The following is a 115,343-nucleotide window of genomic DNA, read 5'->3' on the forward strand; positions in this document are numbered from 1 at the left end:
ATAACGGTTAATCTGAAAATAGTTCATATCACAATCCACGATATGATGCACAATCTCCCGGATCGACCACTTGCCCGGTTCCCTGGTCCGGTCCAGGTCCCGGCCGCTCAGCCCTTCGATGGCCTGCGCCAGCTCGCCGCCCGCCCGCTGATAGATCCCAATCAGCTCCCGGTCATCTTCGTTTAGCTGCATATACGCATTTCCCCTCATCTGTTAGTCCAGCCAAAAGCAAACAGCCGCCGGCTCCCGAGCCCGGCGGCTGTCCCTCTGTTTCGCTTACTTGACTTCGTTCAGGCGCTCTTCCAGACGGTCCCACGTTTCGGTGATGCCCTGCAGCATGCCCATGTCCATGACGGTCTTGAGCGCTTCCGCGGACACGTATTCCCCACGGTTGACCAGCTTCGTCTGCCCGCCCAGGTCGATGAATTCCAGCGTTACTTCAGTTGACGGCATGGAGTCGTTCGTTTGGCCCTCGGCATCCGAGAAGTAATCCGTATAGGCGATTTTCTCCGTCTCGACAATCTCCTTATAGACGCCTTTTCCCCAGGATTCCATCCCGTAAAAATCACCCTGGTTCGGATCCACGCACTTCATGCAGTAGTGCCATACACCGCCCGGACGGAAATCGATGCGGCACACCGGTACCTCCCACCCTCTCGGCCCCCACCAGCGCTGGAGATGCTCCGGTTCTTTGAACATCCGGAACACCAGCTCGCGCGGTGCATTGAATACCCGCTCCAGTACCAGCACCCGTTCATTTTCTACTCTCGAAACCATCGCGTTCGTTGTCATTGTTATTCCTCCTCAGATATATATTGATTTTTGGATTAAAAGGATGATGGGTCCTTGTTCTGCAGCTCCCGCAGGTACGCTTCCAGATGGTCGAATCGCTCTTCCATGCTTCGCCGGAAGGACTTCACCCAAGAATCCAGCGCCTCGAAGGGCTCGGGCCGGAGCTTGTAGATCCGGCGGTTGGCATCGGCCTTTCCTTCCAGAATCCCGCTGTCGCTCAGCACCTTCAGATGCTTCGAGACTTGAGGCTGGCGAAGTCCCAGCCGGCCGGCGATCTCCCCCACGGTTAAGGGGCCGTCACGCAAGAGTTCGACGATGTCCATTCGATTCGGTTCGGCCAGTGCGCTGAGCGTCGTCCTATCCATGCCTGGTTTCTTCCCCGACATGCGGCTCACCTCGTTACTTGGTCTGTCTGTATCCTCTCATCTCCTTCATCGCTCTGGTTATCTTCTTGTTGACCTAAATATACCTCATAAGGAATATTCCTGTCAAGGAATATTATAAAAAAAGAAAAACTCCTGATCGGGGTCCTTTCGAGGAGTACATCCGTGGTTCTGTTGAAATTTCTCTTGCATCAGATGACGGGAAGGAGTTAAAGCGAGCTGATCTATCTGCTTATTTCAACAAAACCGGGCAGACCCGCGGGTCCGCCCGGTTGATGCAGAAGCTTAGCGGTGAGAATGCGTTCCGCCCGCTTCCGTTCCCTGCAGGCCGATCTTCGCGATCGACGATCCGATCCCCGGCTCGTTCGGCATGTTCGTCCCGCGCGGCAGGTCGAAGTTGCTGATATACAGCGCTCCGCCCATCACGTGCACGCTCGCCGGGAACTCCAGCGGCCCTTCATTGGTATTGGCCGCCAGCTCCGATACCTCGCCGTTCGGCGTCACCTTCACAATGGCGTTGCGCTCGTTCGCGCACACATACAGCACACCGTCGGGTCCAAAGGCAATGCCGTCCGCACCGTACAGCAGCGGGCTCTTCGCGAAGAGCTCCGGCGTTCCGATCGATCCGTCCGCCGAATTCACCGGCGCCTTCCAGATCTCGCCGGAGCTGGTGTTGGCGATCGTCAGCCGGCCTTCCTTATCGAAGGCAAGCCCGTTCACCGTGATCTTCTGCTCCTCCCGCTCGGCCTTAAGCCCGCTCGACCATACGGTGCTCTTGCCCTCCGGCGTGATGCCGTATACGTTCCCGGTGACCCCGCCGCTGACGAAAAGCCGGTCGCTGCCGTCGAAGACAAGCCCGTTGGCCCCGTTCGTGCCGCTGGCGAACGTCTCGACCTTGGAGGCGTCGAACGCGCCGCCCTGGAGCACGTCAGCCGGCACGCGCAGGATGACGCCTTCCACGCCCTGGCCCCCGCCGCTGGCCATATACAGCGCGCCGTCCGGCCCGAAGGTCATGCCGGTGGCAGGCCGCGGCAGCACCGTCAGCACCTCGGCTTTGCCGGTTTCGGGCAGAATCCGGAACAGCCGCTTGGAGTCCATATCGACGGTGTAGAGACGCCCCTGCGCGTCCCCGGTAATCCCCTCAATGCGCATGCCGGTCGCTTTGTCCGGGTCGAGGTCGGTCAGGATCGCCGCCTCGTGGCGGTCAGCGTCAGCCATCCCCTCCGAGGTGATGAGCACGGTGCGGGTCGTCTGGTCATACCCCACCTTGTAGCCGAAACGCTCGTATACGAAGCGCACCGGCACGTAGGCATTCTCCCCGATGACAAGCAGCGGCGCCCCATCCGGCTCGGCTCCTTCCACCGCAGAAGGCTCGGCCGTCAATTCGACCTCGACCGTCCCCTTGTGCAGCCGGAGGGTCTTGGATGCCGCATCCCACTTCGCTTCGGCCCCCATCGCGGAAGCCGCCGGCTGATAAGGCGAGTAGAGGATATGGTCCAGCAGAAACGCATTGTTGGCCAGCGCTGCCGGCTCCCCATCCCACTTTACCGACAGGTTGGAGGGAACAGGCTCGGCCGCCGACGCGGCGGGAACCAGCGGTCCCAGGCATGCGAGAGCTGCCGTCAAGGAAATCACCATCGATTTACGCATCAACCTCATCCTTTCTCCGCTTGAAATAGTCAACATCCGGGCTTTCTCCCAAAACTTCGACACGCCTCCAGAAGATTCCTGCTTCCCCGCTGTTCCGCCTTCTCCTGTCCGCTAGAATATGGTAAAGTGATAGATTGAGATTGTGAGATGGACAGATGGGATGCTGATCTGACCAATATACCAGCCGAAGGATGATGAACCATGAGCGCCACCGAACTGTTAAAAAGCCGCAGAGCCGTCCGGGCATACGAGCCCCGTGAAGTGGAAGAAGAGAACATTCACAAGCTGCTGGAGGCGGCCACCTGGGCGCCGAACGACCGGCTGCGTGAGCCTTGGCATTTTTATGTCGTGCGGGGCGAGGCCAAAGCCCGCTTCGAAGCGATCGCACGCACCTTCCTGGAGGAACGCTTCCCGACGAAGCCCCACCTTGTAAAAGAATCGCTGCACGTGCTCGAGAGCACCCCGCTCGTGATCGTCGTGACGGCCGACATCGTCCCTGGGGACGAAGCCTCCTCCGAAGACAACGAGTATGCCGCCGCCTGCGCGATCCACTCGATGTGGCTTACGGCGCAGGAGCTTGGTCTCGGCGCGGTCTGGCGGACGCGCGGGATCGGCCTGGCCCGCGACGAGCGTCTGCATGCGTTCCTCGGGTCTCCCGAGAACCGCAAGGTAATCGGCTCCGTCTTCATCGGATATCCGGCGGGCGACACGCCCCCTACATCCCGAAAGCCGTATCAGGAGAAGAGCACCTGGCTCTAAGGGCATCGTGAGGGATGCGTCCGGGAGGATCGGTGGACGATTCTCGGGTAGCTGAACTCAGGTTTCTTATGTACCGACATTTCCTTAGATCACCCGCATCATCGGCGCCATAACGCATCTCCGTTCCTTTATTTCCCGCAGTGAACTATAAAATCGGGTAATAGCGAATCACAGTTCCTCTATCTCCACCAGTGAACGGGATGTCCTTTTCATGGGGTATCGGAATGCTTTTGGACCGCCTTCTTCCCCGCCCATCTTAACCCAAACAAGCCAAGAGCCCGCTGCAGCGCAGCGGGCTCTTGTGCTTCATGCATGGGCCTTCATCTCAAATTAGATGAAAGCTTTGGAAACGATAACCAGAAGGATGAAGAGAACCAGAATCACGCCTGTGCTGGTCCATACGCCGCCTGTTCCGCCTACGCAACCCATCGCTGCCGCCTCCTTCCGCTCTAGGTAATGACATTGTATGAAGGTAAGCCCTTTCGCGGTTGGGCCAAGTGAAGAATGTGCGTTTGCAAGAGGGTGGCCGCACATGCATGTCTGCTAGATTTACATAAGATAGAGTATGGTACCGTCACCGCCGGCGGTCCCATACAGCGCCCATCGTGCTCCTTCGGAACAAACGACAGACGGCTGCATCGCCGATGCAGCCGTCTGTCGTTATGTCTATTGGATGGTGGGTCCTGTGATGCAATGTCTATTGGTTGATGTCTCTTGTGATGTCTATCGGATGTTGTCTCTTGTGATGCCGATCGGATCATGTCCATTGTGAAGTCTAGCGGATGATGTCTTCGGATGATGTCTTCGAATGATGCGTCAGGAGGCAAGCCCCAGCAGCCTGGCCAAGATCACGGCAGCCTGGGCCCGGTTCGCCATACCCTTCGGTTCGAACGTATCTTCCGTCATGCCGTTAACGATACCTTCCTGCACGAGCAGGGCCACGGCTTCTGCGGCATAAGGCGCGATGGATTCACGGTCCTTGAATACCCGGAGGATTTCCTCCGCTTGGACGGCCTTCTTGCCGCCAATCCCAGTAAGCAGCCGGGCGGTCATCAGGCTCATCTCTTCGCGGGTAATCGAGCGGTCCGGCTCGAACCGGTTGTCACCGACGCCTTCGACCAGGCCCTGTGCCACGGCGGAGGCCACCACGCTGTAGTGCCAGTCCCGAGGCGACACGTCGCTGAAGCTCGCTTGGGCTTCCAAGTCGACCTTGCCGTAAGCGCGCAGGAGCATCGCCAGGTACTCCGCCCGGGTCACTTCCTTCAGCGGAGCAAAGCTTCCTTCGCTCACGCCGTTCACGATCCCTTTGGCGCCAAGCGACCGGATCGCCGGTCCCGCCCAGGAAGCCACCGGCTCCAGGTCGCCGAAGGCCGGTGCTGCAGCAGCAGGCTCCCCCGGCTTGGCCGGTGCCTGAGGCTCGGCCGGCTTCTGTGGGGCCGCAGGTGCGGCCGGTGCCGACGGCGCAGCCGTTACTCCGCCGCTGTCGCTGTTACTGTCACCGTCACCGTCACCGTCACTGTCATTGTCACTGTCACCGCTGCCGCCATCGCCGCCCCCGTCGTTCCCCCCGTCACCTCCGGAGCCGCCGGCCTGAACTTGAAATACAGGGGAGAGAAAGATTTCCTCCCCCGTGGAGACGACCGCCTGATAGTCCCCTCCATCCAGGACGGTGCGGAAGGCATAAGAGCCGTTCCCGTCTGCAGCCGTCTGGTCAATATGGACCCGCGTTCCGTCGCTCTCGCGCAGGATGACCAGCGTGACTTGGCCGGTGCCGCCAGCCCCGCTGCCGCTCAGCTCCACGGTGCTGCCGTTCACGGATGCGCTGACACCGTAATCCGCCCCTTGGACTGCAGGGATCACATAGAGCAGCAGCATCAGAAGTATGAGAAATGAGGACATGGTTTTTTTCATGGTCGTTACACCTTCTCTTTATCGAAGTGAAGAAGCAAGCTTTCATCAAAGCTTCTATCAAGCTTCTATCAAAGCTTCTATTAAAGCCTTATCAAAGCTCCTGTCGAGGCGCCTATGGAAGCACCTGAACCTTCAGCGGCTCGGCCAGAGCCCTCGCCTGATTCCAGTTGTCCCAGACGAAGACGCGCACTTCATACCGATCGGAGTCCGGAATGTGCAGGCCCGTCGAAACCACGGTCTTCGCGCCCGGCTCGATGCTCTTGGTCACATACGCGTAATCCGCCATCTTGTTCGTGGCCTTCTCGTACAAAGCTACGACCAGCGTCGCCTGCGCGTCAACCCCGTTCTTGTTCTCCACTTCGATCCGGACGGAAGCTTCGCTGTTCTTCTTGAACGACTGCGGCTTCTCCGCATACGCCACTTCGTACCGGTCCGCTTTGCGGTTAGGCTCGAGCCCAATCGCCGCCGTATAGATGGCATTGGCCAGCAGGCGGAACTGATGCTGCGGGTGGGCTTTGTTCGTCAGCGTATTCGCGAACAGCGTGATGCTTCGTCCGTTCTCCCGGCTCGACAGCCCGATGACCTGACCCTTGGCCTCCTCATGACCCGGCCACCAGCCGGCTTTGAAGAAATTCGCGTCGCTGCTGGCCTTCACGAGCACCTGCGCCCCCTGAGGAACCGAAGTAATCCAGGTCCCGGCAGCCGTATACAAGTACTCCTCCCGGTCATACTGCGCCGTAATCAGCGACGTCTGCACCAGCTTCGAGCGGAACAGCCCCTCATGGTAAGGATCCGTCATGTCAAAATCAAACCCGGGCAGCAGGCCCTCCTCTTTGACCAGCGTCAGCGCATCCGCACCGTACCCGACGTACGGCTTGCCCGCCGCGATCAACGCCTTGTCGGCGGCACCCGCATCATCGACGATCACGTCGCTTCCCGCTTCCGTCTCGGACAGGCTGAAGCCGAGCCCCTTCAGCACGAAGGCCGTCTCTCCGCTGCCGACCGCAGCAACCTTCGGGCTCTTGAGGAGCTTCCCGGCCGCCGCCCCGTCGTAAGGCACGAAGTCGAGCAGATAACGGCCGCTTACCCCCGCCAGATCCTCCCGGGCGACGAGGAAATCGCCCATCTCATAGCCTTCGCCGCCCCCGACGAGCAGCTGCACGCTTTTTGCCCTGACCCAGCAGTTCATTCACCGCCTGAATCGCCGCGTTATTCGTATTGCGCACAACATAAGAAGCATGATTCCCCACCTGGGCCGATGCCGGTATGGTCACCGAAGTCACCGCCGCCGTTTTTCCGGTGAACGCCCCCGGCTTGCGTACCGTGTACCGGTCGAACCCGCGCAGCTCGGCAAAATTCTGGACGATCTCGGCGTACATGGCCTCCCAATCCGATACGTCCGAGCCGTCGTACAGCACGACATTGGCGTATCCGCGTTTGGCCTGGCGCATGTCAACGACATAGGAACCGGCCGGATAATCGGTGCCTTCGATCTTCACCGCTTCGGTCGAACGTTCGACCTTCACTCCGTTGTGCAGGAGATATTCAGCCATCCGGTGGGCTTCGAGCGGGTTGTCCTGCAGTTTTCCGGATACGGGCAGCACGTAATAGTCAGGGAAAAAGCTCTCATTCGGGTTCTGGCGCGGACGCCCGATCACTTCGCCCTTCGCATTCACAAACCAGGTGTCGACGGCCCGGTTGTCCTCTCCCTCCACACCGCGCTTGTAGTATTCCAGCTGGTTGGAGAACAGCTTCGTCTTGTTGTCGATCACGTATTGGAATGCGGCAAGACCCGCATAGTAGAGCGCCTTCTGCGACTCCTGGTTGAGCTCCGGAATCTCGATCGTATGACCGAGCGCCCCGTGCTCCATCGCATACATGGCCGTGTACGCCGGAGTAAAATCGTCCCAGGCGTTCTCATAATCCTCCAGCGGAATCTCGTAGGAGTCATAGCTCGTATTGGCAATGCCCGCACGGCCCATCACCCTCGCCTGCTCCAGCATCCCGTCCATGAGCAGGTCGTATTCGAAATTCGGATCATGGGGCGGCGTGCACGGCTCAATCAGGAAGCCGCCGACAAAGCCGTGGAGATCCAGGAACGAGAGCGGCGACCACTTCGCAATCTCCCGTGTGACTGCCTGCGTCTCCGGCTGGGTCTGGTAGGAGTTGTCGCGGTTGAGGTCGAAGCCGTTGGCGTTCCCGCGCGTATTGTGTACCCGCCCATCCGGGTTCTGCGTATAGTTCAGCAGGAAAATGACGTTGTCGAGCGCCTTGTTGACATCCAGGGTGACCTCGGTTTCGGCCGCGTTCTCATCGTCACCGTTCTTCGTCTTGAACGTCACCTGATCCTCCACCGCGAGGGTCTTCAGGAAGTCCAGTATGACGTCCACACCCGGCGCTTCGTCCGGATGAATGTTGTTGATCCAGACCGGCACCTTGACGTCGCTCAGCTGCCCGGAAGCGAGCTTCTCCTGCATCTCTTTCGGATGCTCCAGCATCGCAGGCACCGTCTCGTTCAGGTACGTATCCACGGACGCCTGGTCCTTGGCGACGACCGTGAACAGAATGTCGCGGCCTTCCGCCGACTTCCCGATGACCCGGGTATCGATATACCTCCCGTTCTTCGCCTGGGAGGTGAGCTTCCCGATCGCCGGCTTCAGCTCATCGTACGTGTGGTAGCTGTCGTACACGTTCAGCTTGATATCCGACGAGCCGATCAGCCCCTGAGGGCCGCTGACCGCAAGGGGATAGGTTCCGATCAGCTCCGGATACAGCACCCGGATCGAGCGGTTCTGCAGATTGGAGGTCGGCACGTCGTTACCGAGCGTATAGACGAGATCAAAGGCAATCTTCGCCTTCACCCGTCCGCCCTCCACAACCGGTTCGCCGGCCAGGGAGATGAACGGTTGGCCCGAGTAGCTCTTGTTCTTGGCGCTCCACTGCTTCCACTCCTCGAGCGGTTTGCCTCCATAGGTCCAGGTGAGCTCGCCTAGCTCCGTGCCGGGAGGCAGGTCAAACCCTACCTCGATCTCCCGCTTCTCCGTCATCGAAGCTTTGTCGCTGCTCAGCCGCAGTTCGCCGGCCGCCCCCACCTCGGTGAGGAGCCCGCTCAGCACCTGCGAGAAGGTCTTCAGATGCTCTTCGATCCGCCCCGGATAGTTCTCGCGGAGATACGCGAGGGTGTCCTTCGGGGTGTGCCAGATCTCCCCGTCCTTCACCGTCTGGGTATATCCGTCCTGGTCTCCGAGCGCCCAGTTCGTCCCTTCCAGGTAAGCGTACGGAATGCCCTTCGCTTTGAACGGCGCATGGTCGCTCCAATCCCCGGTGGTGCCCTTCGGGTAATCCGGATTCAGCCCCGGACTCGTCTCGAGCGCCAGTCCCAGCTTCTCGGCCAGGGCGAGCCCCCTGGTCCGGACCCATCCGTCCGATCCCGCTGAGCCATATATGTACATCTTGTCGCCGGCAGCCAGGGAATCCAGGTTAATCATGACAGCCGTATTCCGGATCTCCTCTTCCGTCATCCCGGCAGCATAATGCTTCGAACCCCTGAGCCCCTCTTCTTCCGCCCCGAACGCGATGAACTTTATCGTATAAGGGGAATCCAGCTTCGCCACCGTTTCGGCGGCTTCCAGCATGACCGCGACGCCGGACGCGTTATCGTCGGCCCCTTTGCCTGCCGTTACCGAGTCGTAGTGGGCTCCGACGATGATCTGTTTCGGCGAGAGTCCCGGCTTCGTCGCGATGATATTTTTCGAGTAGACATCGACGGTTACCGCTGCCGAGTCCTCCCCGTATACCGCTAATGTGACGCCCGCTTCCTCTCCGCCTTCGTTATGTAATTCCGCTTCCAGGCCCTGCTGCTTCACCGTGTAATGAAAAGGCTGCTCCTCCACCGCCAAGCCCAGCTTGGCGAATTCACCGCTGATGTAGGCGGCGGCCTGTGCCTCCTGTTCGCTCCCTGCCGGGCGCGTGCCGATGGTTTCGGCAAGATAGGCCAGATGCTTCCCGGCCAGCGTGCCCGGCGGCTCCGCGGGTACGGCTGCCGCCCTGCGGAGACCTTCCAGCGGGAGTCCTGCAAGTCCGGTGCCAGAGGAGGAAGTCCCTTCTCCCGTCTCCCTCGCATAGGCTGCAGGGGCGGTCCCCGTAACAGCCAGCAGAAGGGCCAGCGACAAGGAGATCAGCTTCCTTGGTCTGCTGCGATCTTTTGTACCCTGCATGTGTGTTCCCATTCGCATCCTCCGATCACCTGAGTGTGGGCATACCAAAACAGAGCTCCGATCTCCCGGGCCCGCTAAAGTATGTCAGTGATTATAACACCGGTCAGTTACCTCTACAAGAAATATTTAGTAGATTTGTGTAGAATTCATAGATTTCGCGATTTATTTGAAGCCCATTACAAATGAGAAAGGAGATCATTTCCAGAAATAAACAAAAGGAGATCCTCTGCTGGATCTCCCTTACCATCGGCGTAACTTTACCTTGCTATCAACGCTATCACTTTCTTCGCGGCTGCTGCCCCATCACGCTTCCAGGCCGCTTCACTTCAGCCGCAGCCAGCTAAGCTGTACGGCTCCGCCGAAGACGAGGTACACATCCCGCACCCCCGCGGCATCCGCGAGCGCCGTGCTAACCGTCGTCCAGGCCTGCCATCCCCCGGTCGGCGGCACCGTGAGGCTGCCTGCAGCCGGTCCGTCCGGGGCATCCAGCCGCACTTCCACCCGGCCGCCCGGCTGCGGGGCGGTTACCCGCGCCTCCAGAACAGCAGCGCCAGCGCCAAGCGCCGCTTCCCGGAACGCGATCCAGCTGCCCTCACGCGAAGCCCGCACACTAGTGCCGCCCTCGCGGCATTCCTCGATCGTCACGCCTTCATAATCGTCATAGTTCGCCGCAGCGACGCTCTCATCCAGCCGGCGCGGCGGCACCCGCTCCCCCTGCACCGGAAGCTCCGCTGCCAGCGGAAGGTTCCCGGAAGAGCCTCCGGCCATGAACCGGTATGTCCCTTCTTCCACGCAATACTTCTCCCGTGTGACGTCCCAGAATGCCAGCTGCGGCGCCTCCACGGTAAACTCCACTTGCTCCGTTTGGCCCGGCAGCAGGTGGATTCTTCGGAAGCCGGCCAGCGTCTTGAGCGGCCGCGGCACCCGGGACTCTCCCGCTTTGACGTACAGCTGGACAACCTCATCTCCCGCCCGGCTGCCGGCATTCTGTACCGTCACCGTGACGTTAAACGCACCATTTTCCGAGGGAGCAGCCTGCACTTCGAGGTACCGGAATTCCGTGTAAGACAGCCCATGGCCGAACGGATAGAGCACCTCACCGTCAAAATACTGGTACGTGCGCTTCCCCTTGATGATGTCGTAATCGAGCAGGTCCGGCAGATCGGCGGCCGACTTGTACCAGGTCATGTTGAGCCGGCCGGCCGGGCTGCAGTCCCCGAAGAGCACGTCCGCCGCCGCGCGGCCGAGCTCCTGGCCCGCATGGGACGTGTACAGGATCGCCGGCACATGCGCCTGCGCCCAGTTCACCGCGAACGGGTAGCTGCCGACGAGCACGGCCACCGTCCGGGGGTTGGCCGCAAGCACCGCCTGCAGCAGCGCTTCCTTGGCGGGCGCCAGCGTCAGGTCCGGCCGGTCGACGCACTCCTTGCCGTTGATGAACGGCGAATTGCCGAGAAACACGATAGCCGTCTCCGCCTGACGCGCCGCCTCCACCGCGGCCTTCAGCCCGTCCTCGAGCAGCTCGAGCACGAAGCGCTCCTCCCCGCCGGCTGCCGCGCCGCCGTTCACGGCTTCAGCGGCCGTCAAGCCCTGTTCTCCTGCGGTGATCGTCCGGCCTTCCCACGACTTCCAGACCGAGGAACCGTCCGGTCCCTCTTCGAAGCCGAACGCCTCCTTAACGAACCAGCCCTTGGCCTCGGCAGCCGAAGCCGCCAGCCCTGTCTCGCTTTCGGTGACGAAGAGTCCATTGCCGGCGCTCTTCAGCGTGACGCTGCCCCAGCCCCAGTCCGTGCGCTCGAACACTTCCGCCTCTTCCGCTGTGCCGTCGGCCGTCAGCGAGAGCCCGTCCGCTCCGCCGAGCCGGACATACCGCCCGGTGCGCAGCGACTTGATCCGGATCCGGTCGCCGCCGGTCCGGTGGATGACGGTCCCCGGCGCCATCCGCTCCGCCACCCCCTCCAGCGGGGTGATGCGGTACGGCGGCGTTCCGCTGTACCAGTCCGTGTGGACCACGTCCGCCAGCGGCCCGATCACAGCAATGGATGCCGGCTTCGCCAGCGGGAGCAGCCCCTCGTTCTTGAGCAGCACAAAGCCTTCGCGGGCCGCCTGCAGTGACAGTGCGGCATGCTCCGGAGCGCACAGCTTCGCCTCCGGCACATGGGCATACGGATTCTCCTCCGGGCTGTCGAATTCGCCGAGCCGGATCCGTACCCGGAAGGCATTGCCTACCGCCCGGTCGAGATCCTCCTCGGCGAGGAGCCCCCCTTCCAGCGCGTCCCGTATGGCGCGCAGCGTAATGCCCACATCGTCGGTGATGCTGTCGATGCCGCTGCGGACCGACGCGGCCACCGCCTCCGCATACGAGGCGAAATAGCGGTGCTCGTTCACTGTTCCGAGCACATCGCCCGCATCGCTGACGACGAAGCCGTCCATGCCCCATTCGCCCTTCACGATGGCGTTCACATCCGGGTTCAGGTTGCACGGCGTGCCGTTCACGGAATTATAGGCGGTCATCATCGACTGGGCGCCCCCTTCGCGGAAGGCCGGCTCGAACGCCTTGAGATAATACTCGCGCATGTTCCGCGGGTCGATCGAGGCCGAGCATTCCCCTCGGTCCATCTCGTTGTTGTTGCCGAGGAAGTGCTTGAGCGTCGCCGCCGTCTTCAGATAGAACGGATGGTCGCCCTGCATGCCCTTCACGAGCTCCGTGGAGAGCCTGCCCGTAAGATACGGATCTTCGCCGTAGGCTTCTTCGGTCCGGCCCCAGCGGGGATCGCGCTCCATATCCACGGTAGGCGCCCAGATCGTCAGGCCGTTGATCTCCGGATTGCGCTGGTAGTACACCCGTGCTTCGTCGCCGATGACCGAGCCGATCTCTCTCATCAGCTCGGGGTTCCACGTGCAGGCGAGCCCGACATTTTGCGGGAACACCGTGGCCTCTCCCAGCCAAGCGACGCCGTGGGCTCCTTCGGTGCCGTGCTTGTATTTTGCGATCCCGAGCCGCGGGATCTCCTCCTGGTATTGGCACATCAGGTTGATCTTCTCTTCGAGTGTCAGGCGGGACACAAGGTCCTGCACACGCTCCTCCAGCGGCAAACGGGTATCCTGGAACGGCATTTTGGTTTCGGTGGTCATGGGTTTCCCTCTCCCTGCAGATCATCTGTAATCGCTTACGATTCGAAGTAATATCTGCATTGTAACGGTTCGGCCGCCGCGCTCCTACCCTATGAATTCTCTTCTTTTTCATATCAAAACCGCGCATGGCAGGCGCACAGGAACGTCTTCGTTGAGAGCGGCCGGAGCAAAAAGAAAGCAGCTCAACGCTTGGGCCGTCGCATGAAGGGCGACAGTCAGACAAGCCCGCCGGGCATGCTGCCCAGCAGGCTTGTCTGCGGTGATCGGCCGGCGGAGCCCCGTGTAAGAACGACGCAGCGCCTATGTGACTCCTGAAATGCTGCCATGAGAACTCCCAAGTGCCCGCTGTTCATGCCGGCTTTCATCCGAGCTCCCACCGGCAGATCATGGCACAGCAGCCTGTTCCCGCCCGCGGGCCGCCTCCTTTTCCGATCCAGCTTATTTACTCGCTGGGCGGTCCGGGAAGCTTGTCCTTATGCCGGAGCGACCGGACGGCCAGCTCCACCTGGATGACCGACAAGCCCGTCACCCGCGAGATCAAGTACAGGTCCTGCTCGCCCGACAGGTACGGATGCCGGGTGAATACGTCGAGAACCAGCCTTTCATGCCCGGTCAAGCTGCCCGGAAGCGCCTGTGTCTGCTCGTTCATCTCTCCCTCCTTCACCTTGCGGAAGTAGGCACGGAGCGGTACTGGAAAGCGGATGAGGCTCTGTGTGCCCCTGCCAAAAGATTCGCCTCCATCCTCCTCGTTTTCGTCCGGCAGGCAGGGATTTTTTTCCTGCGTTTGGAAGAGAAGCCGATGTCCTCTTTTTCCAGAAGATGGTTGATTTGCAGCTGCATCCCGATTATAATAACAGTCAAGCGGTTAAGTTACAGTATAGTGTAATACACTCATTTAACTGTAAAGGAGGACACCCCGATGCAGACCTACACGGCCAAAGAAATCACCGCCGAGCTGCTCCAGGCCTATCCGCAGATCAACCTGAGAACGGTCCGGTATTACACGCAGATCGGCATTGTGCCGCCCCTCGAGCTCTCGGGTAACAAGCGCGTTTACACCTCGAAGCACCTTCATTATTTTCGTGCGGTGCTGACGCTCGCCAAGACCGGGGAAACCCTCGCTGCGATCCAGGAAAAGCTGAGGCCCCTCCCCCTGGAGGAGATTATCCGGGTCGGGAACCAGATCTCCGTTGTGGACAGCGGACAGGTGCTGCAGAACGAGACGCATCGAGTAAGCGAAGATGTGTACATTACGCTGGGTCCCCGCGTTTCGGCGGAGCTCAGGCAGAGAGTGATCGAGTCCGTATCCAAGCTCGTGAATGGGGGAGATCGGACATGATGGAGTTGAAGTGGGCCAAAAGGGTCATGGAGCATGAAGAAGGGATGAATCATCTGTGGATCAGCCTCGGGGACCTCCCGGAAGGCTCCCAGGTGGAGGTGGAAGTGGAGTGCCCCGCAGGCTTTTACCGTGCCAAGAACCTGAATGGTTATCCGGAGTCAGCGGACGGAACGGCCCGGATCGCCTGCACCGGCGTGTCCGCCAGGGACGTAGTGTATGAGGTAGGGGTGCGCAGCGGGGTCCCTTACAAGTCAGCGGACTTCCGCATCCGGGTCCGCTGCACCGCTCCGGACGGTCACCGCAGCGAACGCGAATGCTTGACCCGGGTCGGGCTGAGCCGGGAGGAAGCCTTTGATCCTATGCTGGATGAAGAGGTCGTCGCCCGGGTCGCCTCGCTGCTGGCTCCCCCCGCCGCCATCCCGGGGGAAGAAACGGCCGAGCGGGATCCTTGGCCCTGCGTCACGGTTCCGCCCGTGATCCGCACCGCCGAGCTGTCCGAATGGGAGCAAAAATACCGCATCGACTGCCGGCCACACCCTATCGGCCTATATCTCCCTTTTCTGAATAGAGAAACGGGAAAAACAAGCTTTATAAAGAATTTTTTATCACTTCCGGGGTGTGATATCTGTTATAGTGAACATAACAAAAAGTTTTGGGAGCTATGACTTCGACATCCGCAACGTGGGCACTTGGATGCGAACGAGCTGGTAGTGCAACCGACCATCTTCTATTTGGAGAGGGTCTTTTTTATTCCCCTCTTCCCATTCATTAGGGGGTGTCCATGATGGAGAAAGTCAATGAGAGCAAGCAGGAGACATGGGTAAAAGCGGAGGACATTGTGAGGGTGCTGGAGATTGATCCGGAGGTCTTCCAGCGGTGGTGCCGGCTCCATATCGGGAAGCCGTCCGAGCCTCAAGCCTTCGCCCCAAGCGTATCCCTGGTTTCCTGAATCCAGCCGTCCGTCCGCTCGTGCTTTGGATTCACAAGAATGCACTGCCGGCATGCACAATTACAAGAGTTGAGCCCATGAAGGGTCACAGGGAACCAAGGTTCCTGTGACCCTTGTTTGCGTCGTCATCCTCGGACTGCCCCTCCATCCATGTCGGCAGATCCAGCCACCCGACGATCGCATTCAGCACCTTGTCGAGATTGCTCATCCCCGCTTCATCCCGATAAGCACTGCTGGAGCGGAAATAATCCGGATGCCCCCCGGCCAGAGCCAGCGACATGCGCACGGACGGCGCATATTTCTCCGCCTGCCAGTACGGCAGCCCGCCCCGGCCCCTGCTCCAGCCGCCCCAGGACCCGAGCCGGGTCACCGGGTCCGGTGCCCTGCCGCCCTGGTTCACCGCCCGGATATACAGGGTGTAGTCCTGAAGCTCCGGCGGAACCGGGCACTTCGGCGACCCGATCATGACCACACGCAGCGACGCAGGCGGCCGGCCTGTCCGGCGCATCAGGATCGACGCCGCCTGGACCGCCGCGATGCCGCCTGCACTGTGGCCTGCGAGCAGGAGCAGCGTGCCGGGGGCATCGCCCGCCCCCAGCAGCTCCTCCGCCGCCCGGCTGCCGCCAAGCGAGCGCTCCGGTCGGCCCGCCGGCAGCAGCAGGTCGCCGCGCGTCTCGTGCAGCTGCCGCAGGCCTCCCCGGCTGCGGTCGCCGTAAGGGTACAGCTGCTGCGCCGCCGCCCGCATGCCCGGTACACGCAGACGCTGTGCCAGCGATTCGCCCAGCTCCTGCATGAAGTTCGGGTAGGTCAGGATCCCCGACAAGCAGTACACCGCGATCTCCCGCGGCAGCCCACCGACCTGCTCCTTATTCTCCTTTTGCTGCTCAGACCGCTGCTCTTCGTGTTGTCCGTTCATCTGCCGTGTTCCTCTCCGTTCAGCCTGTTTCACTGCCGCCATTATACCATACCGGGAACCTCCTCCCTATTTCGGCTCCCAAGTTTCTCCTTCCTCGATCGAACCTTTTTTCCGTCGGAAAGCGTATAGGGTACGAATGAAAAAACGGAGGATCGTTCAGTGGAGACATTAGGCATTTCTGAAGAGACGGCGCGGGAGCTGTTCCAAGATCATGCTTCCTATGTGTACGGCATTGCGCTCATGCTGACCCGTTCCGCATCGGCAGCAGATGATATTACGCAGGAGACGTTCCTGCGTGCATACCAGAAATATGCTATTTATGACCCCACCCGTCCGGTCCGCCCCTGGTTGTACCGGATGACGGTGAACATGTCCCGAAGCATGCTTCGAAGACAGCGTTGGCTAACGTTCTTCGGCCAGACACCGGAGCAGGGAAGCGTGCCCTCGATCGAAGAAGCCGTGCTGCAGCTGGAGACGAACCGGGAATTATGGGAATTGGTGGAGTCGCTGACCCCCAAAAGAAAGGAAGTCATCGTTCTGTTCTATTATGCCGGGCTGCCTTTGCCGGAAGTGGCGGAAATCCTGGGTATCCGGCTCGGAACCTGCAAATCCCGTCTTCACGCCGCGCTGGAGCAGCTGAGAAGCGGGCACCACCCGGCTGCTTTCCAGCGTCCGTCTCTTGCAGCGAAGGAGGTCATTGAATGAACCTGCGCAGGAAGAATAGGAATCAGACACTGCCGCATCCCGTTCCCCCGCCATTCGTGTCCCAGCGAATGCATGAGCTATCCCCCTCCTTTCCTTTTGAGACGGTGTGGGAAATCCATCAATCGCAGGCGGCCTCTGAGAGCAGCCCTAGACGTGTCTCTAACAGCAAGAGGAAAATGGTAAAAGCGGCTGTGCTCCTGTTCGGTGCAATCGCTGCGGCCGGAGCAGCCGTCATGAGTCCCGGCGTGAGCGCCTCCCTCAAGCAAATTCCATTTGTGGAGATGCTGTACGAAAAAGCCGGTCAGCACACCCTTCTCTCCGAGCTCGGTATGGAGGATATCTGGAAGAAGGAACTCAGCACCACGACAAGCCTGTCCGTCACCGATCAAGATATCCGTTTTACGGTAGCGGATGTGTACTATGACGGCATTCAAATTGTGCTTTCTTATCAAGTAGAATATCTGGGGAGGACAGATCCTATTACCGAAAACGATGCAGGTGTTTACTATCAGTACCGGATCTTGGGAGCCCGTCCAACCCTGAGCGGCACCCATGAATTTACCATTACCGGCGACCGTACCTTTGTAGGCACTACGATTATCAATGTGGAACCTCTGCCTGAGAACCCCAGGCTCCGATTCGAGGTTCCTCGAATCGGTGATATCTACGGGGATTGGAGCGTTACCGTCCCTCTCTCCCTGGACAAAACCTCCTCACAGATTCATGTGATGAACCCTAACTTGACATCGTCCTATGAAGGCATGGAGTTCACGGTAGAGGAAATAAGATTCACACCGGTATCCACACAGATAGTCGTTAAAACAAAGTACACTTACCCGAGTGAGCAGACTTTATGGTTCAAACTGCTGGATGATCTTGATACCCCCTTGCCCCCCGCAGGAGGAGATATGGGTGGTAAGGGTATGATGAGGGTCAACTACGGTTCACTTCCTGACATCAGTCCACGCCCTGAGTTTGTCACACTTGTTGTCGGACGTTCTCCCAGTGAATATGTGGAGAGAAAGAGCCGTGAAGTCTACAACGACTTAAATGGCAAGTTTCCACTCGTCCTGGAAGGTACCCCGGGAGGAACCGTTACAGTTACCGGCATAGAACTGCTGGAGGACAAGACCATCCTACGTTATACAGCCAGCGACGCCGATAACCAATTTCCGAACTTGCTGCTGGTTGATTCATCGAACGAGCAGTATAGTGAAAACGCACTACCCATCCGTACCTCAAGGGAAACGTTCTCTTTCGAAGCGGAATATCCGCCCTTAGGTTCCACGACAGGTCTTCGGCTTTTGAACATCATCACTGAGACTCCTGAAGACCGCGAAAAACCGCTGCGGCTCCGAATCCCCATCGATTGGGAAGCATCTTCGCTCCGGCAAAAATAGTTATAACCAGACTCCCCCTCCAAAGCCGGCCGGCGGATATGATAATCTGGCTGTAGGGCGGAAGCGCCCTACCACACGTATAGGAGTGCATTGCCATGATCATTCATTTCATTCGTCTGCGATAACGGAACAGCCGTCCATCCCATCAGCAATCCACGAATGAAGCGAGGGAACGATAACGATGACGGAAAAAATGATTGCCCATAGCGGCGTTGAGATTTGCACGGAGAGCTTTGGAGACCCGGAACATCCGGCCGTCTTATTGATTATGGGAGCAATGTGCTCCATGGTGTACTGGGATGAGGAGTTCTGCCGGCGCCTGGCGGATACCGGGCGATTCGTTATCCGCTACGACAACCGGGATACCGGACGCTCCACGGTGTACGAGCCGGGACAATCCCGCTATGGCGTTCCCGATCTGGCGGATGATGCGGCCGCGGTGCTGGACGCATATGAGATTGGGCAGGCCCACATCGTCGGCCTGTCGCTCGGCGGGATGATCGCCCAGGTCCTTGCCCTGAGGCATCCCGGCCGGGTGCGGAGCCTGACCCTCATCGGATCGAGCATCTTCGGCTCGGATGAGCCTGCCCGGGATCTGCCGCCGATGGACCCGAAGATCCTTGACTACCATGCGGGCGGCTCGGCCGTCGACTGGTCCGATCCGGAGGCGGCCGCGCAATACCTGACGGAAGGCTCGCGGCTGCTGTGCGGCCCGAAACGCACCTTCGATGAGCAGCGGGTCGGCCGGCAGGTCCGGCAGGAAGTCAGCCGGGCCCGGAACCTCCTCAGCATGTATAATCATGCCCTGCTCCGGGGTGACGATGCCTACGAAGGCAGGCTCGGGGAGATCCGGGTTCCGGCCCTGATCATTCATGGCACGGACGACACGGCGCTGCCCTACCCTCATGCGGAGGCCTTGGCCGGCGGGCTGCCGAACGCCTCGCTGCTCCCCCTCGAGGGCGCCGGACACGAGGTGCATCCCGACGATTGGGAGACGATCATCCGCGCGATAGAGGACCATACGGCAGGAGTCTGAGACGACTCGATGCCCAAAATGAAGAGCTGCAGCCCAAAGCTGCAGCTCTTCATTTTGGGATGGGTCCCCCGCCGGCTAGTCCTGGAGCGTGAAGCTTCCTGAGGATGTGCGCACCTTCAAAGGGATCTCGCCGGCCCCAAACGCCCCGGAGATCCGCTCCCCATCCTCACTTTGATCCACGTATACGAAGCCATCCCAAAGGATGCTGCCGCTCCCGGAGCTGCTTCGGTAGTCCAGATGCAGGGATGGGGGCCGGCGGTCCGATTGGACCGTCACGTCTCCACTGCCTGCACTAAGATCCGCCGGATGGAGAATCTCCTCGGTCTCGACCGTAATACTCCCCGAACCGGTCGATCCCTTCAGCGCCGAATGCCCGCGAACGAGAATCACATCCCCTGACTCCGCTTGGAAGGTCAGCTCTTGGCCTTTGAATTCCTCGGAACGGATATTTCCTGATGTCGTTCGAAGCTTGAACCCGGCGGCCTCAATCCGTCTGGCTTCAATATCTCCCGAGCTTGCTTCCGCCGCCACCTCACTGCCCTTCAGATCGTCCAGTTTCAGATCTCCGCTTTGGGTCCGGATGCTCAGCGACTCCCAGTCTTTTGGCGGCAGCTCCACGATGAGCTCGAGCTCCGTCAGGTTAATGCCGATGTGGATGCTGTCCGGTTCGACAACGCCAATCTGAAGCGTTCCGTTCTGCGGTTTCACTTCGAGCTTCAGCTGGTCGGCATAGTCCGGGCTGGCTTTGCCCATCAGCCGGGCGTGAATCTTGTCCGAGGCGGCCGGAATCACCCGAACGTCCGTGCTGCCTGAATGGATGGCGATCCGCCCCGTGGAAGCGGCATCTGCAGATTCCTCCATCCGGATCTCCTTGGTGCCCATCGAGAAAGATACGGGAAGGGTACTCCAGCCTTCCTGGGTCAGGGCAAGGATCAGCAGCAGCACTCCGCCTGCCATAAGCAGAATCCCACCTTTTGCATTTCGCTTTTTCATCGTCCATGGTCTCCTCATCTATGCGGATATTTACAGAATGCGTTCATCGTTATTGTCAATTCTGTAATATTGTGCATATCCATTGTTGCATGAGTGCCCCTCTCTTATCGCTGGACCATGGCACGAAAACATACCAGACTTAGGTCTGGTTTTGACGAAGCAGCCGGATGAATGAGCCTTGCCTCAGGGAAGTTACTACCCAACTGTTCCCTCGTCAGGTTTTGTACATAGGGGCGCTGTGAGTAACGACAGCGCTGAGTCGATGCAATTATCGATCCATTCCCGATTAGGGTTTGATTTCTTTAATACGGTTATTCCAATGAAAGCCACCACAAGGGACTGAGCTATTGCCCGGCAGTTGACCGATCCATCGATCTCTCCGGAGGTTACCCCCCGTTCAAGCGTATCTTCAAATATCGCTGCCAAATATTGTTGATGCTCTCGTGACAAAATTTCAAACTTCGCGTCGTGCGGAGCCAGCTCCACCATTGTATTAATGCAGAAGCAGCCATTCCGCTCTTGCGTTCCGTTAGGGAATGCCCCTTCCAGAAACAGGAGCCTGAAAGCAGTCTTGACACTCGTAATTTTGTTTAGCTTCAAGCGAACGGATTTAGCATGTAACTGGTTATAATTTCGAAGAGCTGATTCAAATAAAGACAACTTGTCTCCGTATGCAGCATATAAACTAGGTTTCTGAATCCCCATGCGAGATGTTAAGTCACTTAATGAAGCAGCCTCGTACCCTTTCTCCCAAAAAACATGCATAGCTTCTGTTAATGCCTTTTGTTCATCGAACTCGCGAGCTTTAGCCATAACGCCTCCCAATAAAATACCGTTTGGTACATTAAATTTGTTATATATACATGATATATGATACCGAAACGTTTCATGGTAGTCAATATTCCGTTGACACACTTGACCTTTTGTGAGTTAATTAGATTCGAAATTAAAATACCGATCGGTACAGTTAAGGGAGGGTTTTTCAATGTCAAGTTCCCCGAAGCTCCGTCCGAATTACATGGAGTCACAACAAGCTCAACTTTCGAGCGCAGCGCTTTTACTGTATGCGGTCATCTGCGGTTCGGCTGTGGCCACGGTTTATTATTCCCAACCTTTGCTTGATGCGATTGCTTTAGAATTTGGCATCAACAGCACTAGCATCGGCACTGTGGTAACAGTGACACAGATTTGTTATGCGTTTGGATTGTTTTTCCTGGTTCCGCTAGGGGATTTGCTTGACCCACGCCGGCTTGTAACCGGGATGTTGGTGTTTATAGCGATTGCTTTAAGCATCGTTGCGTTGGCTTCAAATACTTTGTTTCTGTTCATCGGCATGGGAATGGTTGGGTTCCAAGCTGTAGTTGCACAAATCCTTGTTGCACTTGCCGCTAATCGAGCATCGTTGCACAGTCGCGGCCGGGCTATTGGAGTCGTTACAAGCGGAATCGTAATAGGGATTCTACTCGGTCGCACCTTCTCGGGCACCTTAGCGGACCTGGCCGGATGGCGATCCGTTTATATAGTCACAGCAGTAATCATGATCTGCATGGCTTATCTATTCCTAACCATTACACCCGCTGCACGGCGTCCGCCAAGTCTAAACACATATGGGGGCATGCTCAGCTCCATGAAGGATTTATTCGTTCAAGTACCGCTCTTGAGAATTCGCGGACTACTTGCCTTCTTCATTTTTTCGGACTTTAGTATTTTATGGTCCTCAATGGTATTGCCAATGAGCTCCCCTCCACTTTCGTTCAGCCACAGCGTCATTGGATTGTTTGGACTTGCCGGTGCAGCGGGGGCGTTGGCCGCCAGCAGTGCGGGACGACTGGCAGACCGGGGATTAGGACAACGGACGACTGGCATCGCTTTGTTACTGTTACTGTTTTCTTGGCTGCCAATAGGGTTACTGCAGCATTCCATGTGGCTGTATATCATAGGGGTCGTTATGTTGGATTTCGCAGTGCAGGCGGTTCACGTTACGAATCAGAGTATGATACTAAGTGTTCGTCCAGAAGCGAGGAGCAGGCTAACCGCAGGGTATATGATCTTTTATCCTTTGGAAGCGCAACGGGTGCAGCAGTGTCGACCTGGATTTATTCTTGGGCGGGGTGGTTCGGTGTGTGCATACTGGGGACCCTGGTAAGCATGATAGCAGTGTTTTTTTGGGCATGTACTTTGAAAAGGTCCTATCGTTCCACTAATGCACAGCAATGAAGTAGAAGCCGGCTAAATATTCTGAACTACATCACCATTTGTCTACAGAGAACCCATCATGAGCTGCTCCCATCTTAGCATAATTGAACGGGCCAACTTGAGACGTGGCACCGGCTTGGTTGGTCGACAAGAGCCATGGGTCGTCATGAATCATTCATGGGCGATGTCGCATTTAGCTTGACAACCGTCAAATAAAAAAGACTCTTGCAGCGGCATCCGTCCGATGCGCCCAAAGAGCCCGCGATAATGTACCATTGCATTCATTCCTGTCCCGATACTTCCGAAGACGTTACACCCGGGTCTGCGCAAACTGACCCACATAAGAGTCGAACAGCTTGTATACCTTCTGCGCGAGCTTGACTCGGTCCGGCAGATCGGACAGCAGCGCCCGAAAGTAGACCATCCCGGAGTCGGTAATCTCGTAGTACCGGTTGTAGCGGTTATCGTCGCCCCATTCCCGCTTCACATGGCCGTTCTCCGCCAGTTTCTTGAGCCGGGCACTGAGATAGCCGTCGTTCACTCCGACCCCATCCAGTGATTTGATGATCCACTGCTCCATCTCGCTGGCATACCGGCGGCCCTTTTGAAGCTCCGACAGTACCATGAAATCGATGACCTGCTGCACTTTCACGACATGACCAAGCGATTCTTCCTTGACGACCGGATCCTGGTTGCGTGCCATCCGCTTCTCACCTCATCTTCTGGATAAAGTCTTTAACGCTTACCCCCATTATATCCCACCGGATATACCGAAACAACACACTTGTTCCCCTTTTTTTCCTGCTTTGTGCGATACTTACGCCTCTTTATCCTTGCTGATCAGGGGTTCGATCCCAGACACGGAGCTCTGGTGGACATCGCCGGCAGAGACAAGGAAGCGCCGGTGCAGAGGGGGGTATATTCATGGAAACAAGTATATTTATAAAAAGTATACTCTGTTCGCATTGTGCTCTTGTATCTGCACTTGGATCTGCCCTGGCGCCTGCCAGCAGTATACTCCGTCCTGCACCTTGGGCTGGAACCATGGATACCCATGCAAACAAGTTTATTGAAAAAAAGCTTACCTCATGCGTAACCTGACCACCGAGTTAACCGGCCGGCAGCCGCCGGGTCCCCTGCTCCCTACCCACTCAGACCAAAAAACCGGTGCACCAAATGCACCGGTCTGCTAATTCTAATGCTCCCTGCTAAATGTCGTCCCGCTGCTCTATTCCCTGCTCCGGACTTCATAGGATTGATCGCGCACCACAACGGTATCCGGGGTGAACCGGATCAGCACGCTGCCGTCACCGAAGCCGCGGAACCGCGGGTCCCACAGCTCCTGATCGGGCCCCAGGTAACGTGCGAGAAGCCTTCTGCCTCTCTCCCGGTCATAGGGGAGAACCTCCGCTCTTCCCCTGAAGCCGGCATGGAGAACCAATCCGCTTCCCGGATCATAGTCCACGATGCCGAGGGCGCAGGATGGCTGGGAGCGGATTCGGTCCGGGAACGTATCCGCAGAAGTGCCGATGATCCACAGGCTTCCGTCTTCCCACAGAAACCACACCGGGGAGTGGCGCGGCCCCTCCATGCTCTGTGTGGATAGATGGGCGAACAGGGGCTTTTGCAAAAAAGGGTCCAGCTCAAAGCTTCGTCTCGTATCCCGGATCATCTTCAGGGTTCTCCGCCTCCCTCAGGAGCGCTCCTGCTCCTCTTCCTTGCCGGACACCTCTTACTCCTGCTCCGGCTTCCACTCCAGCTTTTTCAGCAGCTCACCCACGTTGTTCTCCGAAAACACTTCAATCCCGTGACGCCGCAGCAGAGCCGTCGTTACGCCGAAGCCCGGCTCCTTCGTCCGCGTGTACGTGCCGTCGTAGATCATCGTACTGCCGCAGGACGGGCTCGACTCCTTGAGCACCGCGTACCGGGCGCCGGCCGTCTGCGCGGTCTTCAGCGTCTGCTCGGCGCCGCGGACGAATTCGGCGGTAACATCCTCGCCTCCATTCGTCACCACCCGGGCGCGGCCCTCCAGCACGTCATCCCCGCCCCCGCCGACAATCTCGGCCGGCGGCCTCGGCGTAGGCAGACCGCCGAGCTGCTCGGGGCAGACCAGCACGGCCTTCCCCTCCCGCAGCAGGCGGGCAATCTCCTCGCGGTAATTGTCCCCGCCGTCATAGCGCGTCGCCAGACCGGCCAGACAGGAGCTGATCAAGATCATGGCTTCCGCCTCCTTTTCTTCTCGGTTTGCTGTTCCCATTCTCTGCCGAAGCTGAGCATCAGATCGGCTTCACCGCTTCCCGCAGCGCCCTGCGCCGCTTCACGAGCTCCTGGAACTCCGCGTCGAGCTTCTCCACATCCGGGGTGCCCGGCAGGCTTAGGCGTCCGAGCACCTCCGCCAGGCGGAGCTCGACCTGCATCAGCTCGCCTGCCGCGTCATTCTCCGCAGGCTGCGGAGCGGCCCCGCGGTCCCGCTGCTCCCGGTACGCCCCATAACCGCCGTCATACGAATGCAGCCGGCCGTCCCGGATCTCCAGGATGCGGCCCGCGGTCCGCTCGACAAACCGGCGGTCGTGGGAGACGTAGAGCACCGTTCCCGGATAACCGGCCAGAAGTCCCTCCAGCGCTTCGAGGGAAGGCGTATCGAGGTAATTCGTCGGCTCGTCAAGCACGAGCAGATGGGCCTCGCTCAGCACCAGCTTCGCCAGCGCCGTTTTCACCCGCTCGCCGCCGCTCAGGTCCCCGGTCCGCTTGAAAACATCGTCCCCCCGGAGCAGCAGCCGGGCCAGCACGAGGCGGGCGAGCCCGTCCCCGTGGACCGACGTCTCCCTTACATTGTCCAGCACGCTGCACTCCAGGTCAAGCAGCTCCAGCGTCTGGCTGAAGTACCCCGGCTTCACGCCCGGTGCGAGCCGTACCCCCGCTCCCCCGTCCAGAATGCGCCGGAGCAGGGTCGTTTTGCCGCAGCCGTTCGGGCCGAGCAGCGCCGCCTTCTCCCCGAAGCGCAGCCGGAAGGAAACCCGGCTCCACAGCCCCCGCTCCCCGGCGGAAGCCTCCAGGTCCTGCACTTCGAGCAGAACCCGGTTCTTGGCTAGCGGCGGCATAGGCACCGACAGCTTCACCTCGGGCGGCTCGACCGGCTTATCGACCTTCTCCAGCTTCGAGAGGCGGGTCTCAAGCGCCTTCTTCGCTTGATGAATGCCGGCCTGCGTCGAGCCCCTGTAGTCTTTGCCCATCCGGGCCTCGGAGCTTCCGAGCCGGGACGGAGGCTTCATTGCGCCGGCCGCCTTCTGATCCTTCAGCCGGATCGCCCGCTCCAGGGCGCTGCGCTTCTCTACGTACGCCTCATATTTCTCCCGGTGCTGCCGGCGTTCAAGCTGCTTCTGCCGCTCGTATGCGCTGTAGTCTCCGGGGTAGACCCGCACCTCGCCTCCGTCCACCTCCCAGATCTGCGTGCATACCCGGTCCAGGAACACCCGGTCGTGCGAGATCACGACCAGGGCTCCCCGAACCCCGCGCAGCCGTTCTTCGAGACGCTCGGTATGCGCCTCGTCCAGGTGGGTGGTCGGCTCGTCGGCGAAGAGCAGATCCGGATCTTCGGCCATCACCGCTTCGACTACGCGGATCGTGATCTCTCCTCCGCTGCCCTGCCCATCTTCTTTGAACTGGGGGATCACTCCAAGCGTCCCTCTGCGGGTCACATGCCCCTCGTCCGGCTCGATCTCACCGGCCAGAATGCGAAGGAGCGTCGTTTTGCCCGCCCCGTTGCGTCCGACGATACCGATCCGCTCCCGCTCCTCTATTCTCAACCGGTCCGCCCGCAGCAAGGGACGGTGCCCGACACCATGCTGCAGTCCATTCACTTCGATTCGGCTCATCAATCAAAAAACCTCCTATCCGTTGTACCGGACAGGAGGCGGCGCTGGCTCCCCGCAAGCGGGCGGACTCCCCCCCGGGCGCAGGCATCCGCGCGCAGTAAAGAAACCGCTGCTTGGGCTTACAGGGAGTCACTGAAAAAGGCCGCACTGATCCTATCCGGTCAAGATTCGTTTATAAACGAAAGAAAAATCGTATATAGACGATCGTCTTCTTGAGGAAATAGGATTAGTGCTTCATCGGCCTTGGTTTCACCCTCTCTTGGAACTCTCGCCATAGGATATCCCAATCGAAGGCTGTCTAACAAGGGACAGATTCATTATACCGATTCTTTCCGCACAAGCTGCAGGAACGTCGCCGACGAAGTCGACACGAGCTCGCCCTGGTCGCCCCGGATCTCGCAGGCCACCTGCAGCAGCTCCCGTGCCTGGTGCACGAGCCGGGCCTCGGCCTTCAGCCGCTTGCCCTTGCCGGGATTGTGGTAATTCACCTGCATGTCGATCGTAACGAACTTGCTGCCGGGCTCGAAGCGGTGCTCGAGCATCCAGCCCATCGCCATATCATGCAGTGTCGCCGTAACGCCGCCGTACACGATCCGGTACGGATTCAGCACTTCCGGCACGATCGGCATCGAACAGACGAACACGTCCGGATCCGCGCTCTCTTCCTTCTCTACGTTCAAAAAATTGCCCAGAAACGGGTAGCGGTTTTCCTTCATCTGCTCGAGCGCCCGCACCGTATTCTCTACGGCGCGAAAGCTGCGGTCGGACAGCGCCGCAATCCGCTCCATCACTTCCTGTCGGTCCATGGAACTCCTCACCTGTCTATCTATCGCTTGGAATGAATGTGCCTGCCTATCATACCTTATCGACCTGCCGGGTACAACCGGGCAGCCGGCAGCATGCCTCAGGTAGGCTCCTCACAGGTCAAATCACGGATGATCTCCGCCAGACTCATGCTGGCCAGCTCACGCTCCATCGCCGCCTGGGCTCTCGAGAAGGAGGCATCGAGCGTGGACTGGATGCTGCGGCCCACCGTGCAGTCCGGATTCGGCTTCTCGTGAAGGGTGAAGAGGCCCTCCGCCTCTTCGGCCTGCACGGCACGGTATATATCGAGCAGCGTAATCTGCTCCGGAGGTCGGGCCAATGCCGCACCGGCTACCCCCGGCGTCGTGATGACAAGACCGGCCCGCCCCAGCATGGACATCAGGCGCCGGATGACAACCGGATTCGTATTGACGCTTCCGGCTATATAATCGGAGGTGATGCGGGTCCCCTTGCTCATCTCCAGGAGCGAGAGGATATGAACGGCAACGGAAAAGCGGCTGGAGATGGCCATCGGAACTCCCCCTCTGTCTTCTGCGGCGTACGAACACCTTTGTACCGATTGTAGTGACAGGCGCTCCCCTTGTCAACTTTCCGGGAAACCGCCGCCCCACCCGGATCCGGGCACAAAAAAAGCTGCCGAAGCAGCGAATTTTCTCTAGTTATGCTAATCTCTAGTGCGGCGCCGGGTGCGATCTTTGCTGTGTCTTCCATCTGGGGAACGGGCTAGTTTGGATTGACCATCAAACTGTCGAATACGGAGGTCTGATTGTAGGTGCGCAGGCCGACATGGCCTTCGCCGGACAAGCTGGAATCGGTTACATTTACTTTCTCGACACCATTGACGTAGCCTTTCAGCGAGCTTCCCTTCAGTTCGAGCCGCAGCACATACCATGTGCCCGGATTGGCGAACAGATCGGCCTCGCCCAGACGCGTCCAAGTTCCGTTCACTTTCTTGTACAGCTGAATCTTGTTCAGTTCATAATTGATGCGAAGCGTGTAGTAGCTGCCAAAATCAGGCGTCGCTCTCGCGATCAGGCCGGTGGAAGCCTGGGCTCCGGTATCATGCGCTTTGACCGCGACCGTCACGTTCACGTCGGCCGGTGACATGGCACCGCGAGCTTCTCCGATGCCCGCGCCTGTCTGCTTCATGACCTTGGTCAGTTCATCGGAATCAATCGACCAGGTTCCGCTGAGGTGCGTCCACGAATTGGCATTGCCGTCCTGGAAGCCGTCCCCGTAATGGACCGGTTCGAACATCACGGCATCGGCCCGGTGATTGGCCGTCGTGTTCACTTTGAATTTGACATAGTTGCCTGTTCCCTGGCGCAGGTAGACCGTCTCAAGCAGGCGCCACTGGCCGCTCGCAATGGTCATCTGGTCGACGTACGAGTTATTGTTGATCCCGTTATAAATCGTATAGAGGACCTTCTTCTCCGAATCCTTGTGGAGCGGGTAACGCACATACACGTTGTAGTAGCCGGCCTGCGCAATATTGGGCGTCCACTGGACCGTGCTGCCGTTCGTGGAACTGAACCGCGACTTGCCCCCGTAAGAGCCCGGCAGTTCGCTGTCCCCCCAGGTTCCCGCCTCGGTGTAGCCCGGGTCTCCCTGGTCAATGACGATGACTTTCTTCGGGGTGACCGGACCGATCACATTGGAATAAGTCGACAGGGTGCCTCCGAGATTCTTCGCCCGGATCCGGTAATAATACGAGCTGCCCGGAGCGGCCGAACCGTCGTCGAACAGCGGAACGGTGAACGTATGGTGGCGCGGCGTCGTCACATCGTCGGTTACTTCGCTGGCAATAAGCTGCCAAGGTCCCTGCGGGTCAGCCGCACGTTCAATATCGTAAGCGCTTACGCCCGATGCACCAAGCCAGGACAGCGTATGGGACGAGTCCGTCGGGAACAGGACCGGTGTCTGTGGTGCAGGCCACGGCGGAACCGACTGCCCTCTCATCGAATAGGCATAGGAACGCATGGAGTTGATCGTCGTCGTCTCATTCGCCCAATCCCCCGTAGCAAAGCCCGGGTAGCGCAAATAAGACCAGGTGTTCGCAGGCTGCCAGTGCCATCCGCCTTGACGGTGGTGGTGCATCGTCCCCCAGAAGAGGGCGCCTGTCGTTCCGTTCGACTGCACGGTGCTCAGCAGCTGTTCGATCTGGGCCGGGCTGTAGTCTCCGAATTCGCCGATGATCAGCGCCTTTTTGCCCTGTGTCGTCTTGCGCCACTCGGCCAGCTTCGCCGCTAAGTCCACCTGGTGGTAGCCGTAGATGTGCGGATCGATGATATCGATATTGGGGTCCGCCACGGCATTCGCCTTGATCCCCTGGGCACGCACATAGCCGCCGTCGGCCAGCAGGTGATTGGGGTCGATGCTCTTCACATGGGCCGCCATCTCGCTGGTCCAGCTGTCGGTGGAGCCGAGTTCATTGCCGAGCTGCCAGGCCAGGATCGTTTTATCATCCTTATACAGGACGCCTGTATATTTATTTTTGCGGTTCAGAACATACGTAATAAACGCCTTGAAATCCTGCTTGATCTGCGGGTCGCTGTAGAATTCCGTCTTGGTCTTGCCCCGGAATGCGGCCCAGTCCTCCACCCCGCCGATATAATTGTGGGTGTCGACGAAGGGCACGATCAGCCTGACATTATACTGGCCCGCCAGGTGAAGGACCCGGTCCATAAGCTGAAAGGCCTTCTCGTTATACTGCCCCGGACCGAGCACATGCCTCGGCGTGCCCGGAGGATCGGTTTTCATCCGCACCTCGAACGGATAGACCCGGATCACATCGATGCCCGAGATGCTGGCAGCGCGAATCGAATCCTCCACTTCCTCCACGTCCATCCAGGAGCGCTCGAGAAACGGGTGGTTGGAGCCGATGAACCGGAACGGCGTGTCCCCGTCCATCAGCCGGTCCCCGCTGCGGGTAATGAAGTTGGTGAACCCTGCCTGTACGCGGCCAGGAAGGGCCAAGCCCATGAAAACGGTTACAAACATCATGACGGATAAGGGGGTGGAGACAAATTTCAGCCATTTGTTCAAATGGATGACCTCCTCTTTTGGGTGACGGTCACCAGGCGAAATGACACACGGGCAGACGGATCTGGTACAGCCCCGTAATAGGTCCCACCTCGGTGTCCTGTGCGCTGCAGCATGCCCTGTCATCGAAGCAGGCAGACTGCAATGCGATAATCCGCCGGTTTCCGGTCGAATCGTCGCTTTCGGAAAATCCGCGCGTTACACCGCCGACTCAAAGAGAACGGGCGACGTTCATGGAAGCGTAAATCACTCGGTGCCAGCCATCGCCTTCAGGCGAACCCTCTATCTCTAACCGCAGCCCCCAGCCGATTCCTGCATCGTCCCGCCAGCATTGGGGCGGATGCGAATCCATGTATTCCTTACACTTCTCCTCTGCTCAGCGCTGACTCCACCACCTCCGAGGGCTGCTGCCCAGAATTCATCATCTTATGCATATGAGCTTACAGCACGCCTCTGCCGCCGGAATACCTGCCTTCCCGCGGAACACAGAAAGCGCCGTAAGCCCTCAAGTTCCCGGGAAGGGAAATCCCGGGAACGGAGTGCCTGGCTTATGCTTTTGTCTTCCCTGCCCGCGGAGTCCGGGCGTTCCTGCCGCCGGCGGCAGTTACTTCACGTATCCGAGACCTTTGAGCGTTTTGTCCGCTTCTTCCAGATACACCTTGAAGTTGAACGTCTTCTCCAGGGAGGCAAGGAACGCGTCGTAGTCCTCAACCTTGGCTTTGCCCGTATAGAACTTCAGCATTTCTTCGCCGATGAACCGGTTGGCGTCGGTGATGTTGAAGCCCTTCGGCGGGATCACGAAGCCGTTGTATACCTTGAGCTCGGGCAGTGCGCTCGATTCCTTGATGAGTGCAGCCTGCGGCGGGAATTTCGTCATGAGATAATCCATTTCCGGACGGCCCGTGAGCTGGTAGAGCCAGGTGTAGGAAGCCTCGCCTTTCTTCTCGGTGAGGACGATCTTATCGCCTTCCTTCTTCCAGTGCACATCCTTCTGGCCGTAGTACACGAGGTTCGCCCCGTCGCCTTCGGACACGTAGTTCAGGAGCTCGAGCACCTTGTTCAGCTTCTCGGGATCCTTCTCAAGCTTCTTCGGAATCGCGATAATGGCGGTAATCTGGCCGACATCGTTGAAGCGGACGTTCTTCGCGCCCTGCAGGGCCGGCAGCAGCACCAGCTCGGCTTTCGGGTTGATCTCCTTCATCTTCTTGACGTGCTCGTCACGCACCAGGCCCGCCCACTGCTCGTAGAAGATGCCCGCGAAGCCCTTGGCCGCTTTGTCCGTCACGTCGGTCACCTTGTTCGTGAAGAGCTCCGGATCGACGACGCCCGCCTTCAGGAAGCGCTGGAACTCCTCGATGCCCTTCTTCATGTTCGGATCGTAGAGCGAGTTCACCAGCTTGCCGTCCTGGATATAGAATTTGTTCGGCTCCGTGGTGCCGTGGGCGCCGAGGAATCCGCGCTCGGTCTCCCGGGTGCCGGAGATGCCGTAGGTGTCCTTCTTGCCGTTGCCGTCCGGATCCTTCTCGGTAAACGCTTTCGCTACTTCCAGCAGCTCATCCATCGTCGTCGGCGTCTTCAGTCCCAGCTTGTCGAGCCAATCCTTGCGGATCCAGAAGCCCTGGGGCACGATCCGCGGAGCCTGCGAGAAGCCGAACACCTTGCCGTCCACTTTGCCCTTCGTGAAGCCTTCTTCCCCGACCTGCTTCTTCACCGATCCGAGCTTGTCGAGATACGGCGTCAGGTCGAGCAGCAGCCCGTTGCGGGCCATCTGGTAGTATACCGAGAGATCCTTTTCCTTGATCTCGATGAGATCGGGCAGGTTCTGCGAAGCGGCCAGTACGCTGAGTTTGTTCGCATGCTCTTTGTCATCGGTAAGGTCCAGCTTGAAGTTGATCCCGAGTTTGGCGTCAAGCTCCTTCTTCACGAAGTCTTCTTTCGGAATCGCCGACGGCGAGCCCGCTCTCGCCATGGTGATTGATACCGGACCGGCCGATTTGGCCGGCTCCGCGCCTTTGGCTGCCGGTTCCGGAGTCGCAGCCGGATCCGCCGCCTTCGGTGCGCAAGCGCTTACGAGAAGTCCCGAAGTCAGCATCGTCCCCATCAGTACCCGTACCCACCGTTTGTTGTTCATTGATTGATCCCCTGCCTTTATATATAGATAAGGTTGTATGCTGAATTTGGTTCCTCTTGTCGAGGACCAAAAATTCATCCGCTGTCCGGCTCTCCCCGCTCAGCCCTTGATGCCGCCGAGGAGCATGCCTTTGGAGAAGTGCTTCTGGATAAAAGGATACACAATGATAATCGGGATACTTGCCAGCACGACCGCCGCCATCTGAAGCGTGGTGGTCGGAAGCACTTCGTCGACGTTGTTCATCGAAATTTCGTTCATGGAGAGAATCCCCCGGATGACGACCTGCAGAGGCAGCAGCCCTTTATCCTGCACGTACATCACCGCCTGAAAAAATTCGTTCCAATGGCCGACGGTGTAGAACATGCCTACCGTGAGCATGGCCGGCACCGACAGCGGAATCACGATCTGCAGCAGCACCCGCGCCTCTCCCGCGCCGTCCATCCGGGCGGATTCGAAGAGCTCCTTCGGCAGTCCTTCGAAGAAGGTCTTGAGCACGAGCAGGTTGAACGCCCAGACGATGTTGGGCAGAATCATCGCCCAGACGGTGTTGAGCAGCCCTGTGCCCTGTACGACCATGTAGGTCGGGATCAGCCCGCCGTTGAAGATCATCGTGAACACGACGAGGAACGAGAAGAACTTGCGTCCCGGCAGCGTGGGACGGCTCAGCGGGTAAGCCATCAGGACGGTGAGCAGCATGTTGAGGAACGTGCCGACCACGGTGATCCAGACATTGACATACAGCGCGTTCGGGATGAGCGGCGTCTCCCAGAGCAGCTTGTAGGCCTCGAGCGTGATCTGCTTCGGAATGAGGATGAACCCGCCGTTCTTCAGCACCTCGGAATACGGTGTAAGCGATACCGAGATCACGTACAGCATCGGAGCCAGCGAGACGACGGCAACGGCCAGCAGCAGCGTATAGACGACAAGGTTGAAAGCCCGGTCGGACATACGGTTTACCATAAGCCTTCATCCCCCCATCTCTTCGCGAGCGCATTGGAGCCTACGACGAGCACCAGGCCGATCAGGGATTTGAACAAGCCGACCGCACTGGCCAGACCGAAGTTCATCTGCTCGAGCCCTACCCGGAACACCCAGGTATCGATGATATCGCTTACAGGCATAACGTGCACGTTGTACATGACATAGATTTGTTCGAAGCCCGCATCGAGCAGGTGGCCGAGCTTCAGGATCAGCATCAGCACGATGATGTTGCGGATGCCCGGAAGGGTGATACTCCAGATCATCCGCAGGCGTCCGGCGCCGTCCACCCGGGCCGCTTCGTAGAGCGTCGGGTCGATCGAGCTCATTGCCGCCAGGTAGATGATCGCCCCCCAGCCCATGTCCTTCCACATATCGGTGCCGACCAGCACGCTCCGGAACCACTCGCTCGAAGTCAGGAACGGAACCGGATCGAGTCCGCTCTCCGTGAACCAGCGGTTGAACAGGCCCGTCGTCTCCGACAGGAAGGCGATCGAGATCCCGTAGACGATGACCCACGACAGGAAGTGGGGCATGAAGCTCAGCGTCTGGACGACATTGCGGAACCACAGGGTGCGGCATTCGTTGAACAGGACCGCCACGATGATCGGCGGGATCGTGCCGAACACCAATTTATACAGTGAGATGAGCAGCGTGTTCGTCAGCAGCTGAGAGAAATACGGCGACTCGAAAAAGAACGTAAAGTGCTTGTGCCAGGGGTCCGCCCATGGGCTCGCGAGAATACCGAGCGAGAAGTCGAACTCCTTGAAGGCGAGAACAGCGCCGAACATCGGAACATAGCGGTATACGATAAAATAGGCCAAACCCGGCAGTAGCATCCAATACAGCATCTGGTGCTGCAGTACGGCCTTCCATAGGGAACGCGCCGCCTTCTTCTGCGGATGGGCCGTAGAGCGGATATCTATGGCTCTTTCCATCTTCCACACCCTCCTTGATGAGCTTCGTCTTGTTGTACTTATCGTACCAAAGAGAGCTCCCGGGATGAATGCACAAGTTTGTCTTCCGGACTGCACGATTTGGGTACAGTTTGTAAGCGGAACCAAAATGTGCAGTCCGGCGAAAAAACGCAAGCGCGGGTGCAGGAAGCGGAAGCTTGGGAGAGCGGGCGGCTGCCTTAAGTAAGGCGCAGGCTTCCGCCGGGTGATCGCCCGGAGCCAAGCCGGCCGCGTGGGAAACCCGTGCAGGCCCCGCGGGACAGCAGCAAATTTGGTGCAGTGCCTGGACCGCACAAATCTGTTACTGCCGGCTGGGGGAACGCCCCGGGCAGGGGACCACAGCCCGCCGCAGTCCCCTTTTGTTCAGTGCCTTTTTGTTCAGTACGATTTTGTGCAGTACCTGTGAGTGCCTAAAGAGGTACATTGCCCTGTGAGCCGGACGACTTTGGCTTCGGGGCGCCCCATTTTGTGCAGTGAAGGCCAATGCTATGCTCCTGCCCAATGTGTGCAGCCGCACGCTGCCTGGCTACGCGCTCTCCTGCCCTTATGCCTGTGTCCGCCCCCCATGCGTCTTGCGAAAGGCGCCTGGGGTCTCGTTCGTCCACCGCTTGAAGGTGCGGAAGAAGTAGTTCTCGTTCTCGAAGCCGAGCCGCTCGCCGATCTCCTTCACCGGCATGTTCGTCTCAAGCAGCAGCTTCTTCGCCTGCTCCACCCGCTGCCGCTGCACGTAAGAGATCAGGTTCTCCCCGGTCTTCTTCTTGAACAGCTTCGAGAAATAGTGGGGATCCATGTTGACGAAGCGGGCGAGCCCCGTCAGATTGAGATCCTCATGCAGGTGCCCGTGAATGTGCCGGATGACCTTGTTGAGCTCGGCGTGGTCGGTCTGCAGGTTCGCGCTCTCGGCCGACGCTTCCTCGTATGCGGCGAGCCGCCGGTACAGCGCCTCCTGGAGCCCCGCGTGCCGCCGCTGCGTCACCAGCTCCTCCGCCGGACCGCCTGCTGCGCCCAGCATCTTCGCGAACGTACGGTCGCACTGGAGCGCGAAGGCCTTCACGGCCGGCGAAGGCCACCGCCCTTCCTCCATCGCCTTCCAGAGGCGCCCGAGGAGCTCGCCCGCCGTGCTGCGCTGACGCAGCTCCACGCTCTTCCAAAGGTCGCGCTCCCACTCCCACGCCACCTGCCCTCCGGTACCGCCGGACGGACGGCCGGGAAGCGGCGGAAGCAGCCCGCGCGCGCCCGAATACCAGGCTTCGTCCAGACCGTTCAGCGTCTGCAGCCAAGCCTCCTCCCAGCCCCCGGAGGCTGCTTCCGGCAGCCACACCGCGGGCTCCGCCTCCTCCGGCGCCCGCAGGCGGGAAGGGGGCCGCACCCGGCTCCAGTAGAAGCGGGTCGTGATCCCGTCGCGCTCGTACTCGAACACGTACGGCCTCTCGCCGCCGAAGTACTCCTCCAGCGCAGCCGCTTCCTTCCCGGCAGGCATCAGCGTGCCGGTCCACGCCGTCAGCACGCTGACGTACGGGAACGGCGACAGTGCCGGAGGCTCACCATCCGCGGGTGCGGCCGCATCCATTGCCGGCAGCGCGGCCGCACCCGCGTGCAGCCTGCGGGCCCACAGGGCGTCGCAGTGCTGCTGCAGGTAGACGGCCGCCGCCGCCTCCCGCTGCAGCCGCTCGCGCTCCAGCTCTTTGGCCGCCTTGGAGAGCGCGCCGAGCAGCGCCTCCGGGCTCAGGGAGAGCTTGAGCAGATACCCGCTGGCCCCGTGCTCCAGTGCGGATCGGGCGTATTCGAATTCGTTCATGCAGGTCAGCATGATGAACCGGCTTTCGGGATAGGCGGCCTTCGCCTTCTCGAGCACCTCGATCCCGTCCATTACCGGCATCACAATGTCGCAGATGACCAGGTCGGGACGCAGGCGCCCGATCAGCTCCAGCGCCTCTGCGCCGTCCTCCGCCTCCCCCACCAGCCGGAAGCCGGCGGAGGCCCAGTCGACCGTCGATTTGATCGTCTCTCTAACATAGGGCTCGTCTTCCACAAGCAGCAGTGTCCACACCGCGTCCCCCTCCTTTGATCCTATGAATCCTATGATTCTATCATTCTATGATCCCGATCCCTCGATGGCCTGCCGCTGCTCCGCCCCGCCCCCGAAGGGCTTCGAGAGGAGGAACGGCTGGCAGAGGACCGCCTTGCACCCGATCGGCATGGGCACAAGCTCAAGATATGCCTCGTGGCGGACCAAGAACAGGGTATCGCCGAGGGCCTTATGCCACTGGTCTCCCAGCGCCTTTCAGCGTTCCCCGGTCCGAGGACACCTCGCGCGGCGCTTCCGCCTCAGGCCCCCACCGCCACAGACGGCCGTTCCCGCGAAGGTACAGCGTCCCGTCTGTGCCCAGGCCGGCAATCTCCGCCTGTGCGAAGGGGAGCTCCGCCGTCACGGGCGCTCCCTCCGGCGGGAGAAGCACCGCCCGCAGGCTGCCCGCTGCCTCTTCCAGATAGGCGGTCCAGCCGCCCCGGGTCTCGTACGCCCCGGTGGGCGGCCGCTCCGCCCGGCAGGCCGGCCGTCAGCTCGCTGACGGTTCCGCCGGCAGCCTGCAGAAGCCGTCTGTCTGAGGCGAAGAGCACCTTCTCCCCGTCCGCCGCCAGCCCGGACGCCTCGCCGACGCCATCTGCGACCGGCTGCACGGTGCCGTCCGGCCGCAGGCGCGCGATTGAACCCGACGAGACGTACAGCAGTCCGCCGTCTTCCTCGAGCGCAGCTTCCCGGTAGATTGAGCCGTCGAAGGTGCGGGCCAGACCGGTCGAGGTATCGAATACCGTGCGGTGCACCCCGTCCCCCTGTCATAGAACACATAACCGCCGCGGGCTTCGCCCCGTTCACCGGTCCCCTCCCGGACCAGGCTCAGCTTCCCTTCGCTCCAGGTGTAGAAGCTGCCCGATTCGAAGCCGGATGCCAGCACTGCCGCACCTTGCGGTGTCAGCGCAGCGAAGCCGGGCGAGCCGAGACGGGCCGGAAACACCACCGCATCCGGGCCGACGCCCTCCTGCCTCAGGAGCAGGTCCCCCGCTTCCGTACGGTAGAGGATTCTTGACTCATCGTAATCCACAATCTCGCCGGGGACGCGTCCCTTCTCTTCTAGCGCTCCGGCCGGCTCGCGGTAGAGCCGGTGAAGCTGCTCGCTGAGCACGTTCCGCGCCGGGTCATAGACGTTCACCCGGTAGTGGAGCTCAGCTCCCGCGGATGGGGGCAGCCCTATGCTCTTGTCGATGCCCCCCTGTCCGCTGAAGGCAGCCAGGCTCTCGCCTTCCGGAGTGAGCAGCTCCCCTTCGATCGCCAGATCGGAAGGCTCCAGATTGTAGCTGTACGGTGTGACCTGAGCCTGTACCGTCTCCCCGGTGATCGAAGTTCCGGGGGTCGGGCTGACAAGCACATAGGGCTGAGGCACAAGAAAGAACGGCTGCGCAGCTTCCGACGTGCCGCCGGACGCATCTTCCGCTTTGACCAGCAGCGTCTGGGGTCCCTTGGCAATTCCTCTGAGGTCCAGACGTCCGACCCAGGAGCATGCCTGCCCGCACACGCGCACCAGTCCGACCCCGCGGTCTCCTACGCTGGCGGTCATCCGGGTGACGCCGGCCCCCCCATCCCGAACCTCGATGTCCAGAAGGGTATCCTGTCTTGTATCCGCGTATGGAGCTGCAACATCGGGAATAGGAGGCGCATCGGCATACACGCCTGACGGCGGCAGCAGGAGCATGAGCAGACCGCAGGCCATCATCCATCGATTGGTAGCCATTGTGTATATAACACCTGTCCTCTCGTTTATGATACATCCTGTATCCAATTGTCCGCGGCCCGCCGGCGGCGTGTGCCCGGTGAACTTTCCAGCGACTTGCAGGCTCCCCCCTCTCCCTGCGGTCTTATACCCAACACAAGGTACAGAAATGACAGGGCAATAAGATATACTACTATATTTCGACACCTGCCAGCTTTTTCCTTCCGTCGTCCGCTCCAAACCTCAACAAAAAAACCGTCCGGTTGTCCCGGACGGCGTTCTGCCTTATGCTCAATAATTGATGTAGCGCTCGAAAACAAACCCGAAATCCTTGACGCTGTACTGCTTCCGCGTTTCGACAAGCCAGTTGAACGCCTGCTGGTTGAGCTCCTTGAACCCTGTGACCAGGTCCCCTTCCGTTTTGGCCATCCGGCTGAGCGTGGAGGAAGCCAGCTCGAGGCTCTGCTGGGCGAAACCGAGCGTCACTTCGTTTTCCCGGGAGATCTCCGATATTTTGAGCAGCGCTTTGTACAGGTCCTTGAGTTCCTCCAGGAACTTCTTATTGACATCGATGGAGTAGGAGGTGCTGCCCATCGTGAACTTGATCTCGACGTCGAGATCGACCGTGCCCGCTGTCTCCAGCGACACGTTCGAGATCGGAAACGCCGCGTAGGCGTACCGGCGCAGCGTGCGCTTCTTGCTGGCCGCGGACGTGCCGTCGAGATGAATCAGCGCCTGATTCGTGAAGCAGTATTCGTCCGACTTCGATTTGATCAGAAAATAAATTTTCTCCTGGTCCTCATGCATGACATAATCGTCCGCGTCCACCTTGTCGTAATTCTCCGGACGTATGACGCTCCCCACGTCGCTGAGTCCCAGAATGTCTGCCGCTACCTTGCCGAACATATGCCTCATCTCCCGTTTTGGCAAATTTCTCTTACCCATTTCCTTTTCTGATTTCCTTTTCTGATTTCCTTTTCTGATTTCCTTTTCTGATTTCCTTTTCTAATTTCCTTTTCTTTGCCATTATACCAGAAGCAAGACGGACAAGCGCGCCGGAACTTCCGGCCGGACTGACTTTCCCGCTCAAGTAGGCTGGTACACGAACTTGCGCCGGTCCGACGCCTGGGGCGGCTGCTCCATCCAGCCCCGGCGGATCATGAGGTCCGCGCCGTCCTTGGCGAACAGCGAAATCTCGGCGGCCAGCCGCAGGTAATCCGCAGCGATGTCCGCCCTCATGGTGGCCGATGCGGAGGCGCCGTAATTCCCCAGCCCCGCCGCCGCCAAGAGCGTCATATGGAACATGATCAGCTTGTCGGAGAAGCCCGGTTCGGTCATGTTCGAGACATGCGTATCCCACGACATGGGAGCCTGAACGTCGCTGTCGATCAGGTGGTCCCCAAAGATCTTGAGATGCTTCTGGGCGATATCCTTGCCCCGCATAAGGTAATCCTTGACTTCCTTGGACTGGGCGGACTGGGCGAACGCGATCCCAAGCATGCTGCCGAGCAGATTCGTCTCGATGTTCGTGAACAGGTGAGAAATTTCGATCGCGTTCAGCGGACGTTTGTGCCTCAGCAGCCCTTCCCCTTTCAGATACGAACCGTTCTCCACGAACTCCACCACGGTAGGGACGCTGATGAATGGCGGTCGGATCGTTGTTCCCTTCGCCGTCGATACCTTGGTCGTCAGCTCGTAGAGCTCGGTTGCCGCAAGCAGACACTCCTTATAGAAGGCGAGCAGATCCTCACGAACCATCATCGACAGGAAGCCGCTGAAAGCCAGCATCCCTACCTTGGCCATCTGCCGCATATACATGAGATAGAACGTGTCGAAGAACATTTTGGGCTTCGTTACATCGACATCCTCCGACGTAAACCCGACCGGGACCACATATTCCTCTTCCTTCATTATGCTTCGCACGGTTTTCAGATTCGTCTCCGCCCGCTTCAGGGACTTGTCAACAATCGGACGGATATCCGGATCTTCGGCATGGGCTTGGAAAAAGCTCAGGACGCATACCGCCATACTCTCATTCTGGTATGAGGTCCAGAGCGCAGCAATCTCAGCCGAAGTCAAACTCATTTTTTGGTGGGTAATGCGCCTCATGCCCCGAACACCTCCCATTTCTACACGGGATAGTGTGCTAAGATTGCCGGGGTCTTATCCAGTTTCGCCTGCCTTATCCAAGGCTGCCGGCGCCCCCCGCACGCTCCGGTCCATCAAGCACACGCTTCCCGGAGGGTCGAAGGGGGAATGGCCGGCGGTGCCGAATGCGGAAGGGCCGGTATCCTAGTGAAAAAACAAACAAAGCTGCCCGCAGAGGCAGCTTTGTGATGCGTTCAGTGAAGGGCAGCCTCATTTCCAAAGTGCCGTCATTACTGCAGGAGAGGGGTCTCGAGGTGCAGCTCCATCGTCTTTCCGTCCGACCGGAGAAACCCTCCGGGAAGCTGGGCTTCCTGCACCGTGTCTTTGCCGACAAAGGCCCCGATCTTCTCTTCCACCGCACTGTTGGGCGAGAAGACATTCGCGATGCGGATGATGGTCTTGGCGGCGGCCGCATCGCTGGAGGAGGACGTAACATCCAGCACCAGCGTGTTCCCGCTGACGCCGACCAGGCCGCTGAGGCCCTGGCCCGACGTGAAGGCAATCCCGTTCTCCCGGTAGCTCAGGTCGAACTTCAGCTCCTCGAGCAGCAGGATCAGCTTCGAAGCCCCCTGCACCACCTGCCCGTTCACCGCATCCAGCGTTGCGACGCTGGCGCCGAGGGACTCTCTCAGCCCGGAAACCGCACCCGCCACCCCGTCTTTCAGCTCCGTCAGCCGGCTCCCCGCCTCCTCTGCCGCCGAGCAGCCGGCCAGCATGGCGGCGAGCAGCAGTGCCGCCGTCAGGCTCCGCACCGTATGCTTCCTGCGTCTTGATTGTCTTTTGTTCATCGTTCGACTCCCCTTCGATATGGTTACGATACATACGCAGATGCAGCCGGAAGGTTGTCAAAAAAAATACAAGGCGGGAATCTCCGGATTCCCGCCCTGTCGGCTGCTGCTCTCTCCCTAGCGAGAGCTGTATATGCGGTGAATGAGCACGGCCGTCTCCGCACGCGTGGCGGTAGCCAGCGGCTTCAGGGAAGTCCCGTCGCCTTCGACCACTTTGTTCTTGATCAGCGTCGCCACGCTGTCGGCGGCATAGGAGGCCACCTGGCCGCGGTCCGTGAACAGGCTGAGGTCCGCCGCGGTGCCCGCTTCAAGGGTGCGGCCCGACGCCTTGAGGGCGCGGGAGATCAGCACCATCATATCCTGCCTCGAGATCTCCTGCTTCGGATTGAACCTGCCGTCCGCTCCGCCTTCGGCGATCCCGAGACGCTTCGCGATGCCCACAGCCTGCGCATAGTACTGGGCGGAGGACACGTCCACGAAGGACATGTCAGGCTCCGCCTTCAGTCCGAGCGCGCGGACCAGGAGCACGATAAAGTCGGAACGGGTCACATTGGCGCCCGGCGAGAACGTGTTCGCGCCCGTGCCGTTCACGATGCCCTTGGCGGCCAGCTCGTTGATCTGCTCGCTAGCCCAGGCATATCGGCCGGTATCCTGGAAGGAGATGGAGCCGGCCGGGATCGTGAACTTCGCCTGCATGACCGCACCAAGCGAATCCTTGGCATTCACGGTCAGCTTGATCGTCGGATTCGTCTGCGTCACCGTGATGCGCGGATCGGTGCCTACGATGGAGACGGCCTGGCGGTCCAGCTCCACTTCGATGATGCCGTCCTCGCTGCGCGACGGATCGGAGATGGAGATCGTCAGCTCCTTGCCCTGCGTCTGCGTCATGACCGCCGCGCGCTTGTTGACCGTAATGCCTCCTGCACTCATCACTCCGTCGTTCCAGAAGAGCGCCGCCGTCGTGCCGCTGCCGCTCTCATGCACCGCGTGCACGGCACTGTTGTTCGCCAGCACCCGGATGTCGGGGCTTGCCGCGTACGAAGCCGTCTGCGACGCCGATTTGTTCGGCAGAAGCACGTACTGGTACGAAGCACCCGCCGGGTTCGTCCCGTGGTCGAACCACAGGCTGAGATAATTGCGCGTATGCTCCGGATTTCCTTTCGGCGCCTGCAGCACGTTGATCGTGCCCCATTTGCCCTTGCGCGACTCGCGCAGGCCGTTGATATTGGCCGCTCCCTCAGGGAAGAAGTAGCCTACGTCGGACCCTTCCACATTGCCGGCCTGGTGCGCCCACTGGACGCCCGTCATCGATTCGGACCAGCCGAGGGAGGACGGTTTGGCGGCGCCGTTCACCGTCAGCGTATTGCTGCCGGACTCATTCAGCTTGCGGTTGTCGATAATCGTCTCCACCGGATTGTTGTCGGCCGAGATGATGTCGGAGCCGAGTGCAACGACCTCGTCGTCAAACATGAACCAGGACTTCTTCGCGGTAAGCGTGGTGTCGTACGGGGACACGAGCTCCATCCCCGCCGCGCCGAACGTGCCGTTCGTCACGCCGCCGACCCAGTCCTTCGTGTTCGTGAAGCCCTGCTGGTCACCGGATTTGATCGTCTTCTGCGTCACCGTCGTCCCCGGGAGGCGGTACGGATTGACCGTCGCCCAGAATTCGTCGGCATACTGGGTGTCGTCGTTGTTATAGAGATACGTCATCCCGCTGCCGGTATACCAGCCCCTGAGGTTCTCCGGATTCGCCTCGTAGTTGGCAATCCGCTTGGAGAACATGCTGAGGCCGAGCGCGAATCCCGGACGGTGGTGGACCGCACGGGCCATCTGGTTGAACATCTTGTTCTGGACGAGCTCGCCGCGCGGCTTCACCGATTCGTGGCCGACCGTCGCCTTGGCGAGCACGATCATGTTCAGCGTCGCCACGTCATAGAAGGTCGGATCGTTCATCACCCAGTACTTGATCATGCTCTTGTAGGCGGCCGCATGCTCGACCGGGGCGACCTGCGACAGGCGCATGATACCCATGATGAGCTTGTGCCCGGCTACGTCATCCTGGAAGTAGTAGCGGGAGATCTCACGTCCGCGGACCATGTCCATCAGCTGGCCGTCCTTGTACATGAACGGCTCGAACGAATCGTAAACCCACTTCCAGACGTTGACTGCCTCCGGATCCTTCACTTCCCACTCCGTGCCCTTCAGCAGATACATGAGGCCCGCAAGTTCCTGCAGGAACGAGTTGCCGTAGCCCCCGTTATACGCGAACTCGCCGTGCTGGACGAACGAGCCGTCGGCATAGAAGCCGTCGACGGAGGTCACGTACCTGAAGACGTTCTTCTCGCCGTTGTGGCCGTCCGTGAGGTCGCTGAGGCCGTCGCGGCCCATGACCAGCTTCGCGGTGCTCCCGTCAAGGATACCCCGCACCGCGTGCACTTTCGCCCGCCATACGCGGTTCGCTCCCCAGTATTCGTAGCCGAGGCCCGCCTGGTTCGGCGAGTGGTGGTCGATGGCGGCGATCCATTTGGTCCGCTGCTCCGCCGTCAGGTCGTTGTACATGAGGATCATCGTGTCTTCGAGCCGTAGCGGCGCCCCGATCTCCCAGTCCCACCAGTTGCCGTACGCCTTGCGCACCGTATAACGATTATCGCCCATCCAGTCCAGACCCCGGATGATGTCGGCCTTCAACGCCTCATTCTTCTCCAGCGAGCCGCCTTTGGTCGAGTAGGCGAGCGCCATGGCCTTCAGCCGGTCATAGCCTTCGGTAATTTCGGCCGACGCCCCGTTGTTCTTGAGATCGGTCCAGATGCACTTGCATTCCGCACTCGCCGCATCCTTCTGCATCGTATCCCAGAAGCCGGACTTCTTGTCGTTCGACACTTCGCTGTCGATCATCTGAATGCGCCGGGCGATATCGGGATCCTTGGGGTCGTAACTGTTTCCCCCGGTCATGGTCTCCTTCCACTTCGTCCTCATCCGGCCGAAGGTATCTTCCGCCGCGGCATTGCCGCCTGTGAGGGATTCACAGGAGACGAGCAGCAGCGAGGTCAGTGTCAGCATGCAGACCCACTTTTTTGTCTTTCCACTCAATAGGAACACTCCCACCATCCGATAATTTTCTCTTCTCTCTTTTTCATCTTCTCTTCTCTCTTTTTCAATAACTCACGTGACCGGGCCCCTTCCCCCATGCCTTCCGTACAGGGTGTGAACCGCTGCGGCTCCCCGCCAGCCCCGATACAATCCGTATCGAACTGGACAGATGGGTCCCCTGTTCAGCCTTGCGGACGCAGGCTTCCCTCCCATGCTCCGGCTGCCCGTCATGCGGACGAGTCAAGTCATGAAAGCCGCCGTTCGGAAAATGAAAACACAAAGGTTTTTGAATCATGGATTCGGCATATGGGTTTGACAAATGCGGGGGATAAGAAAAAGCAGGAGGCAGCGGATGTGCCGGCGCTTCCCCGGGAGCCGGGGCGGACGGCATCCGCACACATGCGGAAGTCGATCGTATGATTCATATGCCGCTTAGGGCATAACGGCCGATCAGCCTGTTTCTCCCATTGTAGTTGAAAGAAACTCTTTCTTGCAAGCTTATTTGCAGGAAAATGACAAAAAGAACCGTCGGCAGCACATAAACCGCGGAGCAGGGCGCCCGGCCGGGTCTTCCGGTACGGGGCCCGCTGCCGCTTATGCGATTCATGGTTCTTCTCATCCCGCTTTGGGTTCTAACCTTTTTTGGAACTCTCTCTATAAGCATGAGAATAACACGGGATTATGACGTGAACATGAACGGAAGCTGAAGATGCGCTGAAAAAAAACAGGCTCCGCCCCCCGCGTTCATCCGGTCGACATTCAAGCTTCCCGGCACCCTTTCAGCTTTCGTCGAAATTTGGTTTGAAAGCCCTCGTATGGGATAATGAGGAAGACAGCCCCGCTGCATCCGGGATCCCCCGGACTCGGCGCACCCGGCCGTCCGAGGACGCTTCAGCGGTTCTGCCGGGGCTTTGCCGCAAGCCGGAACGGCCATGACCGCGGCGTATTCCGATCCGGCGGATCGCAAAGGCCGCTCACTCCTTGCCGGCGCCAAGCCCATGGGACGGTCTGCGGGTATGCCGGCGGACAGGCTGCATGATAATGGATGGGAGGAACAGGCATGATCCCTTTTTTGACACCCGAAATTCTGCGCAACCCTTATCCGATCTATGAAATGATGCGGGCAAGCCAGCCCGTGATGTATATTGAGCCGATGCGGTTCTGGTCCGTGTTCCGCTTCGACCACGTGCGCACCGTGCTCTCCGACTCCGCCCGGTTCTCTTCGGCCGGCGGCCGTCCGCCCGCTTCGCAGGGGACCCCGGCCCCCGGGCAGCGGGACGGGTTCTCCCTCATCACGACCGATCCCCCGCGCCATACCCAGCTGCGCTCGCTGGTCAACCAGGCGTTCACGCCGAAGGCCGTCGCCGCCCTGGAGCCCCGCATCGCCGAGCTGGCCCATGAGCTGCTGGACCGCGTGTCGGGCACCGGCAAGATCGACCTGATTCAGGACTTCGCCTATCCGCTGCCGGTGATCGTCATCGCGGAGCTGCTCGGCATTCCGAGCGGGGACCGGGACCGGTTCAAGCATTGGTCCGATGAGGTCGTCGCGTCGGCCGACACCCTTATCGGCGGCTCAGCCTCCGGCTCCCTGCAGGCGCACCGGGAGATGAACGAATACTTCTCCGGCATCATCGCCGAGCGCCGCAAAGCACCGAAGGACGACCTGATCTCCGCCCTGATCGCCGCCGAGGAGGGAGACTTCCACCTCTCCGAGGGGGATATCCTCTCGTTCTGCGCGCTGCTGCTGGTCGCCGGCAACGAGACGACGACGAACCTGATCGGCAACGCCGTCCTGACGCTGCTCGAGCACCCGGAGGAGCTGGCGAAGCTTCGCAGCCGTCCGGAGCTGCTCCCTTCGGCCATCGAGGAAGTGCTGCGCTTCCGCTCCCCCGTCCAGGCGATGTTCCGCACGGCGAACGAAGACGTGGAGCTCGGAGGCCAGGTCATTCCGGCCGGCTCCCGTGTCGTCGCCTTCATCGGCTCGGCGAACCGCGACGAGGAGAAGTTCCCGGATGCCGCCCGCTTCGACATCGAGCGGACGCCGAACGGGCACATCGCCTTCGGCCACGGCATCCACTTCTGCCTCGGCGCGCCGCTCGCCCGCCTCGAAGCGAGGATCGCGCTTGCGGCCGTGCTGGACCGGCTGCCGGAGCTCGCCCGCGTGAACGACGAGCCGCTGACGCCGGCACGCGGGTTCATCGTCCACGGCGTGAGCTCCATGCCGCTGCGCTTCCGGCCGCAGGAGCAGGGCGCCCGGCGATGACCCGCGGGGCACTGCCGCCGGGGGGTGACGCTTTGGGCGCCGCCTCCCGGCACGCGCAGGATACCCGTAAGGCACAGGCGCAGGGTGCTGCCGCCGAGCATCATCACGCGGGGATCACCCGGCGCCCATACCAGGGGGGTATCGCGGCGAACAAGCGCTGCGGCGGTGTCTCGTTGGCCCCCCTGCTTGCGGGTTTCTCGCGGGCGCAGCCGCACGGCTCTACTCCATGAGATCAGCTTCACGCGTCTTACTCGCAGAGCACAAACGCAGGGCCGGCACACCTTCTCGGGGAAGGCGTGCCGGCCCTGCTTGCGAGCAGTTCCTGTGCTGGTGCGGAGGGACAGCCGTCCGGTGAAGAACCCGGACACTCAGCGGAACTCAGATGCGTTATGTTCGTTGACGATCGAGCGCTTTGAAACTTAGCGGAACCGGGATTCGCTATGGACTGCTATTGCACTATTGCACGGGTTTGGGCTGAACATGCGAGCCATTCAAAGCCCCCCGACTTCCCCACGGATCTAATTCCGGCTTACAGCAGCCGGATCGTCACCGTATGGTCGAACGGCGTCACGAGATTGATATGCACGCAGCGGCAGTCCGCCGGGTGGACATCTTCGCGGAGTACGGGAAGCCGGTGCTCGAACGCCCCGCCTTCCAGCTCCAGAGCCGCCTCTGCCACCCGGTACACGGCACGGCCGCCCGTCAGGAAGTGCCGGCCTTCGCCCGCCGGCTGCAGCCCCTCGCCAGCGAGCTCACCGTCCGCCGCGAACACGAACGTGAGCTGGGCGAGCACGTCTTCCCGCCCGTCGGACTGCACGCGGATCTTCCACTCGCCTGCCAGGCGGCTCACCTCCGCCTCCAGCCGGTGCTCCTGCAGGTGCGTCATCGGACGATGCTGGTGCGGGAGCAGGTACCACGGCGAGAGGTCCCCTCCGCCGGGCCGGGCCGGCAGCATCGCCTGAGGTACAGGCCCGTTGTAGCCCTTCTCCGCCGTGCGGGCCAGCCGGTATATCCCGCCGCCCGCGGACTCGAATTCGTCGAACTTCACGATGCCCGGCTCGAAGGAAGCCGCGAGCTTCACGCCGAGCAGCTTGGCCCTGCCGTGCCTCAGCGAGAGGAAGGACGGCGTGCCTGCCATCACGGTGGCGCTCAGGTCCCCGTCGCGGATGCGGACCACCGGCGAGCCGAAGGCCAGATGCATCGAGGAGTGGAGAATGCGCATGCCGTGCCCGGCCGCTTCCGCCAGCGCCGTATGCTCGCGTACAGGGTGCGTGCCGTTCAGCACGACCTCATAGCGGTCCGGCAGCGGAGTCCGCTCCACGCCTTCGAGGCTGAGCGACGGGTCGAGCAGCCACCCGAGCAGCAGGTTGTTGTTGACCGCCTCCGGCTGACGGACGAAGCCGGAGGCGTAATCCGCCATCGAGGCGAGGAGCCCGTCGCGGTCATGGGCGGCCATCAGCCGGCAGACGAGCGCGTAAGGAGCCGGGTCCGCCGCCTGGCCGAAGTCCTGCCGGCCGGAATAATCCGTGACGACCTCGCCGCCCGGATGGAACAGATAGGCCATCATCTTCAGGTTGCGGCGCACGTACTCGAGGAGCTCGGGCCTTCCCAGCAGCCGTGCGGTGTGGTAAAGCGCAATATTGCTCACGGCATTGTAGATGCCGTTGCTCCGCTCGGTCCACTCCCCGTCCGCGGTAATGTCCATGCCTTCCGCAAGCCATGCTTCCGCGCGGGCCGCAAGCTCCGGCCGGCCGAACAGCTCGTGGAGCATCGCAAGCGCTGCGGTGAGCACCCAACGGTGGTTCGGCGTGTGGCAACCGCCCGTATCCATGGCGGGGATGGTCCGCTCCAGGAACAGGCGCAGCTTCTCCCTCGCTTCCGCCAGCGGTGTCCACGGGTGCTCCTCGAGCAGCCGGTACACCTGGGCAAGCCCGCCCACCACGAAGGCGGTATCGGGCGGCGAGTTGAAATTCGTCGAGCCGAGCGAGACCGTCCCGTCGGGATGCTGGCGGTTCAGGAGAAAATCTGCCGCAAGCCCGAACGCCTCCAGCAGCCCGCTGTCGTGGTAATAACGCGACTGCGGGTGCACTAGCGCGCATGCCCAGACCGCCATGTAGCGTGGCGTGCCCACGTGGGTGGGCCGGGCGATGCCGCTCTCATCGCGGATCCCCCCGTAATAGCGGGAAGAAGCGTCCCTGATCTGCTCGCGCAGGGAAGCCTCCGTCCATTCGTCATTCCTTCGGATCAAGTTCCGGCCTATGGTATCCAAGCTGCATTCCCCTTCTCTGTATCGTCTTCACGTGGTTTCTGTATCCTCGTCCCGGACTTCCCGGGTATTCGTTCTTCCCTATGGCCTCGCCGTCTTCACGCCTGCCCCCCGCTTCAGCCCGCCGCACTCTCAAGCGCCTGCAGCCTTCCGGTCAGCAGGCGGTGGCTCTTGTGGATGTCCTCGGGCAGGCAGGCGGCCTTCAGCTCGTATACCTTGACCTTGGCACAGGCGATCGCCTCCAGATACGGGTCGAAAAACCGCTCCTCCCCGCTGTGCACATACGGACACCAATGGTCCGACAGCCCCAGGGTTTCATGGATGTGCACGCCATAGATGAAGCGCTTAATCTCTCCGAGCTCCGCCTCGGCATCATAGAGTCCCATGCGCTGCATCATCATCGCGTGACCCGTGTCGAGCCACAGGTGCACCGGGGCTCCCTGCAGCCGGCCGCAGATCTCCGCCGCCTCCCGCAGTGTGGGGATCTGATAGCAGCGCGAGCGCGTTTCGATGCCGACCGCCGCGTTCCATCCCCGCCGCGCCGCCTCTTCGCACACTTCCTCGAGGCTCTCGGCGATGCGCTGCACATACCTTGGCGCCAGCGCCGATCTGCGTTCCATCATCCGCTCCCAGAGCGCCCGGTACTGCGGCGACTGCGGCCCGTAAGCCTGCCACAGCTGCTTCAGCTCCGCATCGATATTGCTCTCGAACGGCACCTCGCCCGGATGAACGACCACCGCTTCCGCGCCGTACCGGTGGGCATATTCCATCGACTGCAGGAGCAGGTCCACGGAACGCCTTCGCATCCCCTCGTCGTCATAGCCGAGCATCACCGAATCGGTATCGTACGCCTTGTCGTTCACGAACGGGAACACGTTGTGCACGCTGGAGACGCCGATGTCCCCCCGCTCGATCATCGGCTCGATCGTCTCCAGCAGCTCCTGCGTAATGTTATAGTTGAGCTCCACCCGGCGGAAGCCGAGGGCCCGGATCTCCTCGATGAGCTCCCGGCCGCCCGTGAGCCTTTTGATATTCCAGCATGTGGAGAACGAATACGCACCCTTGTCTATCATAATCGCTTCCCCTTCCTCCATCTACCGCCGCCATGATAAGTTTTCGTAAATCCAGCCCTTCCGGCAGGAACTCCACACGCCTACCCCTTGACTGAGCCAAGCATGATGCCTGATACAAAATACCTTTGCAGCCAAGGATACACGATCAGGATCGGCACGGTGGCGAAGACGATGCTGGCCGCCTTGAGGCTCTCCGGCAGCACCTGGATGATCTGCGCCCCCTCCATCTGCATCTGGTCGGTCATCATCGAGTTCATGATGAGCTGGTAGAGCTTCAGCTGCAGGGGATACAGGTTCGTATCCGTGATATAGAACAGCGTATCCATGAATCCGTTCCAGCGGTTCACGGCGTAGAAGAGGCTGAGCGTTGCGACAGCCGGCATCGAGAGCGGGAGGATGATGCGCACCAGCGTGCCGAAATGGCTGCAGCCGTCGAGCTCCGCCGACTCTTCAAGGCTCTTCGGGATCGAATTAAAGAACGTAATGAGAATGATGAGATAAAACGGATTGACGAGCAGCGGAAGCACCAGCGACCACAGCGAGTTCACGAGGTGCAGCTGCTTGATCAGGATGTATTCGGGAATGATGCCTCCGCTGAAGAACATCGTGAAGACGATGAGATACATCGCGATTTTGCGGCCCTTGAGCTCCGTCTTCGTCAGAGGGTAAGCTGCGCAGATCGTCATCACCATGCAGAGCACGGTGAATCCGACCGTCAGCCCTACCGTCAGCCCGAGCGAGCGGAGCATCGTCAGATCCGAGAAGACGCGATTGTAGGCTTCGAAGTTCAGGTCGACGGGAAAGAGCGTAACGGCCCCCGACATAATCGGCCCGTTGGAGCTCAGCGACACCGCTACAATATGCAGGAACGGCGCCAGGCACAGCAGCACGCAGAGCGACAGCAGCAGGTAGTTGAGTCCGTCGAACAGACGGTTTCCGAGCTTGGCATTCATGCGAATCGGCCTCCTTTCGGCTTACGGGCTTCATGGATTTCATACGGCGGAGCGGCGGTCAGATAATGCCTTCGTCCGTCGTTTTCTTCGAGATATAGTTGGAGGTGAGGATGAACACGAGCCCGACCACCGCCTGGAAAAAGCCCACGGCCGTCGCGACCGAATATTCCCCGGTCTCCATCCCCATCTTGTACACGAAGGTACTGAGCACCTCTGAGAATTCGCTGACCGTCACGTTGCCGATGACGAAGGGCCGCTCGAAGCCAATCTGCACCATCTCGCCGAGCTTCAGAACCAGCAGCACGACGATCGTGGAACGGATCCCCGGCAGCGTGATGTGCCAGATCCGGGCCAGCCTTCCGGCGCCGTCCACCTCGGCCGCTTCGTACAGCTCCTTGTTGATCGCCGTCATCGCCGCGAGGTAGATGATCGTCCCCCATCCGGCGCTCTGCCAGATCCCGGTGCCGAGATACGTGAAGAGCCAGTAGTACTTGTCGGAGAGAAACGGAAACGGCCCGAGCCCGAAGCGTTCGAGGAACAGATTGACCATCCCCGTATTCGTCGCGAACACCTGGTAGACGATCCCCCCGATAATGACCCAGGAGATAAAATGCGGCAGGTACAGAATCGTCTGCGAAATCTTCTTGAAGGCCGCGCCCCGCAGCTCGTTCAGCATCACCGCGAGAAGGATCGGCGCCGGGAACGAGAAGACGAGATCGAGAAAGTTCAGCATGAACGTGTTGCGCAGTGCCAGATAGAACGAATCCATCTTGAAGATGCTCCGGAACGTCTCGAGGCCGATCCACGGACTCTTCGATATCCCCTGGAACAGGTTAAAATCCTTGAAAGCGATCGTCACGCCGTACATCGGCCCGTACTTGAAGACGATGAAGTAAAGCATCGGCAGCGCCAGCATCGCATAGAGCTGCCAGTAGCGGCCCAGATACAGGCCCGCCCCCTTCGCGAGTCCGAGCCTTCTCCGCTCGCCCGCGCGCGGAATCTCCGCCTGCAGATTCTCCATGGTGGTTCCCTCCCCGGGAGCCGGGTGCGGCCGTGCCCCGGGTCTTCCGCCCGGACAGCCGCATCCCCGCCCTTTTTTGTCATTCACCCTCGGCCGGTCCGCCTTATTTCTTCATCGCCTTGTAGGCTTCGGTTCTTTCCTTGCGGATCTCTTCGCCGCCGCTGTTCATATAGTCCTTGAGCAGGCTGTCATACACCCCGTCGAACGCCTCGGGCTTCGCCATCACCGACTTCACGAGCAGCTCGTCGTACTTGTCGTGCAGGGCGTTGCCGTATTTGACTTCCGCGGCAATCGGCCGGTCGAAGCGGACCGGCGGGAGACCGGCGGCGAGGCCGTGCTGGAATGCCAGTGCCGCATCTTCGGCGTCCTGGCCCTTCAGGCTCACCGTCATCGACTTGAGATTGAGCTCGGAGCTGCCGAAGTCGATGCCGTTGGCCACAAGGCGCAGGTCGCCGGCATTGTAGAGCCGGTTCTTCGTCTCGGTATCGTCCTTGATGACCGGCACGCCGTCCTTCAGCGTATAATTCGTGCCCTCGATACCGCTCGACAGGGTGATCAGCACGTCCTTCGCCGCCATCCAGTTCAGGTATTTGACGGCCTCCGCCGCCTTCGTGCTGCTCTTCGGAATCATGATGTACATGCCCGCCGGCTGATAGGACGGCTTGACGTGCTTGCCCTCCGCATTCGTATACGGATCGACCGGCTTCACCTTCGCGTCCGGCACATTCTTGCGCAGCACGCCCAGAATATCCGGCGCCGTGCCGTAGCTCGCCCCCGCATCCTCCGCGTACATGCCGACTTTGCCCGTCATGATGTCCTGCTGGAGCTTCTTCTTGTCCTTGTCGAGCGCAAAGTCCGGCGACATCAGCCCTTCATTGTACAGCTTGTTCAGGAAGCGGATGCCTTCCTTGTGCCCCGGGAGCAGGAGCGGGTTATCCCGCGAGCCGAGCTGCTGGAGCATCGTGTACTTTTCTTCCTCCGTCGTCTTCTGGATAAAAGGCCAGATGATCGGCTCGTAGGAAGCCGGGGCCAGCGAGAAGCCGAGCGGGATCGTCTGCGGGCCGCCGGGCTGCTTCTCCTTGAACGCCTTGAGCGCGGCATACACTTCCTCCGTCGTCTTCGGAAGCGCGAGGCCGAGCTTATCGAGCCAGTCCTGGCGGATCATCGAGGAGTATTTGCCGAGGTACGCCCGCTTCGCCGGGATCGCATACTGCACGCCGTCGAATTTGCCGTAAGCGAGCGTATCCTCTCCAAGGTAGGACTTCAGATTCGGCCCGTGCTCGTCGATCAGCTTGCCGAGATCGGTAAGTCCTCCCTGCTTCACGTACTTATATACAAGGTTGGAATCGTAGGTGAACACGATATCGGGCGCATCGCCGCTCGCCATAAGCACATTGAGCTTCTCGATCTCCTGGGATCTCGGAACGGGAATGAACTCGAGCTTGATGTTGTTCGGCTTGCCGAAGGTCTCCTGGATCCACTGGGTGTTGTCATTGTTCGTCGCGGTCTTGCCGGCCGGGGAGTTGCCCCGGTCGAAGATCTCCACCTTAAGTGTGACCGGCCCCGAGCCTGAGCCTGCTCCCGCACCCTGCGCGCCCGCAGCACCCTGCGGCTGGGCACTGTCCGAACAGCCCGCGAGCAGCCCTGTTGTGAGTACGGCCGACATGACGGCTGCGCTCCCTCTTCTCCAATTCATCCTTCATCCACCCCTTCTTCGTGTATCGCCGAACCTTTGGTACCGCTGTCATTGTTCTGCGGCACCGGAAGGCCGGCGGGAATATCCCTGTTATAACCGGGGCTTGCCGGAAGAAGCAACCAGCATGTTTCCGCACCGCGAACCAAAACGGCTCAGCCGACTGCAGGCGGCATACCAACCATTTTCCGCATACCAACCTCAGCGCCGCAAAAGCACCCGCAAACCGCTCTGCAGCGCGCTTTTTTGCAGCCTGGATACGATGTCAAGAGAAGGACTCTCCCGCCATGCCGCGGGGTCCGGGGGGCTGCATATACTTGCGGTAATCCCCGGGGGTGACGCCGACGACCTTCTTGAAGGTGCGGCCGAACGAGATCGAATGGGTGTAACCCACCTGCTGGGAGATCTCCGGCAGCGAAGCATCGGTCTCGAGCAGCAGACGCTTCGCGTGTTCCATCCGCAGGGAGCAGAGATAATCGACGAACTTCATGCCGAACTCGTCCTTGAACAGCTGGCTGGCATACTTCGCCCCTACGCCGAATTTGTCGCTGATGAGCGCGAGCGACAGGTCCGCATTCGCATAGTCGTCCTCGATGAACCGGCGGATCTCACCGGCGAGGCCCCGCCGGCCGCAGCGGTCCGTGTGGGCGAGATACTGACGGTGGAGCTCCTCGAGCGTCCGCTTCCAGACCGGGAGAAGCTCCTCCAGGGTATCCAGCTCCTCGGCCGCCCGCAGCAGCTCCGGCTCCGCCTCCCGCACCCAGTAGGCCAGGGTGTCCCCGCCGAGCTCCTCCATGGAACGGCGCAGCGCCCCGGCCCAATATTCCAGCAGCACCAGAATGCCGTCATCCCGCAGCAGATCTCCTTCAAGCGCCAGCAGCAGCCGGCTAACCTCATCGTCCCAATCCTCATCCGCCAGGCGGAAGCTGCGGACGACCGAATCGATGCGGCCGAAGTAGGGATGAATGTTCCCTGCCGGCTGGCCGTCCCGGTCTTCAAAGCGGAGCACCCGGCCTCCGCCGAGCGACATTTTGCAGCGGAGGGCGGCCAGCGCTTCCGCATAAGAATCGCCGGCGTGCGTGAGGTCTTCCCGGCCCCGGCCCACTCCCGCGGTCAAGGAGAGGTTCAGATGCACCGGGGTCCAGGTGCGCAGCCGGTCCAGCACCTCGGACGGACTGCCGGACTCCCGGGAGGCCCCGTCCTCCAGGAAGAGCACGCCGAGCCGGTGCTCGTCGGTCCACTCCGCCCACACCGTCATGCCTTCCCTTGCGGCGAATTCCTGCGCCGCATTCGTGACCGCGAACTGCAGCAGGTTCCGGTCGCGCTCGCTGTATTTCTCCCGGAAGCGGGCATACCGGTCGATCTCGACGACGGCCGCCGTGCAGCGCCGGGCACCTGCTCCGATCCCGAGCCTCGCCAGCAGTTCTTCCCACTGCGCGGCGCTGCGCTCGGGCCGGCCGGAGAGCAGCTCGAGGAACACCTGCCTGCGGCGGACGAGCAGATCCTCCTTGTACTGCTTTTCGTACTGCGCCGTCTGGTTCATCAAGGTGTCGAGCACGCGGCCGATGAATGAGAATTCATCGCTGCCGTGCTGCCTCGCTGCAGCTGTGCTGTGGTAAGTCTGGATCTGCTTCATGATGTTCTCGATCGGCTTGTAATGGCTTCTTGTGATGTAGAACAAATAGCCCAGAGAGGTTACGATCGCGAAGCCTCCGATCCATACCCAGAGATGGGAGAGCAGGGAGAGATGGCCGAGCAGCGCCCCCGGCTTGATGCCGCTGACAACCTCCCATCCGAGCGCTTCGGAGTGCAGACGGGTTGTCGGTTCCGCGGACGGCTCCCCAGGCGCGCCCTCGTAGGAGGAGTAGAGCCGGGCCTCTCCCCTGCGGATTTCCATATACGTCAGATCCTTGTTGATCATCTCGTCGGCAATGGCGAACAGCCCCCGTGCCTTTACGTTGACGACGACGATCCCGTCTCCCCCGAGCGGGAGCAGGGCTCTTTTGGCCAGCGAGATCACTTCCGTCTCCGGCTCGCCGAGCCATTCCCGGAGCCCGCGCACGCCCGACCACGGCGAGTTGCCTTCCCGCTTGGCGGCCTCCTCCACGAAAGCGCGGTCCCCGAAGGAAGCGGCCGGCTCCAGCCCGCTCAAGGTCAGCACGACCCCGTCCCGGGCGCGATACAGATAGATCGAGTGGATCAGCGGATGGTCGTCCGCAAGCCGGTGCAGCCCCTTGGAGACCTCGTAAGGCAGAAGCGGATCGGCCGGCGTGTCCGGATTATAGAAGGCATCGAGGGCTGCGCTGCCCCCCATCTCCTCCAGCACGGCCCGCTCGATGTCCCGCAGCCGCGTCTCGAGAGAATCCATCACATACCGGGCGGAGATGCGGTTCGCCTTCTCGGTTTCGCGGATCGACACTTCGCTGATCACCGACAGAGCCGCGAAAATCAGCACCGTGATCAGAAGAAAAATCACCGGCACATAGGACAGGATCAGGCGGTGGTACCATGTTTTTTTCATAAGGGCAGATCTCCTTTCTTCACTCGCGGAGGGATAAGGGGATGCAGCAGGCTGTACAGCAAAAGGGGGAAGGGGTACCTGCGGATAATGGATTAAGCGATTAACCGAACCGGGTCGGAAGTTCCCGAAGAGGGAAGCATCCGGAAACAGCCCTATTATAACGCAGTTGCGGAAACGCTTTCAACAACAAAGGCGCTCGGTGGCCTGAATGGAGGCCTCCGCACCCGGTCCGTATGCCGCCTGTGGATCAAAAAATCCCCTCCCGGACCCGCGTACGCTGCCGCCTGCGGTTTTTCCTGGGAGAGGATGGTTTAATGGGAGTCCGATATTACTGGGAAACGGGGAGCTGCAGTGCATACCGGGCGTTCTCGAAGTCATTCTGGATGACTCTCTCCGGCGTATAGGACGGCGTGATGCCGCGGGACAAGGTGTAATGGAAAGCCATGGCATGGGCCATCACATTCTGCTGGAATGCCTTCAGGAGCGCTTCCCGAACGAAGGGCGTCGAGGTTTCGCTGATCGCGATCGACGTGTCGCGGATTGCGGTCTTGGCGGTCAGAAGCAGTTCCAGTGCGTAGAAACGGTCATTCATCAAATGCATAGGGGTATTCTCTCCTTCGGCTGCTTGGGTTATGTGTGAAGCCGTGCCTTATCCGATCACCGGACGATATTGAAGCAGCTGCATCAGCTCGACGATCTGGGCTTCGGTCATCTCGATGTTCTGCAGATACAGCTGCTTCAGCTGCGGATCTGCAATGTGTCCCACCGCCTGTTTCATTTTGATCAGCGACAGGGACTTGAAATTCAGCAGCTCGTGCAGCTCGATCGTCTCGTGCGGCGCCAGCCTGCCGGTGGGCGTCTGGATTTGAGTGCCTCCGATATGCATGGAATCCCATCCTCTCCTCAGGTTCATGAACGATGAATCTCGGTGCAGTATACACAGATGCCCAGTCCAAGGTTCCCCCTCCCGGGCTCTTCCTTGGCAGTGAGCAGATCTGGCAGGCCGCCCCCCGCATAAAAGACAAGCCCCCGTGGGAAACCATAAGAGACCGACAACAATCAAACCGGGAGGGATTCTCTTGCATCTTCGCCATTCGATTGCTTTGGCCCTCGTCCTCTCTTCTTCCGCGGCGCTGGCTGTCCCGGCTTCGGCTGCCGGAAGCATGCAGAACTGGAACACGACTCCCGAACAGGGCACAAGCAGCGTGCAGCGGAACTATTCGAGCCATGTCAGCGGCCATAACGGCTTCAGTGCCACTACGGATACCACCGGGTACGGCAGCTCGAGCCTGTTCGGAACCTACAATTCGAACGACAACGGCTTCGGTGCCATCCCGAACCGTGACGCCAACGTGGAGTCGAAGGGCCTGAGCACCGGACAAGCCGAGAACGGCACCCAGGCCGGCGGCGCACAAGGCGGCGGGACACAGGGCGGTGCTGCCCAGAATGGTGCAGGCCAGCGCACCACCGGCGACGGGGACGGGCTGCTCGATATGCGCTCCGAAGGACGCGGCTTCACCACACTTGCCGCGGGTGCCGACAACGACACGGACTGGAGCTGGCTCGGCCTGCTCGGCCTGCTGGGTCTTGCCGGACTGCGGGGACGCAGCCGCCAGGATCAATTTTAACCTAAGCCAGAATCCAGGAGGTGCCGGACAATGACCGACCAACAAGCATCCGAGGCGCTGCAGAACAACTACCGCAAGGTGGCGGACCAGCGCTACGAAGTGTCGGATTACACCAGCAGCGACGAATCGTCCAAGGGAACGGCCGTTACCCATGAGCAGTTCAGCGACGTCTATACCTCCGGTACGAGCGACGGGCAGTTCCAGCTCGAGAACGGGGTTGTCCATTCCCCGGCCGAAGGCTATGAGGAGAATGAAGCCGAAGCATAAGGCGTGCACACGGCCACAAAAAGCCCTCGCTCCCCATTCGGGGCGCGAGGGCTTTCATGTCCCGGCGGGGATTATCCCGCCGAGATCAGGTTATGAATGACCTGCGCGCTTTCGGCGCGGGTCGTCGTACCGCTTGGTGCAAACAGCCCTTCCGCCCGGCCCTGCAGGAGCCCCAGCTCCACGGCCGACTGCACGGAAGCTGCCGCCCAGGAAGATACTTCGGCATGATCTGTGAAGACGCCCTGCAGACCGGTTCCGGCCGGAGCCGTACCGCCCGCTTTCGCCTCGTACGCACGAACGATCAGTGCCGCCATCTCTTCCCGGGTGATGAGCTCATCCGGGGCAAAGGTTACCGCATCGCGGCCGCCTACTATGCCGTGACTGTACGCGGCGGCTGCCGCCCCGGCATACCATGCGCCGGCAGCTACATCGGCGAATGGCAGAACCGTATCCGGCTTCGCTTCCAGACCCAGTGCGCGTACCACCATCGCCGCGAACTGGGCGCGGGTCACGCTCTGTTCCGGGGCGAAGCGCCCCTTCTCCATGCCGTTCACGATGCCTTGGGCCGCCAGCTCTCTTACCGCGGAAGAAGCCCAGTGGCCGGAAGGCAGGTCGGCAAACGCTGCGCCGTATTCCAGCACGGCATACTTGCTGAAGTGGCTGACCTTCGCGGTCAGTGTATTCCCGTTCCAAGCGCCCGGCACGTACTCCAGCTCTCCGTTATCGGCAAGATAATAGATGCCGGTCACGGAGCGGTCAGCCGAGCCTTGAACTTTGAAGGTCAGCGTCACCGGCTCGCTGAAGCTCGGCAGGGTCTGCCGCTTGCCGTCCTTGTCAACGGCGGCCAAAGTGAAGTCGAACACCTCACTGAGCGCCTTAAGCTCCGCATCGTTGGCGGAAGCCGACTTCGCCAGGAGCGCTTCGGTCTCAGCTTTGGCCAGACCTGCCGCACTCAGCGAGAGAGCTGCGCCTTCCCCGCTGCCCGCCGGCAGCAGCTTCGCCAGTTCGCCGAGCAGAGCGGCCGGCAGCTCCAGCGTCAGGCCGTTCATCTTGATTTCGAGCACGCCGCCTGCAAGCAGGGCGGCCGCGTTCGCCGGCAGCAGAACCTCGCGGTCGGCCGCTCCAAGCTCTACGGTTACTCTGCCATCCTTGATCTTCTGGAGGTCATCCTCGGTTACCTTCTTCGGTTTGCCGGTGCCTCCCCCGTTCGATGGATTGCCCGCACCGCCATTGCCATTACCGTTGCCGTTTCCATTGCCGCTGTCATTGTCGTCATCGTCATTGTCCGAATCCGCTTGCTTGACGGTGACTGCAATGACGGCTGTCTTCCCTTCGTAAGTCACGGTGACGTTCGCCGTGCCTGCAGCCTTCGCTGTGATCAGGCCGGTGGAGCTCACCGTTGCAACGCCTTCGTTGTCGGACGAGTAGGATGCTTCGCCGGTAACCTCCTTGTTCAGCGCCGCGTCCGAGTAGACCGCAGTGGTTACCGCTTGCTTCGTCTCGCCAGTTTTCAGCTCGACAGCGGGAGGCTCCACGGTGATGCCCGTCAGCTCCGCCGGCACTTCGCCGCCCCCGGATGTGCGGGTGATGTGCAGCGTCAGCGTTTTGGTCGCGTTATCCTTGCGTCCCTGGTCCGTGTACCAAGGCTGAGCCAGCGTCTCGGCCGTCGGCTCGATGTGCAGCTCGAAGGTGTTCAGTCCCGGATTCAGCCCAATGCCCTCCAGGTACACTTCCCCATACTGGCTCATTGCGCCTGCAGGCAGCGGTTGGCCGTTGATCGTGAAGGCTACGCCGTAAGGCACGACGCCCTTGAGGGTGAACGAGCTCTCTTCCGTCGAATAGGTGACATCTTCGCCGTACGTCGTGCGCGGCAGGGTGAGGATCATCGGCATATCCTTCCAGCGGAGGATATAATCGTCGACGACCATCTGGTTGCCGCCCTGGTTCTTGATGGTCAGCTGCATGTTCGTATCCGTGGAGCCGTATGCCCAGTTGCCGTAATCTTCCGTGTCCGGGTTGATCCGCTTGTGGCTGGTGAACGCCTCCGTATCCCATGTGCCGCGGGTGTACTTGTACTCGATGGACCGTCCGGCCATCATCTTGAACGTGTACTCCACGATGCGGCGGTCGGTAGCGCCGCTCGGCACCTGAAGCTTCGTGGACGAAGCGTTCCAGCCGTTGAACGAGCCGGCGATGTTGATGTCATCGCTGGTCGGCGTGTAGTCCGGCAGATGGAGCCGCAGCTTCACATCGACCATAACGAGCTTCGGCGTAACCGACTGCTCCTCGGAGAAGGAACGGTTGTACGCCCGGTCGAAGGCCGCAATCTTGTAGGTATACGCCGTATCGTTGCTCACCGCATAGTCGATATATTCGCGTGCGGCTTCCGGCAGGACGGCAATCTTGCGGAAATCCTCCTGGCCCGCTTCCTTGCGGAGCACTTCATACCCGGATACGTCCTGCGAGTCCGCAGTCCATTTCAGCGTCGCCCGGTTCGACTCGGTCGTGATGGTTCCGAGTACCGGTGCCGCCGGCGGCGTCTGATCCTCCGGACTTCCGTACACCTGGACCGTTACCGAAGGAGATACGCTGTAAGTCTCGCCGTTGTCGGTCGAAACCTTGGCGAAGTAGCGGTACAGCCCGGTTTCGGTCGGCTCGAAGGCCGCCCAGTACAGCTTGCCCGGCTCCTCATCGCTTAAGTAGCGCAGCTTCGTGTCCTCGGCCGCTTCCGGATCGCTGCCGTCCTTGTAATAGGCGAGTCTTGCGATCAGCCCCGGAGCTTCCTTGCCGGCGTACGCCGGGTTATCCGTCAGGCCGTCCACCTGGATCGCAACAGTGATCTGCGGCGTGCTCTGACCCACGCCCGCATAGACCGCCTCCGTGATGGTCGAAGGTGTGCCCACGCTATTGATGGTGAACGCCGGTGTAGCCGAAGCCATGTCGCTCAGGAACCCTTCGCCCCCGCCGACAAGCGCCGTTACGGCGTAATAGTATTTGGTGCCGTTTGCTGCCGTGTCATCCGTGAAAACCGTGCCGCTGCCGGATACCGTGCCCAGCAGGGTCACCGCACCGCCTTCGATCGCCGCCCGGTATACACGGTACCCCTCGGCGCCTTCCACTGCGTTCCAGCTCACGGTAACTTCCCCGTTGCCCGCAGCCGCCGCTACCCCGGTTACCGTGGGTGCCGAGTGCAGCTCGCCTTCGGATACCATCATAACCCCGGTCATCGCCGGGATCGTCAGCTTGATTTTGCCTCCTGTGACTGCAGCCGTAATCCCGCCCTGCAGCAGGTCCTTCAGCGTCAGCCCTTCCGGCAGGAAGCCGGCCACGTCCGCTTCGATCGTCTTCGCTTCGCTTGCGCGGTTAACGGCGATCAGCGCGCCCTTGGAATCATCCTTGCGGGCATAGGCGATCACTTCGCCTTGGGCATAAGCGTTCTTAAGGTCGCCCGTACGGAAGACGGGGTACTCATTGCGGATCTTCGCCGCCTGCTGGTACGTGGAGAACAGGCCCGTATATCTGCCATTGCCCGAGAACGAACCGTCCTCATGGGCGGTGACACGCTCCCATGGGAACGCTCGGCGGGAGTCCGGGTCCTTCGTGCCGGCAACGCCGACTTCACTTCCATAGTAGATCGACGGAGCACCCGGATAGCCCATCTGGAAGATGGCGGTAAGCTCCTGAAGCTTGATCGCTTTGTCGCTGGCTTCCGGCGCCATAATCAGATGCTCTTCTTCCCACTCCGGATGATCGTACTTCGTAATCGAACGGGTCGTATCATGTGAATCGACCAGGTTCATCAGCGCCTGCCAGGCTTCCTTCGGATAGTCCTCCCGGATCGATTCGAGCGCCGCATTCATCGCTTCGGCGCTTCCGCCGTTGAGGAACGCCTGCAGCGCTCCGCGGAACCGGTAGTTCATGACGGAGTCGAACTGGTCGCCGAGCAGGAACTTCGTCGCCACGCCCCACTCTTCGCCGATCAGCACCGGCTCATCGATCCCGCCGCCGTTCACATCGGTACGGCCTGCAGCCGACTTGACCGACTCGCGGAACTTCGACCAGGTGCCTGCAGAGACATCCGGCGCCACATCAAGCCGCCAGCCGCTCGCTCCCATCCACAGCCAGCGCTGGGAGCCGGTCTCCTTCATCCGTGTCTCCGCCTGTGCATCGCTCAGGCTCTTCAGGTTGTGGCCGATTACATTGTCGCGGTAATGAATGCTGTTCCACTCATGCTGTCCCGGGAGCGAGAGCTCATCGGCCGGCAGGTATTCGGTCGCGGAGGTTTGGGGCTCCTTCGCATCCATCACCGGCAGCGAGTCATAGCCCCACCAGGCGTCATACTTGAACCGCAGGCCGGGATCGTCCCGGTTCGGAACCTTCTCATTGTCCACGGTGAACCAGGTCACATACATGAAGTCATCCGGGAATTTGTAATTCGTACCCGTCATCGGATTGATCTGCGAGGTGTAGTCCGCGCGCACTGCCGCTTCGGCCGCTTCTTTCGAGAGGCCTTCGTTGTTCATCTTGTCGTAGACAGCCGCCCAGTACTCGTAAGCGCCGATCTCCGGATATTTGGAATACCGGTCAAAATAAATCGAGTCATCCCCGACGTGGTTGAACACGCCGTCATTGATCACGCGGATGCCGGCCGCCTTGGCCGCCTTCGTGAAGTTCGAGAATACGCGGTCCGATGCTTCACGCGTCTTCACATAGTCAAGGCCCGATGCCGGGTCACCCGGGGTGTTGTATACCGGTTGTCCGAACATGGGATCGAGATGCTTGTAATCCGTTGCATCATACTTGTGGTTGGAGGCCGCCCAGGCGACCGGATTGAGATAAACGGCCGTAATGCCGAGTGATTTCAGGTAGGCGAGCTTCTGCTCGATCCCCTGGATGTCGCCGCCGTAGAACTCGTTGGTCCAGGCGCCGTCCGACTCCGCATCCGGATAGTAAGGCTTGTTCTCCGGCTTGAGGCGGTCCGGGTTCTCCGGCGCATCACTCCATGTGCCCCACACCTGGCCTTCCGCCGGCTCATTCGGTACGCCGCCATCGAAGTACTGCAGCTTCTGCCCGTTCTTCTCCGTCGCATACTGCGGATCCAGTGCTCCGCGCGAGCCGTCGAGCAGCTTCGCCCGGTTGTTGTCCTTCGTCCCGTCGAAGAAGCGGTCAGGGAAAATCTGGTATACCACCGCATGCTTCATCCAGTCCGGGGTCCGGTAATCCGTCTTGTACACCGTCAGGTCGTAAGGAAGCGCGCCGTCGTCCGACACGCTGCCGGTCCCCCCGCGGGTGCTGTCATCCCCGTACTCCACCTTGCTCATCCCGTCCACCAGGATGAACTTGTAGCCCCATACGCCGACTTTGCCGCCGAAGGCTGCAGCCGGTACCGTCACTTCGAAGTAATCCTTGCCGCTGACGGTCGTGGCCTTTGTCATCAAGTAGGCTGCCGACAAACCGTCCGGCGAAGTCAGCTCGGCCTTGGCTGTCTGCACGTCACCCGCCGCTGCCGCGATGCGCAGCTTGAGCTCCTGCCCTTCGGCCGGAATCGCGCCGAACGGCTTCTTGAACGTAACGGAACGGCTGTCAAAGGCGATCGCGTCCTTCTGAATCTGTCCGTCGAAGGTGCCGTCCTGGGCCACATAATCGTGGCTAAGCGCTTTCAATTCGGCCTTGAGGTCAATCGTGAACGTGACGTCCGCCGTATCCAGCGTAACGATCTTGAGGTTGCCTCCGTCCGCTGCACCGTATTCGACGCCCCAATCGGAGCCGAAGACCACCTTGGCTTCATAGGAGCCTGCCGGCAGGGTGCGCTGCAGCTTGTATACCGTGTTGTCGAACTTGTAGTCGACGAAGAACTGCTGCGCTTCCCCCGGTGCCCACTCGGCTTCGCCGAATACGCGCTGCACCGAACCGACCAGGCGCGGCTGCTGTGACGCATCGAGCTGCGGCACATACTGCGGCAGACCCGCTACGCCGGACTCCGAGATCCGGGCCATTCCCAGCTCCCCGTTCACATAGAACGTGACGCTCTTGGGCTCGGCCAGCTGAAGGGAGAAATTCCCGCCGCCGTTGTCGAACCCGGTCCAGGTCCCGCTTTGGACCATCTTGAATTCGTGGGTACCCGCCGCCAGCTCCCGGGTGTATGTATAGAACTCTCCCACGATGTGCTTCATCTGGGTTTCCGTCGAAGCATTGTTCCAGCCTTGGAAGCTGCCGACGACGACCCACTTGCTCGATCCGCCCGGCTGCTCCGCATTGATCCCCCCTGCCGCAGCGGCCTGTACCGAGCCCGTCAGGACGCCGGCCAGCAGCTGAACGGTCATCAGGACCGCGGTTAAGGCCGCAAGCAGTCTGACCCTCTGTCTGTTCTGCCAGAAAGACATGTGATAAGTGCCTCCATTCTCAAAATGTGGTAGTAAAGCGTTTTCTCGATCATCATAGCATGGGCTTTCCATCCCGGCAGTGTACAATATTGACGTTCTGCCCGTATTCCGTTGACCTCTTCGCAGAAGAAGAAGGATTTTGTGGAACAAACGGACGAAAGAATAGAAACCGGTTTCCTAATGGACTGTAATTACTGGATTATTTTGTTTTAAATCTCGGGATTTGGGAACCCTATGCACATCAGATCAGCCTGGAGGGGAAGAAACGGATGAGGGGCAGCATCCCGGCAGATGACATCATGTCTTCGGTTCACGAGACCTATCGTGACAACACGGACCTCGAGTACCGGACGCTGTCCGGCGGCGGCCGCTCCATGACCGTGCTCTATCTCAAGAGCCTGTGCGACAGCAAGAAGATCACCCATTCCCTGATCGCCCCTTTCTTCGAGATGGGTGCATCCGGGAGCTTCGCCGGCTATCTCTGGTCGCTGCCGGGCGTGACTCAGCCATTCGGCTCGGAGCAGGCGGTGGGCCAGGTGCTCAAGGGCTTCACCGTCATCCTGCTGGAGGAACGGATCTACCTGTACGAAGCCGCCTATGCGGCCACAAGCGGCATTTCCGACGCGTCGGTGGAATCGATTGTTCAAGGTCCGGCCGATGCCTTCAATGAAGATATCGACGTGAACATCAATATGGTCCGCAGGCGGTATGAAAGCGAGCGGCTCAAGGTGGAGACCGGCTCCGTGGGGCGGACGTCCCGGACAAAGATCGCACTGATCTATGACACGCAGCGGGTCGATCCCAAAATACTGCAGGAGCTCAAGGCCAGGCTGGGGCGCATCGATGTGGACCTGATCCAGTCGGCGGCCCAGCTGCAGAAGCAGCTCAATACCCAGAGCATCCAGCTGTTCCCGGAGCTGATGGTTACCGAAAGACCGGACCGGGTCGTGCAGAATCTGGCCTGCGGGCGGATCGGCGTCCTGGTGAACACCACCGGCTTCGCGCTGATTCTTCCTTCGGTGTTCGACGACTTCTTCACTTCCATGGACGACGTGTACCAGTTCCGCATCGTCGGCCAGTTCCTGAAGATCATCCGCTACATCGGCCTGTTCCTGACGCTGACGCTGCCGGCTTTCTATATTGCCTTCACCTCGTACAATCCCGAGATTCTGAAGGACCAGCTCACCCTGCTCATCGCCGGCTCCCGGGCCAGCGTACCGTACCCCTCGTTCGTCGAGGTCCTGTTCATGCTGCTCATGATGGAATTCCTCATCGAAGCGAGCCTGCGGCTGCCCAAGGCGGTCGGACCGACAGCCACCACCGTCGGCGGTCTGATTCTCGGGCAGGCGGCGACGGAAGCGGGCCTGGTCGGCAACATCATGGTCATCATCGTGTCCGCCGTGGCGATCTCGAACTTCGTGATCCCCATTACGATGATGAACTTCTCGATCCGGGTGCTGAAGTACGGATTCATCTTCCTGGCTTCGATCTTCGGACTGGTCGGCATCGTCCTCGGATTCATCGCGCTGGTGATGTATCTGTCGAATCTCGAAAGCTTCGGTCAGCCTTATCTGCGTATTTCGGTGAAGCTTCCGTGGAAGGACGTGATTCCCCTTGGCCGAAAGTAGGCACTTCTATTATCTCGTTCTGCTCAATGCCCTCATCAACGTCATCAACAATGTGCCGCGGACGCTCATCAACCACCGGTCCCAGGATGTCATGACCGCCCTACTCCTCAGCATCCCCGCCGGTCTGTTGATGCTCTACTTCACATCCCGGTCCGTGATGAAGCTGGGAAACGAGACCCTGCCCGAGCGGCTTTACCGGCTGCTCCCGAAGTGGGCGGCGCCGCCGCTGCTGTTCGGCTTTGCGTTCGTCTGGTATATGGCGGGTTCGATTACGCTGCTTTCCTTCGTTGACATTACGCTGCGCTATATCTCGCCGGACACCTCGAAGTACCTCATTATGAGCGGTTTTCTGGCGGTCGTTATCTACAGTGCGCGGATGAAGAGCAATGCCATCCTGTTTGCCCTGGAAACCCTGACGGTGCTCATGATTCCTTTCATGGCTTTCTTTCTGGGCAAAACCATGCTGAACCCGGGTTTCAGCTGGGATGCGGTCCTGAAGACGGTCCGCTCCGGCTGGGGCTTTCCGACCTTCGAAGCGATGTCCGCGGCCACGTTTATTTTTACGGGATACACCAACATGGCGGTCTTTCACCGGGCGTTCAAAAGCTTCAAGCTGAAGCTTCGGCATCTGTGGATCATCGCCGTGCCGGGGGTGATGACGCTCCTGACGAGCCTGCTCATCCCCATCGGGCTGCTCGGGTCAGCGGGCGTCGACAAGCATGTGTATCCGTGGTTTTCTACCGCGGATTCGATCCATATCGAGTTCTTTCTGGTGGAGCGGCTGGTGTTCGTGTTCTATCTCTTCTACATCACAATGTCGCTGATCAGCGTCATCGTCCACTGGCATGTTGCTTTTCACATTGTGGAGATCATCCTGCCGTTCAAGCGCAGGCTGAAGTCCGGGGCCCGCTCCTATACGGTGATCGGCTGCTTCGCTCTGTCCGCCCTGCTTATGATGCTCATGGACCAGGAGACGCTGCTGCATTTTGCCATCGTGTACCTGCAGATCCGCCTCCTCGGTGAATTCGCCCTCTCGGTGGCCGCCGTCTGGGCGGTCCGGAAGAGGTGGTTCCGATGATCCGGAGCCTGCTGCCCGGACTGCGGATGCCCTTCGTTCTTGCGGCACTGCTGCTGACCGCGGGCTGCAGCCAACTCAAGGATATCGACAAAAGGCTGTTCGTCGTGGCTATAGGCATTGATCCCGTACCGGGCTCCAAAGACCGGATGAAGATCACTTTGAAGGCCGCCATCCCGCAGGGCGATCCGAAGCAGGGCGGCCAGGAGTTCGACCTGATTACGATCGAGGCCGGATCCATTGCCGAGAGTCTGCGTCTGGCCAAGTCCAAGGTGGACAAGGAGCTGGACTTCGGCCATACGAAGGGGCTGCTGTTCGGGGAGAAGCTGAGTCCGGATGCCCTCGCTTATGCGGTCGACTGGGCGGTGCGCAGAAGGGATATTCAGCTCGTCAGCCTTACGGCGCTGGCCCAGCCTACGGCCTACGATATTCTCAAGCAGAAGATCAAGACGGAACGGGTTCCGGGCAAAGCCCTGTTCCTCGCCCTGAGCCGGGAAGGGACGGAGTCGCCGTTCATCGTGCCGGCCTACCTGTTCGATCTTCACCGCAAGCTGTACGAACCGGGCTGGAGCCCCGCCCTTCCCATCGTGGAGTACAAAGGGAAGCAGTTCAACATCAACAAGCTCGCGGTGTTGCGAAAAAAACAGACGGCCGGCACCCTGACGCCCGACGAAACCAAGCTGTACAATATCCTGACCCGGCGCCACGTGAGAACCAACCTCAATCTCATGTGGAAAGAAAACCGTCTGGCCCTCAACCTGGACCAGACGAACAGCTGGTACCGGATCATAAGCAGCGGCGAAGGCGGGACACAGGTGGTCTTCCACTTGCATCTGAGCGGCATGCTGGAGGAAACGCGCATGGTTACCTCCCTGTCGGGAGCTGAACTGAGGGAGCTGGAGACGGCTTATACGGAGAAGCTTTCCAAAGATGTCCGTGCCCTGCTCACCAAGCTGCAGCAGTGGGATACGGATCCGCTGGGGCTCGGGCTCCACTACGAAGCCCGCCATCCCGGCGGCTCGTGGAAAGAGCTGTATCCGGGGGCGTCGTTCACGGTTCAAGCGAAGGTACAGATCCGCTCGACCGGAGTCATCCTGTAGGCCGCTGCTGGGTGAAGCCAGGATTGAGGCCAAGACTGAGGCCAGGATTGAGGCCATCCTTAGGCACGGGGGCCGAATGCGGCCGTCCATGCTGGCATTCTTTTCCTCCCCCCGTTGCCCGCGGCCTACGCTTTCCTGTACTATGAAGAGTAGCGGTTCAGCGCAGAAAGGGGGGACAAAACGATGGAAACCGCACTGCTCGGAAGCTTGATCTCCGCCATGGCTACCGTCCTTGGCGCGGTACCCCTGTTCTTCGTGAAGACACTGTCGGAGAAGTGGAAGGATATTCTCATCGCCTTCACGGCAGGCATTATGGTATCCGCTTCGACCTTCGGCCTGATGCCCCAGGCCATCGAAGAATCCGGAATCGCCGCCTTGACGATCGGCCTGCTCATCGGTATCTTCGTGCTCGATCTTATTGAGAAGAACATTCCCCACATTGACGTGGAGAACGATTCGGGCATCTCGCAGTTCGACTCGAAGTCCCTGCTCGTCATCATCGCCCTCTTCATCCATAACATCCCGGAGGGCCTGAGCACCGGCTTCAGCTATGCCAGCGCCAACGAGGGGCTCGGCCCCATGGTCGCCATCTCGATCGGCGCCCAGAACATGCCCGAAGGCCTCGTCCTTGCCGTGTTCCTTCTGAATTCCAAGGTCAGCAGGCTGCGATCCTTCCTGCTCGTCACCCTGACCGGACTCATGGAGATGGTGTCGGCCGTGGTCGGCTACTTCACGGCGAGCTACATCCAGTCCCTGGTCGGCTACGGCCTTGCCTTCGCCGCCGGTGCCATGATGTTCATCGTCTACAAGGAACTGGTCCCGGAGACGCACGGGCACGGCTATGAGAGGCAGTCCACCTACTCGTTCATTCTGGGGCTGCTCGTCATGGTGTACATAAGCTACTGGTTCGGCTGATCTGTCCACCGGGAACGGACAGCCCCTCAGTTGGGGTACCTGCCCCGCCGTCATTCGGGGAAGGTGGGACGGACGAACAAATCGGATGGCGTACATATCTGCTGAACTTCCGTCCAGCCGCTTGAAGCCCGCCTCTTACTGAGGATCCAAGATAAACGCGCGTCGTCCTTCAAGGACGACGCGCGTTTTATAAGAACTATAAGATGTGCAGCGGCTCTACCGGAACCGCTGGGAGGCGGCGGGCCGGCTGTTCTTCACCCCGTCTTGGCAGGTCCCTGCCTCACCGCGGTCCATACAGGGTCAGAGGTGTCTGCATACATGGCGTGCTGCCTGCAGCGGCTCCACGCTCAGCCCTTCGGCGGGTAAGGATCCCTGCCGTAAGAATTCGATTCGGCGATCTTCCCGTCCGTATTGTGAATCTTGTGTTCCGTCCTGTCCTTCCTGGCTTCTTCCCTTCCCCGCTTCTCCGCCGCCTCCTTCGTCCGGCGGTGGCTTACCTTCTCGCCGTTCTGCTGGATATCCCATCCCCCGTCCGGGTTTGGGTCGTATGCACCACGGTGCTTCTTTTATCCTCCGTCATCGGACTTCCTCCTTACAAATGGTAAAGGCTCCGCTCCCCTGATGCTGACCGTATACCCCATACGGGATTCAATTCCCTATCTCCCCAAGGCAGCCGGGCGCTTCTCCAGAAACTTCAGAATCGGCGCCAGCGACTGCCGCTCCGCCTGTGCGAGCAGGTCGCCCTTCTCGGCCAGCCGCTTCTCGATCGAGAGCAGATGGAACGCCTTCGGGGAGACGCCTGTCTTCACTTCGTCCCACGTCAGGGGCGTTGATACCGTGGCTTCCGGCGTCGCCCTGGGCGTATAAGGTGCCGCCATGCTTTTGCCCGCCGCCACCTGCACGTAGTCGAGGTAGATCCGCCCTTCCCGCTCCTTCAGCAGCCGCTCCACTGTGAACAGGGTACGGAATTTCTCGGCCAGAAAGCGGGCGAGAAACCCGCCGACCCGGTGCAGATCCTCGAAGGTATGTCCCTCCGTCAGCGGGACCACGACTTGAACGCCCGAAGCTCCGGAGGTCTTGGGGAACGAACACAGGCCCATCCCTTCCAGCGCCTCTCCGACCCGGGCGGCCGCCTCCATGAGACGGGGGTCGCCCTCCCGCTCGGATCCACGTCGATGACCCACTCCTGCGGCTCCTCGCCATGCACCGTCTCGAAGGACGGATGGAACTCCAGCGCCGCCAGGTTGCCGAGCCACAGCAGCACCGGCAGCGAATCGAGGTTGACATACTCCACCCCTTCATAGAGATGGGTCCTCACATAATCGGGCCTGCCGCCGGGAGCGTTCTTCTGGTAGAAGAACTTGCCCTGCACCCCATGCGGGAACCGCCGTGTTGTCAGATGCCGGTCCCGGCAGTACGGCAGCAGATAAGGCGACAGGGCCGCCAGCTTCTGCAGGTAAATCAGCTTCGTGATGCCGGGCTCCGGCCACAGCAGCTTGTCCGGGCGGGAGATCTCCACTTCCACACCGTCCACTTGAACGATGCCGCGTTCGTCCGTCATATCGCTTTCCCTCCGATCGCCAGCAGTTTCGGGTGCCGCAGCAGTCCCGCTTCGGTCAGCTCCCGGCCGCTCACGGTGACGGGCAGGGGGCTCCGCCAGCCAGCGGATCTCCGCTCCGCGCAGGCCCTCGGGCAGCTCCCCGGACCGAGGCCCGGCCGCGGGCACCGTCGGCAGACGGCCGAGCTCCCGCTTCGCGGCGGCATCCAGCCCGGACGAGGCCCGGCCGAGATACTTCCCGCCCTGCTGGAGGACGAGCGAGGCCACCCGGCCTTCGCGGTACACGATGCCGACCGCTTCCGCTTCGAGCCGGAGGGCGGTCTTGCGCTTGAACCAGTCCCGGTGATCCTTGCCCTCGGCATACGGGCTGTCCAGCCGCTTCGCGATGACCCCCTCCCATTCCCGCTCGCAGACCCAGTCCCAGAGCGCATCCCCGTCCGGGAACAGCTGGGCGGTGCAGAGCGGGGGCTCCCAGTCGGCCGCGAGCTGATCCAGCGCTTCATGGCGCTCCCGGAACGGCCGTCCGCGGAGGTCCCTGCCGCCGAGCTGCAGCAGGTCGAAGGCGACGTACTGCACCGGGGACCGCTCCGCAGCCCGCCGGATGAGCGCCGGGTCGGCCAGCTTGTCGCGCTGCTGCATGCGCTGGAAGCTCGGCCTGCCGGTGGCCGGGTCGAGCAGGACCGCTTCGCCGTCGAGCAGGAAGCGACCCGGCAGACGCGACAGCACGCGGACAAGATCGGGGTACGTTTTTGTTTTGGGCAGGCCGTACTTGGAGACGAGCTCCACCCTCCCCTCATCGACAAGGGCCAGGATCCGGAATCCGTCCCACTTGAGCTGGTAGCCCCACTCGTCCCCCTGCGGAAGCCGGTCCGTCAGGATCGGGGCCATCGGCTTGAAGACGGGCATGCCCCGTTACGCTCCCGTCCGCTTCGAGCGCGGCTTGGCCCGGCGGGTCTTTGGCTTCCCCTGGCCGGAAGCCGGGGCGCGCTGCGTCCCCCGGTCCGTCGACTGGGCCGCCTTCATCTCGTTCAGCGACGCCTGGAGGGCTTCCATCAGGTTGACGACTTTCTTCTCCTTTTCCTCCGGTGCGGTCGTAATCTCCCGGCCCTCGACCTTCTGCTCGATGGCCTGCAGGAGCCTCTCCCGGTATTCATCCTCATACTTGCCGGGATCGAACGGTGCGGACAGCTGCTCGATCAGCGACTTCGCCATCTCGAGCTCCCGCTTGTCCACCTTGGCGGGCTCCGGGAAGTTCGGAATCTCCTCCTTCTCCCGGATCTCCTCCTCATAGTAGAGCGTGACGAGCGACAGCACATCGCCGATGACCCGGAGCGCCGCCAGGCTGCCCTTGCCGCGCAGCGCAATATTCGCAATGCCGATCTTCTCCGTGCTCTTCAGCGCTTCCACCAGCAGGCCGTAGGCATGGGTGCCCGTCTCCTCGGGAGCGAGATAATACGTTTTCTGAAAATAGATCGGATCAATCTCCTCCAGATCCACAAAATCGAGGATGCGGATCTCCCGCGACGTTTCGGAGGCGAGCTCCTCGAGCTCCTCCTTCTCGAAGGTTACGTATTTGCCGGGCTCGTATTCATAGCCCTTAACGATGTCGCTCCACTTGACCTCCTCCGCGCATTTGGGGCAGGTGCGGGAATAGTGGATCGGCACCTTGTGCTCCTTGTGCAGCATCCGCATCGGGATGTCGTTCTCCTGGGTGGCGGTGTACATCTTGACGGGCACGTTGACGAGTCCGAAGCTCACGGCCCCTTTCCACAGTGTCTGCATCGTTCCCCCTCCTTCTCGCTCCTCTTCGGCGGCGCTGCTTCACGCAGGCCCGCCCGTATACCTCTCATTAACCGGAGGGACCGGATGTCAATCAAGAGCGGGACCGGAGGAATGCCCAAAAAGCCGGAGCCCCTTCCGGCTCCGGCTGAATCCCCCGCTGTTCCCTACTTTACAAGCGGCGGCTGACCCTTTTTGGTGATCTGCCGTATGGCTTAGGCAAACAAAAGATGACATCGGCTCGGCCTGCGTTAGGGGATGGGCCTGCCCCTCAGCTGTCCCGCCTGCTGCTGACGGTTCAGCGGCTTACCAGGCGTACGCCTTCGGCGCTTCCCCGCCCGGGCCCGGGAAGATCTCGTCGAGCCGGTGCAGCACTTCTTCGCCAAGCTCAATATCCACCACGCGCAGCGACTGCTCGAATTGCTCCAGCGTCCGCGGCCCGATAATCGGGGCCGTCATCGCCGGATGGGCCAGCGTCCATGCGAGTGCGGTGTTCGCCTCGCTCTCCCCTAGTTCGCGGCACAGGCCCGCGAACGCTTCGAGCTGCGCGCGGTGCTTCTCCGCGCGCTCCGGGTTGTTCGCGCGCTTCGAGCCCGGCGCCGGGTTCAGCGCGCCCCCGCCGAGCAGGCCGCCGTCGAGCGGACTCCAGGCGATGACGCCGATGCCGTGCTCCTCTGCCGCCGGGAGCACCTCAAGCTCCGGCAGCCGGCACAGCAGGCTGTACTTGTGCTGCTCGGACACGAGGCCCAGGATGCCGCGCGACTTCGCTTCGTACTGGGCCTTCACGAGATCGCGTCCAGCGAAGTTGCTGGAGCCGACGTAGCCGATCTTGCCGCTGTACAGGGCCACCTGGAACCCTTCCCACAGCTCGTCCCACGAGACATTGCGGTCGACGTGGTGCATCTGGTACAGCTCGATGTGGTCGGTCTGCAGGCGGCGCAGCGAGCCCTCGAGGTGGCGGCGCAGCTTGTAGGCCGACAGGCCGCCCTGGCCGTTCGGGCCGTCGGCGGCATCGCTCATGTCCCCGTAGAACTTGGTGGCGAGCACCACCTTCTCCCGCCGGCCGCCGCCCTGGGCGAACCAGCGTCCGATGATTTCCTCGGTCCGTCCTGCATTTTCACCCCAGCCATAAATGTTGGCCGTATCAAAGAAATTCACTCCTGCATCCACCGCCGCATCCATGATGCGGAACGCTTCCTTCTCATCGGTGTCCACGCCGAAATTCATCGTGCCCAGGCACAGGCGGCTGACTTTCAGGCCGGATTTGCCCAGATAGGTGGTCTTCATCCCTTCATTCCTCCCCGTCGATGGATGATCCGCAATCGCTTACAGCTTCATCTTACCCTACAGGAGGAGGCCTGCCCAGTACGCACTTTTACCGCTGCTGCTCCCCCTGCAGTGATTAAGTTACCCGCAGGTAACTGACCGTTCGCCGGCGCCGTCTCCCGTTCAGCCCCCCATATAAGACCAGCGGTCTGCGGGCTTCCGGAGCGTAAGCTTCATGGCGCCCGGCGCTCCTTCGATCGATCCCGCCTCGATCCAGGCTGCGGTTACATTCGCCTGAAGACGGTGCGGGTGCCACTCCGTCAGCGAGACCTCCTGCCGGCGCTGCAGCACGGCAATTCTCGCCCCGTTCATGTCCTTCCCCTGCCGGTGCACCCAGTACGCCGCAAACCGCAGCAGGTTGCGTTCGGTCTGTTCGAGCGGCAGACCCGGTTTCACCGTCTCGAACGTCCAGATCTCCCACAGGCGTCCCAGCGCGTAGCCCCCGGTGTAGGCGGCGGCGCCTTCCTGCCGGTTCATCGGCAGCACCTCCCTGACCCCGTTCTTCTCGTATACGAGCATCGTCTGAAACGCATACCCTTCAAAGTGCTCATCCATGAACACATTATGCGAGGTCCAGCCGGTCCAGGGGTAGACCAGCTGTTTGTACTCCTGGGAGGCTGCCTTAAGCCCTCTCACGAGGGGAGTATCCCCCAGCACATAGACCCGGAGCACCGGGGAGCTGAGAAAAATCATTCCGAACGAGATCAGCCAGACGGCGAGGAACCCGGCTGCCCACCGCCGCCCCGTGCGGGACAGGCCTTCTTCCAAATCGTCAGGCTGCCGGTCTGCAGGCGCAGGCCTGCGCAGCGAGCATACCCCGTCGCGGCAGCCGCCCTCTCGGGCCCGTCGCCCGGCCACCGCATCGTAGATCCGCCGGGCGGCAGGCTTCACAGGCCAGAGTGACAGCAGCAGGCCGAAGGGGGCGAGCCAGCCGGACGTGTGGAAGACCGCGATATAGGTATCCACGCCCCGGTAGACCCGTCCTGCCGTATCCACCGCGCGGATGTCGTGCAGCAGCTCCTCCTCCGGCAGTCCGGCCAGCTTCGGCTCCTGCGCCGCATGCTCCTGCAGCGGCAGCCAGGCGGCCGCCTGACGCGGATTCAGCGCCTGCAGCACGGCTGCCGTCTGGCGGCAGAGCGGGCACAGCCGGTCGTAATAGACCTTGAGCTTGGGACGGCGCACCCGTAAGCTCCCGGCGATCTTCTCTCCCACCCGGGCCGGGATCATGCCGGCATAGAGACTGACCGTCATCAGAGAGATGGCGGGGATCGGCAGGGTGACCATCACGCCAAGATGAAAAGCGATTCCCGCGAGGATCAGCGGCAGCCGCAAGGGCCGGAACCAGAAGAGGAAGATGAACAGCGCCTCAAAGATCGTCACCGTGTAGCTCAAGGTCCGGACGAGCAGGGGGCGCTCCGTCAGCCAGGACACGTCGTAGAAGGCATTGATGGCAAGCGAAGCCGGCCCCCACACGCCGAGGCCGCTCAGATACATCGGCGAAGACAGCTTGAAAAAAGCCGAATCAAGGTAGAACAAGCCCACGGTCAGCACCAGGAAGACGGTGTAGAGATAGGACACGGGAGCCGGACCGTGGTCTTCCTGCTTCAAGGCTGCCCGGGCACGGCGTTCAAGAAGCCTGTCCACGGACAGCGCACGCCCGGCCGGCATGAAGACAAGCAGAAGCGAGGCAGTCAGCAGCAGCGAATCGCTCTGCCAATCCCGCCCGTGCGTATAGGCGCCGAAGCCCAGCACGATGACGGCCAGCGCGTACTGGACGATGGCCGCCGTACGGGTGCGATACCCGATCAGCAGGCAGGCTGTGGCGGCCAGCCATACCCACAGCAGCGGCGCTGAAGGGATGATGCTCTCGAGCACATAAGGCATCGGGTCGAACAGAAGGTGCCGGAATGCATACATTTGCCCGATCTCCGCGAAGAGAACCAGCGAAAAGGCGATGCGGAACCAAGCCAGCGGCAGCGGGCTCACCTGCTTTTCAAACCATCCGTTCAGCTTTTGTCTCACCGCTCTCACCCCCCGCTTTCGGGAATCGGAAGGGCACGGCGCTGTGCCCTTCTGTCCCCCTTCATTACCCGTCCGGAACCTTGCCCAAACCTTATACAATAAGAGGCATGGTGCCGGAAGGAGTACAGCGGTGGAGAGGCCTTATTACGTGAGTCGGGTTTAGCGCAGGACAAGCCTGGCAAGCCACCCGCGGCGGGGTCAGGGCATGATTAGGCTTTTCGTGCCTTCGCGGCCGCGGTAGGTTCATGCATGCTGTCCATCCCCCCACTCACTTCTATGAGCGTTCAGGGCATGCCAAACATCCCGCACGCAATCGCGGCGGGATACTACAGGATGAACCGTACACGAACGGCCTCACCCGGATTATTTTTTTACTCCCGAGCTCTCCATCCAATCCTTCCGGCGGACGCGCACGGCTTCCTTATGCCGAGTCTTCCTTGTTCATCGCGACCAGGTGGCTGAGCACAATCCCCTGCAGCGCCGAGAGCACCATAGCTCCGCTCCACAGGGCGGGCGGCCAGCCCAGGCCATCCCGAAGGTGCTCAAGCACCAAGAAGGCACCCGTCAAGAGCAGCGGCACCAGCGCAGCAAGCACATGCTTCTTCCAATTGTTCCTGTGCGATGCGCCCAGGAACCCGTAAAGCAGATCCGCCGCGAGGCCGGTGACGATCCCTGCAGGGGCCATATACGCGGATTGGCCCGGGATGCACATGAACAGCACCGGTACGGTGAAGAGGATGAACAAACTGCCAAAAGGCAGCTTCCACCGGTTGACGCTCCACACCAGGGGGACGGTGAGCAGGGCGGAAGTCAGCAGGACTCCGGCCAGCCCGTGCTCGATAACAGTCCCGTACAGGCTCTCCCGGAGACCGGTCGCCAGAGGTTCCAGTTCGCTGCCGAGGCGTTCCAGCCCGGACCGGGAGGTCGATCCGCTGTTCAGCATCCAGTGAGAGCTGAGAGCGAGTGCGGCGATCGAAGTGCCGAGAGCCAATGACAGCAGCCCCGGCCACAGCTCCCCCCGCCCGGGGAACACGGCCGGGCAGCCGCCATACCGCCCGGAACGGGGAGGTTACGAGCAGCACGGCTCCTGCAGTCTGCAGCAGCCGGGTTTGGCGAATAGTGTTCTTCGATCCCGCCCGGCTGAAGTTCTCCCGCCAGCTGCCACAGCAGGCCGCCGAGGCTCCCGAGCAGAAACAGTCCGGCTCCGGCCAGCCCCGCTCCATACCCGTCCGGCAAACCGGACTTCCAGCTTCCGTGCAGAAGCTTGCCCCGAACCATAAACCAGCCCAGCCACAGGATGGAGGCCGCCAAGCCGGAGTAGAGCAGCAGCTCCGTTCCTCCGCCCCCGGCCAGCCTATCCGCTTCACCAGCCGCGGCCCGGCTGTTCTCCCACCGTTCCAGGAACATGCCTGCCGTCAGCCACATCCCAAACACCAGCGTCAGGACCTGGCTGCCCGTCCCCGCCCGCCTGATCTTTTCCTGCACACCACATTCCCCCGATTCTGCCTATATGTATAGCTGTAAGCTTCTTCCTGTCCCTCCATGCTCTTGCCCAAAGTCTATCACATTCCCGGCATGATTTCCTTCTTTATCCTTTCTTAAGAAATAAGAAGAGAACTTTTTTCATAGGATGAGAGTATAACTAAGATGAGATGACCTTAAGAGGAGGGCTCGCCATGACCGATGCACAGCAAAAAATTCTGGATGCCCTAAAGCGCGACCGGTTCGTCAGCGCCTACGGCCTGTCCTTGATGACCAGCCTGCCGGTTCCTCAGGTAATGGAAGAGCTGCCTCTTCTCGTGAGCACGAACCAGGTCAAATACCTGCCCCTGAAGAATGCCCAAGGGAAGGAAGAAAAAGCGTACTATCTCGCCTCCCGGTAGGAGCCGCTCTTGAGCCATGCGCACTGCATCTCACCGGCCGACCGCAGTACAAACCGCTGCCACCTGTGACTTTGCAGCCGGCCGGCCGATCGGCAGCTGATCGAGGGGCCCGCTTCGGATAGAGAGAGACGCTGATGCGCCATCCCCTTTTTGATGAAAAGACCCAACTCTCGATATAGGAAAATGGATCGCGCAATTCCCTTGGGAAGAACAAGATTGTCGAGCAGAGGAACGAAGATGCGTCCTTTTTCCATTTGCAAGAACCCGAAATTCACTATAGAGGAACTCAGGTACGCTATTCCCCTCTTGGAACGACCGGAATCTCGCATAGAGGAACTCCGATGCGCTATTTCCGGGCATAAGGCGGTTTCGCTGCCTGCAACGCTTAGATAAGATACCTGAGTTCCGTTATTGTTTGGGAAATAGCGGGAAATATACAAATAACGCATCTCTTTTCCGCTATCTTCTCCCTGCAGTGTAGGAGAGCCTGATTGCCGCATGCCCAACTGCTTCTCTCGCTTCTTTTTATCGAGCAGAACACCCTTCCCGCTCGTTCTCCACGCCCTTCCCCCTATACAGCTTGCCGCCACCCGGTTTTATTCTCGGCTCATGCCTGGACTTCTCACTTTCCCGTTCACCATCTACTTCCCGCCAAGATGCTCAACCCACGGCTCTCCATAGTATACTTTCGGCTCCTTCATCAGACTAACCTCTCCTCTGCCCCGCCTTGTGTATCGCTAAAATGCTGTATCCACGACTTCCCACATCCTGCCTTCCGACTGCCCCGTCGATTCCCCCATACTTCACCTTACAAAGAAATTCGCATTATCTCATAACGCCCCGTCGTGCTCGATCCGTCTAAAGGCAAACTCTCCGCTCCTCTGCACCCCAACAATGCCGTGCGGCCATACGCCCGTCCCTCGCCCCCCACCATCATACTGCTCACACACCGATGTCCGAACAAAATGAAACCGCACGGAAGAACGTCCCCCGCCGCCCAAGCAGCATGCTGCTCCTGCTCCAATGTCTGCACAAACCAAAACAGCACGAGAGCGGTGTCCCGTGCTGTTTTGACGTACTATTTTGACGTACTGCTCTGTTGTACTGCTTACGCCTGCTTTGCGTACTGCTTTGTCGCGCAGTACTGATTTGCCGTACAGTTTCCCGTGCCGCTCGCTGCTCCTCCCGACCCTGCGCCCGCAGTCTGCCTGCTAGCTCAGGACGTTGGGGTACCCGATCCCCTGCTCCGGCTCCGTTCCTTCCACGGCATCGAGCCAGCGGCGGATCATCGAGAGCAGCTGCGCCGAATTCACCGGCTTCGTGATATAGTCCGAGGCGCCGGCCTCGAGGCACGCCTCCCGGTCGCCCTTCATGGCCTTCGCCGTGAGCGCGATGATCGGCAGGTCCTTGAACTCCGGCATCTCGCGGATCGCGCGGGTCGTCTCATACCCGTCCATCACCGGCATCATGATATCCATCAGGATGATCTTGATATCCGGCGTCGTCTCGAGAATGTTGATGGCGTCATACCCGTTCTCAGCCGGCACCACCTTCATGTTGTGCCGCTCGAGAATCGTCGTCAGCGCAAAAATATTACGGATATCGTCATCGACGACCAGCACCTTCTTGTACTTGATCATCTCGTCGGATTGATGCAGCTTCACCAGCGTCTCGCGGGAGCCCGCGGGCAGATCCTCCGCCTTCCGGTGGAGGAACAGGCTGGTCTCGTCCATGATCTGCACCGGCGTGTTCACTTCCTTGATTACGGCGGACTTCAGGAGCTCTTCGAGCTCGCTCTCTTCCTCCGGCGTCAGCTTCCGGGTCCGGTTGATGACGACCGGCATGTACTTGTTCTTCGCGTTCTTCTGCATCTCCCGCACAAACTGGAGAACGTTCAGATCCGTAAGGGCGTTATCCGCCAGCACGCAGTCGTACTCCTTGGCCTTCAGCTGCTGCAGGGCCTTCCGCCCCGTATCCACGGCCGTCACGATCACATCGTCGCCGCCGATCGTCTCGACCCACTCCTGCCGCTGCTTGGGGTCGGAGGACACAACGAGCAGATGGTGCACCGCGCGGTCGGCGAACTGATTCAGCTTGTCGAGCGCATTCTCCAGCTCTTCGTTGGACACCGGCTTGCAGATATAATCGTGGACGCCCTTCTGCATGAGCTGAATCTCGTCTTCCTCGACCGTAATGACGCAGACCGGAATATGACGGATGTTGATGTCGTTCTTGAGATGCTCGATGACGAGCCAGCCGTCCATGTCCTTCAGCCTCAGGTCCAGCGTGATGGCCGTCGGCTTGTATTTCTGTGCGAGCTCAAGCGCATCGGAGCCCTTGGCCGTAATGACCGCCTTGATGCCCCGCTTGTGGAGCAGCTCCAGCAGAATCTCATTGAACTTCAGGTCATCCTCAATAATCAGGAACACCCGGTCCCCCGGCTGGATCCGTTCGCGGTCGTCGATCATGTCGGCGACCGACTTGCGGGGGAGCAGCCGCGTCTTCTGCGGCGGCGTTACGTCGATGACCTCCGGCACATACTTCGGCTTCGGCTCCGGACTCGGTGCGTCGGCATCGAGCGGCAGGTACAGGTTGAACGTGCTGCCGGTGTTCTCGACGCTGTAGAGCGTTATCTCGCCGCCCAGCATCGCCGCGATCTCGCGCGAGATCGCAAGACCGAGGCCCGTCCCTCCGTAGGTGCGGTTCGTGCTGCCGTCCGCCTGCTGGAACGCCTCGAAGATGATCTGCTGCTTCTCCGGCGGAATGCCGATGCCTGTATCACTGACACAGAAGCAGAGCACGAGCTTCGCCCGGTTCAGGGCTTCATGGTCCTTGCTCCAGCCGCCGTTCGCCTGCCGGATCAGCAGCTGCACCTGGCCTTCTTCCGTGAACTTGAAAGCGTTCGAGAGCAGGTTCTTCAGAATCTGCTGGAGGCGCTTCGAATCGGTGACGATCGTCCCCGGCACATTCGGCTCGACCTTGATCCTGAAGTCAAGCTTCTTGTCGTCCGCCATATGACGGAACGTCCGCTCGATGCTGGCCGTGATCTCGTTCATCGTCGTCTCGACATAATCCGGTGTGACCGTGCCCGACTCGATCTTCGACAGATCGAGGATGTCGTTGATGAGATTGAGGAGCTCGTGCCCGGAATCCTGGATCGTCTCCGCGAACTTCACCTGGTTGTCCGTCAGGTTCGCGTCCGGATTCTCCGCGAGCTGCTCGGCGAGCAGCAGCAGCGAGTTCAGCGGCGTCCGCAGCTCATGCGACATGTTCGCCAGGAACTCCGACTTGTACTTGGAGGTCAGTGCGAGCTGCTCGGCTTTCTCCTCGAGGAAGCGCTTGGCGAGCTCCACCTCGTTGTTCTTGCTCTCGACCTCGGCCTTCTGCAGGACGAGCAGCTTGGCTTTTTCCTCGAGCTCCTCGTTCGTGTTCTGCAGCTCCAGCTGCTGCTTCTGCAGCTCCTCGGTGAGGGACTGAGACTGCATCAGGAGCTCTTCGGTACGCTGGTTCGCCTGCATCGTATTGATGACGATCCCGATCGATTCGGTGAGCTGGTCGAGGAAGGCGATGTCGATCTCCGTGAATTTGCGGAACGACGCCAGCTCGAGCACGGCCAGCACCTGGTCTTCGAAAATGATCGGCAGCAGCACGATATTCAGCGGCGTGCTCTCGCCGAGGCCCGAGGAGATCACGACATAATCGCCCGGCACGTTCGTGAGCAGGATGCGCTGCTTCTCGATCAGGCACTGGCCGACAAGTCCCTGTCCCGCGCGGTATTCGTTCGACAGATGCTTGCGCTGCTGGAAGGCGTAGCTCGCGAAGAGCGCCAGCACCGGCTCGCCGCCCCGCGGCTCGTTGATGTAGATGACGCCGTGCTGCATCGAGACGAGCGGCGCAAGCTCGGAGAGAATCATGCGGCAGACCGCATACAGATCCCGCTGGCCCTGGAGCAGCCTCGAGAACTTCGCCAGGTTCGTCTTGAGCCAGTCCTGCTCGGTGTTGATCCGGGTCGTTTCCTTCAGGTTGCGGATCATCTCGTTGATGTTGTCCTTGAGCGTGGCCACCTCGCCGGCCGCCGCCACGTCGATCGAACGCGACAGGTCGCCCTTCGTTACCGCCGTAGCGACATTGGTGATCGCACGAACCTGGGTCGTCAGCGTACTCGCCATGTAGTTTACGTTATCCGTGAGGTCGCGCCAGGTGCCGGCCGCCCCCGGCACGTTCGCCTGGCCGCCCAGCTTCCCTTCGGCACCTACCTCGCGCGCTACGGTCGTAACCTGGTCGGCGAACGTCGCCAGCGTATCGATCATGCTGTTGATCGTATCGGCGAGCTCGGCGATCTCGCCCTTCGCTTCCACGGTCAGCTTCTGCTTCATGTTCCCGTTCGCGACCGCGGTCACGACCTTCGCGATCCCCCGCACCTGATCGGTCAGGTTGGTCGCCATGATATTTACGTTATCGGTGAGATCCTTCCAGATCCCGCCGACGCCGCGCACCTGCGCCTGGCCGCCCAGCTTGCCGTCCGTGCCTACCTCGCGCGCCACACGCGTAACCTCGGAGGCGAACGAGTTGAGCTGGTCCACCATCGTGTTGATCGTGTTCTTGAGCTCGAGGAGCTCGCCCTTGACGTCGACGGTGATTTTGCGCGAGAGGTCGCCCTTCGCCACCGCTGTCGTCACATCGGCGATGTTGCGCACCTGGTCGGTCAGATTCGAAGCCATGTAGTTTACGCTTTCGGTCAGATCCTTCCACGTGCCGCCGACGCCCTTCACCTGCGCCTGGCCGCCGAGCTTCCCTTCCGTACCAACCTCGCGCGCCACGCGCGTAACCTCGGAGGCGAACGTCGAGAGCTGGTCCACCATCGTGTTGATCGTGTTCTTGAGTTCGAACATCTCGCCCTGAACGTCCGCGGTGATCTTCTTGGAGAGATCGCCGTTCGCCACCGCCGTCGTAACGACCGCGATGTTGCGCACCTGGTCCGTCAGGTTGGAGGCCATGTAGTTTACGCTTTCGGTCAAATCACGCCATGTGCCGGCCACGCCCTTCACCTGGGCCTGTCCGCCGAGCATCCCGAGCGTACCTACCTCGCGGGCCACACGCGTAACCTCGGAGGCGAACGTCGAGAGCTGCTCCACCATCGTGTTGATCGTGTTCTTGAGCTCGAGAATCTCGCCGCGGGCGTTGACCGTGATCTGCTTCGAGAGGTCGCCCTTCGCGACCGCGGTCGTCACCTCGGCGATGTTGCGCACCTGGTCGGTCAGCGTGCCCGCCATGTAATTTACGCTGTCCGTCAGATCCTTCCATGTGCCGGAGACCCCGCGCACATCCGCCTGGCCGCCGAGCTTCCCTTCGGTCGATACCTCGCGGGCGACTCTCGTCACCTCGGAGGCGAAGGTGGAGAGCTGCTCCACCATCGTGTTGATCGTGCTCTTCAGCTGGAGAATTTCGCCCTTCGCGTCCACCGTGATTTTCTTCGAGAGATCGCCCTGGGCGACCGCCGTCGTCACTTCCGCGATGTTGCGCACCTGGTTCGTCAGGTTCGAAGCCATCGAGTTAACGCTTTCGGTGAGATCGCGCCAGGTGCCCGATACGCCCTGAACGTCGGCCTGGCCGCCGAGCTCCCCTTCCGTACCTACTTCCCGGGCTACGCGCGTAACCTCGGAGGCGAAGGTGGAGAGCTGGTCCACCATTGTATTGATCGTGACCTTGAGCTCGAGAATCTCGCCCTGCACGTCCATTGTGATTTTCTTGGAAAGATCGCCGTTGGCTACGGCCGTCGTGACTACCGCGATGTTGCGAACCTGGTTCGTCAGGTTCGAAGCCATGTAGTTAACGCTTTCGGTCAAATCGCGCCATGTGCCGGAGACGCCCTTCACGTCCGCCTGGCCGCCGAGCTTCCCTTCCGTACCTACCTCCCGCGCCACGCGCGTAACCTCGGAGGAGAAGGTGGAGAGCTGGTCCACCATCGTGTTGATCGTGTTCTTGAGCTCGAGAATCTCGCCCTTCGCGCTGACGGTGATCGTCTTCGACAGATCCCCGTTGGCCACCGCCGTCGTGACCGCGGCGATGTTCCGCACCTGGTCGGTCAGGTTCGTCGCCATATAATTCACGCTGTCCGTGAGATCCTTCCACGTGCCGGAGACGCCCTTGACGTCCGCCTGGCCGCCCAGGATTCCCTCGGTGCCTACTTCGCGTGCGACACGCGTTACCTCGGAGGCAAAGGTGCTGAGCTGGTTCACCATCCGGTTGATGTTGTTCGCGGTGCGCTGGAATTCGCCCGTCAGCGGACGGCCCTCGAATTCCAGTTCGACGGTCTGCGACAGGTCGCCCTGCGCCACCGCATTGATCACGCGCACCATCTCGCTGGTCGGCTGGATGAGATCGACGACCAGGCCGTTGAGCGACTCGGTCACCTTCTCCCAGTCCCCGCCGGTGTTCTTGTGGGAGAAGCGGCGGGAGAGCTTGCCTTCCTTGCCGACAACGGTGGCCACCGTATGGATCTCCGTCGCCAGGCTCTCCTGCATGTCCATAATCTCATTGAATGTATCTGCAACTTTGCCCGCAATCCCGGTATGGTCGTAGGGCATTCGGTAAGCAAAATTCCCTTTTTTCAGCGCCATCAAGGCGTTCAGCAGTTCCCCCGTATCTAATTGATCAACGGAAGAATCTTGATTACGTTCCTGGTCCGACATGATCCTGTTCCTTTCGTCGATAGATTCGGCAGCTTGTCAGCTATATATGAAGCGTTCATCCTTTCTATTTTACTATCCGGCTCACCCGATGTCTTACGACCAATGAACTAAGTATGATCCGGTACGCATGTCGAACGGGATCGAAAAAACCATGCCGCCATCAGGGCAGCATGGTTGGATTCATGCGGGGGACTCCGGTCCCCCCGACCTGTTCAACTCCGGAACCATCGTTACGGCTGCAGCGCCGCTTCGCGCGGCGGCTCCGGATACAGCTCCGACGACAGGTAGCGCTCGCCCGAATCGGGCAGAAGCACGGCGATCAGCTTCCCGCGGTACTCCTTCCTGCGGGCGAGCTTCGCGGCCGCGAAGACGGCCGCTCCGGACGAGATGCCGACGAGCAGCCCTTCGGTCCGGGCCAGCTTCCTGGCCGTCTCCACCGCATCACGGCTGCGTACCTGCACGATCTCGTCGATGACGCTGCGGTTCACGATGCCGGGCACGAAGCCCGCACCGAGCCCCTGAATCCGGTTGCCCGGACCGGGACGGCCGCCCGAGAGCACCGGAGACTCCTGAGGCTCCACCGCCACGATGCGGACCGCGGGACGATGCTCTTTCAGGAATTCTCCTACGCCTGTGATCGTCCCTCCAGAGCCGACCCCGGCCACGAAGACATCCACCTGCCCGTCGGTATCCTCCCAGATCTCCCTGGCGGTCGTCCGCCGGTGCACCTCCGGGTTCGCCGGGTTGTCGAACTGCTGGGGAATGAACGCGTTCGGGTGAAGAGCCGCAAGCTCCTGCGCCCGCCGGACCGCGCCGCCCATCCCTTCGGCGCCCGGGGTCAGCACAAGCTCTGCGCCAAGGGCGGACAGCAGGCTCCGCCTCTCCGTGCTCATCGTGTCCGGCATCGTCAGAATGAGCCGGTACCCGCGGGCCGCGGTTACGAAGGCAAGCGCGATGCCCGTGTTGCCGCTGGTCGGTTCGATGATCACCGTATCCTTGGAGATCAGGCCGCGGGCCTCCGCATCCTCGATCATCGCATACCCGATCCGGTCCTTCACGCTGCCAGCCGGGTTGAAATACTCCAGCTTCGCGGCCAGCCTGGCCTCGAGCCCCTCCGCCTGCGCGAAGCGGGAGAGCTCCAGCATCGGCGTCCGGCCGATCAGCTCCGTGAGATTGTGGGCGATATTCACGGGAATCACTCGCTTTCTATACAGGGTTTGCTGGTAATCCTAATCGGAATAGATGACAATACCATCATACGCCCCCCGGAGCCCGATGTACAATCCGGACGACGTCCCTCCCGCTCCCCCACTATGGCCAGGCCTCCGTAAGCACGCAAAAAACACGTCTCCCCGACTACAACCCCCGGGGGAGACGTGCCTGCTATCCGCTTACGCGGCTTACACTTCGAACCGTTTGACAATCTCCTGCAGCTTGTCCGCCGTTTGCGCCAGATTCTCCGCGGAGGAGGAGATCTCCCGCATGGATTGAAGCTGCTCCTGGGCCAGCCCGTTCACCTGCTCCGCCGTCTTGGCCGTTCCCTGCGAGATGCCGGCCATGCTGAGCACCGACGCGGTCACCTGCTCGGACGCCGCGCTCATCTCCTCGGCCACCGCCGAGATCTCCTGGATCTGGCCGGACACTTCCTTCATCGATTCCATGATGGCATGGAAGTTCTGCGCGGCCTGGCCCGTGGTCGCCAGGCCGTCCTTCACGCGGCCCTTCACCTGCTCGAGCGAGGCGGCCGTCTCTCCGGTCTCCGTCTTGATCTCCTGGATCAGACGGGAGACCTCGGCCACCGAGCGCGAGGACTGCTCGGCCAGCTTCCGCACTTCCGAGGCGACGACGGCAAAGCCGCTGCCGTGCTCGCCCGCCCGGGCCGCCTCGATCGCGGCGTTCAGGGCAAGCAGGTTCGTCTGCTGCGAGATGCCCTGAATCGCCCCGAGGATCTCCTCGATCTCCTCGGAGGTGCGGCGCAGCCGGCTGAACGAATCGTCGGACTTCTCGACCGCTTCGTCGATCTCGGCCATCTGGCCGACCATCCGCTGCATCGATTCGTCCCCTTCGGCAGCCTTCAGGCTCGTCCCATGCGACGAATCGGCCACGCCCGAAGCGCTCTCCGCCACGCGCTGGATACCGGCCGCCATCTCCTCGAGGGCGCGGGCGCTCTCGGCCATCGCCTGGTTCTGGTTATCGGCGCCTGCGGCCACCCGGTCGATCGCTTCCGCGATGCTGCCGGCCTGTGCCGAGGTCCGTCCGGCGCCGCCGGACAGCTGCTCGGACGAGGAGGCCACGAGCACGGTCGTGCCCTGCACCTCCCGGATCACGCTGTGCATCGATTCCGTCATCTCATTGAAGGCCTGGGCCAGACGGCCGATCTCGTTGCGGGAGATGAGCTGGACACGCTTCGTGAGATCTCCTTCCTTGATCCGGCCGGCGGCTTCCACCAGCTCGTCGAGCGGGCCGACGATCGCCCGGCGGGTGGAGCGGACGAGCAGCGTGCCGATCAGGAGCATGACTGCAAGCACGGACACCATTGTGATGAGAATCGGATTCGCCTTCTGTCCATACGTGGAGACCGCCATCATCGTGCCTACCTTCCATCCCGTCAGGGAGCTGGTGGCATAGACGATTTCCGTGGATACCCCGTCGACGTCGACAATGATATCCCCTTCGCCGCCCACCATGTCCTTCACCCAATCGCCCGCCGGCTCGCCGGACTTGAAGTCCGGGTGATAGAGGATCTTGTTATCGGAGGTGAGCAGCATAAGCTTGCGGTCCTTGTCCTTGTTGAGCCCCGTCATGACCTCAACCAGCTGATCGAGGCTCATGTCCACCGCGAACACGCCCGAGCCGTCGCGGAAGGTCTTGGAGATGGAGATGACCTGCTTGCCCGTCGTCGTGCTGAGGAACGGTCCATAGATGACCACCTCGCTCGGGACCGCCGCCGCCCGCTGATACCAGGGGCGCGTCGTCGGGTCATAGCCGGCCGGAATCGGATCTTTTACGGACTGGATTTTGCGTTTGTCGGAAGTGCCTACATATACGTTAAGCAGTTCGGGATGCTGCGCCTGATAGGCGTCCAGCCGGGCCTGCAGGGCCGGAACCGCCGAAGGCTGCACGGTATCCGCCGTCAACTCGCCGGCAAGGAAGGCCGTATCCGCTTTGAGCGGCTGGATGAGCCCCTTCACCCAATCGGTAACAAGCTGGTTCGTCTCCAGCGAGCTGACCTGCAGCAGGCTCTTGACCTCGCCCCGTGCCGACGTATACGAACCGATGCCGATCAGGACACTAGGGACAATCAGCAGGGAATACATCGAGACGAGGAGCAGAATACGGATGGAAATGTTCGTGAATTTCATGTTTCTCTCCCCTTTTTTGTCTGTGCTAACCAGATTTACGCCGCAGCATCTGCCGCCGCGCACATCATTCACCTCCTTATATCGGCCGGCCGCCGCCAAAAATGAAGTCTCTCCCGGCCGCAGCACTCCCCCGTCTCCGCTGCGTCTCCTGCTCTCTCCACGCCAAAGAGCCGTGCCTGCCCCGAAACTCCACGTTTCGGGATCGACACGGCTCTTCGCCGGCCTTCGCTTATCCTATGCCGTTTCACGCTCCTCCGGTGCCGCCACGGCCTGAACGGGCCGGAGCGTTACGCTGCTGCGGCCGTCCACGCCGACCGGCACGTCTCCTGCGATCGTAACCCGGTGAACCACCCGGTGCTGGCTGCCGTAATCGTTGACCGCATAATGCTGTGTCGCCCGGTTGTCCCAGATCGCCACATCGCCGGCCTTCCAGCGCCACCTTACGGTGTTCTCCAGCTGGATGACATGGTTCTGCAGCACCTCGAACAGACGCGCCGAATCGGAGGACGAGAGACCCACGATCCGCTTGACGAAGTGCCCGAGCAGCAGCACCCGCTCTCCGGTCTCGGGATGGACCCTCACAATCGGATGCTCGGTCTCGTATACGGTGGAGGCGAAGACCTCCTTGTGCCGCCGGGCGGCTTCCTCGGAGGCCTGTGGACGTCTGGCCGCATAGTCGTAGTCGTTGGAGTGGACCGCACGCAGCTTGTCCGCCAGCTCCCGGAGCTCGGCGGGCAGGTGGGCATAGGCCGCCGCCGTGTTCGCCCACACGGTATCGCCCCCAGACCCCGGCACGGTCAGCGCCCGCAGGATCGACGCCTTGGGATAATCGGCGACGAAGGTGACGTCCGTGTGCCAGGAATCCGCGCGTCCGCCATGCCCCGAGGAGTCAAGCTCGAGCACGTAATCGCTTCCTTCCTTCACAGGAACCGTCGGATGGGCGACCGGTTCCCCGAGCAGGCGGGCGAACGCCTCCTGCTCCGCGTCATCCAGGTGATGCTGGTCCCGGAAGAACAGCACCTTGTGCTTCAGCAGCGCCTCGTTCAATTCCTTCACGGCTTCGGCATCGAGCCCGCCCGACAAGCGGACTCCTTCCACGACGGCACCGATTCTCCCCGCCACAGGTACAACGCTCAGTCCGGCCGATTCCTTCTTCTCCGTTGTGCTCATTCCTGCATCCTCCCTTGAACTGTGATGGGTACACACCCCCGGCTCCGACAGCCGGCAGCAGCAAAAGGCCGGTGAGCAGCGGTGGGCTGCTTGCCGGCCTCCAGTGTACTGGTGGGCGATTCCGTTAAATAAAAATAATTCTTATCGGATTAATATGAATTATATTCGACGCATCCTTGCCTGTCAATACCCCCGATGATTTGTAAATAAATTCCTTACAAATCGGGCGAACCTGTTTCTTCCGGCCCCCATCGGGTTATTATGTTAGTAACTACATAACGTTGGATGGTGATGATGATGCGGTCCACAGTGACGGCCAAGATCGAGTCCCTCCGGAGCGAACTCAATGAACTCGCTCCCCAAAAAGACAAACTGGTGGACAGTGCAGTCATCCGCCTCAGCCAAGAACTCGACAGGATGATTATGGATTATTATAGAAGCAGAACACGCCCCGAGGGTGCAAAGAAGGCACGCGGCAGCCGCTGCATTCAAAATTAATCCTGCTCGGGAAGCCTTGATGAACCCGTTTCTCTCCCCGAGAAACGGGTTTTTGGTATGCGACTGGTTTTGGGCATGCGACTGGTTTTGGGTACGCAACGGATTTTTGGAATGCAAGGTTGGGTGTGCCCGGGCTGTGATTCTCCCGAATAGCCTCCGCAAGCGGAGGGTTATAGTAAAGAATAACAACCCCGTATGGAGGAGGCGCCCGCCGTGGAATTTTTCACTCATCAAGAGAGCTTGACCGCCATGCAGTGGGTGCTTCGGGCGGTGACCGCCTACCTGTTCCTGATGATTGCCGCCCGCAGCATGGGCGAGCGGTCGATTTCCCAGCTGCGGCTGACGGACCTCATCATCGCCCTGCTGCTCGGCAATATCATTGCCCATCCCCTCTCCGACGAAGAACTTGGGCTTGAAGGGTCGATGATCACCAGCGCTTCCGTAATCTTTTTGTATGTTCTCACAACCAAGATCGCGCTCAAGTGGAGCTTTCTGAGGCATTACCTGGAGCCCGCACCCCTTCCGCTGATCCGCAGCGGAAGGCTGATCCGTGAGCATCTGCACAAAGCCCGGCTGACGATCGATTACCTGTTCACCGAGCTCCGCGCCCAGGGCGTGGATGAGATCGGCAAGGTGGAGCTGGCCTTGTGGGAGCCCGGCGGCATTCTGTCCCTGTTCCTTAAGCCCGAATACCAGCCCGTCACCCCTGCAGCCCTCGAGCTCTCCACCGAGCCCTTCCATCTGCCGATGCCGGTCATCAAAGACGGGCGCATCGACCGCAAGCAGCTCCACGTGTTCGGCCATACGGACGAGTGGCTGCTGAAGAAGCTGGCCGAGGCCACCCCTCTGGCTCCCGAAGAGATTCTTCTGGCCACGCTGGATGATCAGGAACGGCTCCAGGTCTATGCCAAATAATCCGTCAGGCCGCACAGCGAGAGCACAGGAAAAAGGGAAGGAGCAGGGCTGACGCCTCTACTCTTCCCCATCCGTGTTCCCATACCCGGCCGCCGGCCGGATCCAGCCGATCTCCACTTCGCGCTCCCGCGCGTAATGTACCAGAGGAGCCCCCTTCAGTGTGAAGGGCAGCCCCTGGCCGGCCGTCATGGAATTCTCCGCCAGGCGCACCTCGGCCATCTGCAGCCGCCACGGCTCATGCGAGATGTCGCACCGCAGCACCTCCCCGCCGCGCTTCACGGTAAACAGCGAATAGCGCTCGGTCAGCCAGTGGACCAGTGACCCCGGGGCTGCCGAGAAAGGGGCCGACAGCGGACGGTACATGCCGCAGAAGGCCGTCTCCCCGGCCCCGCCGCCCCGGGTCCGCCGGCACGCATACCGCACCCAGCCTTCGCCCGGACCGGACGCAACCGACATTTCCGCCCGGAAGTACGGGAGATGATAGAACCTTCTGGCCAGCGCTGCGGCAAGCGCATGCGATGTGTCCAGGGAGAAAAAAATACACGCCGGGCCTGCCGCCCACCCGGACATAGGTCCGCACATTCAGCTCCGGAAAAGCGCTCCCGCCCGGGATCGGCGGAAGCCCCCGGGCCCGGATGCCGTTCATGCGGAAGGGCACGATACCGATCCAGGCCTCGCCCCCGTACGTATCGAGGGGCAGTCCCGGCGGAAGGCAGCTTTGCAGCCGTGCCGGCGGCAGCGGCCAGTGGGCGAAGAGCAGGTCGAACCAGCGCTGCTTCATGACCCAGAAGCGGTTCCCCGCTTTGCCGCCGCACGGTCCGGACGGCTTATCGATACTCTGATGATCCAAGGGCTTCCTCTCTCCTTTCCTTCCCCGGTTCCTTTCCGTCGCCTCCCCGAATGCTCCGCTTTGTCCGCCTCAGCATCAGGAACAGCAGCACCGGCAGGAGAACCTCGACGGGAAGCGCCACCACCGGCCAGAACCGGTTAAAGCCCAGCATCTGGGTCGTGTTGTCGAAGAGCCAGAAGGAGCCGACATAAGCGGCGAGACCGAAGGGGTTAATCAGCTTGCGGGCGGACAGCCCGGGGAACATCCGGTGCAGGCCATGGCAGACGACAAAGAGGCTGTAGGCCACCTTCGTAATCATCGTCGGCAGATAGATGCCGACCAGCGGCAGATCGAACCGGTCAAGGAAGTCCGTAGCCCGGATCTGGCGGACCATCTCATAGGTGGGAAAGAGCACCCGGTCCGGAATCAGCGTCCCGAGGGTCAGGATCGTATACAAGGTAAGCAGCAGCAGCGCGGTCATCCCCGTCAGCATCGCTGTAAGTCCGGTGCGGAAGCGGAACACCGGCCCGGGGCAGATCAGGGGCAGGGCGATGATCTCTCCGATATAAGGAGCAACGATGTAAGCTCCCTGCAGCGGCGGGATCAGCCCCCGGTCGAAGAAGGGCCGGATGAACCGGAGATCGAAGTCCTGGAAGAGAAAGACGGGGATCAGGACGATGACGATCAGCAGCACCGGCAGCCACAGTTCGGTCATTCGTCCCAGAATCTCCATCCCTCCTCTGGCGATCATGATGACTGTGATGACGAGCAGCGAGGCCGTCACCGTGAGCGGCGTAAGGGGCAGGAGAATAATGTTTACGAAGTCGATCAGCATCCGCAGGTCCCGCATCAGCACGAACAGATAGAAGAAGATGAATACCGCGGCCAGAAATCGCCCGGCTGCCGGCATCGAATCGATCATAACGCTGAACAGATCCTGTCCCGGAAAACGCCGGGATATCCGGGCAAGCATCCAGAGCACCGGAAGGAAAAACAAAACGGCCGCCCCATAGGAGAACCAGGCATCCATCCGGGCCAGACCCAGCACGAGGTTAGGCACGGAGATCAGCGTCGTGTTCAGGATATAAGCGATGCCGATCAGAATCAGCTGCCGCTCCGATAATTTCTCCATCCACGGATCCTCCTTTAGGGGCTTGGGGGCACATATGGTTCGAGCAGCTTCTGAAGCAGGATCGTAGGCCTCGGCGTCTGGAACGTCATCTGCAAATAAATCCATGCGGCCAGGGATACCCCCATGATGCCGTACACCAGCCAGAGGCCCCGTCCCCGGCTCCCCTTAAAGTCTCTCCAGCTCCACGCGCCAACCAGCGCCGTCAGGACGATCATGGCCAGCAGGTCTCTACTCATGATTCATCATCCGTTCCTTCCGGCCGATCGGCTTGACGATCGTCCCCGTATGCTGTACCTGCGTATGCACGCTGACCGCCATCTCGACTTCTTTATATTTCTCCCGCCACTGGTCCCGGATGCCCCTCCACACCTTGGGCTCGCTGCGGTACAGAATATCCCCGAACCCTACCGGGTCCGACCCGTACTCGGTTTGCAGCGCCTTCAGGCTTTTCTCCACCATGCTCTTGATCTTCCGGTTCAGCGTCTCCTCCAGCTTGGCGTGCGTGTAATCCTTGCCCGAAATATAGTTCGACTGGTTCTCCGCAATGGAGCCGCGGGCACGAATGTCGATTCTCATCGTAATCTTCCCTCCGCTGACGACAGGACGAATCCGGGTCTGCGCAACGGCGAACTGCACCGCCTGCATGCCGGTACCGCCGGGCGCCGGCAGCACGATGGTCGGACGCTTGGCCTCATTCATCGCCCACAGGACGCCTTGGGCTTCCTCGCCCTTCAGCAGCCCGGCCAGCTTGTCCTCCCGGAAGACGGCCAGGCCTTCAAGCTTCATCATCGGCTTCTGTTGACCGGAGCGGCCCGGTTTCGTCCGGTCCACGACGCAGTAAGGCAGCGCCGGGTCCATCCCCTCCGACAGCAGGGCATGCACGGTCTCCTTCACCGTACGGGGGGTGCGCATATAATTCAGCGCCAGCTCCCGGATCATCTCCGTCGGGATCTTCTCGACCTCCACATCGACATCCATGAAGTCCCTCGCGTCCCCTTTGGTCACCAGGATATAGCCGGTCATCCGGTTCTGCGGAACCCTCGCCACGATGTCCAGGATGGGCGCAAGCCCGGACCGGGCCGCTCCCTCTCCGATGACGAGCACCCGGCGGTGGGCAAAATACAGCTGCCGGGACATCGCCTGCTGCTGAATATTGTTCGTTTCCTTGAGTGAGGTGCCGGTCACGGAATCCAGATGCCAGCTCCGGCTGCCGCTCGTGCCTCCCCCGCCGCCCGAGCTTCCCACCCCGCCGAGCTGCCCGGCCAGCGGGTAGAGCACTGTCGTCCGGTAGCCCTCCTTCACCTTGTCGATCCCGGTTCCCGAGACGAAGGCCACATCGTTGACTTCCCTCCGGTCCCAGCAGCCGGTCAGCAGAGGAAGACAGAGAACCAGAACGGCCGCCTGTTTGCACTCACGTCGGAACATCCTCTACTCATCCTTTACTCCGGGAATGGGGCGGTGGGGCAGGCCGCTGGCCCGCCGGCATTCTCTTGCGGTTCAGCCCCGTGATGCTCAGCGGCCTGCGGCTCATTCTCCACCAAGGGACACGGACCAGAATGTCGCCAAGCTCACCCTTCTGATACGGAGCCATACCGGACAGGTACGGCACGCCGAAGGAGCGCAGCTGGCACAGATGAACAGCGAGCCATAGGGTGGCGATGACCATGCCGAACAAGCCGAAGAGCCCCCCCATGATCATGATCGGAAATCGGAGAATCCGGATCGAGATTGCCGCATTGAACCGCGGAATCGTGAAGGAAGCGATGCCCGTCAGCGACACGATGATCACGATCGGCGCCGATACGATGCCCGCCTGCACCGCAGCCTGCCCGATCACGAGCGCCCCGAGTATGGAGACCGCCTGGCCGAGGGTTTTCGGGAGGCGGATGCCCGCTTCGCGCAGCGCCTCGAACGCCACCTCCATGATCAGAGTTTCGATCAGGGCGGGGAACGGAATCGACTCCCTGGCGGCGGCGATGCTCAGCAGCAGGTTGGTCGGAAGCATGTCCTGGTGGTAGGTGGTGACGGACACATAGATGCCGGGCAGGAACAGGGCGAAGAACAGAAAACCGAGCCGCAGCCACCGCAGCAGCGTGCCGATGAAATAGCGCTCGTAATAATCCTCGCTGGCCTGCAGCATCTCCCAGAACGTAACCGGCGCCATGAGAACGAACGGCGTGCCGTCGACGAACACGGCGAACCGGCCTTCAAGCAGCTGGGCCGCCGCCGTATCCGGCCGTTCCGTGTAATGCAGCTGCGGGAATGGGGAGAAGGCCTCGTCTTCGATGAATTCCTCGATATAGCCGCTCTCCAGAATCCCGTCAATGCGGATATGCTCCAGCCTGCGCTTCACCTCGCGGATCACTTCCGGGTCGGCGGTTCCCTCGAGATAAGCGAGCATCACCCCGGTCCGCGTCTGTTCGCCCAGCGTGAAGGCTTCCAGCTTCAGGTCCGGGGACTTGATCTTGAAGCGGATCAACGCCGTATTCACGTGGATATCCTCCGTGAAGCCTTCACGGGGCCCGCGCACAACCGCCTCGGTTGCCGGCTCCTGCACCGACCGGCGCGTTCCGCCTCCGGTGCTGATCAGCAGCGCTTCCTCCTGCCCCTGGCAGAAGACCGCCGCCCGCCCGCCGAGGATCGCATCGACCACGGACCCGTAGTCCGACGTGCGGGAGAGCTCCGCGGAGGTGATCAGCGGGGCCAAGTCCGCTGCGGCTTCTCCGCTGCCGGCTGCGGCCAGGAGCGGCCGCAGCACCTCTTCCCCCAGCCGGGCGGTATCGACAATGCCGCTGATATAGACGAGGCAGTACCCGTGCTCAGCCGGCACACCCTCCGTCATCCGGAACACCACGTCCGCACAGCGGTCGAACGTGACTTGAAGCCTTGTCATATTCTCGTCCAGCTCCCGGGAGACCCGGGGCTTGGCCGTATGCCGGATACTTGTCATAAGCCCCCTCAATCCATGCTCTTAGGTGAAATGGACTTTCCTGGAAAGCCGGTGCCTGCAGCTCCGGGGTTACCGGCGGCTGCGTTCTTAAGCATGAAGTATTTCCTATCGGCGCCAGAACTATCCATGGGAGGGCACGGCGGCCCGGCAGGCGGAGCCTCAACAGAGAAGAGCACAGATGAGATGAGAAGAGGAGAGGAGCGGCCGCCCCTCTCCTCTTCTTACCCCTGGCCTTCAGAGGACAGCTTCCCCCCATCCAGCAGCTTCTTCAGCAGCCGTTTCGGTGCGGTCCTTCCGTACCCCTCGACAATCAGCTCACGGAGCTCCTCCCAGGGCACGCCCTCCGGGGGGCTGACGGAGACCCAGCCATGCTGCCCGATATAAGGCGTGCGGGTATAAGGCCCTTTCTCCAGCAGGAAGGCCTGCGTTTCCTTGTCCGCCTTGACGGAGATCGAGACCCCATCCGCCTGTTCTCCCATGAAGACGAACGGCTTGTCCCCCACCCGAAAGGTGGTATGGCCGAAGCCGTCGACCTTCTCCACCGACTCCGGAAGCTCCCGGCAGACGTCTCTCACTTGGTGCAGCAGCGCCAGTCCCGCCGCTGAAGAGATGGTTTTATGTGATCCTTCCATTTGCTGCATCCTCCTTGGTTATGAATGCCTCTCTTCTCCTATAGTGCCACAAGGAAGGGCGGACCGAAAGCGCCCTCCGGGATTAACGGATGGAACGGGAATGATCGGTGGACCGTCCGGAAAAAATAGGTACGATTTTATCCATCGACGGGAGGACACTGCCCATGCACCATGCGGTCCCTTATTTCATCCTGAGCGCTGCAGATCTCCTCCTCCTTCTATGGGTTTGGCTGCGGACCAGACAGTCTTTCATGTTCATCCTGCTGCTGGTCTACACCGGCATGGTTTTTACCTTTGAGTATGTGATCATGGTGCTGCTGGGCAGCTATGTGTACCTGCCGCAGATTGTTCCCTGGCGCCCTTACCAGGATAACGTGATCGGAGCGACGATCTCGAACGTATTGACCATTCCCACCCTGTCCGTCCTCATCGTCATGTTCAGACTGCGGTGGCTCCCGGTCCTCGGCATCACCCTCGCGGTCTGTGCCGTGGAATGGCTCTTTGTCCGGCTGGACGTGTACGAGCTGCACTGGTGGAGAATAGCCTACACGCTCGCCGCGCTCACCTTCTTCTTTCATCTGGCGAAGGCCTGGGTATATGCGCTCGAACGCGGCTTCATGGACCGGGAGAAGAGCAAGAGGCTCATCGCCTTCCTCAGCCTGCTCATGGCGTCCTTTGCGCTTGCGGCCACCATGATGTTCGTCTTCTCGCTGGCAGGCATCCGCTTGTTCCGGGCGGGGGTATTCCCCGAGCCCTACCATGACGACGTGGTGCTGGCCACCATCGACGCCTTGACCAAAGCCTGCATTCTGGCCGCCGTACTGTATACCACGCGCCGGCTCCTGTGGAGGGGGCTCACACTTCCGCTCTTCGCAGGTCTGCAGCTGTGGCTCCTCCACACGGACCGTCTCCGGATCTTCCTGGCCCAGCCGGCTTACTTCGCCCTGTACCTGCTCTGCTGCCTCGGAGTGCTGGCTGTGGTCTCCCGGATCGACGGGCGGATCAAGCGTATTGCCGGACTCGATTGAAGAAGAATGGAGATGGCCGCATTGGGGACTATCAAAAAAGGGCACTCCAAAGCGAAAGGGGCCCCGCTTCAGGGCCCCTCCCAGACCGCCAATCCACCGGCCGTTACGGCTTCAGCACGACCTTAATGCAGTCCTCCAGCTTGTCCGTGAACACCTCATAGCCCCGTTCCGCCTCCGTCAGCGGCAGGCGGTGCGTGATAATGTCCGTCGGATCGAGCTTCCCCGACGTGATCTGCGCGAACAGCTCCGGCATGTAGTGAATGACCGGGGCCTGTCCCATCTTCAGCGTAATGTTGCGGGAGAACAGATCCCCGAGCGGGAACGCGTTGTAAGTCATGCCGTACACCCCGATGAGCTGGATCGTGCCTCCCTTGCGGACAATCTGCCGCGCCGTCTGGACCGGACCGAGCGTACCGCCCTGCAGCTTGAGGGCCGTCTCAAGCTTTTCGACTACCGACTTCTCCCCGTCCATGCCCACACAGTCGATCACGACATCGGCTCCTCCGCCGGTGATCTCGTAGAGATGGGATTCAAGGTTGTCCACATCCTTGAAGTTGAAGGTCTCCACCCGGTTCGTATTGCGGGCATGATACAGCCGGTAATCGAGATGGTCTACCGCGATGACGCGCTTTGCACCCTTCTGCCACGCGAACTTCTGGGTGAGCAGCCCGACCGGCCCGCTGCCAAGCACGATGACGGTGTCGCCCGGCTTCACGCCCGAGTTCTCCACGCCCCAGTAAGCCGTCGGCAGAATGTCGGAGAGGAAGAGCACCTGCTCGTCGGTCACCTCCGCTTCCGGCGGAATCACGAACGGCATGAAGTTGCCGTAGGGCACCCGGAGCAGCTCCGCCTGGCCGCCGGCATAGCCTCCGTACGATTCCGAATACCCGAGATAGGCCCCGGTATCGTAGACCGGATTGTCATTGGAGTTGTCGCACTGGCTCTCGAGCTGATTTTTGCAGTAAAAGCACTCCCCGCACGACACGTTGAACGGAATGATGACGCGGTCGCCCTTTTTGACCCGGGTCACCTCCGGACCGACTTCTTCCACAATGCCCATCGGTTCGTGGCCGATGACATAGCCCTCGGGCATGCCGGGCACCATCCCGTTCACGAGGTGGATGTCCGATCCGCAGATCGCCGTGGAGGTGATGCGTACGAGAATATCGTCGCTTTTCTCGATGATCGGGTCCTGCACCTCTTTGACCTTGACCTGCTTCTTGCCCTGATAGGTTACCGCTCTCATGTACTCCAGCTCCTCTCGCCTTCCTAAGGTATGGATTGTTGCCTGTCAGCCTTGGCCCAGGACTACGCCACTACTTACCCGGATTGGACTCCTTCCAAAACCTGGCGGGCGGCCAAGGAGGCGGAACCGCATGGAACCGGCACGGCGATCCTGCTTCCGCATGGAGGGGAAAGGGAGAGCGGCCGGCCCCCGGGAATCTCTTGTGTCCGGCTTCCCCCGCACCCAAAGCTAGCCCGGCCTCTTCGGCGTGAAGCGCCACAGCAGCTCCTGCCCCTTGGAGATTCCGATCCGCGGAGTCGCTTCCCACGGCAAAGCCGGTGCAGCAGGGTCCCGCTCCACCCACAGCTCCCCGTCCGTCAGCAGATCGCGCCCGTTCCATTCGATGCCGATCCCGAGGCCCTTGGCCAGCTTCCCGGGACCGTTCAGCAGCGCCTTGTCCGGCACCCCCGGCCGGTTCGCACGGATCAGCGCCTCCCCTTCGAGGGGCGCGGCCCCCCGGAGCAGCACCGCTCCTACGGCGCCCGGTTCGTGGGCCACAATATTCAGGCAGTAATGCATGCCGTATATGAAATACACGTAGAGCACCCCGCAGGCGCCGAACATGAGCTGGTTGCGCGGGGTGACGCCCCGGTGGGCATGCGAGGCCGGATCCTCGGCCCCCTTGTACGCTTCCGTCTCGGTCAGCCGCACACGGATCTCCCCCTGTTCCGTCCGCCGCACCAGCGTGCAGCCGAGCAGCTCGCGGGCCACGGCCGCCGTGTCTCTCTCATAGAATGCCCCTTCGAGTCTCATGTGTTCCTTCTCCCTCCTGCCGGATGATCGCTTCGCAGATGCAAGGAATGCAAGCCAAAAAAAGGCAAGCTCCCGACATCTCTTGTCAAGAGCTTACCCCAAACGAAGATCAAACTACCGCGCTGCGGTCTTGGCCCGCTGCAGCGTCACATACACCCAGCCGGCCGCGGCGCCGGCCGCAAGCCCGCCGAAGTGGGCATAGTTGTCGATACCGGGCACGATAAAGCCCAGAACCACGTTCATGCCCAGTCCGCCCCAGATGGCCATCCCCCCGCTCTCCCCCCAGAGATCCGGATCCATGATCGAGAGAACGAGCAGCACGCCCATCAGCCCGAAGATCGCCCCCGAAGCCCCCGCCGAGATCGATGGAGAGAAGGTATAGGAGGCGATGTTGCCGGCAATCCCGGCCAGGAGGTAAAAGAGGGCGAAGCGCAGGGAACCGATCCCCCGCTCCAGCCGGCCGCCGAGCGACAGCAGTGCCGTCGAGTTGAACCAGAGGTGCAGTCCGCCGATGTGCAGGAAGATCGGGGTGATCCACCGCCAGTATTCTCCGCGGTCGATGTACGGATTGTACTTGGCCCCGAAGCGCACCAGCGTCTCCGGGTTGTCGGAGCCTCCGTAGGCGGTCATGAGCAGCCACACCGCCACGTTGATCCCCGTCAGGGCGAAGGTAACCGGCGAGCCTTTGCGGCGGCCGGCGATCTCCTCGCGGGGCCGCCGCAGCCGCTCTTCGTGCGCCCGGACAATCGCATAGTGCCTGCGCTCGATCGCGGCATTCAGCGCACCGAGCTCATATTCCGCCGGAATCAGCTCCGCCAGGATCCGCTCGAGCGCTTCGCTGCCCGTGACCCGCATATCGCTGGCGAAGAGGCGGTGCAGCCCCGGATCGGCCACCCACGCCTCGGCCCGGTACTGCTCGGTGACCGAGCTGACCGAGAGCTTCGCCAGCTCCTCCAGCGGCGTCTGCAGCCCGGGCGACGTGCGGATATAGAGATGAATCTTGCGGTGCACGAGCGCCGATTTGCGCCGGCCGAAGGTCTTCATCCAGTCGACGGATTCCTGCAGCTGGCTGCGGATCAGCTCCTGCTGGGCTTCCGGCGTGTCGCCGTAATACAGCGGCAGCAAAAACAGATATGTCACCCGCACGCCCTCCTGCTTGCGCAGCGTCAGCATGCCCTCGTCATTGTCAATCAGCGTATAGCCATGGCGGACGCCGAGCTCCTCGGCCATCCTCCAGATGAGATCGTTGAGCAGATGTACGTTCATTCGGTACTCCTTATCGCCTAAGGGATACCTATAGTATAAGAGGGTGTCCAATTCCTATTCAATGGGTCGACGGGCCTGCGGCCCCACGGCGGGAGGCACGACGGCCCGCCGGGTCCAATACCGGCGCGTGGCGCAGTGCTCCTCCGCCAGCTTATAGCCGGCGAGCCCGACAAGCTCAATGCGGCCGGCGGAGTCCGGCGAATGCAGCATCCGCCCCTCCCCGGCATAGATGCCGACATGATGCACGCGCCCCCTGCCCTGCTCGTAGGCGAAGAACAGGAGGTCGCCCGGGAGCTCCTCCCCGGGCGGCACAGGGTCCCCGTCCAGCGCCTGGTCGGACGCATCCCGTGGGATCAGGAGACCCAGCGCCCGGTGCATCGAGTGCGTGAAGCCCGAGCAGTCGTAGCCGTAGGACGACAGGCCGCCCCACAGGTACGGCAGCCCGGCGAAGCGCAGCCCCTGCCGGACGAGCTCCCCGCCCGCGGGCCGGGTGGATGAAGCCGGATCACCGCCCTGCGGCTGAGCGGCGGACACGATCCTCACATCCGCCCGCGGCAGGGAGGCCGCGCCGTGCGGCGTGTCGACCCGGACACGGCTGCCGGTCTCCCCGGTGACGGGCAGCTTCGTCAGGAAACTGAGCTCCAGGCATTCGCCGGTGGCGGCGAAGCTCAGCACCGTGCGCGGCGAGCAGACGACGGCCCAGGGCCCATCACTCTCCGGCAGCGGGCCGGCCAGCTGCCGGATCGGCACCCAGCCCGGGTAGCCGCGCGGCTCCTTGCCCGTGGACTGCTCAGGGATGAGCACCTTCGCCCAGCCGTCCCGCTCCTCGCTGACGAGCACCGGGGTGCCGTACAGGAGCTGGGTCTGCACCCGGCTGCCCGCATAGAGATCGAGCTTCTCCTCAAGCGTCATTGCCCGGGTCCACCCGGCGGCGTCCGCCGGCGCCCTGAGCGCAGGCTCGTCAAGCGGCCGCGGGGAGTCCGGGGACGTCCACACGGTGGCCACATTGACCGCGGTCTGCATGGCCTTCAGCTCCGTCATGAGTCCACCCCCACGCGCACCGGATCTCCTGCTGCGGTGATTCCAAGGCCGGTGAGCAGCGGCGTCAGCCGGTCCACGACAGCCGATTCGATGTCCCCGAGGCGGTCCCCGGTGACGGCGGATGCGGCCGGGGCCTCCCCCAGGCCGCTTCTTCCGTTATCGCTGGTGATCCGCACAAGCAGCGATACAGCCGTATGCACCATGCGCCGGGCCGTCACCAACGGCCTGAGCAGCGGTACGCATTGGCGTGCGGCATAGACTTCACATTGGATCACGATGCATCTCCCTCCTTCAGGGCCTCACGCCCGGCTCGAGCCACTGCGCCGTGCCCTCGTCCCCATCCACCTTCAGCAGCGCCCCGAGCGGCACGGCAAAATGCGGGACCGAGTGGCCGATCGGCAGGCCCGACAGGGCGGGCCTGCCCGCCGCCCGGATGTAATGTGCGATGACTTCCGCTGCCGTGAACGACTCCCTGCGCTTCACCGGCCCGCAGTCCCGGAAGTCCCCGATAAGAAAGCCCGCGGCCGCACTCAGCTTGCCGGCCTGCTGCAGCTGGTTCAGCATCCGGTCGAGCCGGTACGGCTCTTCGCCGATGTCCTCCAGGAGCACGATCCTGCCCCGCGTATCGATCTCGTACGGAGTGCCGAGCGTGCTGGCGAGAAGCGTCAGGTTGCCTCCCGCCAGTCGGCCGTACGCGGTGCCGCCCACAAGCGCGGCCAGCGGGGCGTCCTCCCGCCCAACCCGCAGAAGCTTCGGCTCGAACAGCTGCCCGAAGCCCTCCAGGGTCACGGGATGCGGCTCTCCCTCCGCGAGACAGACGAGCATCGCCCCGTGGAAGGTGATCAGCCCCGCCCTCCGGCCGATCGCCGCATGCAGGAACGTAATGTCGCTGTAGCCCCAGAAGATCTTGGGGTTCGCGCGGATCGCCTCATAGTCGAGCAGCGGGGCGATCCGGCCCGAGCCGTAGCCGCCGCGGGCGCAGAAGACCGCCCGGATCTCATCGTCCGCGAACATCGCGTTCAGCTCGGCCGCCCGCACCTCGTCTTCTCCCGCCAGATAGCCGTGCTTCAGGGAGAGCGTCTCCCCGATCCGCACCTTCAGCCCGAGCCTCTCTAGCACGGCCGAAGCCCGCAGTATACCCTCCCGGTCCCCGCAGGATGCCGGTGCGGTAATCCCTACCGTATCGCCGGCCTTGAGCTGCGGGGGACGGATCATGCCATGCTCCATAGGCTCTTTTCCTCCCGGACGGCGGTTGGCTGGGAGGAGCCCCTCCGGCTCCTCCCTTACTTCATCTTCATCATTAAACTTACTTCATCTTCATCATTAAACTTACTTCATCTTCATCTTCATCATTAAACTTACTTCATCTTCATCATTAAACTTACTTCATCTTCATCATTAAACTTACTTCATATCCGCCCACTTGAAATCAATATATCCGTAAGCGTGCCGGACGATGTCCGTTACTTTGTCGCTCTGCAGGTACGTGGAGCTGTAGAAGTAGATCGGCAGGATCGGCGCCTCCTCGATCAGGAGCTTCTCCGCTTCGTGCAGCAGGGCGAACCGCTTTTTCTCATCGGTCTCCTTGTAGGCGCTCTGGATCAGCCCGTCATACTTCGCGGAGCTCCACCCCGTGCGGTTCATCGGATTACCGGTCTGGTAGCCGCCCAGGAAGTTGATCGGGTCCGCAAAATCCGGAAGAAACGACGAACGCGACATCTGCAGCTGCAGCGCCTTCTGCTCGGCGGTGAGCACCTTGCTCTCCTTGTTCGCCAGCTTCACGTCCACGCCGAGATTCTCCTTGAACATGGCCTGCAGCGTCTGTGCGATCTTCTGGTGAAGGTCATTGGTGTTATAGGTCAGCGTCACCTCGGGCAGCTTCGCATATCCCGCTTCGGCCATCCCCTTGGCGAGCAGCTTCCTGGCCTCCGCGGCGTCGAAGGTGACGAGCCTTCCGCCCGACTCGCGGAAATCCCTGCCGTCCGGCCCCTTCAGCCCGTAGGAGACGAAGCCTGCTGCCGGCTTCTGCTTCTGCTTCGTGACAAGATCGACGATCTTCTGCGAATCGACGGCGAGGAGGAACGCCCGCCGGATCGACGCGTTGTCGAAGGGCGGCAGCTTGGTGTTGAACCGGTAGAAGTACGTGCCCGCCGAGTCCTCCACCCTTGCCTTGTTCTCCGCGAACAGCTTCTCGGAGAGGTCCGGCGGCACCGAGGAGGTATGAAGCTCCCCGGACTGGAAGAGCTGGTATTCCGTATTGGAGTCGTTGACCATTTTGAACGTTACGCCGTCCAGCTTTACATTCGCCGCATCCCAGTAGTGCTCGTTCCTCACGAGCTTCAGCTCGGCGTCATGCTTCCACTCCGCCAGCTTGAAAGGGCCGTTGCTGAGGATCGTCGCCGCCTCGGCCGCCCATTTCGGATTCTTCTCCACCGTGGCCCGGTGCACCGGGAAGAATGCCGGATTGGCCGCCATCGAGATCAGCCAGGAGGCCGGCCGGGTCAGCGTCACCTGCAGCGTCTTGTCATCGACCGCCTTCACCTTCACCCCGTCGGCGGTGCCTTGGCCGGCATGGAACGCCTCTCCTCCCTCGATAACATAAGCAAGCGGCGCCGCTTGCGACGGCTGCTTCGGGTCCAGAAGCTTTTTCCAGGCGAATTCGAAGTCCGACGCCTTCACGGGATCACCGTTCGACCACTTGATCCCCTCCCGCAGCAGGAACGTGACGGTCCGCCCGTCCGGCGAGATCTTCCATTCCCTGGCCATGGCCGGCTCCGGCGTCTGGTTCTTCCCGAGCCGCGTCAGCCCTTCCATCATGTTGTTGAGAATGTCGTACGAAGCCATGTCAAAGCCGACCGGCGGATCGAGCGACGTGGGTTCGCGCACGTTGTTGTACATCAGGATCTTCGCCGCGGTTTCTTTCTGCGCGACATCCCCCTGCGGGGTGGACGCTTCCGGGCTGCAGCCGGAAAGCAAGGTGCCGAGCATCAGGGAACAGGAGACGAGCAGGATCGACAGGCTCTTCATGAAATCCGCTCCTTCGTGGAATGGGATGTCTGGCTTCGGAGGGTCAGGGCCGGGCCCGGGGACCGGACGGCCTGCGGCTCCGGACCGGCCTGCGGCGCACGGGGATCGAGCAGCCAGCAGGATGCGGCATGGGTCGGCGTGATAACCGCGGCCGGCGGGGCATAGCGCCCGCACACGTCCATCGCCCGCGGACATCGCGGGGCGAAGGCACAGCCCGGCGGAGGCGCATACAGATCCGGCGGCGTGCCGGGGATGGAGAGAAGCGGCCGGCCCTTCGGCGTATCGAGCCGCGGCATCGAAGCGAGCAGCCCCTGTGTGTAAGGGTGCCGGGGACTGCGGAAGATCTCCCCCGCCGTGCCGCTCTCCACAATACGCCCGGCGTACATGACCGCGACCCGGTCCGCGGCTTCGGCCACCACGCCGAGGTCATGCGTGATCAGCAGGACGGAGACGCCCCGCTCCCGCTGGACGCCCCGCAGCAGGTCCAGAATCTGCGCCTGGATCGTCACGTCCAGCGCCGTGGTCGGCTCGTCCGCCAGGAGCACGGAGGGCCGGCAGCTCAGCGCCATGGCGATCATGATCCGCTGGCGCATCCCGCCGCTGAACTCGTGGGGGTACTGCCCGAGCCGGGCCGGCCCCTGGCCGATGCCCACCTCCTCCAGCACCTCGAGCGCCCTTCGGCGCGCCTCGCCTCGTGTCAACCTCTCATGCAGCAGGAGTCCCTCCATGAGCTGCTCGCCGATCGTCAGCGTCGGATGCAGCGCCGTCATCGCATCCTGGAACACCATCGCGAGCTCCGGCCCGCGCAGCCGCCGCATCTCGGCCTCCGGGAGGGCGGTCAGCTCCCGGCCCCGGTATCGGATGCTGCCCCGCTTGATGCACGCCGTGCGTCCGGGAAGCAGCCGCATCAGGGACCGGGCGGTGACGCTCTTGCCGCAGCCGGACTCTCCGACGACGGCCAGCGTCTCTCCCTCCCGCAGCGTGAAGCTGACTCCCCGCACCGCCTGCACCTCCCCGCCATGAGCGGCGAAGGAGACGTGGAGATCGTCCACCTCGAGCAGCGGACGGCTGTCTTTGGAATGGTCGTCGAACGGGTCGTCGATCAACAAAGCCTACCTCCTTTTCGGATTCAGGGCCTGCTGCAGCCCGTCCCCCAGCAGATTGAACGCCAGCATCGTCAATGAGATGAAAAGCGCCGGATAGAACAGCCGCCACCAATGTCCGGAGAGCACCGTCGGCAGCCCGTCATTGGCCATCACGCCCCAGGAAGCCAGGGGCGGCTGGATGCCGAGTCCGAGAAAGCTCAGGAACGCTTCGGCGAAGATCGCCGACGGGACGGAGAAGGTCACCTGCACGAGGATCACCCCCATCGTATTGGGCAGCAGGTGCCGGGTGATCACCCGCCAGGGACCGGCCCCGAGCGTGCGGGCGGCCAGCACATACTCGGCGGACCGCTGCTGGAGCACCTGGCCGCGGACGATCCTTGCCATCCCGAGCCAGCCGGTTGCGGTGAGGGCGACCAGGATCGTGAGCAGCCCCGGCCCCATCGCGACCATCAGCAGGATCACCACGAGGAGATACGGGATGCCGTACAGCAGATCGACCAGGCGCATCATGAGCTGGTCGGTCCGGCCGCCGAAATAGCCGGCGATCCCGCCGTAGGCCGCCCCGATGCAGAGATCGATGAGCGCCGCCGCCACCCCGATGAACAGGGAGATGCGGGCGCCGTATACGATCCGCGCGAAGACGTCCCGGCCGAGCTCGTCCGTGCCGAAGAGGTGCTGGCCTGACGGCGCCGCGTTGGCATGCAGCAGGTCCTGCTTCAGGTAATCGTGCTCCGTCAGCAGGGGACCGGCCGCCGACAGTGCCAGCAGCAGCACGATCAGGATGAGTCCCAGGACGGCCAGCTTGTTCTTCAGGAGGCGCAGTCCGGCCTCCTGCCAGACCGAGAGCCGGGGGCGGACCAGGCTTTCGCGGCTTTCCGGCCCCCTTGTCATGGGAACGAATAAATGATCGGGTACCTCCATCCGTCTCACGCCTCCTTCCGGTGCAGCCTCATGCGGGGGTCGATGAACCCGTAGACGCAGTCCACGAGGAACATCATCACGAGCAGAAGCGCGCTGTAGAATACCGTGGTGCCCATAATGACCGCATAGTCCCGGTTGTTGATGCTGTCCACGAAGTATTTGCCCATGCCGGGGATCGCAAAAATCTTCTCGATCACGAAGCTCCCCGTGAGCACGTTCGCCAGCAGCGCGCCCAGCAGCGTCACGACCGGCAGAATGGCGCACCGCAGCGCATGCTTCACGACGATCACAGAAGGCGGCAGCCCCTTGGCCCTCGCTGTGTCGATATACTCCTGCGTCAGCACCTCCGCCATGTTCGCCCGGGTGAGCCGGGCAATCATGGCGACCGGACCGGCCGCCAGCGCCAGAGCCGGCAGGACGGCGTGCTTCCAGGTGCCCCAGGTGGCCACCGGCAGCAGCTTCCATTCCACGGCGGCATATTGGATGAGCAGGGGGGCGATGATGAAGCTCGGTACCGCGGTGCCGAGCACCGCGAACACCATCGCGGCGTAATCGACGAGGCCGTTCTGGCGGAGAGCCGCCGCCGTGCCGAGCGCCACGCCGGTGACGACGGCGAGCGCCAGCGACACCAGCCCGAGCTGGAACGAGACGGGGAACCCGCGGCCGATCATCGCATTAACGCTGTCCGGGTAATGCGCGATGGACGGGCCGAGATCCAGGGTGAGCAGCTTCCGCAGATACAGCCCGTACTGGATGATCAGCGGCTCATCCAGTTGATAGTGCTCCATCAGGTTCTGCACGGCGGTCGGATTCGCGCTGCGGCCGTCCTTCTCGAACGGGGAGCCCGGCACCGCGTGCATCAGGACAAAGGTAACCGTGACGATAAGCCACAAGGTCAGCAGCATCGAGAGAAGCCGCTTGAGAATATAGGGCAGCATAGGGATCCTCCTTCCCGGCTGTGGCGTCTGCCTGGAAACTCGTTCAGCCGGTCCTCCCGGTCAGCAAAACGAGGTGCGCGAGGCGAGCTCGGTCATCACGAGCATCGCCCGGTACGCTTCCAGCATGTTCCTCGCGGGGAACGTGACGACAGGCGAGCGCTGCTCGATGGAGGTGCCCGGCATCAGGGCCGCCCACTCCGCCTGTCCGTAATTGGCGAACTCGATCGAGAGGACGGGCCGCTCCGGAGGCCGCAGCGGCTGAATCCGGTCCCGCGCCGCGAGCGCCTCCGCCGTCCGCTCCCGCAGCAGCTGCGCGCTCTTCTCCGGCGTCAGGGAGACCGCCGAGGTCCGGGAGATGCGACGCTTCACGGCAGCCGTCACGACGCCGGGGATCAGCGCCTCGGCTTCGGCCGCCGCTTCGTCATCGCCGGCGACCATCAGGACGGGAACCCCGTGGTACCCCGCCACGTAAGCATTGAAGCCCAGCTCCCCGATCTCCCGGTCCCCGATGTGCATGCTCCGCACGCCGAAGATCATCGTGTGGCTGAGCACCCCGGCCTTCGCCGCCATCGCATGGTACCCGAGGAAGACCGCCCCCGTGAAGCCGGGTGCAAGCCCCTGCACCATCGAGAACGGCTTCACATCGCCGGTGATGACCTGCGCCTCGGGATGGAGCTTCTCGATGAGCAGATTGTTCATCTTGGAGTGGCTGTCGTTGACAAGCACCTCCGTACAGCCGAGGCCGAAGGCCGTTCCGGCGACCGCATTCGCCTCCATCGTCATGAGTTCCTGACCCCTGCGGTAATTGCGCCCGCTTGAGTCGACGAACGTCGTGTCGGCCAATCCCGTAATGCCTTCCATATCGATCGAAATATACAGCTTCACCCGAATGCCTCCTCTTGGTCCATTCTTGTCCTGCTACAAGGTATATGCTGGAAAAACAAGAAAAACCCCTGGTCGGGGTCCTTTCAAAAAATCCGGCAACCGACTTTCCCGGCGCCCCAGGCTTCCGGAAGCTGTCCTTTGCCGGATTTTCTTTGCGTGCGGGGTGTCTGCCGTCCCCGCTTGCCAACAATGCGGCTGTACTGTTCTTTCGGTTTTGACCAGAAAAAAAGGGACTGCACGCGGCAGCCCCTCCCTTTCCATCGCAGCATCCGTCATAAGGCTCGGATGCTGCCTTTCATCCGAGCTGTGCCGGCCGCCGCTTCCCCGGCTCACTTGGCCGCTGCGGCCACCGCCTTCGCCACGTATTCCACATCGGAACGGTCGACCGCCCCGCTGTGGTTGAGGTCGAACTCCGGCCGGTAGCCCGGCTCGCCGGCTTTCGTCCCGCTGTGCCTTGCAATCAGCACAAGATCGCTGAGACCCACGGTGCCGTCCAGATCAAGGTCTGCGCCGCTGACCGTCACCGTAATCCGCACCGGCGTCTCCAGCCGCACCGTGTCCCCCTCGCTGTCCGACAGCGTCGAGCCGGGCTCGAGTGCGAAGCTGCCCGCCCCCTGCTGCAGCACGGTGAACTTCAGCGTGAGCAGTCCTACCGCGCCGCTGCGGCCCGGTACGCCGCCGAGCAGGCTGCCCGTCACGTTCGCCTGATTGGCCGCCGGTCTCGACTGCCCAAGCACCGCCGTCTCCCCTTCCCGGCCGAAGCTGTCCTGCAGCTTCACCTGCATGAGCTTGAAGCGGGCCGGATCATACGTCAGCTTCGCGAGGAAGGCATACAGGTCTTCGGCTTCCTCCGCCTGCACGTTCACTTCCAGCACGGAGCCCACCTCGAGGAAGCCGGGTTTGGCCGTGAGCGCCAGGCGGCCGGCCGGCTCCGGCTCATAGACGCCGGTCGTCACCGTGGCGGCCAGCGGAGCCGCGCTCACATTCCCGGCCGCATCCCGGGCGGCTACCGTGAACAGATAGGCGGTGCCTGCCTGCAGGCCTGCCGCATCGTATTGGTAGACGGCCCCGCCCACCGTATCCTGCAGCTGACCGTCACGGTAGATGAGATAAGCGGCTACGCCGCGTTCATCTTCTGCCGCAGGCCAGCGGAGCTGCGCGCTGCTGTAGGTCACATCCGTCACCGTCAGCGTGCTTCCCTCCGGCCAGACCGGTGCAGCCGTATCGTCCGGCTCGTAAGCGGAGGTCGTCACGGTGACGGACGGATTCTCCGTGCTGCGGTTGCCCGCCGCGTCCCAGGCCTCCACCGAGAACTCGTAGGCCGTCGACGGGGACAGCTGGTCATCCTCATAGCTGTACACATCCCCGGCTACCGTCGCCGCATGCTCGCCGTCCCGGTAGATCCGGTACGAGGCCACACCTCGGTTGTCCTGGGCCGGAAGCCACTGCAGAACGGCCGAACGGTAGGTCACGCCGGTAACGCTCAGCGCCTCTGCGGGCCATACCGGCGCCTCCGTGTCGGGTCCTGCCGACTCGAAGCGGAACAGGGTATTCCCGATCGTTTTGTACCAGGTTCCGTCGATGAGCTTCACCATGTCCCGGCCTTCGGTGCCTGCAGAAACCGGCGCCGCCTCTCCGGGACGGTAAATATAGATCCTCTCGCCTGACGTATAGACGAGGCGGCCGTCACCGGCCAGCTGAATGATCGCCGCGGAATCGCTTACAGCAGCGACCTTCGTTACGGCTCCTTCAGGGGTGCGGAGGTACAGCTCCGTTCCGCCTTCCTGGGCGGATGCGAGGTAAGCGATCCAGCCGCCGTTCAGCTCGTAATCACTGTGCGCCCGGCCGTCCTCCGGCAGCGCCGCCGCCACCTCTTCCACCACGCTGCCATCATAGGAATACAGCCGGAGGCCCGATTGGAAGAGAAGCTGGCCTCCGCTGGCGGCCATCCCCCGTACGTCCTCGTGGCCGGACAAATACAGTTCCGCCGTCCCGCGGAGCGGATGACGGTAGATCCGGTCTTCCTCGACATAGAAGAACGCTCCATCTTCGGTCAGTTCGAAGACGTCATAGGCTTGGGTGAACGTCTCCGCCGGCGTCTCCGGCAGGGAAGTATCATACAGTGCGAAGGGGTAAGGGGCCGATTTCAGGTCGAACAAGGCGTAGTTCCCCTTGGTCTGGAACATGGAGCGCATGGAATACGGAACCCTCGTCAGTATGCCGTCCGCCCAATAATGGACAAAGTTCGAGGTGCCCGGGCTTTGGAGATACAGCGCCCCCGCCGGCGTCAGCTGCATCCGGTTGTTCATCTCGCTCCGCTCGGCGATCACGACCTCCGAGCCGTCGGCGCGGTTCCGGATGACGAGTGCATACCTTCCTGTGTCCACCCTCTCGATCAGATACCGTCCGGGGTCAAAATCGACAATGCGTCCCGCAACGGATTCCACGGGGACATTCCGCGGATCGGCGGTCACATGAATCGTATGCCGGCGGGTCGCGCTCTGCGCTCCCTGCTCATCCTCCGCCACGACGGTGTACTCGAGCAGCTGTCCGGCATAGGCCGATACGTCAACCGTCTCATCGACGCTGCCCTGGCCGCTGAATTCCGCAATGGTGCTGAAGTTGCCCGAGACCGTGACGCGGACCTCCGGTACCGAACTGTCGTCTTCGGCGGATGCCGCGACATGCAGAAGACCGTCCGTCACCACCGTCTCGTCGGACGGCTCCATCTTCGTGAGTACAGGCGCCGAGTTATAGTAAAAAGGGGCCTCCTGCGTGCTGATTCCGCCCAGTTCATCAGTCACGGTAACCGTGAGAAGCTTCGCTCCCTTGGTGAACCTTTCGAGGGGCATCTCCCCGCGCCATTCACAGCCTCCCGTGCAGGAGTAGGTAAGCTCCGCTTCGCGGTCCTCCACCCGGGCGACCGCCTTCACGGCCTCCAGCTCCGAATACGTGCTGGCCCGGATCGGCAGGACGCCGTCATAAGAAACGTTCGGATAAGGACTGTCAATGCGGATGAATACCGCTCCTTCCGCCTGCACGCCCGCCGCCCACAGCAGCGACAGCATGCAGCTTAACCACAGCACAATAACCCTTCTGCTCACTACGAACACCTTACCCTTCACGAAAAATGAACTGCTTTTCGCTGATACAAGTTGTATCGGGCAGTGGACAAGTATACGCTTTATTTTCCATTTTTTCCACCCTGATGTTATCATACTCGATTTTTCGACGGTTGTAATCAACAAAAAAAAAGCAACTTTCCGGTCAGGCACCACCCTGGATGAAAGGCAGCGATTGGAACGAAGCAAGGTGGACCCCCGCATGCGGCAGACCTCCTTCCCCTCTCGAATCAGGCTGCAGCAGCGCCCTCTTCGCCATAAGGGGATTTGAATTAATTACCATATGTGATATCATATCGATATTATGATGACATTGCAAACATAAAGTTTGGAGGAACACCCGTTTACAGCATAGTGAAAAGGAGGGATGTCGCGCCTGGCATCAAAAGGAGCAGGCAGGCTTGTGTGTGCGGCCGTGGTTACCTCGTTTCCCATGGCGGTTCTGGAGCAGCCCCCGCTGCAGGACACAATGAAGATGAACAAGGAGTGAGGCAAGTGGTAAGTCAAGGTTCGATTACGGCTTTGATCGTGCAGGTTATTCTGGGGATTGTCATTCCTTTGTCTTTGCTTTTCTACTGCCGCAGGACACTCCAAATCTCTTACCGTGCTGTCGGTGTCGGTATTCTGATTTACGTCGTCTTTTCACAGCTCTTGGAGCAGGTGCTTCATGCGTATTTGTTTTCAGGCAGCCCCGTAACCGCCGTGTGGCTAAACAATCCATGGATCGCGGCTGTTTACGGCGGCCTGGCCGCAGGCCTGTTTGAAACTGCGGGACGTTGGTTCGGCTTCTCTCTGCTATTGAGAAAGCGGCAGGAACGCAAGGACGGTATTGCCGCGGGCATAGGCCACGGCGGTATTGAGGCGCTGCTGATCGGCGCGGGCATGGGCCTATTGGGAATCGTGTATGCCGTCATGATTAATTCGGGAACCTTTGAACAGCCATTCGGCGCCGAGGCGACAGCCGAGCAGCATGCCCTGTTCCAGGGGATCAAAGACCGGATGATTCATACCTCGCAGAGCGAATTCTGGCTGGGCGCGTTCGAGCGCATCCCCGCCGTATCGATTCAGATTGCCCTTTCCTTAACCGTTTTGTACGGCATTCGGACCCGCAGGGCCGTGTACTTGCTTTATGCTGTTTTGGTTCATGCTCTTATTGATTTTTTTGCGGGACTGTATCAAGCGAAGATGATTCCCTTGTGGACCGTTGAAGGGATCGTGTGGGGTTCGGGTCTCAGCGCCTTCTTCGTCATCGTGAAATCCAAGGCATGGTTTGCCGCTTTGGCCTCGGGTCCTGCAAAAGAGGAGAAGGTCCCGCCAGACATAAAGCTATTCCATTAGGTACACCCAGGATGCGTTGACCAACGCGCGTGCATGTTCTGCAATGCCCTTGGAACAGGAAAAGGCATTCATCGATAGACGGAATGAGCTGCCTTCTCTGACGAGCGGATCGCCGGGGGCGCCTCAAATATCTCCTTGACGGATTTGACATAAGATATCGGAGCCCGGGCCCTGGTGAGCATACGCGTCTTAGATGTTCAAAAGGCACGACCCCTGGATGGAGTCGTGCCTAAGCGCATGGCCGGATTATCGTGTAATGGTCAATACCGTCTCTCCCGCGAGCACATCGCCGTTCTTGAGACGTCCGCGGAAGACGGCCTTCACGCTGGACGTCGCGCCCTGCAGTGCCTGGATCAGCTGATTGCGGTCGAACTTCAGCATGAGGTCCTTCTTCCCGTCGGCGTCATAGTCGCCCACCAGCACAGGGGAGGCCAGCGGCTTCAGCGTGCGGCCGTAGACGCTCAGCGTCACGGAGGCGGGATCGATGTTCTTCGCCCCGTGATCCGGCAGTTCCAGATAAGCGGTGGCGCTGGTCGCCGTCGTGGAGCTCTTCAGGTTGATCGGATTCGGCTGCAGATCCACGCTCGCATGGTGGACCGCATACAGGGACGGAGCCGGCGGAGTCGTCATCCCGTCGCCCAGGAAGAAGCCCGTGTGCGGCGGCTGATTGTAGCCGACATTCTGCCACGCCACGCCGAGGCGGTACACCGGATCGTGCATCAGCGTCGGCAGCCGGCGGTCCGTCACCGCGGTGGTCGTGTAGATCCGCAGCTCCGAGGAATCGGTGGAGCGCCAGACCGCCTCTTCCCGCCAGTCGCCGAGCAGGTCGGCCTGCAGGTTCGGCGTCGCCTTCGTGCCGTTGTTCGAGGCGATCTCCGGCGAGGTGAACAGATTGCGGGTCGCCCCGGCGGTGTAGTCCCACTTGTCGATGCGGTTCTGGTCGAGCAGCTCGCGCAGCGGGTCGCCGTCCCACCAGATGCCAAAGTTCGTGGACGACGGCGTCACGGCTCCGATCTGGGCCCCCTGGCTGCTGAAGAGCTTCCCGCTCGCCCAGACTTCCTCTCCCGGATGCGCCGGATCGATGTCGGCAGACATGCCTCGGCCCGTATCCTTGCCGGTATACACGCCCCAGATCATCTGCCCGGTCCGGGCATCACGATATTCGATCCCGGCGGCCGCATTCTTGTCCTCATGCACCTGGAACACTTCCAGACCCGGGCGGGTCGGATCGAGGTCCCCAAGGTGCATGGCGTCGCCATGGCCGAGGCCTGTCGTGTAGAGGCCCTGGCCGTTATCATCGATCGCCGCCGCCCCGTAGGTGATCTCGTCGCGGCCGTCGCCGTCCACGTCGGCCACGCTCAGGTTGTGGTTGCCCTGTCCCCGGTAGCCTTCGCTGCCGGGGTTGTTGCTGTCGAACGTCCACACCTTGCTCAGCTTGCCGTCCCGGAAGTTGTAGGCAGCCAGGACGGCACGGGTGTAGTAACCGCGCGCCATCACCAGGCTAGGATGCTCTCCGTCCAGATAGGCGACCGCCGCCAGGAACCGGTCGACCCGGTTGCCGTAGCTGTCACCCCAGTCGCTCACATTGCCCCGGGGAGGATCGTACGGCACCGTATCGAGCACCTTCCCTGTCTTCCCGTCGAAGATCGACAGGAACTCCGGCCCGGAGAGAACCCGGCCTGCAGCGTCGCGGTAGTCCGCCGAAGCGTCGCCAATGACCTGACCCGTGCCGTCCACGGTGCCGTCCGCCGTCTTGAACGCCACTTCGGCCCGGCCGTCGCCGTCAAAATCGTACACCAGGAACTGCGTATAGTGGGCACCGGCGCGGATATTGCGGCCGAGCGAGATCCGCCACAGAAGGGTGCCGTCCTGCTTGTAGGCGTCGATGAACACTTCGCCGGTGATCCCGTTCTGCGAGTTGTCCTTGGAGTTGCTCGGGTCCCACTTCACGATCAGTTCGTATTCCCCGTCGCCGTCCAGATCGCCCGCGCTCGCATCATTGGCGCTGTAGGTGAAGGGGGTGCCGTCCGGGTTCACGCCGTCCGCCGGCTTCTTCAGCGGCACGCTGAGGTAGTTCTTCCCCCAGACGCCCGCGGGCTTGGGCGGCTCCTGCTCCACGCCGGATACCACCGCGCGGACCGTATACTTCGACGCTGCCGTACCGTCCGGGTCCAGGAAGTTCGTTGCCGCCGTGATCGGCTCGCCGTTCAGCTTCACGCCGTCGCGGTACAGATGGAACGCCGTACCGCTCTTGTCCGTGCCTAGCAGGCGCCAGGACACGAAGATACCGCCTTCGGTCTGCACGGCCACCACGCCTCGGCCGAGGTACTCCGCCTGGCGCTTCTGGACGACGGTGGACGAGCTGCTGCCGGAATCGACCGTGGGATCGGCTGCGGATACAGGAGAAGCGGCTGCAGGAACAAGCAGGGCGAGGGACAGAACCGAGCTGAGAAGACGCTGACGCTGACGGCGGGAGATCGAACGCAATTTCACAGGAATATTCCTCCTTGGATTTGGGGTGGGATGTAAAATGCAGGCAGCGGCGGGCCGTTGTCCTGCCGCTGCCTTGAATTCACGAAGACGATGTGACGGTCTCACCTCCCCGGCCGGCTGTTCCGGCTTCTCCGCTCCCCAGCCAGCGGCCGATGAGCTCCAGGCACACAATCGTATTGAGCGACCACTGGGAGACGGAGTTCGTCGAGACGTCCGGAATCTCCCGGAGCGGCCGCACGAACGCCAGGCGGTCCACCTCATCCGTGCGGGCGATGCGCTGCATCAGCTTGTCGCCGAACAGGATGTCCCAGGTCCGGCGGGCGAGCGCTTCGTCGCCGTAGCGGGCGGCGGCATAGGCCATCATCACCGTGAAGAACACGGGATGATCCCAGCCCTGCTTGCCGATCGCGCCGCCCGTACGGGCCGCTTTCTCCTCGGGCGTCAGCGGGTAGAACGCCCCGAACTCCGCCAGCATCTCGCGCCACTGGTCGTCGCCGAGCAGCTCCGCGAGCTCGAACCACACCTGCGGCGCGCCCATGCAGATCATGAGGTGGCGGCCCCAGTTGTCATCGCTCATGTGGAGCAGCTCCCCGGTCTTCGGGTCATAGCCGAAGGTCGGGCCGGT

General features: G+C 61.2%; 88 protein-coding genes, 4 pseudogenes and 1 riboswitch (2 of these 93 only partly in view). Of the genes and pseudogenes, 20 read left to right on the forward strand and 72 right to left on the reverse strand.

All coding sequences use genetic code 11. The features are described from left to right. The 4 genes from PM3016_RS23980 to PM3016_RS23995 form a co-directional block, all read right to left on the reverse strand. Positions 1-192 carry the start of a DinB family protein gene (locus PM3016_RS23980; protein ID WP_014371279.1) on the reverse strand. 288 nt of this gene lie to the left of the window's left edge, so only the first 192 of its 480 coding nucleotides appear in the window; its start codon is at positions 190-192; the stop codon falls past the left edge of the window. 84 nt (positions 193-276) lie between these two features. After that, positions 277-792, reverse strand: a complete 516-nt coding sequence (locus PM3016_RS23985; RefSeq protein WP_014371280.1) for an SRPBCC domain-containing protein — start codon at positions 790-792, stop codon at positions 277-279. 35 nt (positions 793-827) lie between these two features. Beyond that, positions 828-1,178 (reverse strand): ArsR/SmtB family transcription factor, encoded by a 351-nt coding sequence (locus PM3016_RS23990; protein WP_014371281.1) that lies wholly within the window; start codon positions 1,176-1,178, stop codon positions 828-830. Between the two features lie 282 nt (positions 1,179-1,460). Then, positions 1,461-2,825 (reverse strand): SMP-30/gluconolactonase/LRE family protein, encoded by a 1,365-nt coding sequence (locus PM3016_RS23995; protein ID WP_041619232.1) that lies wholly within the window; start codon positions 2,823-2,825, stop codon positions 1,461-1,463. Positions 2,826-3,026: 201 nt separating this feature from the next. Here PM3016_RS23995 and PM3016_RS24000 point away from each other — a divergent pair, with 201 nt between their 5' ends. Beyond that, positions 3,027-3,584, forward strand: coding sequence for a nitroreductase family protein (locus tag PM3016_RS24000; RefSeq protein WP_014371283.1), 558 nt, complete (start codon positions 3,027-3,029; stop codon positions 3,582-3,584). Between the two features lie 330 nt (positions 3,585-3,914). On the opposite strand, the gene PM3016_RS39090 is transcribed toward PM3016_RS24000, so the two are convergent. The 6 genes from PM3016_RS39090 to PM3016_RS24020 form a co-directional block, all read right to left on the reverse strand. Further along, on the reverse strand, positions 3,915-4,013 hold the full coding sequence (locus tag PM3016_RS39090) for a hypothetical protein (RefSeq protein ID WP_014371284.1): 99 nt from the start codon (positions 4,011-4,013) through the stop codon (positions 3,915-3,917). 387 nt (positions 4,014-4,400) lie between these two features. Beyond that, the gene (locus tag PM3016_RS24005) at positions 4,401-5,495 is read right to left on the reverse strand and encodes an S-layer homology domain-containing protein (protein ID WP_014371285.1); all 1,095 of its coding nucleotides are present in this window, start codon (positions 5,493-5,495) and stop codon (positions 4,401-4,403) included. A gap of 112 nt (positions 5,496-5,607) precedes the next feature. After that, positions 5,608-6,657 carry a hypothetical protein gene (locus PM3016_RS40175; RefSeq protein ID WP_238540308.1) on the reverse strand — a complete coding sequence of 350 codons (1,050 nt, stop codon included), beginning with the start codon at positions 6,655-6,657 and terminating at the stop codon, positions 5,608-5,610. After that, complete coding sequence (locus tag PM3016_RS24010) at positions 6,623-9,724, reverse strand: M20/M25/M40 family metallo-hydrolase (protein WP_238540309.1); 3,102 nt, start codon at positions 9,722-9,724, stop codon at positions 6,623-6,625. The genes PM3016_RS40175 and PM3016_RS24010 overlap by 35 nt, the downstream gene beginning before the upstream one ends. A 309-nt stretch (positions 9,725-10,033) precedes the next feature. Continuing rightward, positions 10,034-12,847, reverse strand: coding sequence for a glycoside hydrolase family 3 C-terminal domain-containing protein (locus PM3016_RS24015; protein ID WP_014371286.1), 2,814 nt, complete (start codon positions 12,845-12,847; stop codon positions 10,034-10,036). Positions 12,848-13,289: 442 nt separating this feature from the next. Next, positions 13,290-13,496 (reverse strand): hypothetical protein, encoded by a 207-nt coding sequence (locus PM3016_RS24020; RefSeq protein ID WP_013919204.1) that lies wholly within the window; start codon positions 13,494-13,496, stop codon positions 13,290-13,292. A gap of 270 nt (positions 13,497-13,766) precedes the next feature. Between PM3016_RS24020 and PM3016_RS24025 the strand changes: the two genes are divergently transcribed. From PM3016_RS24025 to PM3016_RS38820, 3 genes are all read left to right on the forward strand, one after another. Next, positions 13,767-14,186 carry a MerR family transcriptional regulator gene (locus PM3016_RS24025; protein ID WP_014371287.1) on the forward strand — a complete coding sequence of 140 codons (420 nt, stop codon included), beginning with the start codon at positions 13,767-13,769 and terminating at the stop codon, positions 14,184-14,186. Beyond that, positions 14,183-14,851, forward strand: a complete 669-nt coding sequence (locus PM3016_RS24030) for a hypothetical protein (protein ID WP_014371288.1) — start codon at positions 14,183-14,185, stop codon at positions 14,849-14,851. Before PM3016_RS24025 ends, PM3016_RS24030 begins: the two co-directional genes overlap by 4 nt. Further along, positions 14,832-14,917: riboswitch (cyclic di-GMP riboswitch) on the forward strand. Its footprint overlaps the gene before it by 20 nt. 50 nt (positions 14,918-14,967) lie before the next feature. Further along, positions 14,968-15,135 carry a hypothetical protein gene (locus PM3016_RS38820; protein ID WP_014371289.1) on the forward strand — a complete coding sequence of 56 codons (168 nt, stop codon included), beginning with the start codon at positions 14,968-14,970 and terminating at the stop codon, positions 15,133-15,135. A gap of 85 nt (positions 15,136-15,220) precedes the next feature. Here PM3016_RS38820 and PM3016_RS24035 read toward each other — a convergent pair whose 3' ends face one another. Continuing rightward, on the reverse strand, positions 15,221-16,051 hold the full coding sequence (locus PM3016_RS24035) for a hypothetical protein (protein WP_014371290.1): 831 nt from the start codon (positions 16,049-16,051) through the stop codon (positions 15,221-15,223). Positions 16,052-16,210: 159 nt separating this feature from the next. Between PM3016_RS24035 and PM3016_RS24040 the strand changes: the two genes are divergently transcribed. The 3 genes from PM3016_RS24040 (at position 16,211) to mle (ending at position 19,192) form a co-directional block, all read left to right on the forward strand. Beyond that, a complete protein-coding gene (locus PM3016_RS24040) occupies positions 16,211-16,756 on the forward strand; it encodes an RNA polymerase sigma factor (RefSeq protein ID WP_013919210.1) in 546 nt (181 codons plus the stop codon). Further along, complete coding sequence (locus PM3016_RS24045; RefSeq protein ID WP_014371291.1) at positions 16,753-18,156, forward strand: DUF4179 domain-containing protein; 1,404 nt, start codon at positions 16,753-16,755, stop codon at positions 18,154-18,156. Before PM3016_RS24040 ends, PM3016_RS24045 begins: the two co-directional genes overlap by 4 nt. A 181-nt stretch (positions 18,157-18,337) precedes the next feature. After that, a complete protein-coding gene (gene mle, locus PM3016_RS24050; protein ID WP_014371292.1) occupies positions 18,338-19,192 on the forward strand; it encodes an alpha/beta fold macrolide esterase in 855 nt (284 codons plus the stop codon). Positions 19,193-19,267: 75 nt separating this feature from the next. On the opposite strand, the gene PM3016_RS24055 is transcribed toward mle, so the two are convergent. Next, complete coding sequence (locus tag PM3016_RS24055) at positions 19,268-20,185, reverse strand: DUF4097 family beta strand repeat-containing protein (RefSeq protein WP_014371293.1); 918 nt, start codon at positions 20,183-20,185, stop codon at positions 19,268-19,270. Positions 20,186-20,380: 195 nt separating this feature from the next. After that, positions 20,381-20,998, reverse strand: a complete 618-nt coding sequence (locus PM3016_RS24060; protein ID WP_014371294.1) for a TetR/AcrR family transcriptional regulator — start codon at positions 20,996-20,998, stop codon at positions 20,381-20,383. A gap of 172 nt (positions 20,999-21,170) precedes the next feature. Between PM3016_RS24060 and PM3016_RS24065 the strand changes: the two are divergent. Continuing rightward, positions 21,171-22,402: pseudogene (locus tag PM3016_RS24065) on the forward strand (MFS transporter). Positions 22,403-22,691: 289 nt separating this feature from the next. Here PM3016_RS24065 and PM3016_RS24070 read toward each other — a convergent pair. The 17 genes from PM3016_RS24070 to PM3016_RS24145 form a co-directional block, all read right to left on the reverse strand. Beyond that, complete coding sequence (locus PM3016_RS24070; RefSeq protein WP_013919215.1) at positions 22,692-23,084, reverse strand: PadR family transcriptional regulator; 393 nt, start codon at positions 23,082-23,084, stop codon at positions 22,692-22,694. A 525-nt stretch (positions 23,085-23,609) separates the two neighbouring features. Beyond that, positions 23,610-24,053 carry a pyridoxamine 5'-phosphate oxidase family protein gene (locus PM3016_RS24075; RefSeq protein ID WP_014371296.1) on the reverse strand — a complete coding sequence of 148 codons (444 nt, stop codon included), beginning with the start codon at positions 24,051-24,053 and terminating at the stop codon, positions 23,610-23,612. A gap of 60 nt (positions 24,054-24,113) precedes the next feature. Continuing rightward, positions 24,114-24,599 carry a 2-thiouracil desulfurase family protein gene (locus PM3016_RS24080; RefSeq protein WP_014371297.1) on the reverse strand — a complete coding sequence of 162 codons (486 nt, stop codon included), beginning with the start codon at positions 24,597-24,599 and terminating at the stop codon, positions 24,114-24,116. A gap of 58 nt (positions 24,600-24,657) precedes the next feature. Further along, a complete protein-coding gene (gene abc-f / locus PM3016_RS24085) occupies positions 24,658-26,256 on the reverse strand; it encodes a ribosomal protection-like ABC-F family protein (protein ID WP_014371298.1) in 1,599 nt (532 codons plus the stop codon). 317 nt (positions 26,257-26,573) lie between these two features. After that, the gene (locus PM3016_RS24090; RefSeq protein ID WP_013919221.1) at positions 26,574-27,062 is read right to left on the reverse strand and encodes a PaaI family thioesterase; all 489 of its coding nucleotides are present in this window, start codon (positions 27,060-27,062) and stop codon (positions 26,574-26,576) included. A 98-nt stretch (positions 27,063-27,160) separates the two neighbouring features. After that, positions 27,161-27,592, reverse strand: coding sequence for an Rrf2 family transcriptional regulator (locus PM3016_RS24095; RefSeq protein WP_013919222.1), 432 nt, complete (start codon positions 27,590-27,592; stop codon positions 27,161-27,163). A 212-nt stretch (positions 27,593-27,804) separates the two neighbouring features. Continuing rightward, positions 27,805-30,126 carry a golvesin C-terminal-like domain-containing protein gene (locus PM3016_RS24100; RefSeq protein ID WP_013919223.1) on the reverse strand — a complete coding sequence of 774 codons (2,322 nt, stop codon included), beginning with the start codon at positions 30,124-30,126 and terminating at the stop codon, positions 27,805-27,807. A gap of 601 nt (positions 30,127-30,727) precedes the next feature. Continuing rightward, a complete protein-coding gene (locus PM3016_RS24105; protein ID WP_013919224.1) occupies positions 30,728-32,254 on the reverse strand; it encodes an extracellular solute-binding protein in 1,527 nt (508 codons plus the stop codon). A 99-nt stretch (positions 32,255-32,353) separates the two neighbouring features. Beyond that, positions 32,354-33,214, reverse strand: coding sequence for a carbohydrate ABC transporter permease (locus PM3016_RS24110; RefSeq protein WP_013919225.1), 861 nt, complete (start codon positions 33,212-33,214; stop codon positions 32,354-32,356). Beyond that, entirely contained in the window at positions 33,208-34,170 is a 963-nt protein-coding gene (locus tag PM3016_RS24115; protein WP_013919226.1) for an ABC transporter permease, read from the reverse strand. Before PM3016_RS24115 ends, PM3016_RS24110 begins: the two co-directional genes overlap by 7 nt. 562 nt (positions 34,171-34,732) lie before the next feature. Continuing rightward, complete coding sequence (locus PM3016_RS24120) at positions 34,733-36,238, reverse strand: response regulator transcription factor (RefSeq protein WP_014371299.1); 1,506 nt, start codon at positions 36,236-36,238, stop codon at positions 34,733-34,735. A gap of 208 nt (positions 36,239-36,446) precedes the next feature. Continuing rightward, on the reverse strand, positions 36,447-36,620 hold the full coding sequence (locus PM3016_RS40180) for a hypothetical protein (RefSeq protein ID WP_238540310.1): 174 nt from the start codon (positions 36,618-36,620) through the stop codon (positions 36,447-36,449). Positions 36,621-36,746: 126 nt separating this feature from the next. Next, positions 36,747-37,976, reverse strand: a complete 1,230-nt coding sequence (locus tag PM3016_RS24125; protein ID WP_014371300.1) for a hypothetical protein — start codon at positions 37,974-37,976, stop codon at positions 36,747-36,749. 270 nt (positions 37,977-38,246) lie between these two features. After that, positions 38,247-38,861: a PH domain-containing protein gene (locus tag PM3016_RS24130; RefSeq protein ID WP_013919233.1), complete on the reverse strand. Its 615-nt coding sequence runs from the start codon at positions 38,859-38,861 to the stop codon at positions 38,247-38,249. Positions 38,862-39,041: 180 nt separating this feature from the next. Then, on the reverse strand, positions 39,042-40,064 hold the full coding sequence (locus PM3016_RS24135) for a DUF3231 family protein (protein ID WP_014371301.1): 1,023 nt from the start codon (positions 40,062-40,064) through the stop codon (positions 39,042-39,044). Positions 40,065-40,333: 269 nt separating this feature from the next. Beyond that, positions 40,334-40,891, reverse strand: coding sequence for a hypothetical protein (locus tag PM3016_RS24140; RefSeq protein ID WP_013919236.1), 558 nt, complete (start codon positions 40,889-40,891; stop codon positions 40,334-40,336). A 117-nt stretch (positions 40,892-41,008) separates the two neighbouring features. Further along, entirely contained in the window at positions 41,009-43,990 is a 2,982-nt protein-coding gene (locus PM3016_RS24145; protein WP_238540634.1) for a polysaccharide lyase family 8 super-sandwich domain-containing protein, read from the reverse strand. 1,051 nt (positions 43,991-45,041) lie between these two features. On the opposite strand from PM3016_RS24145, the gene PM3016_RS24150 reads away from it, so the two are divergent. Beyond that, complete coding sequence (locus PM3016_RS24150) at positions 45,042-46,244, forward strand: cytochrome P450 (protein ID WP_014371303.1); 1,203 nt, start codon at positions 45,042-45,044, stop codon at positions 46,242-46,244. 529 nt (positions 46,245-46,773) lie between these two features. On the opposite strand, the gene PM3016_RS24160 is transcribed toward PM3016_RS24150, so the two are convergent. The 8 genes from PM3016_RS24160 to PM3016_RS24195 all read right to left on the reverse strand — a co-directional run bounded on the left by PM3016_RS24160 (position 46,774) and on the right by PM3016_RS24195 (position 56,657). Next, positions 46,774-48,513: a prenyltransferase/squalene oxidase repeat-containing protein gene (locus PM3016_RS24160; protein WP_014371305.1), complete on the reverse strand. Its 1,740-nt coding sequence runs from the start codon at positions 48,511-48,513 to the stop codon at positions 46,774-46,776. A 113-nt stretch (positions 48,514-48,626) separates the two neighbouring features. Then, a complete protein-coding gene (locus PM3016_RS24165) occupies positions 48,627-49,604 on the reverse strand; it encodes a sugar phosphate isomerase/epimerase family protein (RefSeq protein WP_014371306.1) in 978 nt (325 codons plus the stop codon). 59 nt (positions 49,605-49,663) lie between these two features. After that, positions 49,664-50,536, reverse strand: a complete 873-nt coding sequence (locus PM3016_RS24170; RefSeq protein ID WP_014371307.1) for a carbohydrate ABC transporter permease — start codon at positions 50,534-50,536, stop codon at positions 49,664-49,666. 58 nt (positions 50,537-50,594) lie between these two features. Beyond that, entirely contained in the window at positions 50,595-51,557 is a 963-nt protein-coding gene (locus PM3016_RS24175) for an ABC transporter permease (protein WP_013919247.1), read from the reverse strand. 103 nt (positions 51,558-51,660) lie between these two features. Continuing rightward, positions 51,661-53,223: an extracellular solute-binding protein gene (locus PM3016_RS24180; RefSeq protein WP_014371308.1), complete on the reverse strand. Its 1,563-nt coding sequence runs from the start codon at positions 53,221-53,223 to the stop codon at positions 51,661-51,663. A gap of 292 nt (positions 53,224-53,515) precedes the next feature. Continuing rightward, positions 53,516-55,771 (reverse strand): helix-turn-helix domain-containing protein, encoded by a 2,256-nt coding sequence (locus tag PM3016_RS24185; protein ID WP_014371309.1) that lies wholly within the window; start codon positions 55,769-55,771, stop codon positions 53,516-53,518. A 328-nt stretch (positions 55,772-56,099) separates the two neighbouring features. Further along, complete coding sequence (locus PM3016_RS24190) at positions 56,100-56,372, reverse strand: spore coat protein (protein ID WP_013919252.1); 273 nt, start codon at positions 56,370-56,372, stop codon at positions 56,100-56,102. 48 nt (positions 56,373-56,420) lie between these two features. Continuing rightward, positions 56,421-56,657 (reverse strand): coat protein F, encoded by a 237-nt coding sequence (locus tag PM3016_RS24195; RefSeq protein WP_013919253.1) that lies wholly within the window; start codon positions 56,655-56,657, stop codon positions 56,421-56,423. Positions 56,658-56,850: 193 nt separating this feature from the next. Between PM3016_RS24195 and PM3016_RS24200 the strand changes: the two genes are divergently transcribed. Together PM3016_RS24200 and PM3016_RS24205 are read left to right on the forward strand one after the other, a co-directional pair. Beyond that, positions 56,851-57,399 (forward strand): WGxxGxxG family protein, encoded by a 549-nt coding sequence (locus PM3016_RS24200; RefSeq protein WP_014371310.1) that lies wholly within the window; start codon positions 56,851-56,853, stop codon positions 57,397-57,399. A 30-nt stretch (positions 57,400-57,429) separates the two neighbouring features. Beyond that, complete coding sequence (locus PM3016_RS24205) at positions 57,430-57,666, forward strand: YozQ family protein (RefSeq protein WP_014371311.1); 237 nt, start codon at positions 57,430-57,432, stop codon at positions 57,664-57,666. Positions 57,667-57,737: 71 nt separating this feature from the next. On the opposite strand, the gene PM3016_RS24210 is transcribed toward PM3016_RS24205, so the two are convergent. Then, positions 57,738-64,049 (reverse strand): alpha-amylase family glycosyl hydrolase, encoded by a 6,312-nt coding sequence (locus tag PM3016_RS24210; RefSeq protein ID WP_014371312.1) that lies wholly within the window; start codon positions 64,047-64,049, stop codon positions 57,738-57,740. A 269-nt stretch (positions 64,050-64,318) separates the two neighbouring features. On the opposite strand from PM3016_RS24210, the gene PM3016_RS24215 reads away from it, so the two are divergent. The 4 genes from PM3016_RS24215 (at position 64,319) to PM3016_RS24230 (ending at position 68,767) form a co-directional block, all read left to right on the forward strand. Continuing rightward, positions 64,319-65,677 (forward strand): spore germination protein, encoded by a 1,359-nt coding sequence (locus PM3016_RS24215; protein WP_014371313.1) that lies wholly within the window; start codon positions 64,319-64,321, stop codon positions 65,675-65,677. Continuing rightward, positions 65,664-66,755 (forward strand): GerAB/ArcD/ProY family transporter, encoded by a 1,092-nt coding sequence (locus PM3016_RS24220; protein WP_013919258.1) that lies wholly within the window; start codon positions 65,664-65,666, stop codon positions 66,753-66,755. The genes PM3016_RS24215 and PM3016_RS24220 overlap by 14 nt, the downstream gene beginning before the upstream one ends. After that, entirely contained in the window at positions 66,752-67,852 is a 1,101-nt protein-coding gene (locus tag PM3016_RS24225; protein ID WP_014371314.1) for a Ger(x)C family spore germination protein, read from the forward strand. Before PM3016_RS24220 ends, PM3016_RS24225 begins: the two co-directional genes overlap by 4 nt. 183 nt (positions 67,853-68,035) lie before the next feature. Continuing rightward, positions 68,036-68,767 (forward strand): ZIP family metal transporter, encoded by a 732-nt coding sequence (locus tag PM3016_RS24230; RefSeq protein WP_013919260.1) that lies wholly within the window; start codon positions 68,036-68,038, stop codon positions 68,765-68,767. A gap of 347 nt (positions 68,768-69,114) precedes the next feature. On the opposite strand, the gene PM3016_RS37560 is transcribed toward PM3016_RS24230, so the two are convergent. From PM3016_RS37560 to PM3016_RS40195, 8 genes and pseudogenes are all read right to left on the reverse strand, one after another. Beyond that, the gene (locus PM3016_RS37560) at positions 69,115-69,285 is read right to left on the reverse strand and encodes a DUF2188 domain-containing protein (protein WP_238540635.1); all 171 of its coding nucleotides are present in this window, start codon (positions 69,283-69,285) and stop codon (positions 69,115-69,117) included. Positions 69,286-69,423: 138 nt separating this feature from the next. Continuing rightward, positions 69,424-70,328, reverse strand: a pseudogene (gene ligD / locus PM3016_RS24235) (non-homologous end-joining DNA ligase). A gap of 378 nt (positions 70,329-70,706) precedes the next feature. Then, positions 70,707-71,231, reverse strand: a pseudogene (locus PM3016_RS40185) (ATP-dependent DNA ligase); the annotation flags it as partial. A 6-nt stretch (positions 71,232-71,237) separates the two neighbouring features. Further along, positions 71,238-72,107: a non-homologous end joining protein Ku gene (gene ku / locus PM3016_RS24245; protein ID WP_014371317.1), complete on the reverse strand. Its 870-nt coding sequence runs from the start codon at positions 72,105-72,107 to the stop codon at positions 71,238-71,240. Positions 72,108-72,410: 303 nt separating this feature from the next. After that, positions 72,411-73,391 carry an aldo/keto reductase gene (locus tag PM3016_RS24250; protein WP_014371318.1) on the reverse strand — a complete coding sequence of 327 codons (981 nt, stop codon included), beginning with the start codon at positions 73,389-73,391 and terminating at the stop codon, positions 72,411-72,413. 162 nt (positions 73,392-73,553) lie between these two features. Then, the gene (locus PM3016_RS24255) at positions 73,554-75,452 is read right to left on the reverse strand and encodes a DCC1-like thiol-disulfide oxidoreductase family protein (protein ID WP_014371319.1); all 1,899 of its coding nucleotides are present in this window, start codon (positions 75,450-75,452) and stop codon (positions 73,554-73,556) included. Between the two features lie 421 nt (positions 75,453-75,873). Continuing rightward, positions 75,874-76,443 carry a hypothetical protein gene (locus tag PM3016_RS40190; RefSeq protein WP_238540312.1) on the reverse strand — a complete coding sequence of 190 codons (570 nt, stop codon included), beginning with the start codon at positions 76,441-76,443 and terminating at the stop codon, positions 75,874-75,876. Further along, entirely contained in the window at positions 76,389-76,937 is a 549-nt protein-coding gene (locus PM3016_RS40195) for a hypothetical protein (protein ID WP_238540313.1), read from the reverse strand. The genes PM3016_RS40190 and PM3016_RS40195 overlap by 55 nt, the downstream gene beginning before the upstream one ends. Before the next feature lie 191 nt (positions 76,938-77,128). On the opposite strand from PM3016_RS40195, the gene PM3016_RS24265 reads away from it, so the two are divergent. Further along, positions 77,129-77,335, forward strand: a complete 207-nt coding sequence (locus tag PM3016_RS24265) for a hypothetical protein (protein ID WP_013919269.1) — start codon at positions 77,129-77,131, stop codon at positions 77,333-77,335. A gap of 1,211 nt (positions 77,336-78,546) precedes the next feature. On the opposite strand, the gene PM3016_RS24275 is transcribed toward PM3016_RS24265, so the two are convergent. The 4 genes from PM3016_RS24275 to PM3016_RS24290 all read right to left on the reverse strand — a co-directional run bounded on the left by PM3016_RS24275 (position 78,547) and on the right by PM3016_RS24290 (position 88,559). Beyond that, positions 78,547-84,027: a HAMP domain-containing protein gene (locus PM3016_RS24275; protein ID WP_014371321.1), complete on the reverse strand. Its 5,481-nt coding sequence runs from the start codon at positions 84,025-84,027 to the stop codon at positions 78,547-78,549. A 230-nt stretch (positions 84,028-84,257) separates the two neighbouring features. Next, complete coding sequence (cysK, locus tag PM3016_RS24280; protein ID WP_014371322.1) at positions 84,258-85,217, reverse strand: cysteine synthase A; 960 nt, start codon at positions 85,215-85,217, stop codon at positions 84,258-84,260. Positions 85,218-85,427: 210 nt separating this feature from the next. Beyond that, a complete protein-coding gene (locus PM3016_RS24285; RefSeq protein WP_143768154.1) occupies positions 85,428-87,389 on the reverse strand; it encodes a methyl-accepting chemotaxis protein in 1,962 nt (653 codons plus the stop codon). A 234-nt stretch (positions 87,390-87,623) separates the two neighbouring features. Further along, a complete protein-coding gene (locus PM3016_RS24290) occupies positions 87,624-88,559 on the reverse strand; it encodes a TauD/TfdA dioxygenase family protein (RefSeq protein WP_014371324.1) in 936 nt (311 codons plus the stop codon). 297 nt (positions 88,560-88,856) lie between these two features. Here PM3016_RS24290 and PM3016_RS24295 point away from each other — a divergent pair, with 297 nt between their 5' ends. Then, entirely contained in the window at positions 88,857-89,057 is a 201-nt protein-coding gene (locus PM3016_RS24295; RefSeq protein WP_236628907.1) for an aspartyl-phosphate phosphatase Spo0E family protein, read from the forward strand. 213 nt (positions 89,058-89,270) lie between these two features. Further along, entirely contained in the window at positions 89,271-89,972 is a 702-nt protein-coding gene (locus PM3016_RS24300; protein ID WP_013919277.1) for a DUF421 domain-containing protein, read from the forward strand. Positions 89,973-90,029: 57 nt separating this feature from the next. Here the strand turns inward: PM3016_RS24300 and PM3016_RS40200 are convergent, their stop codons facing one another. The 7 genes and pseudogenes from PM3016_RS40200 to PM3016_RS24330 form a co-directional block, all read right to left on the reverse strand. Beyond that, positions 90,030-90,542: a DUF2071 domain-containing protein gene (locus PM3016_RS40200; RefSeq protein WP_238540314.1), complete on the reverse strand. Its 513-nt coding sequence runs from the start codon at positions 90,540-90,542 to the stop codon at positions 90,030-90,032. A 22-nt stretch (positions 90,543-90,564) separates the two neighbouring features. Then, positions 90,565-90,753, reverse strand: a pseudogene (locus tag PM3016_RS40205) (DUF2071 domain-containing protein); the annotation flags it as partial. Positions 90,754-90,799: 46 nt separating this feature from the next. Continuing rightward, positions 90,800-91,933, reverse strand: a complete 1,134-nt coding sequence (locus PM3016_RS24310) for a GerAB/ArcD/ProY family transporter (RefSeq protein ID WP_014371326.1) — start codon at positions 91,931-91,933, stop codon at positions 90,800-90,802. Positions 91,934-91,947: 14 nt separating this feature from the next. After that, entirely contained in the window at positions 91,948-92,169 is a 222-nt protein-coding gene (locus PM3016_RS24315) for a hypothetical protein (RefSeq protein ID WP_014371327.1), read from the reverse strand. Further along, on the reverse strand, positions 92,162-93,358 hold the full coding sequence (locus PM3016_RS24320; RefSeq protein ID WP_014371328.1) for a Ger(x)C family spore germination protein: 1,197 nt from the start codon (positions 93,356-93,358) through the stop codon (positions 92,162-92,164). Before PM3016_RS24320 ends, PM3016_RS24315 begins: the two co-directional genes overlap by 8 nt. Positions 93,359-93,365: 7 nt before the next feature. Continuing rightward, positions 93,366-94,883, reverse strand: a complete 1,518-nt coding sequence (locus tag PM3016_RS24325; protein ID WP_014371329.1) for a spore germination protein — start codon at positions 94,881-94,883, stop codon at positions 93,366-93,368. 221 nt (positions 94,884-95,104) lie between these two features. Continuing rightward, complete coding sequence (locus PM3016_RS24330) at positions 95,105-95,515, reverse strand: MmcQ/YjbR family DNA-binding protein (RefSeq protein WP_014371330.1); 411 nt, start codon at positions 95,513-95,515, stop codon at positions 95,105-95,107. Between the two features lie 164 nt (positions 95,516-95,679). Here PM3016_RS24330 and PM3016_RS24335 point away from each other — a divergent pair, with 164 nt between their 5' ends. Then, positions 95,680-96,543, forward strand: a complete 864-nt coding sequence (locus tag PM3016_RS24335) for a hypothetical protein (protein WP_014371331.1) — start codon at positions 95,680-95,682, stop codon at positions 96,541-96,543. A 103-nt stretch (positions 96,544-96,646) separates the two neighbouring features. Here the strand turns inward: PM3016_RS24335 and PM3016_RS24340 are convergent, their stop codons facing one another. The 12 genes from PM3016_RS24340 to PM3016_RS24395 form a co-directional block, all read right to left on the reverse strand. Further along, positions 96,647-97,789: a zinc-dependent alcohol dehydrogenase gene (locus PM3016_RS24340; protein WP_013919285.1), complete on the reverse strand. Its 1,143-nt coding sequence runs from the start codon at positions 97,787-97,789 to the stop codon at positions 96,647-96,649. 228 nt (positions 97,790-98,017) lie between these two features. After that, the gene (locus PM3016_RS24345) at positions 98,018-98,581 is read right to left on the reverse strand and encodes a DNA-3-methyladenine glycosylase (protein WP_014371332.1); all 564 of its coding nucleotides are present in this window, start codon (positions 98,579-98,581) and stop codon (positions 98,018-98,020) included. A 114-nt stretch (positions 98,582-98,695) separates the two neighbouring features. After that, complete coding sequence (locus PM3016_RS24350) at positions 98,696-99,847, reverse strand: rhomboid family intramembrane serine protease (RefSeq protein WP_014371333.1); 1,152 nt, start codon at positions 99,845-99,847, stop codon at positions 98,696-98,698. A gap of 54 nt (positions 99,848-99,901) precedes the next feature. Continuing rightward, positions 99,902-100,888, reverse strand: a complete 987-nt coding sequence (locus PM3016_RS24355; RefSeq protein ID WP_014371334.1) for a C40 family peptidase — start codon at positions 100,886-100,888, stop codon at positions 99,902-99,904. Then, the gene (locus PM3016_RS24360) at positions 100,885-101,163 is read right to left on the reverse strand and encodes a hypothetical protein (RefSeq protein WP_014371335.1); all 279 of its coding nucleotides are present in this window, start codon (positions 101,161-101,163) and stop codon (positions 100,885-100,887) included. Before PM3016_RS24360 ends, PM3016_RS24355 begins: the two co-directional genes overlap by 4 nt. A 16-nt stretch (positions 101,164-101,179) precedes the next feature. Beyond that, positions 101,180-102,115, reverse strand: coding sequence for a S66 peptidase family protein (locus PM3016_RS24365; RefSeq protein WP_014371336.1), 936 nt, complete (start codon positions 102,113-102,115; stop codon positions 101,180-101,182). Between the two features lie 177 nt (positions 102,116-102,292). Further along, a complete protein-coding gene (locus tag PM3016_RS24370) occupies positions 102,293-103,915 on the reverse strand; it encodes a peptide ABC transporter substrate-binding protein (protein ID WP_014371337.1) in 1,623 nt (540 codons plus the stop codon). Next, the gene (locus PM3016_RS24375) at positions 103,912-105,021 is read right to left on the reverse strand and encodes an ABC transporter ATP-binding protein (protein ID WP_014371338.1); all 1,110 of its coding nucleotides are present in this window, start codon (positions 105,019-105,021) and stop codon (positions 103,912-103,914) included. The genes PM3016_RS24370 and PM3016_RS24375 overlap by 4 nt, the downstream gene beginning before the upstream one ends. 6 nt (positions 105,022-105,027) lie before the next feature. After that, positions 105,028-105,942, reverse strand: coding sequence for an ABC transporter permease (locus PM3016_RS24380; RefSeq protein ID WP_013919294.1), 915 nt, complete (start codon positions 105,940-105,942; stop codon positions 105,028-105,030). A 5-nt stretch (positions 105,943-105,947) separates the two neighbouring features. Beyond that, entirely contained in the window at positions 105,948-106,880 is a 933-nt protein-coding gene (locus tag PM3016_RS24385) for an ABC transporter permease (RefSeq protein ID WP_013919295.1), read from the reverse strand. A 60-nt stretch (positions 106,881-106,940) separates the two neighbouring features. After that, positions 106,941-107,765, reverse strand: coding sequence for a M55 family metallopeptidase (locus tag PM3016_RS24390; protein WP_013919296.1), 825 nt, complete (start codon positions 107,763-107,765; stop codon positions 106,941-106,943). 329 nt (positions 107,766-108,094) lie between these two features. After that, complete coding sequence (locus tag PM3016_RS24395) at positions 108,095-110,851, reverse strand: fibronectin type III domain-containing protein (RefSeq protein ID WP_238540315.1); 2,757 nt, start codon at positions 110,849-110,851, stop codon at positions 108,095-108,097. A gap of 531 nt (positions 110,852-111,382) precedes the next feature. On the opposite strand from PM3016_RS24395, the gene PM3016_RS24400 reads away from it, so the two are divergent. Continuing rightward, positions 111,383-112,225, forward strand: coding sequence for a YhfC family intramembrane metalloprotease (locus tag PM3016_RS24400; protein ID WP_014371340.1), 843 nt, complete (start codon positions 111,383-111,385; stop codon positions 112,223-112,225). A 246-nt stretch (positions 112,226-112,471) separates the two neighbouring features. Here the strand turns inward: PM3016_RS24400 and PM3016_RS24405 are convergent, their stop codons facing one another. Both PM3016_RS24405 and PM3016_RS24410 read right to left on the reverse strand, forming a co-directional pair. After that, positions 112,472-114,718 carry a rhamnogalacturonan lyase gene (locus PM3016_RS24405; protein ID WP_014371341.1) on the reverse strand — a complete coding sequence of 749 codons (2,247 nt, stop codon included), beginning with the start codon at positions 114,716-114,718 and terminating at the stop codon, positions 112,472-112,474. Between the two features lie 79 nt (positions 114,719-114,797). Continuing rightward, positions 114,798-115,343, reverse strand: the final stretch of a protein-coding gene (locus PM3016_RS24410) for an exo-rhamnogalacturonan lyase family protein (protein ID WP_014371342.1). 2,151 nt of this gene lie beyond the right edge of the window; the window shows 546 of its 2,697 coding nt (coding positions 2,152-2,697); the start codon falls outside the window, past its right edge; the stop codon is at positions 114,798-114,800.

It is taken from the genome of Paenibacillus mucilaginosus 3016, from assembly GCF_000250655.1.
Classification (GTDB): Bacteria; Bacillota; Bacilli; order Paenibacillales; family NBRC-103111; genus Paenibacillus_G; species Paenibacillus_G mucilaginosus.

Coding starts and splice junctions, on each gene's coding strand:
- PM3016_RS23985 (WP_014371280.1), bottom strand. CDS start 792: ATGACAACGAACGCGATGGTTTCGAGAGTAGAAAATGAACGGGTGCTG.
- PM3016_RS23990 (WP_014371281.1), bottom strand. CDS start 1,178: ATGTCGGGGAAGAAACCAGGCATGGATAGGACGACGCTCAGCGCACTG.
- PM3016_RS23995 (WP_041619232.1), bottom strand. CDS start 2,825: ATGCGTAAATCGATGGTGATTTCCTTGACGGCAGCTCTCGCATGCCTG.
- PM3016_RS24000 (WP_014371283.1), top strand. CDS start 3,027: ATGAGCGCCACCGAACTGTTAAAAAGCCGCAGAGCCGTCCGGGCATAC.
- PM3016_RS39090 (WP_014371284.1), bottom strand. CDS start 4,013: ATGGGTTGCGTAGGCGGAACAGGCGGCGTATGGACCAGCACAGGCGTG.
- PM3016_RS24005 (WP_014371285.1), bottom strand. CDS start 5,495: ATGAAAAAAACCATGTCCTCATTTCTCATACTTCTGATGCTGCTGCTC.
- PM3016_RS24010 (WP_238540309.1), bottom strand. CDS start 9,724: ATGGGAACACACATGCAGGGTACAAAAGATCGCAGCAGACCAAGGAAG.
- PM3016_RS24015 (WP_014371286.1), bottom strand. CDS start 12,847: ATGACCACCGAAACCAAAATGCCGTTCCAGGATACCCGTTTGCCGCTG.
- PM3016_RS24020 (WP_013919204.1), bottom strand. CDS start 13,496: ATGAACGAGCAGACACAGGCGCTTCCGGGCAGCTTGACCGGGCATGAA.
- PM3016_RS24025 (WP_014371287.1), top strand. CDS start 13,767: ATGCAGACCTACACGGCCAAAGAAATCACCGCCGAGCTGCTCCAGGCC.
- PM3016_RS24030 (WP_014371288.1), top strand. CDS start 14,183: ATGATGGAGTTGAAGTGGGCCAAAAGGGTCATGGAGCATGAAGAAGGG.
- PM3016_RS38820 (WP_014371289.1), top strand. CDS start 14,968: ATGATGGAGAAAGTCAATGAGAGCAAGCAGGAGACATGGGTAAAAGCG.
- PM3016_RS24035 (WP_014371290.1), bottom strand. CDS start 16,051: ATGAACGGACAACACGAAGAGCAGCGGTCTGAGCAGCAAAAGGAGAAT.
- PM3016_RS24045 (WP_014371291.1), top strand. CDS start 16,753: ATGAACCTGCGCAGGAAGAATAGGAATCAGACACTGCCGCATCCCGTT.
- mle (WP_014371292.1), top strand. CDS start 18,338: ATGACGGAAAAAATGATTGCCCATAGCGGCGTTGAGATTTGCACGGAG.
- PM3016_RS24055 (WP_014371293.1), bottom strand. CDS start 20,185: ATGAAAAAGCGAAATGCAAAAGGTGGGATTCTGCTTATGGCAGGCGGA.
- PM3016_RS24060 (WP_014371294.1), bottom strand. CDS start 20,998: ATGGCTAAAGCTCGCGAGTTCGATGAACAAAAGGCATTAACAGAAGCT.
- PM3016_RS24070 (WP_013919215.1), bottom strand. CDS start 23,084: ATGGCACGCAACCAGGATCCGGTCGTCAAGGAAGAATCGCTTGGTCAT.
- PM3016_RS24075 (WP_014371296.1), bottom strand. CDS start 24,053: ATGATCCGGGATACGAGACGAAGCTTTGAGCTGGACCCTTTTTTGCAA.
- PM3016_RS24080 (WP_014371297.1), bottom strand. CDS start 24,599: ATGATCTTGATCAGCTCCTGTCTGGCCGGTCTGGCGACGCGCTATGAC.
- abc-f (WP_014371298.1), bottom strand. CDS start 26,256: ATGAGCCGAATCGAAGTGAATGGACTGCAGCATGGTGTCGGGCACCGT.
- PM3016_RS24090 (WP_013919221.1), bottom strand. CDS start 27,062: ATGGACCGACAGGAAGTGATGGAGCGGATTGCGGCGCTGTCCGACCGC.
- PM3016_RS24095 (WP_013919222.1), bottom strand. CDS start 27,592: ATGGCCATCTCCAGCCGCTTTTCCGTTGCCGTTCATATCCTCTCGCTC.
- PM3016_RS24105 (WP_013919224.1), bottom strand. CDS start 32,254: ATGAACAACAAACGGTGGGTACGGGTACTGATGGGGACGATGCTGACT.
- PM3016_RS24110 (WP_013919225.1), bottom strand. CDS start 33,214: ATGGTAAACCGTATGTCCGACCGGGCTTTCAACCTTGTCGTCTATACG.
- PM3016_RS24115 (WP_013919226.1), bottom strand. CDS start 34,170: ATGGAAAGAGCCATAGATATCCGCTCTACGGCCCATCCGCAGAAGAAG.
- PM3016_RS24125 (WP_014371300.1), bottom strand. CDS start 37,976: ATGGCTACCAATCGATGGATGATGGCCTGCGGTCTGCTCATGCTCCTG.
- PM3016_RS24130 (WP_013919233.1), bottom strand. CDS start 38,861: ATGTTCGGCAAGGTAGCGGCAGACATTCTGGGACTCAGCGACGTGGGG.
- PM3016_RS24135 (WP_014371301.1), bottom strand. CDS start 40,064: ATGAGGCGCATTACCCACCAAAAAATGAGTTTGACTTCGGCTGAGATT.
- PM3016_RS24140 (WP_013919236.1), bottom strand. CDS start 40,891: ATGAACAAAAGACAATCAAGACGCAGGAAGCATACGGTGCGGAGCCTG.
- PM3016_RS24150 (WP_014371303.1), top strand. CDS start 45,042: ATGATCCCTTTTTTGACACCCGAAATTCTGCGCAACCCTTATCCGATC.
- PM3016_RS24165 (WP_014371306.1), bottom strand. CDS start 49,604: ATGGAGGAAGGGGAAGCGATTATGATAGACAAGGGTGCGTATTCGTTC.
- PM3016_RS24170 (WP_014371307.1), bottom strand. CDS start 50,536: ATGAATGCCAAGCTCGGAAACCGTCTGTTCGACGGACTCAACTACCTG.
- PM3016_RS24175 (WP_013919247.1), bottom strand. CDS start 51,557: ATGGAGAATCTGCAGGCGGAGATTCCGCGCGCGGGCGAGCGGAGAAGG.
- PM3016_RS24180 (WP_014371308.1), bottom strand. CDS start 53,223: ATGTCGGCCGTACTCACAACAGGGCTGCTCGCGGGCTGTTCGGACAGT.
- PM3016_RS24185 (WP_014371309.1), bottom strand. CDS start 55,771: ATGAAAAAAACATGGTACCACCGCCTGATCCTGTCCTATGTGCCGGTG.
- PM3016_RS24190 (WP_013919252.1), bottom strand. CDS start 56,372: ATGCATTTGATGAATGACCGTTTCTACGCACTGGAACTGCTTCTGACC.
- PM3016_RS24195 (WP_013919253.1), bottom strand. CDS start 56,657: ATGCATATCGGAGGCACTCAAATCCAGACGCCCACCGGCAGGCTGGCG.
- PM3016_RS24205 (WP_014371311.1), top strand. CDS start 57,430: ATGACCGACCAACAAGCATCCGAGGCGCTGCAGAACAACTACCGCAAG.
- PM3016_RS24210 (WP_014371312.1), bottom strand. CDS start 64,049: ATGTCTTTCTGGCAGAACAGACAGAGGGTCAGACTGCTTGCGGCCTTA.
- PM3016_RS24215 (WP_014371313.1), top strand. CDS start 64,319: ATGAGGGGCAGCATCCCGGCAGATGACATCATGTCTTCGGTTCACGAG.
- PM3016_RS24225 (WP_014371314.1), top strand. CDS start 66,752: ATGATCCGGAGCCTGCTGCCCGGACTGCGGATGCCCTTCGTTCTTGCG.
- PM3016_RS24230 (WP_013919260.1), top strand. CDS start 68,036: ATGGAAACCGCACTGCTCGGAAGCTTGATCTCCGCCATGGCTACCGTC.
- ku (WP_014371317.1), bottom strand. CDS start 72,107: ATGCAGACACTGTGGAAAGGGGCCGTGAGCTTCGGACTCGTCAACGTG.
- PM3016_RS24250 (WP_014371318.1), bottom strand. CDS start 73,391: ATGAAGACCACCTATCTGGGCAAATCCGGCCTGAAAGTCAGCCGCCTG.
- PM3016_RS24265 (WP_013919269.1), top strand. CDS start 77,129: ATGACCGATGCACAGCAAAAAATTCTGGATGCCCTAAAGCGCGACCGG.
- PM3016_RS24275 (WP_014371321.1), bottom strand. CDS start 84,027: ATGTCGGACCAGGAACGTAATCAAGATTCTTCCGTTGATCAATTAGAT.
- PM3016_RS24285 (WP_143768154.1), bottom strand. CDS start 87,389: ATGAAATTCACGAACATTTCCATCCGTATTCTGCTCCTCGTCTCGATG.
- PM3016_RS24290 (WP_014371324.1), bottom strand. CDS start 88,559: ATGAGCACAACGGAGAAGAAGGAATCGGCCGGACTGAGCGTTGTACCT.
- PM3016_RS24295 (WP_236628907.1), top strand. CDS start 88,857: ATGCGGTCCACAGTGACGGCCAAGATCGAGTCCCTCCGGAGCGAACTC.
- PM3016_RS40200 (WP_238540314.1), bottom strand. CDS start 90,542: ATGTCCGGGTGGGCGGCAGGCCCGGCGTGTATTTTTTTCTCCCTGGAC.
- PM3016_RS24310 (WP_014371326.1), bottom strand. CDS start 91,933: ATGGAGAAATTATCGGAGCGGCAGCTGATTCTGATCGGCATCGCTTAT.
- PM3016_RS24315 (WP_014371327.1), bottom strand. CDS start 92,169: ATGAGTAGAGACCTGCTGGCCATGATCGTCCTGACGGCGCTGGTTGGC.
- PM3016_RS24320 (WP_014371328.1), bottom strand. CDS start 93,358: ATGTTCCGACGTGAGTGCAAACAGGCGGCCGTTCTGGTTCTCTGTCTT.
- PM3016_RS24325 (WP_014371329.1), bottom strand. CDS start 94,883: ATGACAAGTATCCGGCATACGGCCAAGCCCCGGGTCTCCCGGGAGCTG.
- PM3016_RS24330 (WP_014371330.1), bottom strand. CDS start 95,515: ATGGAAGGATCACATAAAACCATCTCTTCAGCGGCGGGACTGGCGCTG.
- PM3016_RS24335 (WP_014371331.1), top strand. CDS start 95,680: ATGCACCATGCGGTCCCTTATTTCATCCTGAGCGCTGCAGATCTCCTC.
- PM3016_RS24340 (WP_013919285.1), bottom strand. CDS start 97,789: ATGAGAGCGGTAACCTATCAGGGCAAGAAGCAGGTCAAGGTCAAAGAG.
- PM3016_RS24345 (WP_014371332.1), bottom strand. CDS start 98,581: ATGAGACTCGAAGGGGCATTCTATGAGAGAGACACGGCGGCCGTGGCC.
- PM3016_RS24350 (WP_014371333.1), bottom strand. CDS start 99,847: ATGAACGTACATCTGCTCAACGATCTCATCTGGAGGATGGCCGAGGAG.
- PM3016_RS24355 (WP_014371334.1), bottom strand. CDS start 100,888: ATGACGGAGCTGAAGGCCATGCAGACCGCGGTCAATGTGGCCACCGTG.
- PM3016_RS24365 (WP_014371336.1), bottom strand. CDS start 102,115: ATGGAGCATGGCATGATCCGTCCCCCGCAGCTCAAGGCCGGCGATACG.
- PM3016_RS24370 (WP_014371337.1), bottom strand. CDS start 103,915: ATGAAGAGCCTGTCGATCCTGCTCGTCTCCTGTTCCCTGATGCTCGGC.
- PM3016_RS24380 (WP_013919294.1), bottom strand. CDS start 105,942: ATGGAGGTACCCGATCATTTATTCGTTCCCATGACAAGGGGGCCGGAA.
- PM3016_RS24385 (WP_013919295.1), bottom strand. CDS start 106,880: ATGCTGCCCTATATTCTCAAGCGGCTTCTCTCGATGCTGCTGACCTTG.